Source organism: Stenotrophomonas sp. YJH_SMC_105-26 (assembly GCF_059368915.1).
Map to the genome: position 1 here is coordinate 1,132,529 of NZ_JCAFSD010000001.1, position 113,564 is coordinate 1,246,092.

A 113,564-nucleotide genomic window follows, 5' to 3' on the forward strand; every position below is an offset into this window, starting at 1 on the left:
TGCCGCCACGGGATCGGCACCCCGCCCAGCTGCTGGTCCATGGTCTCGGTATCGAGCACCCAGCCGTGCTCGCACCGGGTGCAGGCCAGCTCGTAGCGGCGCTGGTAGGTGAAGCCGAACAGCAGGTCGATGCGCGCCATCTTGTAGCGCAGCTGCGGCGCGAACTCGGTTTCCGTCTGGCAGCGCAGGCAGTGGTGCGCTTCGGTGGGGCCGACGATCAGCACCCGTTCCTGTTGGCCGATCAGGATCATGTCCGGTTGCCCTGGCAGGCGGGCTGGGCCAGCAGCCAGGCCTGGGCGGCGGCCACAGTGGCGGCATCACCCTCGACGCGCTGGTCGGGTTCGATCTTCAAGCCATCGCCACGATCATTGCGGTCCCGCATCACGCTGGTGGTCAGCAGCAGGCGACTTCCATCGGCAAGGGTGTGCACGACATTGCCGGTGGAGACACCCGCGGTCGGCTGGCCGAAACTCCGCGCCTGCGGGCGGCCACGCCACGCCAGCACCGAGGCCTCGCCCGAACTGCCGGTGCGGGGCCCGAACAGCACCGCCACCGGTGCGCCAGGCTGCCGCACTACATGGCCGGACTGGCCGAAGTCCAGCAGCGGCCTGCCCGCCAGCTGCACCGCAGTCGCCGTCAACGTCCAGCGCTGCGGCCCTTGCGCGGTTTCGAACGCGCCGACGTCCTCGTTGTTCACCACCGAGGTGCGCAACAGCGGGGCCATGCCCAGCAGCATCGGCCACATGGAGCCGCCACCGTTGTCCCGCAGGTCGACGATCCAGCCACAGCGCGCGCCGTCGTCCTTGCTGCGGATGACCTGCTGCCATCGCGCGGCACGCTGGATGTCCTGGCGGAATTTTTCCTGCGGCGCCGCGCCCGGCGAGGAGGCATAGCCCTCGATGACCACCCAGCCGATGCGCGCATCCACCGCATCAGCGGCCTTGGCCCGGTCCACGGCGGCGGCACCGGCCTGCTGCGCACGCGCGAGGGATTCGCGCTGACGCTGGGTCGTGGTCCACGCACCATGGTGGCCGGTGCTGAGCGCAATGGCTTCGCGCAGAACGGCCAGCCGTTGCGCGGGATCCCCCTGCGCCGATTGCAGGCGGATGCGGATGGCGGGCCAGTCCACCCGGTCGCGATACAGCGCCTGGCGTTCAAGCAGGTTGAGGATCTCAGCCTGGGCCTCCGGCGAGGGCATCTCGACCGCGCCTGGCGTATCGGCCATGGCGCCGGTCGCCAGCAACACGAGCATCAGCGCGCCGATGCGACGCACTCCCTTGCGAACCTGCATGCGACGCTTCCTTGTCGTTGAATCAGGACCGCAGCATAACCGGGGCATGATCGCTTGCGCCACGCGCGAACTGTCGTATCCGGCCCGGTCGCGGGTTGCAGCAAGGCGGCTTGCGTGCGGTCACCACATTGCAACTTTGCCCATGCCATCGCGGCGCACAACGCGCCAAGGTGGCCCCGTCGGCGCTTCCTGCGCTGACCGGGATTGGCGTCCTGAATCAAACATCGAAGCGATCGATTTGCCGCATCAACGGCAATCGCGACAATGCACCGGCTTGCCCATGGTGGGCGGTGCGTGGGGATCCTCGTGATCCGTCGGCTTTTTCGCTTTGATTTTGACCGGCACGCCAACCCGCACCGCCCGCCACCTTGCGCTTCGCAGGTGGCCTTGCCTCGTGAGGTTGCCGCCATGAACACGCCCTACCCCGCCTATCCACGCCTGCAGGCACTGCTCGGCGCTGCACTGCCCGGCCTGCAGCTGTCCAACGCCGCAGCCGAAGCGTTGGAAGATGCGCTCACCGAAGTCGACGAACAGGCGCCGCCCTCCGCATTCTTCGCGCGGCTGCGCGGCATCGCTCACAGCCACGCGGCCGACGGCCAGGCGTGGCGCGAACGGCAACTCAGCGAGGCGCGCGGCCGGCACCTGGCCGAGGCGACGCGCTGCCTGGCGGCGGTGTCTGCGTGTGGGGGCATCTTGTTGGCGGCGCAGTCGGCACGCGAGATGGATGATGCGCAGGCGCAGTGTCCGCCGCAGGTGGAGGAAGGTCTGCTGCATGCGGTGGTGGTGCTGGCCGATCATGCCGGGGCGCTGGTGGAACCGGATGCGTGCGCACCGCTGCTGTAGAGCCGAGCCTATGCTCAGCTGCGCGGAGGTCATGGCGCCGGTGGGATTCGTGCCGACCAAGGTCGGCACCTACCAGAGCAGTGTCATGGCGCCGGTTGGATTCGTGCCGACCAAGGTCGGCACCTACCTGAGCAACGTCATGGCGCCGGTGGGATTCGTGCCGACCAAGGTCGGCACCTACCAGAGCAGCGTCATGGCGCCGGTGGGATTCGTGCCGACCAAGGTCGGCACCTACCAGAGCAGCGTCATGGCGCCGGCGGGATTCGTGCCGACCAAGATCGGCACCTACCTGAGCAACGTCATGGCGCCGGTGGGATTCGTGCCGACCAAGGTCGGCACCTACCAGAGCGGGTCGGACATCTGCACCGGGCGCTACCAGTCCGCGCGCAGGCCGATGTTGCCTTCGATGATGCGGCGCTTCTCGTTGCGGTCGCCGCCCAGTTCGCGCGTGTAGTCGGCCACGGCATAGGCGCTGATCGTTCGGTTGAAACGCCCGACCACACCCACGCCGGCTTCCAGCGCGCGTGAGCGCTGCGAATTGATGATCACGTCGTCGTCGAAACGGATGCGGTCTTCACCAGAACGGCCATGCCAGTAATTGAGCTTGAAATACGGCTGCCAGCCGTTGTCGGCCAACTGGTAATCGCCCGCCAAGCGCAGGCCGATGCGGCCGGTCCAGGCGTTGTCGTTGTCGAAGCGCACGCTCGATACTTCATCGCGACGGTCATCCAGCGAAGTGCGCTGCCAGATCACCTGCACCTGCGGTTCCAGCCACCATGCGGACTGCCCGAAGTGCAGCAGCGGCTTGCCCGCCTCCACCGACACGCTGGTACCGTCGCCGCTCAGGCCGAAGCCGAGCCCACGCGAGGAACGCACGCGGCCGTCGTAGCGGCTCTGCATCGCCACGGCGTCGATGTAGCCGCCACTGCTGTCGGTGAAGGTCCAGTACAGGCCCACGTGCTTGTCATCCAGGCGGTTCTGGCCTACCTGCACGTTCTCCCAGCCCAGTGCCAGACCCGTGGTCTTGCCCTGCGCGCGGGTGCGGCCAACGAATACGCCGATCTGGTTGCGGTGGTTGTCAGACGCCGCAGCCCACACGTCGAGACCGGCCTGCAGGCCCATCACATCGCCATCGAAGCCCGGCTGCGCATCACCCTTCCAGTGGATCTCGCTGCTCTGCCCCACCAACCGGCCCCAGGCGGTGCGGAATATGCCCTGGTTGTACAGCAGGCGCTGTTCGCCCTGCCGCTCGTGGAAGGTACCGAGGCTGGCCAGCGAGGTCTCGCGCAGCAGCGGTGGCACCACGGCGTAGGCGGCGGTCTCCACGCGGTACAGCGGCACCACCGCGCCTTCGGCCGGGCGTGCACCCGGCGTTGGTGGGGTGCCGGTACCGGGCAACGCACCGCCGGCCACCGGCACGTCCGGCACCGCCGGGTCGCTGGGCGGCGCCACCGGCGCCGGTTCCGGTGGCGGCGGTGGCGGCGCGGCCTCGCCGGCGGTCAGGTTCGGATCGGTAGCGCCTTCAGGCGGCGGCGGCGGTGCCGGGGTGATCGCCGGCGGCGGTGCGACCGGCGGCGTCAGGGGCGGTGGCGTGGCAGTGCCGCCTCCGTTGGGTGCCGGCGTTGGTCCGGTCACCAGCGTCGATCGCAGGTACCAGTTCTCGCTGGTGCCGGCGCTGACACCACCCTTGAACAGGAAGTACTCGTAGGCACCGGCTGCAACCGGTGCGAACAGCGAGAACGCGCCCGGCGCAGTGCGGCCACCATTCAAGGCCTGCACCACCAGGATGCCATCGGCCAGCGTGGCGGCGCCGCTGCCGCCGGCATTGAGCACGCCGATGCCGGTGGTACCGGTGGCGGTTCCGCCATCGATCACCAGGCGGTCGCTGCTGGAATTGTCCGCACCCAGCACGGTACGCAGGTACAGGCCACCGCCGTCACCACGGTAGTTGCCACGCACGGTGAACACGTCGCCTGCGCCGGTGCCGGTCAGGTCGATGCGCCCGGCATTGACCATCTCCACCAGTGCACCACTGTTGAACGGACGGACTGCATGGCCGCCACTGCCCGCGTAGACGGTGCTGGTGTCGTCCACGGTGAGCGTGCCGGTGCCGGTTCCGCTGTCGCCCAGCACCAGGTCGCCATCAAAGGTCAGCTCGGTGCTGTTAGCCAGGCTGATCGCCTCCCAGTTCTGGAAGCGGCCCACGCCGGCAGTCTTGACGTTGTGGAAGTTGAGCTGGTCGATGCCACCGCCACCGTCGAACAGCGGCACCGCCCCCAGGTTGCCCTGGTTGAGGTTGCCGAGGTTGGCGACGTCGCTGTCCGGCCCCATGTCGATCGCGCCGTAGACGATGCCGCCGCCATTCCAGTTGAAGGTGTCGTTGCCGGTACTGAGCAGTACCTGCCCGCGCACGGTGCCGTCGGTGATGGTCACGCTGTCGTTGCCGCCGCTGACGCTGATGTTGCCGCCGATGTAGGCGGTACCCGAGATGATGATGGTGTCGGTATCGAAGCCGGTCACCACGTTGCCGTCCACGGTGCCGCCGGACTGGTCCCACAGGTTCTTGTCCAGCTTCATGTTGACCCGGCCGATGCGGCCAGCGGTCATCCACGCCTGGTCACCATCCTCGAACGCACCGATGATGCGGCCACCGCTCATGCGGAAGGTATCGATGTTGTCGCCCTGCTGCAGCGCGCCGACCGTGCCGCCACTCATGACGAAATCATCGCGGCCACTGCCCTGCGCCACCACGCCGGTGACGGTGCCGCCGGTGACGGTCATCTGGTCATCGCCACTGCCCTGGTCGACGCTGTCGATCGTACCGTTGTCCAGCAGCAGCGCATCATTGCCATCGCCCTGCAGCACACTGCCGCTGATGCTGCCAGCCTGCATGTCCAGGCGATCATTGCCGGCACCGAACTGCACGCCGGTGCGCCCGCTGATCGTTCCGCGGTTGACCAGCACGCTGTCGCCCGCGCCGACGAACTGCAGGGCGGTGTTGTTGCCGGTGCTGATGCTGCCCGAGTTCTCGACGCGGCTGCCGCCACCGAGCTGGACCGCCACGCCGCCCACCGAACTGATCGTACCCAGGTTGGACAACAGGTGCCCACCGGCCCCGACAAGCGAAATCGCGCTGCTGCCACCGCTTTGCTGCAGCTGCGCCGTGCTGGCGACAGTGACGGTGATACCGGCGGCGCCATTGGCGGTGACGGGAACGGTCTGCGGGTTCGGCGCATTGGCATCGCAGGTGACCGTCTGGCCGGCGACGGGGGCGACGCTGTCACAGCCGGCCCAGGCGGCGCTGGCGGTCAACAGCATGACGGAGGGAACAGCCAAAGCCTGCAGTACGGGAACAGTGAAGCGGCGCATACGCACTGCGCGCGGGACGGCACGGGACATACAGCACTCCTGGACAGGGGATCAGGAACTGCGGATATGCGGTACTGCGAGCGAAGTCTGCGCCATGGTGAACGGTTTCGGCAGGTGAATTTGCGTGCCGATCATCACAGTTCAGATGCGAACCTGATCGGGCATCACCCCACCTCTACGTGCCTGAAATCGTTCATCTTTGCGGGGTCATGCCCATGCCTGGATGAGGTGGCCTCCCGGGTTGGGTCAGAGCCCTTTCCTGCGGAAAGGGATCCGACCCGGAGCCGTCAGATCTTCAGATAGATCTTCCGCCGGTCCAGCCACCACGCCACGCCCCACCACAGCGCGACGAACGCCAGCGCCTGCAGCATCGACGCCAGCTCGAGCGCGTGCGGCATCGCGGCGGCCAGTTGCTGCCAGATCCAGCCCCACGCGCCGGTCGCCATCAGCGCCACCGACATCACCGATGCGCCAAGATAGGCGGTAATTGCGTTGACCCCGAAACGGCGGCCCAGCGGCGGCCATCGCTTCTGGTCGATCAACACATGGCCCAGCCACAGCGCCAGCGCGGCCAGGCCGCCGGTCCACAGCACATAGCTGGGCGTCCACAGCTGCTTGTTCAACGGCAGCACCGTGGCCAGCAGCAGCCCCAGCACGGCGGTTGCCACACCCAGGCCAGCCAATGCCGCCGCACGACCGTTGCGCAGCAGGCCACCGGCAATCAGGCCGAGCACGGTACTGGCCAGCGCACCCAGCGTGCTCAGCAATCCTTCCGGGTCATGGCCCAGTCCGGTATCGGCGTGCCACTGGTAGATCCACGGTGCGAACAGCGTGGTGTCCAGGCGGCTGGCCGGGTTGGTCCATGGCGCCAGATCACCGATGCCCAGCAGCAGCACGGTGTAGCCCACCAGCAGCGTGACCAGCACGCCAGCCTGCACGCGCGGCCGCGCATACACCGCCAGAACACCCACCAACGCTGCGCATACCGCAATCCGCTGCAGCACGCCCCAGATGCGGAAGTGATGGGTATGCAGCGCCCACCAGATCAACAGGTGCAGCAACGCGCCGGCGAGCAGGATGCGCAGTGCACGCTCCAGCACCCCGCGCGCCAATGCTGGCCGTGCAGCGGCATCCAGCGCGCGCGGTGCCACGCTGAAGGCCATCGACACACCCACCAGGAACAGGAAGAACGGGAACACCAGGTCGGTGGGCGTGCAGCCATGCCATTCCGAGTGCCGCAGCGGCGCGAACACCGCACTCCAGTCGCCCGGATTGTTGACCAGCAGCATCGCCGCCACGGTGATGCCGCGCAGGGCATCGATCGAGCCCAGACGGCGTGGCGGCGTAATGTTCATCAGGCGGCCTCGTACTGTCCGGCAATCCAGGTACCACGCACCTGCAGGGCGTCATCCAGCAGCACCAGGTCGGCCTGGTAGCCCTCGGCGATGTGGCCAAGGCGGTCGTCGACGTTGAGGAACTGCGCCGGATAGGTCGACGCCATGCGCGCCGCTTCGGCCAGCGGTTGGCCGAGCAGCTGCACGGTATTGCGCACGGCGGTGGCCATGTCCAGCGCCGAGCCGGCCAACGAACCGGCGGCATTGCGCACCACGCCATCGATGGCGGTGATGGTTTCGCCATACAGCACGTAGCTGGGATCGTCGGCTCCAACCGGCGGCATCGCATCGGTCACCAGCAGCAGGCGACCGCGCGGCTTGGCCGCCAACGCCACGCGCAGGCTGGCCGGGTGCACATGCACGCCATCGACGATGATGCCGATCCAGCTGTCGCGGTCTTCCAGCGCAGCGCCCACCGCGCCGGGCTCACGCCCTTGCAGCGGCGACATCGCGTTGTACAGATGGGTGAAGCCGCGCACGCCGGCATCCAGGCCGGCGCGGATCTCTTCGTAGGTGCCTGCAGTGTGCCCAGCAGCGACGATCACGCCACGCTCGACCAGCGCACGGATGGTCTCCAGCGGCACGCGCTCCGGCGCCAGCGTCAGCAGGGTCACGCCATTGTCCAGCGACGCGGCCAGTGCGATCTCTTCTTCATCCGGCACGCGGAACTTGCTGGCATCGTGCGTACCCTTGCGTGCCGGCGCGATGTACGGGCCTTCCAGGTGGATGCCGATCACGCCCGGCACGCCCTGCGTGATGGCCTCGCGCATCGCACCGATGGCTTCGCGCATCACCGCCACGTCATCGCTGATCAGCGTCGGCAGCATCGCGGTGGTACCGAAGCGGCGGTGCGCCTGCGCGATGGTGCGCAGTGCCACCACGTCCGGCGTGTTGTTGAACAGCGCGCCGCCGCCGCCATTGACCTGCACATCGATGAAGCCGGGCAGCAGCCAGCCGCCCCCCAGGTCCACCTGCTCGGCCGCGTGGCCCAGCTGCGGCGCGGCATCGGGCAGCAGCGCGCTGATGCGACCGTCCTCGATCACCACCGCCAGGTCGTCGCGGAACTCATCGCCGGCCAGGATGCGGGCATTGCGCAGCACCGTCGCCATCACACCGTCTCCGTAACCTTGTTCAGATGCGGCGGCAGGTCCGGGTTGAAGCCACGGCGCAGCGCCAGCGCATTGATGGCGCGATAGAAGCTCTGCACGGTCAATAGCGGTGCGCACAGCGGATGCGGCGCGGCGGCCACCGGCAGGTTGCCGCCGGCACCGGCCATCCACACCTGCGCACCACGTGCGGTGAATTCATCGACCACCGCACGGGTACCGGCGCCGGTCTCGTCCGGCTGGGCGAAGGCCAGCACCGGGAAGCCACGGCCGACCAGCGCCATCGGGCCGTGCTTGACCTCGGCCGAGCTGTAGGCTTCGGCGTGCAGGCTGCAGGTTTCCTTGAACTTCAGCGCCGCTTCCTGCGCCGCACCCAGGCCCAGGCCGCGGCCGAGCACGAACAGGTTGGTGGCCTCGACCAGGCCCTCGGTCACCGCGCTCCAGTCGCACTGCCAGGCTTCACGCATCGCGTCCGGCAGCAGGTCCAGCGCCGCACGCAGGCTGCTGTCCTGCTTCCAGTACGCGGCCAGCTGCAGCAATGCGGCCAGCGAGGCCAGGTAGCTCTTGGTCGCGGCAACGCTCTTCTCGGGGCCGGCATGCAGCGGGATGACCGTGTCGGCCAACTGCGCCAGCGGTGAATCCTCGACGTTGACCAGCGCGATCACGCGCGCGCCGGCGGCCTTGGCCGCCTCGGCGTTGCGCAGCAGGTCCGGGCTCTTGCCCGACTGCGAGATGACGATGAACAGTGCGCCGCGCAGCTGCAATGGTGCGGCGTAGACCGAGCCCACTGATGGCGAGGCCGACGCGACCACCAGCCCCAGCTGGGTTTCCAGCAGGTACTTGCCATAGGTGGCGGCATGGTCGGAGCTGCCGCGTGCACAGGTAACCACGAACGGCGGCGGCGCGGCACGCAGGCTGGCGGCCAGGGTTTCCAGGGTGGCGTGGTTGCGCGAGAACTGGCGCGCGACCACGTCGGCCGCTTCAGCGGCCTCGGCGAACATCAGGGTAGCGGTGGGGTCTGACAGCGACATGGCAGGCTCAGGCAGGATCGGAAGGAAGGGGGCGTGCGCCGGCCGGGCGCATCGGCGCGGTCGAACCGCGCACCACCAGCTGCGGCACGAAGCCCTGGTTGTGCAGCGGTGCCGGCGCATCGTCGTAGGCGTCGCTGCGCAGCTGCGCGATCAGCAGGCGCGCGGCATGGCGGGCGATGTCTTCGGTGGCCTGCTTGGCGGTGGTCAGCGGCGGCCACGACTGGCGCGAGAACGGGCTGTCCTCGAAACCGGCAATGGACAGGTCGTAGGGCACGTTCATGCCGGCCGACTTGGCGGCGGCCAGCACGCCGGCAGCGATTTCGTCGTTGGAACCGAAGATGGCGGTAGGCGGTTCGCGCAGCGCCAGCAGGCGGCGCGCGCCACGGAAACCGTCGTCGAAGGTGTAGTCGCCCTGCACCACCAGGTGCTTGTCCACGGTCATGCCGTAGTCCTTCAACGCGGCCTCATAACCGGCATAGCGTTCGCCCGAGGAGCGGTGCGAGCTGCCGCCCCAGAGGAAGCCGATGCGCTGGTGCCCCAGCTGGATCAGGTGTTCGGTGATCTCGTAGGCGGCCTCGCGGTCGTCGACGAACACGCAGGCACCGTCGGCCGGATCTTCGGTGGCCGCAATGATGCGCACCAGCTTGATGCCACGCGCGGTCAGCGCCTGGATCAGGTCGCGGCGCTCGGACATCGGTGCGGTCAGCACCAGCCCGGCCAGGCGCGAACGCTGCACCCAGTCAGCCAGTTCATCGGCCAGCAGCGGCGAACTGGAATCGCAGGGATGGATCTGCAGGCCGAACCCGGTCTCGCGGCAGGCGGCGAGCACGCCGTTCTGCACGCCGATGATGTGGTACGGGTTCGGGTTGTCGTAGACCAGCCCGATCACGAAGGTGGTGCCGCTGCGCAGGTTGCGCGCGGACGGATCGGGCTCGTAGTCCAGCTCGGCGATGGCACGCAGCACCCGCGCGCGGGTGGCCTGCATCACCGAGGGCTCGTTGTTGATCACCCGCGATACCGTCTTCAGCGAGACCTTGGCCTTTTCGGCAACGTCCTTGATGGTCGCTCTGCGCATCGGTTTTTCCTGGGGTTGGCTGCCGTCCATCATCGCCGATCAGCTCCGGTCCTGCGGCAGGCCCACGCGGTGGCCCACCACCGAATAGAACAGGATGTACAGGTAGCAGGGCACCATCAGCAGCACGAAGGTCAGCTGGAAATCGATGTGCTGCTTGAGCAGGGCGAACAGCTGCGGAATGATCGCGCCACCGGCGATGCCCATCACCAGCAGGGCCGAACTGGTTTCGGTGAAGCGCCCCAGGCCGCGGATGGCCAGCGGGAAGATGGCCGGCCACATCATGGCGTTGGCAAAGCCCAGCAGGGCCACGAAGGCCACCGACACATAGCCGTGCGTTGCCCACGCGCCCAGGCAGAACACCACGCCCAGCACCGCCGAAATGGTCAGGTAGCGCGACTGCGACACCACCCGCGGAATCACCAGCAGGCCGACCACGTAACCGACCAGCATCGCGCCCAGGGTGAAGGCGGTGAACATCTTGGTCTCGTCCAGCGGCAGGTTGAAGCCATGGCCGTAGGTGCCGATGGCATCACCGGCCATCACTTCCACGCCCACGTACACGAACAGGCACAGCACGCCCAGCCACAGGTGCGGGAACTGGAAGATGCTGCGGCGCTCGACCGCACCGGCGGCCACCGGCGTAGCGTTGGCTTCGGACGATTTGATTTCCGGCAGCGGCGAGAACAGGATCGCCACCGCCAACACCACCAGCAGCGCCGCCATGGCCAGGTACGGGGCATGGATCTTGGCGGCGAACTGGTTCAGCAGCACGGCTTTGGTCGCGGCATCGGCCGCCTGCACCTGCACGTCCAGATCGCCAATGCCATGCAGCACCACCGTGCCGATCAGGATCGGCGCCAGGATGCCGGCGATCTTGTTGCAGATGCCCATCAACGCGATGCGCCGCGCCGCCGTTTCGATCGGCCCAAGGATCGAGATGTACGGGTTGATGGCCGTCTGCAGCAGGGCCAGGCCGCTGCCGATCACGAACAGGCCGCCCAGTGCGCCGGGGTACCAGCGCTGGGTGGCGAATTCGCCGAACAGTGCCGCGCCACCGGCCATCACCAGCAGGCTCAGGCTCAGGCCCTTCTTCATGCCGGTACGGCGCAGGATCCACGACGAGGGCAGCGCCAGGAAGAAGTAGGACAGGTAGAACACCATCAGCACCAGGAAGGCGCCGACCTCGCTGAGCTCGAAGGCGAGCTTGACGAAGGTGATCAACGGGCCGTTGAGCCAGGTGAAGAAGCCGATCAGGAAGAACAACACGCCGACGATGGCGATGGAGGTGGCCACGTTCGGGCGCGCGCTTGCAGCGGGGACGGCGGACATCAGGAGGGCTCCTGCGGCGACAGCCGCAGAACGCGGCGTCGGAGAGTGGCTGGGAACAACGTTGTCACATTCTTTCGGTGGACAACGGCGGTTTGTCAACTTCCATGCACGCCCCTTCAACCTCGTGCTGCACTGCGCAAGTCGATTGCGGTGCTCCGCGCTGAATGCGCGCCAGGCCTAGAGCCCCATGCAGCAACGGTTCCCACGTGAAACCCGCACTCACGCCATGTAAACGTTTACTGCCTGTCGCATTCGTTGCGGCGCAGCAACGAAAGTGTCACGAACTCGTTGACATCGTTGTCAGCGCGGTTACAGACTCCGCCCCAATCGCTGCCCCCGATCCCGGGGCCAGCCCCACCTGCAGCAGGAGCCCGCGTGACCGCCAGCCACCCCGCCCCGTCGCATGTCCTGTCCCGCGTCGCGCCCTCGTTCCTGGCCGCGGACGTCGGTGGCACCCATGTGCGCGTGGCCCGGGTCCAGGCCAGCGGTGACACCGCCCATCCGGTGCAGGTGCTGGAATACCGCAAGTACCGCAACGCCGACCATGCCGGCCTCAGCGCGATCCTGTCCGACTTCCTCGGCGAAGGCCCGCGGCCCACGCATTGTGTGGTCGCCAGCGCCGGCTACGCCCGCGAGGACGGCACGGTGATCACCGCCAACCTGCCGTGGCCGCTGTCGGCACGCCAGGTGGAGGCCGATGTCGGCCTGCAGCGGGTCTACATCGTCAACGACTTCGAAGCGGTGGCCTATGCCGCTGCGCAGGTGGACGCCAGCGGCGTGCTGCACCTGTGCGGGCCGGACACCGGCACGCGTGGCCCGACTCTGGTGGTCGGTCCCGGCACCGGCCTCGGCGCCGCGCTGTGGATCCCCACTGCGCACGGCCCGGTGGTGCTGCCGACGGAAGCCGGCCAGCCGACCCTGGCCGCCAGCACCGAACTGGAAATGGCCATCGTCCGCCACATGCAGCGCGACCGCGCGCACGTGTCGATCGAGCATGCGATCTCCGGCCCGGGCCTGATGAACCTGTACCGCGCGGTGTGCGCGCTGCAGGGGCAGGCACCGACGCTGGCCAGCCCCGATGCGGTCACCGCCGCCGCCATGGCCGATACCGATGCGCACGCGCGCCAGGCGCTGGATGTGTTCTGCGGCCTGCTCGGCAGCACCATCGGCGACATGGCCCTGTTCTATGGTGCCCACGGTGGCGTCTACCTGGCCGGCGGCATCCTGCCGCAGATCCGCGAATACCTGCACGCCAGCACCTTCGTCGAACGCTACCTGCAGAAGGGGCCGATGGGCGAAGCACTGGCACGCATCCCGGTGAAGGTCGTCGAACACGGCCAGCTGGGCGTGGTCGGCGCTGCCAGCTGGTACCTGCAGCAGCAGTCGGCCGCCTGACACCGCAACAGGCTTCAACGCAATCGCAGCACGCAGTACGTGGCACGCCAACGCACGGGACTTCGCCGCCGCCCCGCGCATGTCATCGCAACCGTTATCGAACACCGCCGCCGGCATCCAATCGAGTGATGAGGAGAGACATCATGAATACCCGCAAGACCCTGCTTTCGGCCGCCATCGTCAGCTGCATCGCCTTCAGTGCGCACGCGCAGCAGGCTGCCCCGACCGCCACCGACCTGGACACCGTGACCGTTACCGGCATCCGTGGTTCGATGGAAAAATCGCTGGACACCAAGCGCGAAGCCAATGCGCGCGTGGAAGTGGTCACCGCCGAGGACGTGGGCAAGCTGCCGGCGCACAACGTCGCCGACACCCTGCAGCGCCTGCCGGGCGTCAACATCAGCTCGTCCAGCGCCGATGAAGGCGGTTTCGACGAAGCCGACCGTGTCAGCCTGCGCGGCACCAGCCCGAGCCTGACCCAGACCCTGATCAACGGCCACACCGTCGGTTCGGCCGACTGGTTCGTGCTCAGCCAGGGCAACAACGTCGGCCGCAGCGTCAGCTACTCGCTGCTGCCGTCCGAACTGGTCAGCTCGGTGGAAGTGAACAAGTCCTCGCAGGCCAAGCTGCAGGACGGCGGCACCACCGGTACCGTCAACATCATCACCCGCAAGCCACTGGAATTCTCCAAGCCGTTCACCGCGGAAGGCTCGATCGGCCTGGTGCGCTCGGACCAGGCCAAGTCGAACGACCCGCAATATTCGGCGCTGTTCAACTACAAGAACGACGAAGGCACCTTCGGCGTGATGGTGCAGGGCTTCAGCCAGAAGCGCGAACTGCGCCGTGAAGCGCAGGAAATCCCGGGTGGCTTCTTCAAGATCGGCGCAAACGATCCGGTCGCCAAGACCAATCCGGACCTGATCGGCGTCAACGTTCCGGGCCTGCTGGGTTCGACCCTTTTCGAACAGACCCGCGAGCGCAAGGGCGGCCTGGTCTCGCTGCAGTTCAAGCCGAGCGACAGCCTCACCCTCGGCCTCAATGGTTTCAGCTCCGAGCTGAAGGCGAACAACTACAACCGCAACTTCATGATGTTCGGCAACAGCTTCGCCAAGTCGCAGGCGCCGGATCCGGGCTATGTGGTCAAGGACGGCGTGCTGACCAACGCCAACTACAAGGGCGTGCCCGGCACCGACTATGCGGTGTACGACATGATCTACCGCGAGTCGAAGGCCAAGTCGAGCTATGTCACCTTCGATGCCGACTGGCAGATAAGCGACAGCCTGACCGCCAAGTTCCAGGCCGGCAGCACCAAGGGTACCGGCGAGACGCCGCGCCAGTACATCGCCGAGGTCACCCTGGCCAACGGCGGCGGCGCCAGCTGGGCTACCCACGGCAATGGCTCGCCGATCGACTGGAACGTCGGCGGCGACATCTCGCCCAACGGCGTGACCAGCTTCGGCACCTGGGGCAACCAGCAGGTCACCGCTGAAGACAAGGAGAAGTGGGCCACGCTCGATTTCAACCAGTACTTCAACGATGGCGGCGTGCTGAGCTCGATCGACTTCGGCCTGCGTTTCGCCGACCACAAGCGCGAAGCGCTGTCGCCGGAAGGTGCAACCCCGGGTGACATCTGGAGCGCGCTGAAGAACGGTGCGACGGCCAACTATCCCAGCGGCTTTGCCGGTGACATCGGCGGCACCTTCCCGCGCAACCTCTGGTACTTCACCCCGGGCGCGCTGAAGGACGCGGTGACCAACAACTCCACCTGGCTGGCCGGCAATGATGGCCCGACCGGTCGCCACAACTATGGCGCCGAGTGGAAGGTGAAGGAAAAGAACTTCGCCGGCTACGTGCAGGCCAACTTCCGCGGCGACTGGTGGAGCGGCAACGTCGGCCTGCGCTACGTCAACATCAAGCAGGACATCGACACCTACAACGCCGTCAGCAAGGCCGCCGATGCCGATGTCAGCAGCCTGTTCGGCATGTGGGAGCGCCTGGCCTTCCAGAACAAGCGCAACCGCGTATTGCCCAGCGCCAACATCAAGTTCGACCTGGACGACTCGCTGGTGCTGCGCGTCGCCGCCTCGCAGACCCAGACCCTGCCGGACTACTCGGCACTGGGTGCCTCCTCGTACGGTTCGGACCTGAACCGCACCGGCGGCGGTGGCAATCCGAACCTCAAGCCGACCCTGTCGACCAACCTGGACGCCAACCTGGAGTGGTACTTCATGCCGCGCGGCCTGCTGTCGGTGGGCGCGTACCACATGGACCTGAAGGACTACATCGCCTTCGACGTGGTCTCGCGCCAGCTGTACAGCGAACTGACCAACCAGCTTGAGACCTACCAGATCTCCACCCCGATCAATGCCGACGGCAAGGTCACCGGCGTGGAAGTGGCCTACGAACAGCCGATCGGCGAGTACTTCGGCGTCAATGCCAATTACACCTACGCCAACGGCACCACCTCGCACACCTGGTCGGACGGCTCGCACAACCTGCTGGGCACCTCGAAGAACACCTACAACGTGGGTGCCTACTTCGAGAACGAGCGCTTTGGCGCCCGCGTCAGCTATACCCGCCGTTCCTCGTTCCTGATCAGCCTGTCGGGCACCAATCCGTACTACCAGGATGACTTCGGCACGCTGTCGGCGTCGCTGAGCTACAAGGCCACCGACTGGCTGAGCATCACCCTGGATGGCCTGAACCTCAACAACCCGACCTACAAGTACTACCAGACCGCGGCCATCCCGACCTCGTTCTACAGCAACGGTCGCCAGTACTACCTCAACTTCCGCTTCAAGTACTGATCCAGCGGCGGCAACATCGCCGAGTCGTGCACGCACGCCGGGCCTGGGTCATTCCGGGCCCGGCGTTTTTCATGTATAGCGTTCATCGCACCGTTCCAAGGAGTCGTACCGATGGTCAAGCCTTCCCGCGCCCGGATGCGCAGCGCAGTGCTGCTGGGCAGCCTGCTCGCCCTGTTGCCGGCACTGCCGGCACTTGCCGCCGACCCCATGCCGGCCGCTGAGGCACCCGGCCCGCAGCTGCGTGCCGGCAGCCTGATGCTGATTCCCGCCCCCAGCAATGTGCAGCCTGGCCAGGGCAGCGGCATCACCGTGCGCGCCGATACCGTGCTGCAGGCCGAAGGCGAGGCCGCACAGCGCGTCGCCAGCCAGTTCGCCGACCTGCTGGCGCGCAGTGGCGGCCCGCGCCTGGGGCTGGCCAAGGGCAAGGCGGCGGCCAGGACCGGTGGCATCCGCTTCCAGATCGTGCCCACCTTCCGCGACAGCGGCGAGGGCTACACGCTGGAAAGCACCGCACAGGGCGTAGTGGTACAGGCCGGTAACGAAACCGGCCTGTTCTATGGCGCAACCACCCTCGCCCAGCTCGCCACCGGCGGCAGCAACGGCGTGCTGCCAGCGGTGCAGATCCAGGACGCGCCACGCTTCAGCTGGCGCGGTTTCATGCTCGATTCGGCGCGGCATTTCCAGAGCCTGGACGAGATCAAGCGCGTGCTCGACGCAATGGCCGCGCACAAGCTCAACACCTTCCATTGGCACCTGACCGATGACCAGGGTTGGCGCATGGAGATCAAACGCTATCCGAAGCTGACCGGAGTGGGCAGCTGCCGCCTGCCGGCCGGCGACGGTGGCATCGATCCGGTCACTGGCAAGGAGCATCCGTATTGCGGCTTCTACACGCAGGACCAGATCCGCGAAGTGATTGCCTATGCCGCGAAGCTGCATATCCAGGTGATTCCGGAGATCGATGTGCCGGGGCACGCGACCGCAGCGATTGCCGCATACCCGGAACTGGGTTCGATCAATACCCCGCTGAAGCCGATCAGCGAATGGGGCGTGTTCCCGAACCTGTTCAACGTGGAAGACAGTACTGTCACCTTCCTCCAGAACGTACTGGAGGAAGTGATCGAACTGTTCCCGGCCAAGTACGTGCACGTCGGCGGCGACGAGGCGGTCAAGGACCAGTGGGAAGCCTCCAGGCAGGTCCAGCAGCGCATGCGTGCGCTGGGCATCAAGGATGAAATGGCCATGCAGAGCCACATCATCAAGCGCCTGGAGACCTTCCTGGAGGAGCACGACCGGCGCCTGATCGGCTGGGATGAAATCCTTGAAGGCGGGCTGCCGCCGCAGGCCACGGTGATGTCCTGGCAGGGCACCGAAGGTGGCCTGGCCGCGGCCAGTGCTGGCCATGACGTGGTCATGTCGCCGGTGGGCTACCTCTATCTGGATTACCTGCAGACGGCCTCGCCGAACGAACCGCCGGGCCGCCCGGCCCAGGTCAACCTCGGCAAGCTGTACAACTTCGAGCCCGTGCCGGCCGAGCTGGCCGCTGACAAGCGCGGGCACATCCTCGGCCTGCAGGCCAACATGTTCACCGAACACACGCGCACCTATGCGCGCCTGCAGCACAACCTGTTCCCGCGCCTGGCCGCGGTGGCCGAGACCGGCTGGAGCAGGCCGGAGCATCGCGACTTCCGCGATTTCCTCGCGCGCCTGCCCGCGCAGCTGCAACGCTACCGCGCCTGGGGCCTGGCCTACGCGCAGACCCCGTTCGAAGTGGGCGTGGACTACACCGACAACCGCGCCGCCAACACGGTGACCGTGTCGCTGGCCAACCCGCTGGGCTATGAGGTGCGCTACAGCACCGATGGCCAGCCGGTGACGGCGCAGTCGCCGCTGTACCAGCAGCCGCTGACCAGTACGCTGCCGACCACGGTGCAGGCCGCCGCGTTCTACCAGGGCCAGATGCTGGCGGCGAAGCCGACGGTCGCGGACTTCAGTGCGCAATCGCTGCTCAGCCGCCGCAGTGACGAACTGCTCAGCTGCGTAGGCAAGAAGGGGCTGGTGCTGCGCCTGGAAGACGATGGCCCGCGCGAGGGAAACCGCGCAGTGTTCAACGTGGACATCTTCCAGCCATGCTGGCGCTGGCCACAGGCACAGCTGGACGGCATCGGCAGCGTGGAAGTCCGCGCGGGGCGTATTCCGTACTACTTCCAGCTGGCCCACGACGAGCCCAAGCGTCGCTTCGAGAAGGCCAAGCGTGCGCATGGCGAGATGCTGGTGCGTCGCGGCGACTGCAGCGGCAAGGTGCTGGCCGAAGTGCCGCTGCCGGCCACGCCGGATGCCGATGGCTTCGTGACGCTGCGTGCGACGCTGCCGAAGGGTTCCCAGGGCACCGGTGACCTGTGCATCAACTTCACCGGCGACACGCGCCCGGCGATGTGGGTGCTGGATGAGGTCACGCTGGGGAAGTGACCCCAAGCCTGTCCTGGCGCAATCGATCCACGCATGGCGTGGATCTACTGTAGAGCCGAGCCCATGCTCGACTGCCTTTGGGAGGAAGCCGAGCATGGGCTCGGCTCCACAGGAACTTTACCCGCGCCAGCGCAGCAGCGGATCGCGCAGCGGGGTCAGTGCCGTAGCCAGGCCGGCCAGCACGCCGATCGTGTTGGCCAGCGCGTCCATCGGATCGGCCATGCGGTCATCGGTCAATGCGCCCTGCGCGAACTCGATGCCGATCCCCATCAGCACCAGGCCCACGCCCACCCACAGCAGCGGACGTCCGCGCCGGAACAGCTGTACCGCGCTGCCAGCCAGGATGAAATAGGCGAGGAAGTGCTCACCCTTGTCGCCGTTTTCCGGCAACGGAATCGGTGGCGGTGGGATCAGGCAGACCACGATCACCAGCAGCACCGCGCTGAACCACAGTGCGGCCCACAGCCGCGGCCGCCGCAGCGGCTTGATCAGCGGCAGTGCATCGCTCACAGGCGCCAGCTCAGGTCACCCAGCTCGAAGGCGGGCTCGAAGTCGACGCCGCGCTGCAGGCCGATCGCCTGGAAGCGCTCCCCCATCTCGGTCGGCAGGGTCAGCTTCTTCACCTGGTCGCGCAGCTGGATGCGGCCGACCTCATCAGTGCGCTCCTCGGCCAGCGACAGCACCTGGTCCAGGCCGTTGCCGAGCAGGAAGCTGGCCTGGCTGCAGTAGCCCGCCAGCTCGAAACCGCCGTGCATGCCGGCCTCGGCCATCGCGGTGAAATCCACCGACGCGGTGATGTCCTGCAGCCCCGGCCAGCGGTGCACGTCGTTGTGCACGTGGTGGCGGTAGAACGCGCGTACGGTGCCCTCATCGCGGTCGTGCTGGTAGAACTCGCCACGGTTGTAACCGTAGTCGATGAACAGCATCGCACCGCGCTGCAGGCCGCCCGCCACCGCCTGCAACCAGTACGGCAGCTGCGGCAGCACCTCGGAACGGTAGCCCTCGGCGAAGGGGCGCTCCAGGTAGCGCTCGATGTGGCGCACCGCACCGTTGAGCAGGATGTCGGCCGGCTGCGCACCACGGATGAAGTTGCCTTCGGCGTCCAGTTCCACGGTTTCCTCGTAGACCTCGCCATCCCGGATCAGGAAGCGCGGCGTCGGCAGCGCGTCGATCACTTCGTTGGCAAACACCACGCCCTCCCAGTCCTCTTCGAACGGGCGATCGACCCAGTCCACGCGTGCGGCCAGCTCGTCCGGCAGGTTCTGCTGCAGGCGCTGTTGCTGGCGCTCGCGCAGGTCGGCGCTGGGTTCGAGGATGGCGTAGCGCGACGGCAGCGCGTCCAGCTCGGCCAGGCGCAGCAGCACCGCTTCGGCGAAGGCGCCGGTACCACCGCCCAGTTCCAGCATCCGCGCCTGCGTACCCAGCTGGGCGAACACCGGCGCCAGCGCGTTGGCCACGCTGCCGGCGAACAGGCTGCCGAGCTCGGGCGCGGTGGTGAAGTCGCCACTGCCGCCGAATTTGCTGGCGCCGGCACTGTAATAGCCCCAGCCGGGGGTGTACAGGCACAGCTCCATGAAGCGGGAGAACGGCATTGCCCCGCCCTGCGCAAGGATTTCGGCGCGCAGGGCAGCGGCCAGCTGGTCGCTGTGGGCCAGGGCATCGGCTTCGGGCAGGGGGAAGGTGGGCTGCATGGCGTCTTCGAATGCGGTGACAATGGTGCACAGGATAGCCGAGCCTTGGAGGACCCTCGATGAGCGATACCCACCCCGTGGTCCTGATCACCGGCAGCGCGCGCCGGATCGGTGCGGCCATCGCCCGCCAGTTCCACACCTGTGGCTGGTCGGTGGTGCTGCACGCCAACACCTCCAGCGCCGAGCTGCAGCAGGCTGCGTTCGATTTCGACAACGTGCGCCCGGGCAGCGTGCTGGCCCTGCAGGCCGACCTGCGTGACGCCGACGCCCTGGCCGATCTGGTCGAACAGGCCGTCACCCACTTCGGCCGCCTGGACGCGCTGGTCAACAACGCCTCCAACTTCTTCCCCACCCCGCTCGGCCAGGTCACCGCCGAGGCGATGGACGCGCTGTATGCGGTCAATGCACGCGCGCCGCTGCTGCTGTCACAGGCGGCAGCGCCCTACCTGCGCCGCCAGCAGGGCTGCATCGTCAACCTCACCGACCTGCACGGCACCGACCCGATGCGTGACCACATCGCCTACACCATGGCCAAGGCCGCGCTGGAGATGGCAACGCGCGCGCTGGCGCTGGAGCTGGCGCCGAAGGTGCGGGTCAATGCAGTAGCGCCGGGTGCGATCCTGTGGCCGGAACAGGGCAAGGATGATTTCGCCCGCGAGGCGCTGCTGGCACGCACGCCTTTGGCGCGGATCGGCACCGTCGAGGAGATCGCCGAGGCGGTGTACTGGCTGGTGGCCGAGGCCAGCTTCGTCACCGGCCACACCCTGCGCGTGGATGGCGGGCGTACGGTCAGCTGAAAGGTTGCCGGGGTCCACAACGGGGGTCAGATCCCTTTTCCCGGCGGGAAAAGGGATCTGACCCGGTCACTCCAGATCCACCACCTCGAATGCCTCGCCAAACTGCGGGTGCGCGCGCCACAGCGTGGCCAGGTCCTGGCCGCTGACCGGGTCGATGAAGCCCGGCGCGATGTCGGCCAGCGGCTTCAGCACGAACGCGTGCTTCAGCTCCGGCCGCGGGATGCGCAGGTGCCCCGGGCCTTCCAGCACCAGGTCGCCATAGAACACCACGTCGATGTCCAGGGTCCGGTCGGAGAAGCGCGGCCCGCTGCGGTCGCGACCGTGCGCGTCTTCCAGCGCGTGCAGCCAGTCGTCCAGTTCCTGCAGCGGCAGATCGGTCTCGATCGCCACCGCATTGTTGAGGAAGGCCGGGCCATCGAAGCCGACCGCGGCAGTACGGTAGGCCGGCGATACCTGCAGCGCGCCGAAGCGCTCGCGCAGGGCCGCCACCGCGGCGTGGAGGTAGCGGCGGGGCTGGACATTGCTGCCCAGGCTCAGGAGCACGGTCGTCATGCGGTTCAGGTGGCAGCAATGGGGGCGTGGACATGCCGTCGTCACGGCGGCCTGCCTACAATCCGGGATGCACATGATAGGGCACCGACATGACCTATTGCGTTGGAATCGAGGTGGACGAGGGCCTGGTCTTCGCTGCCGACACCCGGACCAATGCCTCGCTGGACGATGTGCGCGTGCACCGCAAGCTGCACGTGTTCGAGTATCCCGGCCAGGCAGCCTACGTGCTGATGGCGGCTGGCAACCTGGCCACCACCCAGCTGCTGGTGTCGCGCCTGGGGCGCGATGCCGACGAACGGCGCGCGCCCAACCTGCGCGACATGACCCACCTGTTCGAAGCCGCCGAGTACGTCGGCCAGCTGCTGGTGGACAGCCAGGTGCACAGCAATCACAGCGAACATGGCCACGATGGGGTCAATACCCAGGCCACGCTGATCTTCGGCGGGCAGATCGCCGGCGAGCGCCCCGGGCTGTACATGATCTATCCGCTCGGCAACGCCATCGCCGCCTCGCCGGAGACGCCCTACCTGCAGATCGGTGAATCCAAGTACGGCAAGCCGATCCTCGACCGCATCCTCAGCCCGGCCACGCGTCTGGAGGATGCCGCACGCACGGCGATCGTCTCGTTGGACTCCACCATCCGTTCCAACCTGTCGGTGGGCCTGCCGATCGACCTGGCGCTGCTGCGCGACGGCGAACTGCGCATCGGCCAGCAGCTGCGGCTGGGTGCGGATTCCACGCTGTATGCGGACATCCACCAGAACTGGTCGCGGCGGCTGGAACAGGCAGTGGACGCCCTGCCGCGCTTCCCCTGGGAAACCAACGGACGGTAGTGCCGGCCGCTGGCCGGCAACCGCGTTGATCCCACCACACAGGGATGCCGGCCAGCGGCCGGCACTACCGCGACATCAGCCCAGCGCTTCGGACACCGCGCGGAACACCTGCTGCATCTGCAGCGGCTTGCGCAGCACGTGCACCTGCACGCCAGCGGGAAATGCATCGGCCGCCACCTCCACCGCTGCGTCTTCCAGCACCAGCGCCGGGCCGCGATAGCCCAGCGTGGCCATCTCGCCCAGCAGCTGGCTGGCCGGCAACAACTTCGAGCCGGCGTCGGCAATCACCAGCGCCGGCATTGCCTCCTGCTGCATCCAGCGCAGCGCCGCCGGGCCATCGGAGGCCAGCTGCAGCTGATATCCCTGGCTTGACAGCGCATTGCCGAGCAACGACAGGCGCGTGGCCTCGCCATCGACCACCAGGATCGACTGGCCACTGCCCAGGGCCACCAGCTGCTCGATCGGCTCACTACCGTCGCTGGCTTCGTGCATCGGCAAGTGCAGTTCGAAGCAGGTGCCCTGCCCCGGCTGGCTGCTGACATGGATGCTGCCGCCGGCACCTTCGACGATGCGCTTGCAGGAAATCAGGCCCAGGCCGGTGCCGTCGGCCTTGGTGGTGAAGAACGGATTGAACAGGTGCGACAGCGTGTCTGCATCCATGCCGATGCCTTCATCGGCCACGCAGATCCGCATCCAGTCCACGCCATCGCGCTGGCCGGCATGGCTGGCGGTCAGGCTCAGGCGACCGCCGTTGGGCATCGCCTGGATCGCGTTGAGCGCCAGGTTCAACATCACCTGCTGCAGCTCGGTGTAGTTGGCATCGACCACCAGGCCTTCGTCCTGCACCTGCAGTTCCAGGCGCACGGCATCGGGCACGTTGCTGCGCAACAGCAGTGCAACCGCATCGAACAGGCCATCGATCTCGATGCGCTCGCTCGGCTTGCGCGAACCGCGCACGAACGACAGCATCGATTCGGCCATCTCATGGCCACGGCGACCGCACTCGGCGATGACATCGGCCAGGTGGTGCAGCTGCGGATCCTCGGTGCGCGCCTTCAGCAGGTCCGGCATGATCAGCAATGGCTGCAGGATGTTGCGCAGGTCATGGCTGAGGCCGGCAGCAAGCAGCGACAGGCTTTCCAGGCGCTGCGCGCGCATCAGCTCGGTTTCCACCCGTGCACGCTCCACCGCGCTGCGTGCATCGCGGATCGCACGCGCCACCGCCGACGGCAGGCGCGCCGGCAGGTGCTTGATGATGTAGTCATTGGCGCCCTTCTGCAGCGCCGCCACCGCGTTCTCCTCACCCATCGTGCCGGAGACGAAGATGAAGGGCACGTCCGGCGAGGTCTCGCGCACGATGCGCAGCGCGTCATCACCGGAGAACCCCGGCATGCTCAGGTCGGACAGCACGATGTCCGGCTGGAACGCAGCCAGTGCCTGGCGCAGTTCCGCCTCGCTCTCGACACGCTCGAAGCGGGCGTCCAGGCCCGCGTCGAGCATCTGTTCGGACATCAGCTCGGCATCCTCTGGTGAGTCTTCCACCAGCAGGATGCGCAGCGCCCCCAGGGCGGGACCGGTCAGGGGCATGGGCTCACTCGAGTTCCGGTGCCTGGTTGATCAACGCCCAGAACTTGCCCAGGGTCTGCACCGCGCCGAAGAACTGGTCCACGTCCACCGGCTTGACCACGTAGGCGTTCACGCCCATGTCCCAGCTGCGGGCCAGATCGCTTTCCTCGCGCGAGGACGACAGGATCACCACCGGCAGGCGCTTGAGTTCTTCATGCTCGCGGATCTGCCGAAGCACTTCCAGGCCATCCATGCGCGGCATCTTGATGTCCAGCAGCAGCACCGCCGGCAGGCCTTCCTCGCGATTGGCGAAGGCGCCGCGGCGCAGCAGGTAGTCCATCACTTCCACGCCGTCTTCGACGTGCACGATGGGATTGGCCAGACGCGCCTCTTCCAGGGCATCGATCGCCATTTCGGCATCCGCCGGGCTGTCTTCGGCGAGAAGAATGGTGCGCAGAGTGGTCATGCAGAAGGCCCTTGTTTGTCCGCGTCGATCGCGGGAGGCAGGTAGAAGTGGAAGGTGGCGCCGACGTCCGGTTCGGCCTCGGCCCAGATACGGCCGCCATGGCGGGTCAGCACGCGGCGCACGCTGGCCAGGCCGATGCCGGTACCCGGGTAGTCGCTGGCCTTGTGCAGGCGCTGGAATACACCAAACAGCTTGCCGGCGTAGGCCATGTCAAAGCCTGCACCATTGTCGCTGACCGTGAACTGATGGCCGCCATCGGGCTGCGGCTGGTAGTCCACGCGGATCTTCGCCGGCTCGCGGTTGCCCGAGTACTTCACCGCGTTACCGAGCAGGTTCAGCCAGACCTGGCGGATCATGTTCTCGTCGCCCACCACGATCGGCAGCGGCGCGATGCTCCACTCCACGTGGTGCGCATGGCCGCTGTTCTCGGCCTCGGCCTGCAGGTTGGCATCGAGCATGGCGCGGGTATCGGCCACCAGCGACTGCATGTCCACCGCCTGCTGGCGCATCGCTGCGCGGCCCAGCCGCGAATAGACCAGCAGGTCGTCGATCAGCGCCGCCATGCGCCGGGCCGAACTGGAGATCACCTCCAGGTAATGCCGGCTCTTGTCATCGGCGGCGTCGCCGAGGTGGCGCGACAGCTTGTCGGAGAATCCGGCCACGTGGCGAAGCGGCGCACGCAGGTCATGCGAAACCGAGTAGCTGAAGGCTTCCAGCTCGCGGTTGACCTCGGACACCTGCGCGACCTTGCCCTCCAGCTGGCGGTTCAGCTCTTCCACGCGCAGCTGCACTGCGCGCTGCATGGTGACGTCGCTGATGGTCAGCAGCACCACTTCGTCATCGGTGTCGGGCAGCGTCATGCGCCGTGCGTTGAGCAGCATGTAGCGCACCATGCCATCGGCGGTACGCTGCTCATGCTCGAAGTCCCAGAGTTCGCGGCCACGCGACAGCACATCGGCCAGGCGCTGGCGCACCACCGGATCCCGCCAGGCGCCGTCGCCGATGTTTTCCAGCAGCAGGCCATCGGCGCGCTCGTCCTGCAGGTCATACAGTTCGGCGAACGCCGGGTTGTGCAGCTGCACGCGCAGGTCGCGGTCGAGCAGCACAATCGGTTCGCGCACGGTCTGCAGCACCGACGCCGCGCGTGCGGCCGAGCGCAGCGATTGCCGTTCCGCATGCAGGCGGCGGCCGATCTGCCGCTGCAGCAGCCACAGCACCAGGCCGAGCAGGGCCAGCTGGATCGCCAGCGAACTCCACGACACCAGTTCGGTCTGCTTGCGCTGGCGCGCGGCCTGCTGGGCGCGCAGTGCCAGCAGATTCTGCTCGCTGGCCTGCAGCTCCTCCACCAGGCCACGGATCGGATAACGCGTGCTCAGGTCCTGCACCAGCTCACGCTGGTCGGAGTTCGGTTCGGACCGGGCCAGCTCGCGGGCAAGCGCCATGCGGCCTTCGAGCATCGATTCGATCCGACCAATGCGGATCAGCTGATCGGGATTGTCACGCGTCATCCGGCCCAGTTCGGCCAGGCGCCCGGGGATCTCGTTGGCCTTGGCCATCCGCTCGCGCAGGCCGGGCGCATCCACGCCCTTGGACAGGGTCAGGGCGGCGGATTCGACGTCGCGCACATCGGCCTGCAGCTGTTGCAGCGCCACACCAACGGACTGGGTGTGGTTGACCCAGGCCATCGCCTCTTCGCTGTCCTGCTGCAGTTTGCGCAGGGTCAACCACGGCACCACGATGATCGCGGCAGCCGCCAGCGCCAGGGCCGGCAACCGCCAGCGGTCCCAGATGTCGTCACTGAAAACCAGCGCCATAGTTCCTCGTCAGCACGGCCGCGGAGCGGGACCCGGGACGAGCCCGGCTGCGGCGGAACCGGCAATATAGCGCAGGCAATCACAACTCTGGAGTCCAAAGCGCGGCAGGCTGAACGGGCCCCCGCAGCCGGCCCCATACGCGAGTGGGCGCCCCCTTCGGGGCGCCCACCCTGTTCAACGGTCGGTGGATGCTCAGCGCTTGGCAGCGGCGCTGACCTTAAGCGCGGCGGCATCGACGCGGGTCACACCCTTGATGCCCTTGGCGGTGTTGACCGCCTTGTCCTTCTCCGCCTGCGTAGCGACGGCACCGCTCAGGCTGACCACGCCGTTCACGGTTTCCACCTTGATCTCGGTGCCCGGAACGTTGCTGCTGGCCAGCAGATCGGCCTTCACCTTGGTGGTGATCCAGGTATCGGTCACCGGCTCATTGGAGTCGTGACGATCAGCATGGGTCGTCGGATGGGTGCTGGTCGGCGGGCTCTTCGCGGCCGGGTCCTTGGCGAATGCGGCCGAGGAGGACAGCGCCAGGCCCAGGGTCAGGGCGGAAGCAATCAGCGTGCGGGTGGTATTGCTCATCGTGTCGTACTCCTTCGGAATGTGCTGCCAGTCTGGACAACCCACCGTAGAGCAGGCGTGGCGTTGCGGTCATGCCGCCGTGAATCGAAACGTTTCCAATGGCAACCGTTCAGTTTTGGACTGCCAGCACCCGTCGTTTACCCTGCCCTTCCCACTGCCGGAGCCCTGCCATGCGCCCCGACCTGCAACTGGCCCTGATCGGCTACGGCCTCGCCGGCCGCGTCTTCCATGCACCGCTGATCCAGCACACCCCCGGGCTGGCGCTGCACAGCATCGTCAGTTCACAACGCGACACCCTGCTGCGTACGTTCAGCGATGTGCACGTGCGTGCCACGCCGCAGCAGGTATTCGATGATCCGGCCGTGGATGCCGTAGTGATCGCCACGCCGAACGAACAGCACGCGCCACTGGCCATCGCGGCGCTGGCGGCAGGCAAGCATGTGCTGGTCGACAAGCCGTTCGCGCTGGATGTGGCCGAAGCGGAAACGGTGCTGGCTGCGGCACGCGATGCCGGGCGCATCGCCACCGTGTTCCAGAACCGGCGTTTCGATGCCGACTTCCTCACCCTGCAGTCGCTGCTGGCCGAAGGCAGCTTGGGCGACGTGGCCGAGTGCCACGCGCACTTCGACCGTTACCGTCCGCAGGTGCGCGACCGCTGGCGCGAACAGGACGGGCCCGGCAGTGGCCTGTGGTACGACCTCGGTCCGCACCTGCTGGACCAGATGCTGGTGCTGTTCGGCTGGCCCGAGGCAATCGATGCCGACCTGGCCGTGCAGCGCGAAGGTGGCGGCGGCATCGATTACTTCCACGCGATACTGCACTACCCACGGCATCGGGCGATCGTCCACGCCGGTTCCCTGGTGGCAGCGCAGACGCCGCACTTCAGTGTGCATGGCAGCGCCGCCAGCTGGATCAAGCACGGCCTGGACGTGCAGGAGGCGCAGCTGCGCCGCGGCGTGGCGCCGGGCGCACCAGGCTGGGGCCTCGATCCGCGGCATGGCGAGCTGGTGCGCTGCGATACCGAAGACAACGTGCAACGCAGCACCGTCGACAACCTACCCGGCGACTATCGCCGGTTGTATGCGCAGTTCGCAGCGGCGATGCACGGCGAGGGCGAAGCCACGGTCAGCCCGGTGCAGGCGCTGCAGCTGATGCGGTTGCTGCAGGCCGGCATGGACAGCGCGCGCGAAGGGCGCCGGATCGCGTTGGGGTGATCGGCAGGGCTGCGCCCTGCACCCGCACAAGCGGTAGTGCCGGCCGCTGGCCGGCAACCTCAACAGCAACGGCAAAAAACGGCTACCCGTGAGATGGCGGACCCACCCCGCCTTCGACAGTTATCCGCGCCCGACGGTAGGTGTCGACCTTGGTCGACACGTCAACGTGGAAGCGATCGGAGCAGGCTTCTGTAGAGTCGAGCCATGCTCGATTGGCTGCCTGGGGCCGGATCCCTTCGGCAACGCCGAAGGGCTCTGACCCCACCGCAGTGCTTACGACTTCTTGATGGCGTGGCCACCGAATTCATTGCGCATCGCCGACAGCAGGCGGTCGGTGAACGAATTCGATTCGCGCGAGCGCAGGCGTTCCAGCAGCGACAGCGTGATCACCGGCGCCGGCACATCCAGCGCGATGGCTTCGGCCACGGTCCAGCGGCCTTCGCCGGAATCCTCCACGTACGGGGCAATGCCATCCAGCGAAGGATTGCGCTTGAGGGCTTCGGTGCTCAGGTCCAGCAGCCACGAACGCACCACGCTGCCGTGGCGCCACACCTCGGCCACCTGCGCCAGGTCCAGTTCCATCTCCTGCTTGCGCTCCATCAGCGCGAAGCCTTCGGCATAGGCCTGCATCATTCCGTACTCGATGCCGTTGTGGACCATCTTGGTGAAGTGGCCGGCACCGGACGGGCCGACGCGCCCCCAGCCACGATCTTCGGCCGGGGCCAGCGTGCGCAGCAACGGTGCGATCTGCTCCACCACCGACGCTTCGCCACCGACCATCAGGCTGTAGCCCTCCTGCAGGCCCCACACGCCACCGCTGGTGCCGCAGTCGACGTAGCCCAGATCATCCTCGGCCAGCGCCTTGGCGCGGCGGATCGAGTCCTGGTAGTTGGAGTTGCCGCCGTCGATGACGATGTCACCCTCGGCCAGGTGCGGGGTCAGCTGGCCCAGCGTCTGGTCGACGGTTTCGCCGGCCGGTACCATCAGCCACACCACGCGCGGCACCGGCAGCGCGGCCACGGCGGCGGCCAGCGAATCAACCACCTCCAGGCCGGCCTCGGCGGCGCGCTGGCGGGCGCCTTCGCCCGGGTCGTAGCCGACCACGCGGTGGCCGCCGCGATGCAGGCGCTGGGCCATGTTGGCGCCCATGCGGCCGAGGCCGATCATTGCAATATCCATTGTTTCACCTTCAGTTGGGGTCTAGGGTCAGGCTGCCTGGCCTGCCGGTAGCCGCGCAGTGGCGCAGCTGCGCCTCGCGCCAACGCCGGTAGAGCGTGGTATGCAGATTGTGCACCGCCAGGTCGATTGAAAACGGGGTTCGCGGGTTGCGATCGAGCAGGCGGGCGACGTGGTAGCCGATGGGACGTATACCGCGTGGATGCACATAGATCACGAACTGCTGGTAGAACGGATCGTCCAGCAGCTGGTCCATGCGCGCGAGCGTGTCGTGGTAGCGCGGCGCCAGCCGTGCGCGCAACTGCGGATCGCGCTCGAACAGCAGGCGCTCGAAGTAGCGCTGGCCGATGCGCGGGATGTCCTGCGCCAGGTTCCAGAGTTCGGCATTGCGCTGGTCGTACCAGGCCAGGCCGCCGTGCTGCGCCAGGGCCTGCGCAGCGCCCTCGCCCACAGTGACGACCACGAAGTTCTCGGCCTGGTTGCTCAGGTCATCCAGCGTACCGTTGTCGTACACATGTTCGATGAAGCCGGGCACACCCACGAACGCCTGCCGCCCCATCGCCGAGGTGCGCACCGCCTTGCCGTCGGCGAAGAACTCGCCCGCGTGCGCGCCAAGCAGGATGCTGTCGGTGGCGTGCAGCGCGAGGAAGGTGCCGATCGACAGTTCATCCGCTGCGAACTCCGTATCGAACGCAGCATCGCCATACAGCTCGCGCTGGGTGGCCAGCTGCGCGACCTGGCGGCCGACACCGCACTCGGCGCGCACGGCACCGCTGTAGAACGCCTGCAGCGCATGGCTGTTGCCCGCACTGGGCACGAAGCCACGGCCGAAACTGCGCGTACGCTGCCAGCCCTGTGCCGGCGCGCCGCGCAGACCAAAGCCGATCCAGCCCAGTTGCGGGCCGGAGAAACGGAACGTGGCATTGCCCTGCAATGCCGAGGTCGCGCGCCGCGTGGCCGCCCCCAGCTCGAAGGCATAGGCGCAGACCGTAGCAGGGTCTTCCAGCAGCTGCTGCAGCAGTGCCTGTAGTTCGCCTGCAGGCAGATCCGCCGGCCAGCGTACGCGCAGGTCACCCGCTGCCTGTGCCGCGGCGAGCGAGGAACGCGTACACACCGGGCCCTTGTGTACCTGCGGTGCACGCAGCTCGGCATCCTCGAAGCGCCACCCCAACCGCTGCAGCAGACCCTGCGTACAGTCCGGGGATGGCGCTGCGACGACCCACGCGGGCGCCAGCAGCAGGGCTGCAATCAGCCACCTGCCGCGCACGCTCAGCCCTGGTCCGTGACCGCCGGTGCGGGTGCGGGCTCCGGTGGCGCCGCCGGCGATGGCGACGGCTTGCCCGCCGCGGCCGGCAGGTACTGCTGCAGGCGCTGGAAGAAGCGACGATAGAACTCGGCATCGGTGACCGTGCTGCTGGCCACCTTCACCAGCGAGTCGTCGTTGCTGCCGAAGGGCAGCGATACCGAACCCAGCGCTCCCACACCGACACTGGCCGAGGTCGGGCTCTTCTTCAGCGCGTAGCGATCCTGCACTGCGCTGACGAACACCAGCGTCTGGCCGCCACGCGGGGCGCAGGAGATGCGCAGCACCAGCTGCTCATGGTCATCCTCGCGCGGCTGGAAGTTCTTGTTGCCTTCCACCTGTGCATCGTCGGAACGGGCGATGGCATAGCCCTGGCTGAGCAGCGTGCGGCGCGCCGCTTCGCAGGCTTCGCCCGGGCGCCCATCGACCGTGCGCGAGAAGGTATCGCCGGAATCGAAGGACTCGCGCAACACGGTGCTGTCGGCGGCACGGCCACCGCAGGCCGAGAGGATCAGGGCGCTGGTGAGCGCCACGGCGGCGCTGGAAAGACGGGAGGCCCGCATGGGTACTCCTGCGAGAACGGAAGCACCAAGGGTAGTCCCACCCCCGTGTGCGGCAGGTCGACATACCCTCCCACGTTGCTCCCGGTTCATGCACGAAAAAGGGGACGGAGGGAATTAAGTCGTTTGTGCCACAAACGACTTAATTCCCTCCGTCCCCTTTTACGCCGAGGGGCCGGCAATGCCGGCCCCTGAGGTGTCACATGCCGTGGCCGGCTCAGTCCGCCCAGCGCCCCGCGCCGGTGGACTGCGGCAGCACCTGGGCCGACAGCGGGCGGTCATTGGCCAGCAGATTGACCGCGTCAGCGAGGATCGAGGCCGACTCGCGCAGCAGCGGGTCCGGACGCTTTTCAGCGGCCTTCTCACGGGCGGCATCCTTGACGATGTCGCGCTCGTTGCCGGTCAGGCCATCGTCGCTGCTGTCGTCGGCCAGCGGGTCCAGGGCCAGGCCCAGTTCCTTGCGCTGCACCTGGCGCTCCTTGCGCTGGGCGTCCTGGCGCTCGCGCTCGGCACGACGGGTCGCCTCGTTGAGCGAGATGTACTTCTTCGCGGCCTCGGTGCGGAACTGCTCCACATCCTCGTTCCACCACTGGAATTCCTTGTCAGTGGCGATGCGCGCGTCGTGGCGGGTCTCCAGCTTCGGCAGCAGCGGCGCGAAGTTGCCGTACTGGGTGTGCGGCACGGCGGCGATGCGGGTCCACGGCAGGGCGTTGTCGTAGGTGCTTTCGCCGAATTCGGTGGCATCGACGCTGGCCGGGAAGGCCAGGTCCGGCACCACACCCTTGTGCTGGGTGCTGCTGCCGCTGATGCGGAAGAACTGGGCGATGGTCAGCTTGACCTGGCCGAAGCGCTGGGTTTCGCCGCTCGGCCAGCGATCGAGGTCGACGATGTTCTGCACGGTGCCCTTGCCGAAGCTGGTTTCACCGATCACCAGGCCACGGCCGTAGTCCTGGATGGCACCGGCGAAGATCTCCGAGGCCGAGGCCGAACCGCGGTTGATCAGCACCGCCAGCGGGCCATCCCACGCCACGCCCTGGTTGCGGTCGCTGTTGACGGTAACGCGGCCACCGGACTCGCGCACCTGCACCACCGGGCCCTGTTCAATGAACAGGCCGGTCAGTTCGATCGCTTCATCCAGCGAGCCCCCCCCGTTGTTGCGCAGGTCCAGCACCACGCCATCCAGCTTGTCGTTCTTGAAGCCGGCCAGCAGCTTGGCGACGTCGCGGGTGGCCGAGGCGTAGTCAGCGGCATTGCGGCGACGGCCTTCGAAGTCCTGGTAGAAGGTCGGCAGCTTGATCACGCCGATCCTGCGCGCCGGTTCGCCGTTGGCGGCCGGGATGCTCATGGTCTCGCCCTTGGCGGCCTGTTCGGCCAGGCGCACCTTCTGGCGGGTCAGGACCAGCGTGTGGTGCTTGCCGTCCACGCCCTCGGCGGCCGGGATGAATTCCAGCTTGACCTGGGTATCCTTGGCACCGCGGATCTTGGCCACGACGTCGTCGATGCGCCAGCCGATCACATCCTCGACCAGGCCGGACTTGCCCTGGCCAACGCCAACGATGCGGTCCCCCGGCTTCAGGGTGCCGTCCACTGCGGCCGGACCACCGGCGATGATCTCGCGGATCACCACCATGTCGTCCTGCCGCTGCAGCTGCGCACCGATGCCTTCCAGCGACAGCGACATCGCCTGGTTGAAGTTCTCGGCGGTGCGCGGGGTGAAGTAGTCGGTGTGCGGATCGACAGCGCTGGTGTAGGCGTTCATGAAGAACTGGAAGACGTCTTCGCCCTTCAGCTCGTTGACCGACTTCTCCAGCGTCGCGTAGCGCTTGTCCAGCGTCTTGCGGATGTCGTCCGGCTTCTTGCCCGCCAGCTTCAGGCGCAGCCAGTCGTTCTTCACCGACTTGCGCCACAGCTCATCCAGTTCGGCACTGCTGGCCGCCCACGGAACCTTCTTGCGGTCGTATTCGAAGCGCTCGTCGGTGGTGAAGTCCGGCTCCTGCTTTAGCAGCTTGCGCGCATAGGCCACGCGCTCGCCGACGCGCTGCTTGTAGACCGCGAACACCTGGAACGCCGGCTCCAGCTCGCCGCCACGGATGGCCGAAGAGATGTTGGCTTCGAACGGCGCGAAGCGCGCCACGTCGGCCTGGGTGAAGTACTGCTTGCCGCCGTCCAGGGTCTCCAGGTAACGCTTGAACACGTCCTTGGAGGTGGCCTCGTCCAGCGCGCGCGGGCGGTAGGCGTAGCGGCTGTCGGACAACAGGCCGTACACCAGCTTGGAGGTGGTCACCTGATCGGCGGTGGCCGCCGCGGGCAATGCGGGCGAGTCGGCCTTGGCCGCCAGCGCCAGCGGCGCGACCAGCGCCAGGGCCATCAGGAATGCGGGGGCTTTGAATTTCATTGACGTGCTCGAAGGCGCCTTGCCAAGGGGGAGACTGCAGGGTGTTCAGACACCACGACAGTGCCGAAAGTTGCCGGGTTTGTCATCCGGCCGCGCTCGGTGGAAAACCAGCCTAGCCGGGCCGGTGTAGCAAATTGTGAATGCATGCAGAGCCGAGCCCATGCTCGGCTGGCCGGCAGCAAGCAGCCGAGCATGGGCTCGGCTCTGCGGCAGGCAGAGGTATGCGGACCAACGGTCCGCACCCACCTCAAGAGATGCCGGCGCCCTTGGCCTGCACGTCAGCGTGGTACGACGAGCGCACCATCGGGCCGGACGCCACGTGGCTGAAGCCCAGCGCGTAGCCGTAGTCTTCCAGCGCCTTGTAGTCCTCGGGGGTCCAGTACTTCAGTACCGGGTGGTGATGCGCGGTCGGCTGCAGGTACTGGCCGATGGTGATCATGTCCACATCGTGCGCGCGCAGGTCGCGCATGGTGGCCTTGATCTGTTCGAAGTCTTCGCCCAGGCCCAGCATGATGCCGCTCTTGGTCGGCACGTCCGGGTGCTGTGCCTTGAAGTTCTTCAGCAGGTTCAGCGACCACTGGTAGTCCGCACCCGGGCGCACGTTGCGGTACAGGTCCGGCACGGTCTCGATGTTGTGGTTGAACACATCCGGCGGGTTCTGCGCCAGGATCTCCAGCGCGCGCTCCATGCGGCCCTTGCCACGGAAGTCCGGGGTCAGCACTTCGATGCGGGTACCCGGCGACTTTTCGCGGATGGCGGTGATGCAGTCGACGAAGTGCTGGGCACCGCCGTCACGCAGGTCATCGCGGTCGACGCTGGTCACCACCACGTACTTCAGGCCCATGTCGGCCACGGTCTGGCCGAGGCTGGCCGGTTCGTTGGCATCCGGCGGCTTCGGGCGGCCATGGGCCACGTCGCAGAACGAGCAGCGGCGGGTGCAGACCTCGCCGAGGATCATGAAGGTGGCGGTGCCATGGCCGAAGCATTCGTGGATGTTCGGGCAGCTGGCTTCCTCGCACACCGTCACCAGGCGGTTCTCGCGAAGCTTGGCCTTGAGGTTCTGCACGGCGTTGCCCGAGGGAATGCGCACGCGGATCCACGACGGCTTGCGCAGCACCGGCGCGTCGGCGAACTGCACCGGCGAACGGTTGATCTTGTCACCGCCCAGCTGCTTGACCCCGGCCTGCAACGGCGCGGCGGACGGAGAGTCGCCCTGCACGATCTGCAGGGGAATGGAACGGGCGGTGGTTTCAGTCATGGCAGTTCCGGGGGGCGGTCAGGCGGCCGCAGAAAGATCGGGCAGTTCCGGCGTGTGCTGCAGCAGCAGGCCGAACTGGCGGGCCAGGTGGTCCAGCAGCACCGGCTTGACGGCATCCAGCCCGGAGGGGCCGCCCAAGTCTACCACCGAGGTCACCTGCAACCCCTGATAGCCACAGGGGTTGATGCGGTGGAAGGGTTCCAGGTCCATGGCCACGTTGAAGGCCAGGCCATGGAAGGTGCAGCCGCGGCGCACGCGGATGCCAAGCGCAGCGATCTTGGCGCCACCGACGTAGACGCCCGGGGCGCCCTCGCGGCGTTCGGCGCCGATGTTCCACTCGGCCAGGGTATCGATGAGGGCCTGCTCGATGCGGCACACGTAGTCGCGCACACCGATGCCCAGCCGCGGCAGGCGCAACAGCGGGTAGACCACGATCTGGCCGGGCCCGTGATAGGTCACCTGGCCGCCACGGTCCACGTGCAGCACGGGGATGTCACCCGGCGCCAGCACGTGCTCATCCTTGCCGGCCTGGCCCAGGGTGAACACCGGATCGTGCTCGACTACCCACAGTTCGTCGGCGTCGGCGTCGCTGCGCTGGTCGGTGAAGCGCTGCATGGCGCGCCACACCGGCTCGTACGCCTGGCGGCCGAGGTCGCGGACCACCGCCGGACGCGGCGCGCGGTCTTCCGGGGCGGCTTCGGCCGGGCAGCTGTCGGCTACAGCGTCCACTTCACTTCCGGGTGGTCGCGCAGTGCCTGGTGCGCCAGGTCGTACTGCTCGCGGCTCTCGGCCTTGAACACGATGCGGACGGACACGTACTTGCCGTTGGACGAATGCTTCCAGCTGATGCGTTCGTTCACCACATCGATGCCGGCAGCCAGCAGCAGACGGGGAAGCTCATGCTCCAGGCCGCGGTTGGCCGGGCCCATGGCGCTGAGCTCGAACTGGCCGGGGAACTGGAAGCCGTGGTCGGGGTTGTCGGACTTGATTTCCATGGCCCCATTATCGGGCCGCAGGGCAACAAACCCAAGAGTATTCATCAACGTCAAAGACAGCACTGGCGGCCTGCTGCGTTGCAGCTGGCCCAAAAGCGCGGGCGGAGAGCCCAACGGCAGCTGACTGGTTCTTTCGGCCCCTCACTGACCGGGGCATCGTGCGCGCGGCCTGCAGTCGCCTTCACGCCAGGCCTGCGGCGCGTGCGCGGGTAACGAATTGTGTCCGCCGGACAATGTTGTTTTCGGAACAGACAAGTGATCCCAACGTGCTCGTTCCGGCGCGCGGGCACGAGTACCGTAGCGTTGCAGAAAACGACAGAAAACCGCCCCCTTCCCCATGAGCATTCCATCCATGCATAGTGTCGCAGCCCTCGGGCTGGCCGGCCTGCTGGCCTCTGCCCTCCCCTTTGCCGCCCAGGCGGCCGAACAATGTGGCCCGGACGCGATGCGCGATCACCCGCCGCAGGTCAATTTCCGCGTCGACAACGACCTGTTCGGCGGCCGCCACCAGGACCAGGGCTATACCAACGGTGCGCTGTTGACCCTGGTCTCGCCCAATCTGGTCGATTACACCGACGACCCGTGCCTTCCACGCATGGCGCGCTGGGTGAACCAGTACCTGGAAGGCCTGCATCCGGGCAGGTTCGAACAGCAGAACATGATCTTCAGCATCGGCCAGGGCATCTTCACCCCGACCGATTTCAGCCGCAGGGACCTGATCGAGGACGACCGCCCTTACGCGGGCGTACTGATCGCAAACTTCGGTTTCAATGCGCGCAGCGGCGACCGCCTGCAGACCACCCAGCTGACGTTGGGCGTAGTTGGCCCGTGGGCACAGGGCAAGCAGGTGCAGAATGCCGTGCACGAAGTGCTGGGCGACGAGAAATTCAAGGGCTGGGACAACCAGCTGCACAACGAGCCGCTGTTCATGCTGACCCATGAGCGCATGCGCCGCTGGCCGGGTGATGCCAGCATCAATGCCGACGGCTGGGGTTGGGACGCGATCAGCCACTACGGCGGCTCGATCGGCAACCTGGAAACCAAGGCCAACCTCGGCGGTGAAGTGCGCTTCGGCTGGAAGCTGCCGGACGACTTCGGCAGCACGCCGTTGCGCCCGGCCGGTGAGAACACGGCACCGACCCGCAGCGGCCGTCCCAATGGCTGGTCCTGGCACCTGTTCGCGACCTCGGACGCGGCCTGGGTGATCCGCGACATTACGCTGGATGGCAACACGTTCCGCAACAGTCACAGCGTGGACAAGCGCCATGTGGTGGCCTACGGCGGCTATGGCGTGGCCGTGATGTACGGACGCTGGAAGTTCGCCGCTGCGCGTTACCACAGCACGCGGGAGTTCAACGGCCAGCGCCAATCGCCGGTGTTCGGCAGTTTCACCATCAGCCGCTCGCTGTAGGCGAGGGGCTGAGGGTGAAGCGGGTAGGTGCCGACCGTTGGTCGGCACACCGGTTACCGCATCGCTCGCTGCAAGTCAGGCGCTGCAGGTGGTGCCGGCCGCTGGCCGGATGCCGGCAGTTCCGGATGAGTTGCTGGGGAGCCGGCCAGCGGCCGGCTCTACCCCCCGCGTGCGGGGGGAAGCGGCCTTCCGAAACAGAAAAGGCCGGCATTGGCCGGCCTTTTCGTTCACCACGCAAAGGCGTGGATCATTCCGATTCCCACCACATCCAGAAGCTGTCCCACAGGCGCTTGAAGAAGCCGGCCTGCTCGACGGCGGCCACGGCCACCAGCGGTGCCTCGGCGATGACCTTGCCATCCAGCGTGACCTTCACGGTGCCGATCTGCTGGCCGGCAGTGAACGGTGCTTCCAGGGTCTTGGGCACGTCGATGCTCGGCTTCAGATCGTTGTAGCGGCCGCGCGGCACGCTCACCAGCATCGGCTGGGCCACGCCCAGCTGTACCTTGTCGGTGGTGCCCTTCCAGACCTTGTGCTCGGCCACGGCCTTGCCCGGCTCGTACAGGCGATGGGTCTCGAAGAAGCGGAAGCCCCAGTTCAGCAGGGCCAGGCTGTCGTCGGCACGCTGCTTCTCCGACGCACCACCCAGCACTACGGCGATCAGGCGCTGGTCGCCACGCTGGGCCGAGCTCATCAGGCAGTAGCCGGCTTCGGACGTGTGGCCGGTCTTGATGCCATCCACGCTGCCATCGCGCCACAGCAGCAGGTTGCGGTTCGGCTGCTTGATGTTGCCGACCTGGAATTCCTTGATCTTGTTGTACGCGTAGGTTTCCGGGTAATCACGCACCATCGCGCGGCCCAGCAGCGCCAGGTCGTAGGCGGTGCTGTGGTGGCCCTGTGCGGTCAGGCCGTGGGCGTTGACGAAGTGCGAGTCCTTCATGCCGATCTTGGCGGCGTAGCTGTTCATCAGCGACGCAAAGGCTTCTTCGCTGCCGGCCACATGCTCGGCCAGGGCGATCGCGGCGTCATTGCCGGACTGGATCGCCATGCCCTTTTCCATGTCTTCCAGGCGTGCGGTCTGGTTGACCGGGAAGCCGCTGTAGCTGCCGTCGGTACCGGCGCCACCTTCGCGCCAGGCGCGCTCGCTCATCATCACCTGGTCATCTGCACGGACCTTGCCGTTCTTGACCTCGGCGGCAACCACGTACGACGTCATCACCTTGGTGATGCTTGCCGGGGCCAGCTGCTCGTGGATGTTCTCGCCGGCCAGCACCTGGCCGGTGGCGTAGTCCATCAGGACCCAGGCCTTGGACACGCTCGGGGCCGGGGCCGGCGGGGTCGCGACGGTGGCCGGGGCGGCGGCGGCGGCGGCAGGCGCCGGCGTGGCCGGGGTCGGCAGCGGCGTCTGGGCGGAAGCCAGGCCCACCACCAGGGTGGCGGCCAGGGCGGTGGCGGCGGAACGGAAATTCATTGGACAGCAGGCTCCAGGGGACGGCCGGGAATGGAGGGTGGAACGTAACGGCCATTGTAAGGCCGGGGGAGCCTGGGCCGGCAGCACCGGCCCGGGCGGATCAATCCTTGACGATCTGCGGCGAACCCAGGCCCAGACCGGCGATGCGGCCGGCAAGTTCCGCGGCACTGGCATGGTCGGTGGCAGGAACGCGCAGACGGAACAGGGTGCGGCCACCGGCGGCGATGTCGCTGATGGTCGCGCCGACGATGCCGGCAGCGTTGAGCTGGCCCATCGCACGGTTGGCGTTGTCGCGACTGGAGAAGCTGGCGACCTGCACCATCACCGCGCCCACCACCTGCTGCGACAGGCTGGGTGCCGCCGGCGTGGCGGCGACGGTGCGCACGGGTGCCGGCGCGACGGCGCGCGGCGCGGCGCTGGCGACTGCAACCGGCGCCGGTGCGGTGCTGCGCAGCGGTGCACTCGGCGGCAGGCTGCTGACCGCCACCTCCGGCACGGTGCTGGCCACGCCCTGGGTGGTGGCCGGCTGGCCGCGTGCCGGCATGCCATCGGCCGGCAGGCGCTTGACCAGGCGATCGATATCGCTGTCGGCAGTGGCGCGCGCGGTCGCTGCCGGGCGTGCACTGGCCACCGCAGCTGCCGCTTCGGCGGCACGACGCTCGCGGCGGGACGGCTTCTGCGCCAGCAGGTTGCTCTCGCCCGGCTGCAGCGCGCGCACTTCCACGTTGCCGGTACCGCGCTGGGTGATGCCCAGGCGCACGGCGGCGGCATAACTGAGATCGACCACGCGACCATCGTGGAACGGGCCGCGGTCGTTGACGCGCACGATCACCGACTCGCCATTGTCTAGGTTGGTCACGCGGGCGAAGCTGGGCAGCGGCAGCGTCTTGTGCGCGGCGGTGAACTGGTACATGTCGTAGACCTCGCGGTTGGAGGTCAGGCGGCCATGGAACTTGGCGCCGTAGTACGACGCGGTACCGCGCTCGACATAGTCGTGGGTATCGTCGAGCACCTTGTACGACTTCCCCAGCACCACGTACGGCGACTTGTTGCCGATCGCCGAGCGCTCCTCGGCGGTCACTTCCGGCTCGGGAATGCAGGCCACGTTGGGAATGTAATCCGGCGTGCTGTCACGCACGCCCGGCTTGTACAGGCCACCGGCAGTGTAGTTGCCGCGGGTGCTCAGGTCTTCCTTGGCCGCCGCGTACGGTGACCCTTCCGGGCAGTGTGCCGGGCGCGAGCCACGCCCCTGCACCAGCGTGCCGCCGGACTTGCCACCATGGCCGGCCGTGGCCGGCTTCTTCGGCGCGCTGCTGCAGGCAGCCAGCGCGAGGACGATCAAGCCTGGGACCAGCCATCTGATGTTCATGCCGGGGGCAGCTCCTGTCCGGCGATGGCCTGGGACAACTGGAACACGGCCATCGCGTACATCTTCGAGAGGTTGTAGCGGGTGATCGCGTAGTAGTTCTGGAAGCCCAGCCAGTACTGCTTGCCGGTGCTGCCTTCAAGCGTGATCGGCGTGGCGGTGGCGCCCGGCTGCACCGGCGCGCCCGGCTGGTAGCCGCGCTGCGCCAGGTCGGCCATCGTCCAGGTCGGCATCCATTCGGTCGGGTTGAACTCCTCGCGGCCCGGCGCCAGCGTGGCCGGCACGGCCACCTGCCCGCCACGCACCCAGCCGCCCTTCTTCACGAAGTAGTTGGCGATGGACGAGAACACGTCGTCGTAGCTGGTGAACAGGTCGCGGCGGCCATCACCGTTTCCGTCCACGGCGTAGTCGAGATAGCTGGACGGCATGAACTGGCCCATGCCCATCGCACCGGCATAACTGCCCTTGAGCGTGGTGATATCCAGTTTCTCTTCGTGGCCCAACTCGAACAGCTTGGCCAGCTCATCGCGGAAGAACAGCTCGCGGCGCACTTCGCGTTCCAGCTTGGCCGGGTCGCCGCTGCGCGGGTAATAGAACGCCAGCGTGTACAGCGCATCGAGCACGCGATGGCTGCCAGCATTCCTGCCGTAGCTGGTTTCCACACCGATGATCGCGACGATCACTTCGGCCGGCACGCCGGTGCGCTGCTGCACGCGATCCAGTTCGGCGCGGTGTTCGGCCAGGAACGCGCGGCCGCCATCGATGCGCGCCTTGCTGATGAACATCGGCCGGTACTCATTCCACGGCTTGACCCGTTCGGCCGGGCGCGACATCGCGGCGATGATCGGCTGGCGCACCTGCGCCTGGTCGAGCACGCTGCTGATCTGCTCCGGCTTCAGGCCATAGCGCTTGGCGGTATCGGCAATGAAGCGGGCCCGTGCGACCTCGAACGGCACCGGGGTGAGATCGACCGGCGCCGCGGTGGCGGCGGTGGCTTCAGGCGCGGCCTCGGCCGGGCCATGGGCCTTGGCGGCGGGCTGGCGCGGCGTACTGCTGGCCTGGGGCGAAGACGGTGGGGACTTCGGCTGGGTCGCGCAGGCGACCAGGCCGAGGGTGAGCATGCAGGCCAGAGTGCGTCGAATCATCGTCGCAGGTTAGCAGGTCATGGATGAATTAAAACCCCTAACACCATGAATCACAACGATTTGCCTGCGACCAGCGGGAAATGTGAAGGCACCGTGATCGCCCTTCCCCATTCAGATGGAGGTTGCCGGTTGCGTCCCCATCCCCGCAGACGCAACCGGCGACCGGATCCGGTCGGTACCTGCGCGGCTGCCGCTCCCCAGTGGCAGTACCCCGCGCTCCCTGTACCCGTTGGATCAGTACTGCTTCCCGCCCGACGCCCCCTCGCGCTGCAACGATTGACGGCGCGCCGTGCCGAACGGGCCGCCATTGTGCAGGCCGATTACGACAAGTCCATTGATCAAGATCAACGCGGTGTAAAAGTGTGAACCAGCTAGCGTTTTTTGCGGACTTTCGTCAGCGGGCGTGCTGTCGTGCATCGGTGTGAGAACGCTTACACAACGGGCGTTGCGCAGTCAGGAAGTTTCCAGCCAACGGCGCAGCCCCTCGTGGGTGGCCGCGGAAAGCAGTTCATGGGTGGGGCCGGGTAGACGGGCTGCGCAGGGGCCGCTGCAAGTACGTCCATGTAAGCTCGGTCGCCGCATCCATGCGGCTCACGCCCCTGCGCAGCCCCTCTACCCGGCCACGGACAGGTTCCGTGCGCGTCTACCCACGGCGAAGTAAAGAGAAGATCAAAAGCAAAGGCGGCCTGGCGGGTCGCTTCATTGCCGTGTGTAGAGCCGAGCCATGCTCGGCTCACGAGCAAGCGCAGCGTCGCGATCCGCTTTTGATCTTCTTTTTCTTCTCCGTGGGTGGCAGACCTCCGAAATCGGTCAGAAGCCGGTCGGGTTGGGTACGCGGGGGTGTCAGCCGCATGGATGCGGCTGCCAAGCCTCCAGGGACGGATTCACGGCGTCCCCCGCGTACCCAACCCGACCGGCCCACCCGCGGCTTCTGCTTTCCGCAGCCACCCAGACACCACCCACGAGGGGCTGCGCCGTTGGCTGGAAACCCTATCCCCCGTGCACGGGCCGGTGCCCGCGTACCGCCATCACCAACCCGATGCCGGCCAACAGCGAAACCGCCGATGTCCCGCCGTAGCTGATCAGCGGCATCGGAATGCCCACCACCGGCAGCAGGCCGGAAATCATTCCGCCGTTCACCAGTACGTAGACGAAGAACGCCAGCCCCAGGCTGCCGGCCAGCAACCGTGCATGCGTGTCGCGCGCGTGCACGGCAATCCACAGGCAACGCCCGACCACGAACAGGTACAGCGCGAACAGCGTCGCCACGCCGATCCAGCCGAACTCTTCGGCCAGCACCGAAAACGCGAAGTCGGTGGTGTATTCGGGGAGGAAATCCAGCGTGGCCTGGGTGCCCTGCCCCCAGCCGCGTCCCTGCCATCCCCCGGAGCCGATCGCGATGCGTGACTGCAGGATGTTCCAGCCGGTGCCCAGGGGGTCGGCCGCCGGGTCGAGGAAGGTCAACACACGATCCTTCTGGTACTGACGCAGCAGACCGAACCACGCCAGCGGCGCGGCCACTGCCAGCCCCGCCGCGCCGGTCGCCACCCAGCCCCAGTGCAGGCCCGCCAGCAACAACGCGAACACGCCGCTGGCGGTGACCAGCGTGGCGGTGCCGAGGTTGGGCTGCATCAGGATCAACACCGCCGGCGCGCCGATCAGCACCGCCGCGGTCAGTACCGTGCGCGGCGACGGCGGCAGCGGTTGCCGGTGCAGGTACCAGGCCATCATCAACGGCAGGCTGAGCTTGAGCAGCTCCGACGGTTGCAGGTAGAACACGCCGAGGTTGAGCCAGCGCTGCCCATATTTGCCGGTGCCGATCACATACACCGCCATCAGCGGCAGCATCGACAGCGCGTACAACGCTGGTGTCCACGCGCGCAGGCGCAGCAGCGAAACACGTGAAAGCAGCCACATCGCCAGCAGTCCACCCGCAAAGCGCGCCGCCTGCCCGGCCACCGGCCCGGACACACTGTGCAGCACCGCCAGGCCCGCGCCCATCAGGATCAGCAATGCGACCAGCAACGGCAGATCGATCGTGCGCACTGCCTCACGGCAGCCGCCAAACAGTCGTTTCCATTCCACGCGCAGCACGCTAGCAACGGGCGCTTGCGTGAAGCTGTCAGGGTGCTTCTGATCTCCGTAGCCGGGCTGTGGGGTCAGATCCCTTTTCCCTGTGGAAAAAGGGATCTGACCCCGACGCCGTACTCAGCCGTAGCCGCCGTGCACCGGGTTGTGACTGCGCACCGCCATCACCAATCCGAAGCCGGCCAGCAGTGACACCGCCGAGGTACCGCCGTAGCTGATCAGCGGCATCGGCACGCCCACCACCGGCAGCAGGCCGGAAATCATCCCGCCGTTCACCAGCACATAGACGAAGAACGCCAGGCCTGTGGCGCCGGCCAGCAGGCGCGAATACGAATCGCGCGACTGGCTGGCGATCCACAGGCAGCGCCCGATCACCACCAGGTACAGCGCCAGCACGGTGGCCACGCCGATCCAGCCGAACTCCTCGCTCAGCACCGAGAACGCGAAGTCGGTGGTCTGTTCGGGAATGAAGTTCAGGTGCGACTGCGAGCCCTCGCCCCAGCCCTTGCCATCGAAGCCGCCGGAACCGATCGCGATCTTCGACTGGATGATGTTCCACCCGGCCCCCAGCGCATCCATCTCCGGGTCCAGGAACATCATGATGCGGTCCTTCTGGTACGGCCGCAGCAACCAGAACCAGGCCACCGGCGCGACCGCGGCCACGCCACCCACGCCCAGGCCGACCCACCACCACGGCAGGCCGGCCAACAACAGCACGAACACGCCACTGGCAGCGATCAGCACACCAGTACCGAAGTCCGGCTGCAGCATCACCAGGCCGGTGGGCACGCCGATGATGACCAGGGCCACGAGCACGGTGTTGAAGCGCGGCGGCAGCGGCATCTTGTGCAGGTACCAGGCCACCATCATCGGCAGGCTGACCTTCAGCAGCTCGGCCGGCTGCAGGTAGAAGAACTTCAGGTCCAGCCACTGCCGGCCGTACTTGCCGGTGCCCAGCACGAACACCGCCAGCAACGGGATCATCGAGATCGCGTAGATCATCGGCGTAGCCGAGCGGATGCGCAGGATCGGCACCCGCGAGATGCCCCACAGCGCGGCCATGCCCACGGCGAAGCGCGCGCCCTGGGCCATCACCAGGCTGTCGCCACCGGCGCTCTTCAGGGTGGCCAGGCCGATCACCATCAGCGTCCCCAGGGCCAGGCACAGCACCCAGTCCAGCGTGCTGAAGAAGCGGCGCAGCATGTCGCCGGCCCAGCGCAGGAACACTCTCATCGTACGGGCTCCGCGACGGTCGGGCGTGGCGTGGCGGGCAACGCGGCGGCGGCCGGCGTACCCGGCTGCGGTGCGGGTACAGGTTCCGGCGCCGGCACGCCGACCAGCACCGGATGTTCACCCAGCTGCGCCGCGGCGAGGTCGCCAGCCTGGCGCGCGCCGGCATCTTCGTTGTCGAACGCGGTGGCGCCGATGGCGGTGGTGCCGCGCTCGCTGTCCAGTGGCTGCATGCCTTCGGGCATCTTGCCCAGCAGGTAGGCGTCGAACACCTTGCGTGCGATCGGCGCGGCCGCCGAACCACCATAGCCGCCGCCTTCCACGGCCACCGCGATCGCGATCACCGGGTTTTCCACCGGTGCGAAGCCGACGAACAGCGCGCGATGGCGCAGGTGCATCGGCAGGCTCTTCGGATTCACTGCCGCCGTGCCCTTTCGGCTGATGACCTGCGCGGTACCGGTCTTGCCGGCCATCACGTACGGCGCACCCACTGCCACGCGCCAGCCGCTGCCGCCGGGCCGCATGGTCGCCATCATGCCCTCGCGCACGGCCTGCACGTTGGCGGGGTTGGGGCTGACCGGCTTGCTCTCGCCAGCCGGCATCGCCGACCAGTCGCTGTCGAAACCCTCGCGCTGCTGGATCACCAGGTGCGGGGTGCGCAGCTGGCCATCGGCCAGACCGCTGACGCCGCGCGCCAGCTGCAGCGGGGTGACCTTCCAGTCACCCTGGCCGATGCTGATGTTGACCGTATCACCGGGGTACCAGGCTTCCTTGCGGCTCTTCCGCTTGTAGGCCGGCGACGGCAGGATACCGCCGATCTCGCCGGTGAGGTCGATGCCGGTCGGCTGGCCGAAGCCGTAGTACTCCATGTAATGGTCGAAGCGCTCGATGCCCAGGTCCAGCGCCAGCTTGTAGTAGTAGGTGTTGACCGATTCGGCGATGGACTTGCGCAGGTCGGTCCAGCCATGGCCGCCACGGTGGGCGTCACCCCAGCCGCGGGAAGTGCCCGGCAGATAGAACATGCCGGTGGACAGCACCTTGTCTTCCGGGCGTCGAACGCCCGAATCCAGGCCGGCCAGGCCGATCAGCGGCTTCAGCGTGGAACCGGGGGCGACGCCACCGAGCACCAGGCGGTTGAACTGCGGCCGCGACGGGTTTTCGTTCAGCGCCTTGAAGTCGGCATGCGAGATGCCGTTGACGAACAGGTTGGGGTCGTAGGACGGCAGGCTGACCATCGCCAGCACTTCGCCGGTGCGCGGGTCCATCGCCACCGCCGAGCCTTCCTGGTCGCCGAAGGCGGCCACCATGGCGCGCTGCAGGTCGGCGTCGATCGACAGCCGCAGGTCGGCGCCGGACTGCGCGGCGACGCGGCCGATGGTGCGGATCGCGCGCCCCTGCACGTTGGTCTCGACCTGCTCGTAGCCGACCTTGCCGCGCAGCTGCTGCTCGTAGTAACGCTCCAGGCCGGACTTGCCGATGTGGGTCAGCGCGGCATTGCCTTCGCCGAGGATCTCCAGATCCTTGTCATCAACGCGGCCAACGTAGCCGATGATGTGCGCGAACAGATCGCCGTAGGGGTAGCGGCGGGTCAGGTAGGGCTCCAGCTCGACGCCGGGGAAGCGCCAGCGGTCGACCGCGAAGCGCGCCATCTCCTCGTCGCTCATGCGCAGCTTCAGCGTGACCGGCAGGAACTTGCGGCGCGCCTTGCGCGACTTGTTGAACGCTTCCAGCTCTTCCGGGCTGATGTTGATGATCTTCGCCAGCCCTTCCAGGGTGGCGTCCATGTCCTTGACCTTGTCCGGGGTCACGTCCAGGCGGAAGGCCGGCACGTTCTCGGCCAGCAGGCGGCCATTGCGGTCGTAGATCATGCCGCGCCCGGGCACCACCGGCCGCGGCTTGATGCGGTTGGCTTCCGAGCGCGTGGCATAGACGTCGTGGTCCAGCACCTGCAGCTTGAAGTACCAGCCGCCCAGGCCCAGCAGGCAGACCAGCACGCCCAGGAAGCCCAGCGCCGCGCGGCGGCGGAACTGTTCGGCTTCGGCGTGCGGGTTCTTGACCTGGCGGCGCGGGATCATGGCTCAGCGCCCGCGCTTGCCGAAGCGCACCGCGTCCAGCAGCACGAACACCAGCGGCCACAGGCCCATGCCCAGCAGCGGTGCCCACCAGTACGACCACGGCAGGGTCGGCTCATCCACCACGATGTGGACCAGCGCGCTGACGATACGGTCGTTGAACAGCAGGCCGCCGATGGCCAGCATCTGCTGGGACATCGGGAAGAAGCGGATGCGGGCGCGGAAGCGCTGCAGGATGAAGGCCAGCATCACCAGCCGCATCGCCTGTTCGCCCAGCACGCCGCCGTACAGCAGGTCGGCAACCACGCCGCTGGCGAAGGCGATGCCCAGGCCGACGCGCTCGGGGGCTTCGATGACCCAGTACGCCAGCACCAGCGCCAGCCAGTACGGGCGCAGCGGCTGCAGCAGCGCCGGCAACGGCAGCAGGCCCAGCAGCAGCGCCACCACCAGGCTGGCCGGCAGCACCCACGGGTTGTCGCGCAGGCGGCTCATCGCTGGGCCTCCGGCGTGGTCGGTTGCCGGCCAGCGGCCGGCACTACCGTGGACCCGGCTGGGGTGGAGCCCCCCTCTTGTTGAGGGGGGCGCGCCAACGGCGCGGGGGTAAGGGAGGATGCGCGGGCCGGTTGCACCGAAGGTGCAGTCGGCTGAGGGGGGCGCGCCGAAGGCGCGGGGGTAAGGGAGGATGCGCGGGCCGGTTGCGCCGAAGGTGCAGTCGGCTGAGGGGGGCGCGCCGAAGGCGCGGGGGTAAGGGAGGATGCGGGGGCAACAGTCCTCGTTTGCGACGAGGGCTGTTGCCGGCCAGCGGCCGGCACTACCGGGGAGCTGGCCGGAGCCGGCGTCGTTGCCGCTGGCGCGGCTCCCGCAGGCACGCTGGCGCCGGTGGCCGGCCCCCCCGGGGCGGTTTCTTCCAGCTGCAGGCGCAGTTCCGGCGGAATGCGGATCGCCGCGCCCGGGCGCAGCAGCAGCACGTCGCGGCCGCGGTCGAGCTGGGCCGCCGGCTTCAGTTCGCCGACCAGGAAGGCGTGGGTGTCGTCCGGGCGCAGGCCGGTGATGGTGCCGACCGGGAAGCCGGCCGGGAAGCGCCCGCCGAGGCCGGAGGTAACGATCTCATCGCCCACTTCCACGCCCGCGCTGAGCGGAATGTCGCGCAGCTCCAGCGTATCGCCGCGGCCGTAGACGATCAGGCGCACGCCGTTGCGGGCCACGGTAACGGGCACCGCGTGGTCGGGGTCGGTCAGCAGCAGCACGGTGGAAGTGCCGCCGGTGACACTGATCACCTGCCCCATCAAGCCGCCGGCATCGATCACCGCCTGGCCGACGTGCACGCCTTCGCGGCTGCCGGCGTCGAGCACCAGGCGCTGCTTCACCGGGTCCAGGTCGATGTCCAGGATCGGCGCCAGCTGCACGTCCAGGCCGCTGCGCTCGGCCACGTTCAGCAGTTCGCGCAGCTGGGCATTGTCCAGCGCGGCGGTCTGCAGGCGGGTCAGGCGCGCGTTGGCCAGCAGCAGCTGGTTGCGCAGTTCGCGATTCTCGGTCACCAGCTGGGTATGGCTGGCGGCGGAATCCTTGACCTGGTTGCCGAGCTTGCCGGGCAGGCCGGCCAGCGCCCATACCGGCTGCACCAGGCTGTTGGCCTGCTCGCGCAGGCGCGCCAGCCAGCCGGCCTGGTCATCGAGCACGATCAGGGTGATGGCCAACGCGAGATAGGCCAGCAACCGCAGGGGGCTGGCGGCATCACCGGATCGGGAGGCAACGGGAGGACCGGCGTAGGGCGGCACGGCAACGATTCAACTGGCAGAAGGCGAAAGGGAAACACGCGGGCGCCCCGCCGGTGCCGGCCCGCCATCACGGCGGGCCGCACCCCGGAAGGGCGCGGCGGGCAGGAACGGCCGGGACGGCTTATTCCGGCGCAAAGAACTCGTTGCCGTGCATGTCAACCAGCTCCAGCGCACGGCCGCCACCGCGGGCCACGCAGGTCAGCGGATCGTCGGCCACCTGCACGTGCAGGCCGGTTTCCTCGGAGATCAGGCGGTCCAGGTCGCGCAGCAGGGCGCCACCACCGGTCAGCACGATGCCGCGCTCGGCGACGTCGGCGCACAGTTCCGGCGGGGTCTGCTCCAGCGCCAGCTTGACCGCGCTGACGATGCCCGACAGCGGCTCGTGCAGGGCCTCGAGCACCTCGTTGGAGCTGATCTTGATCATCTTCGGCACGCCCTCGGCGAGGTTGCGGCCGGAGATTTCCATCTCGATCACTTCCGCCTGCGGGTAGGCGCAGCCCAGCTCGACCTTGATGCGCTCGGCGGTGGCTTCACCGATCAGCATGCCGTGGTTGCGGCGCACGTAGTTGGTGATCGACTCGTCGAAGCGGTCGCCGCCGATGCGGACCGAGGCCGAATAGACGATGCCGTTGAGCGAGATCACCGCCACTTCGGTGGTGCCGCCGCCGATGTCGATGACCATCGAGCCACGGGCCTCGGTGACCGGCATGCCGGCGCCGATCGCGGCCGCCATCGGTTCTTCGATCAGGAACACGTCACGGGCACCGGCTTCCTCGGCCGATTCCTTGATCGCGCGGCGCTCGACCTGGGTCGAGCCGGCCGGCACGCAGACCAGCACGCGCGGGCTCGGGCGCAGCACGCGCGATTTGTGCACCTTCTTGATGAAGTGCTTGAGCATCGCCTCGGTGTAGGTGAAGTCGGCGATGACGCCGTCCTTCATCGGGCGGATGGTGGTGATGTGACCCGGGGTACGGCCCAGCATCTGCTTGGCTTCGGCGCCCACGGCTGCCACCGAGCGGGTGCCACCGATGGCACGGTCCTGGCGCACGGCCACGACCGACGGCTCGTTCAGCACGATCCCCTGCCCGCGCACGTAGATGAGGGTGTTGGCCGTGCCCAGGTCGATGGACAGGTCGTTGGAGAACATGCCACGGAGTTTCTTGAACATCTGAGGAAGGAGTCCTGAGGGGTGTCGTGCCCGCCGCGGGATGGCGAAAAAATGGGCAGAAATCGAGGCCGACAAGCCTAGCAACCCGCCTGCCGCCGAGCAAGGAAAAAACTAGCTGAACCCGCGTCTTCACAGGCTTTCGGCCTGATCGGGCATCACCCGGTTCTGGCCCTGAGCGGCACCAGCGGGTAACCTTTGCGCCGTCGGGCGCCCAAGGGCGCCGTTTGCTTGCCCGCTGAACCGGGCTGGCCCACCCCAAAATTCACCGCATAGGCTTACATCGATGTCCGCTCTGATCTGTGGTTCTCTTGCCTTCGACACCATCATGGTGTTTCCGGACCAGTTCAAGAATCACATCCTGCCGGACAAGGTGCACATCCTGAACGTATCCTTCCTGGTGCCGCGCATGCGCCGCGAGTTCGGCGGCTGCGCCGGCAACATCGCCTACAACCTGCACCTGCTGGGCGGCCAGCCGATCCCGATGGGCACCGTGGGTTCGGACTTCGGCCCGTACCGCGAGTATTTCGAAGGCCTGGGCATCGACCTGTCGCGCGTGCGCGTGATCGATGAGCTGTTCACCCCGCAGGCGTTCATCACCACCGACCACGACAACAACCAGATCACCGCCTTCCACCCGGGCGCGATGATGCGTTCCTACGAGAACCATGTGCGCGGCGTGCCGGGCGTGACCCTGGGCCTGGTCGGCCCGGACGGCCGCGAAGGCATGATCCAGAACGCGCAGGAATTCCACGAGGACGGCATCCCGTTCATCTTCGACCCGGGCCAGGCCATGCCGCTGTTCAACGGCCCGGAACTGCGCGCCTTCATCGACCAGGCCGACTACGTGGTGGTCAACGACTACGAGTCGAACCTGCTGCAGGAACGCACCGGCTGGGACGAAAAGGAGATCGTCAGCCGGGTCAAGGCCTACATCACCACCCGCGGCCCGAAGGGCGCGGTCATCCACACCCCGGAAAAGAGCTACGACATCCCGCCGGCGCACGAGCGCCGCGTGGTCGACCCGACCGGCTGTGGCGACGCCTTCCGCGCCGGCCTGATCTACGGCATCCAGAAGGGCTACGACTGGCTGACCATCGGCCGCATGGGCAACCTGATGGGCGCACTGAAGGTCGAGCACCCGGGCACGCAGAACCAGCGCTTCACCTTCGACGAGTTCAACGAGCAGTTCAAGCAGCAGTTCGGTTACGCGCTGGGCGCGTAAGCCGAACTGCCCGCGCATCGCTCGGTGGGTGTCGACCTGGGTCGACACTGCCGGCCGGCGGCCGGCACTACCGGAACTTCCGACCGACACGTTGCCTGCTCTCTGTGGAGCCGAGCCCATGCTCGGCTTGCGCGCGCCTGCGCGATCTGACCGCAGAGCAGCCGAGCGTGGGCTCGGCTCTACACGGTCATGCGGCCTGCCAGGCCGCCAACAGCGCGCGGCAATCGGCGAAATGCCAGTCGGCACGGCCGGGCCACGGGTTTTCCGGCAGGTTGACCAGTACGGCATGGGCGCCCGCGGCGCGGCCGCACTCCAGGTCGTAGGCGTGGTCGCCGACCATCACCGCCTCCCTCGCTGCAATGCCCCAGCGCCGCAGGTGCTGCTGCAGGCCATCCGGCGAGGGCTTGGGCACCGCTTCATCACGGCCGACGATGTCGGCATCATCGAACAGTTCCCCGACCCCGATCGCGTCCAGCGTCAGCTTCGCCAGCGCATGATCGTTGCGGGTCAGGATGCCCAGCCGGCAACCGTCGGCTGCCAGCGCACGCAGCAGCGTCACCGCACCCGGCGCCGGCAGCGCCTCCTCGGCCAGCACACGTTCGTGATCCAGCAGCCACTCACGCTTGGCCTGCGCCGGCGCATCCGGCAACGCTGCGATATGGTCCAGGATGTCCTCCTCGGCCGCGATCTGCAGCGCACGGCGGATCGCGGCGAAATCATGCACGGCGACGGTCAGCGTGCCATCCATGTCGAAGACCCAGTGCCGGATCGCGGACAACGCGTGCACTGCGCTGCCCGTCGCGATCATCACTGCCACCACTGCGGCATGCGACTGGCGTCGACACCGCCGGTCTCGAACACGGCCGTACGCGTGCCGCCAGCCTTGACCGGGAACTCGATGCTGATCGACTTGCCCTTGCGCGCCAGCTTCCACAACGCCTTCTGGTCGGTGATGAACAGGGCGATGGCTTCATCGGTCTTCGGGCGCCAGGCCGCCATCGACACCGGCTTGCCATCGTCCACGGTCACCTTCACCGTGCACTGCGGGCAGCGGAAATCACCGGCCTGCAGCACCAGGTAAGCGTGCCGCTTCCACTCCGGGTGATCGCGGAACACCAGCTGCACCGGCTTGGCGCCGCTGCCATCCACGTCCACCCGTTCCTTGCTGTAGATCTGCGCCGAAACCTGGTTGCCCTTGTTGCCCACCGGGATCTGGTTGTACTGCCACAGCGCCTGCATGCGGCGCAGGTCGCGCGCGGCATCGCCCTTGGCCTTGACCTCGTCGAAGCCCGCGGCGATGCGCTCGGCGGCGGCGGTGTCCTTGTACTGGTCCAGCAGCGAGGCGCCATGCAGGCGCGCGCGTTCCCAGTCCTGCGCGGCCACGGCCATGTCGTACTGCTTGGCCACGTCCTCGGCCTTGGCTTCCTTCTGCGCCTGCACGGCGGCCGCGGCGGCTTCCTGCGCCTTGCGCTCTTCCTCGGGGTTGCTGCAGGCGGCCAGGGCCAGGGTGCAGGCGGTGAGCAGGATCAGTCGTTTCATGGCGGAGGTCCTATGCGAGTGCATCCCGATTCTATCGGCAGCGAAAAGCGGATACAGCAACGGCGGGTTTCCCCGCCGTAGCTGGTGAAGCAGTGACCGGTTGCCGGCCAGCGGCCGGCACCACCGGTTACTTGGCTTCAGCCTTGGCCAGCATGTCCTGTACCGAGGCCGTGGTGATCGGGTGGTAGCCCGGCTTGGCCTTCTCGAAGGCCTGCTTGGCCAGCTCCAGCCCCTTCGGGGTCTTCACCAGTTCGGCGTAGATCGGCAGGATCAGCTTGCGACGGCCGACGCGCTCGATGAACGCGGCAGCCCCTTCATTGGCCTGCTCGTAGCCGCTGCGGATCGCCAGCGGGTACCAGCGCATGGCGATCTCGCCATTCGGGGTGCCGGTGAAGTGGAACGCCTTGTCCAGCGTGGCCAGCTTGTCCAGCGGCTGGGTCGCACCCAGGCCGTCGATGAAGCGCACCCATTCCTGCGTGCTCCAGTCGGCGATGACCTGGCTGCTCGGCACGGTGCCGGCGCTGGCGAAGGCAATGCGCGCGGTATCGACGCTGCTGAAGTTGCGCGACTGCGCCTTGGCCGCGAACGCCGGAATGCCCGGCTCGTCCAGCCACGCCTTCAGTTCGGCCTCGGTCACTGCCGAGGGATTCTTCGGCAGCAGGTTCTTCTTCATGTACGCGACGAACTGGTCGGTGTTCGCGCTCTGGAAGGCATGGTCATCGAACCAGCCGCGCAGGAACGGATCGAAGGTCTCGCGGCCGAAGCGCTGCTCCAGGAATTCCAGGAACCACGAACCCTTGACGTAGGCGACCTGGCTGAGGGCTTCGTCGGGGTCACGCTCGTTCAGCGGCGGCAGCGCCAGCGCCTGGTCGGCCGGGCTCATGTCCTTCACTTCGGCCAGCAGGTCGGTCTGGTCGATCTGCTTCTCCATCTCGGCCATCTCCTTGCCGTACAGGGCTTCGGTGATGCGGCCTTGGACGTAGGTGGTGAAGCCTTCATTGAGCCAGATGTCCTTCCAGCTGGCGTTGGTCACCAGGTTGCCCGACCAGCTGTGCGCCAGTTCATGGGCGACCAGCGAGACCAGCGACTTGTCACCGACGATCACGGTCGGGGTGGCGAAGGTCAGGCGCGGATTCTCCATGCCGCCGAACGGGAACGACGGCGGCAGCACCAGCATGTCGTAGCGGCCCCAGCGGTATTCGCCGTAGAGCTTCTCGGCGGCACCGATCATCTTCTCGGTGTCTTCGAATTCTTTGGCGGCCTTGTTGACCATGGTCGGCTCGGCCCAGACGCCGGAGCGGCCGGAGATCGGCTCGAACACCAGGTCGCCGGCGGCGATGGCCAGCAGGTAGGACGGAATCGGCTGCGGCATCTTGAAGGTGTAGTCACCGTCACGCGCGGCCTTCGGATCGTTGTCGGCGCTCATCAGCACCATCACGTCCGGGCGCGAGACCACGTGCGCGCTGTAGGTGAAACGCACGCTCGGGGTGTCCTGCAGCGGCACCCAGGAGCGGGCGTGGATGGCCTGCGACTGGCTGAACATGAAGGGCAGCTTCTTGCCTTCGGTCATCGACGGCGCCAGCCACTGCAGGCCCGAGGCGGTCGGTGCGGTGTGGTAGGTCACTTCCACCTTGGCCGGCTGTTCCGGGGTCTCGATGGTCAGCTTGCTGCCGAACACCTTGTCGACCGGGGCCAGCGCGAACTGCAGCGGGCTGCGCGCGCCATCGGCACCGACGGCCTCGACCTTGGACACGGTCAGCTCGCGGGTGTCGAGCACCAGCTGCCTGGCGTCCTTCTGCTTCCATTCCAGGGTGTAGGTGGCGGTGCCGCCGATCTGCTTCTGGTCGAAGTCCAGCTTCAGATCCAGCGCGATGTCCTTGATGACGACCTTGTCCGGCTCGGCGTACGAGCTTTCGTCGTGGCTGCGGTTCTCGGCGTTCACGGGGGCGGCGGGGGCCTTTGCGGCAGTCGGGGCGGCGGCGGGCGCGGCCGCCTCCTGGGAGCAGCCGGCGGCCAGGGCCACGGCCAGCGGAAGGAGCATCAGCGGATTACGCATGAATCGGGACCGTTACGGGGATCAAACCCCAATGGTACCTCCCTCCGGCCGCGCAGGCGTTGCGCGGTGCGGGGTAATGCAGGCCGGGGCCGTTCCTGCGCCTCCGGCGCATGCCAAGGCAGGTGCCCACCTTGGTTGGCACGGATCCATCAACGCACGCGGCAGGCCCGTGCCGACCAAGGTCGGCACCTACCAGAGCGGATGACCGCAGCGGGCGAGTGCCAACCAAGTTGGCACCCACCAGAGCAGGGCTTACAGCTTGTAGCCGGAGTGGATCGAGACGATGCCGCCGGTCAGGTTCTTGTAGTGGCAGCGCTCGAAGCCGGCCTGCCCCATCATCGCCTTCAGTTCGTCCTGCGGCGGGTGCTTGCGGATGCTCTCGGCCAGGTACTGGTAGCTGTCCGAATCGTTGGCGAACAGCTTGCCCAGCTTGGGCAGGATCTTGAACGAGTGGAAGTCGTAGATCGGCTTGAACCAGTCCGCGGTGACTTCGGAGAATTCCAGCACGCGGGCCTGGCCGCCCACCTTCAGCACGCGGTACATCTCGCGCAGGCCAGCGTCCTTGTCGGTCACGTTGCGCAGGCCGAAGGCAATGGTGACCAGATCGAAGCTGTTGTCCGGGAACGGCAGGGCTTCGGCGTTGCACTGCACGTAGTCCAGGCCGAGCACGAGGCCGCGGTTGGTCAGGCGGTCACGGCCGACCGACAGCATGCCGGCGTTGATGTCGCCCAGCACCACCGAGCCCTCGGCGCCGACGCGCTCCTTCAGCAGGGCGGCGATGTCGCCGGTGCCTCCGGCCAGGTCGAGCACGCGGTCGCCCGGCTTCACCTGCGCGGTGGCCACGTAGTAGCGCTTCCACGCCCGGTGCACGCCCAGGCTCATCAGGTCGTTCATCAGGTCGTAGTTGCGCGCGACCGAGGTGAACACCTGGCCGACCAGCTTCTGCTTGTCCTTGGCGGCGACGTCGCGGAACCCGAAATGGGTGGTACCGGCTTTGTAGGGGGATTCGCTCATGGCCCCGATTATCGCACCGCCGGGGGCCAGCGGCACCCCCTGCCCGTATGATGGCGGGCCACGACTTACCGGAGCCCCGCATGATCACCACGCCCGACTACCAGGCCCTGCTGCAGACCGCCATCGCCGAAGCCCGCCAGGGCCTGGCCGAGGGCGGCGTGCCGATCGGCGCGGCGCTGTACCACAACGACGGCCGCCTGCTCGGCTGCGGCCACAACCGCCGCGTGCAGGAAGGCGACCCGTCGGTGCATGGGGAAACCGACGCCTTCCGCAAGGCCGGCCGCCAGCGCCGTTACCAGGACACCATCATGGTCACCACCCTGGCCCCGTGCTGGTACTGCTCGGGGCTGGTGCGCCAGTTCAACATCGGCACCGTGGTGGTGGGCGAATCGCGCACCTTCCAGGGCGGCATCGACTGGCTGCGCGAAAACGGCGTCAACGTCATCGACCTGGACAACCAGGAATGCGTGGACCTGCTGGGCGATTTCATCAGCCGTCATCCCGACATCTGGAACGAGGACATCGGCGAATGAGCCACGCGCGCTCGTCTCTGCAACACATTTAATGAACGCTTCAGCGCCGGTGCACCCTTGTGCCGGCGGCCTTTGCGGGCATCGGCGTGACCGCGCGCACAGTCAGCCAGGTCACGCGCACACATTGCGGTAACACCCCACGCGGCTGACACGCCTACGGTGGGTTCACCGGGGCACCCTTTCCCCGGCGGAGCCAGCCATGTGCGCGCACGCCGTACGCCCTACGACAGACCCGATCCTCGATCCGATCCGCGAACGCTTGCAGCAGCAATATGCGCTGCACCGGCGCGGCGCGCCGTTCTGGACTGCCTATCAGCACATGCAACTGGAGCTGGTCCGCCGCCACCCGCTCGACCACGAACGCCTGTGCAATGCGATGGCCACTCTGGCCGAAGACCTCGGTGCGGTCGAACATGCGCAGTTGATCGGCCATGCCAACGCAGGCTCCACATCCCGCTGACGCGGCATGCACCGCCATATACGCCACACTCGGATGAACCCCCACTCCCTTTCCACTCAACCGAACTGGATTGTCATGCACGCTGAAGTCCCCACCATTCCTCCGGTCATCAACGTTGACGCCGAGCTTGACCACTGGCGCCGCCAACATGCCGAAGGCGCACTGCCGCACAACTCGTTCGGCTCGTACGTGCCGTGGATCAAGTTCGCCTGTGATTCGCTGATCACCCAGCCGCGCGCCAGCGAGGCCGAACGTGACGAGATGTTCCAGACCCAATACGCCCTGCAGATCATGCCGCGGCTGAGCGAAGCCCAGGCCCGTGAGTTCGTCGACCGTTGCTGGCAGCACGTCTACCAGAGCAGCCCGGTGCGCAGCCTGCAGGCGCCACGACTGCAGCGCATGCGCGCCTGACCGCCGCTGCACAACCCCTGCACGGGCCACTGCCGATCATCCTCGTCACCTGAGTGGGACGACGACGATGAAAGCACGCAACCTGTTCAATACGATCGCCAAGAAGGCCGCGGCCGCCACCGGCTCGCCGTGGACCTTCCTGGCTGCAGTAGCGATCGTGGTGATCTGGGGCATCAGTGGCCCGGTGTTCGGTTTCAACGACACCTGGCAGCTGGTGATCAACACCGGCACCACCATCATCACCTTCCTGATGGTGTTCCTGATCCAGCACACGCAGAACGCGGATACTGCCGCGATGCAGATCAAGCTGGACGAGCTGATCCGGGCGACGGCCGAAGCCAACAACGAACTGTTGGATCTGGAAGAACTGGATGAAGCGCGCCTGGAAGAGATCCGCGCCGAGTACGAGCAGATGGCGCGCGAAGCCGGCGATGCGCTGGCGCGCGTTCGCGCCTGCCATGCGGCGCGGCGCGACGATGAAGCGGTATAGCAGGCCTCCGAATGACAATGCCGGCCAACGGCCGGCACTACCCTCGATCATCAAGGTAGAGCCGGCCGCTGGCCGGCTGTCCTTCAGCTGCGCTCGTGCCAGCCGCCGCCCAGCACCTTGTACAGGGTGATGCGGTTGGCCTGCTGCGCCAGCTGCGCCTGCAGCTGGGTCTGCTGCGCGTTGTAGGCGGTACGCCGCGCGTCAAGCAGGGTGACAAAGCTGTCCAGCCCCGCGTCGTAGCGTGCCTGCGACAGGCGATTGGCCTGTTCGGCCGCTTCCACCAGGCGCTGCTGTGAACTCACCTGCTCATCCAGGCTGACATTCAACGCCAGCGCATCGGCCGTTTCGCGGAATCCCACCTGGATCGACTTCTCGTACTGCGCCAGTGCGATATCACGATCCGCGTTGGCGATGGCCAGGTTGGCGCGCAGCTTGCCGCCCTGGAAGATCGGCAGGGTGATCTTCGGCAGGAAGCTCCACACACGGGTGCCGCTGTCGAACAGGTTGGACAGTTCGCTGGAGCCGCTGCCGATGCTGCCGGTCAGCGAGATGCTCGGGAAGAACGCTGCGCGTGCCGCACCGATGTTGGCATTGGCGGCCAGCAGCTGGTGTTCGGCGGCCATGATGTCCGGGCGCTGCAGCAGCACGTCGCTGGGCAGGCCGGCCGGCGGCGGGGCCAGCGCCAGCAGCTGCGGTTCGATGCTGTCCGGCAGCAGTGCCGGATCGAGCTGGCCACCGGCCAGCAGCGCCAGTGCGTTGCGGTCCTGGGCCAGCTGGCCGCGCAGGCGCGCGGCATCGGTGCGTGCGGTCTCGACCAGGGTACGGGTCTGGGTCAGTTCCAGCGCCGAACTGCCGCCGCGTTCGTGGCGGGCCTCGGCCAGGCGCAGCGAATCCTCGTAGGTCTTCAGCGTGGCATCGGCGATCTTCAGCCGCTGCACATCAGCCCCATAGGTCAGCCACGCGGTGGCGGTCTCGGCCACCAGGCTCAGCTGCGCGTTGCGGCGGTTGGCAGCCACGGCGAAGTACTGCTGCAGCGCCGCCTCGCTGAGGTTGCGCACGCGACCGAACAGGTCCAGCTCGAACTCGGCCACACCCACGCCCGCGCTGAACTGCTCGGTGACACCGGCATCGGTACCACGGCGGTCCATCTGGCCGGTCACGGCCACGCCGGGCACGCGATCGGCGCGCTGCACGCGGTACTGGCCACGCGCGCGCTCGACATTGAGCACGGCCACGCGCAGGTCGCGGTTGTTCTGCAGCGTCTGCTCGATCACCTGCTGCAGGCGCGCATCGGTGAAGAAATCGCGCCAGCCGACGGCGGCGACATCGGCCACCTCGCCCTGCGCGGCCTCGGCCGGCCACTGCGCAGGAATCGCCGGAGCGACGGCGGTGTTCTTCGGCGCCAGGGTGGAGCAGCCGGCCAGCGCGAGCGTGGCGGCAATGGAGAGGAACAGGGATGCACTTTTCATGGGGATCACTTCCATCGGTACTGCCGGATGGCAGGAGGCAGTGCCGGCCAGCGGCCGGCACTACCGTTTCGATAACGCCAGCCTGAGGCCGGCATGACCGTTTCAGGTCACGTCGTGGATCTGCGCTTGAACACGCGCTGCACCACCACGAAGAACAGCGGCACGAAGAACACGCCGAGCACGGTGCCGACGATCATGCCGCCGAGCACGCCGGTGCCGATCGCCTGCTTGGCGCCGGAGCCGGCACCGGTGGAGATCGCCAGCGGTACCACGCCCATGCCGAAGGCCAGCGAGGTCATCACGATCGGGCGCAGGCGGTCGCGCACGGCGTGCATGATCGACTCGATCAGGCTGGCGCCCTTTTCCAGGTTTTCCTTGGCGAACTCGACGATCAGGATCGCGTTCTTGCTGGTCAGGCCCACCGTGGTCAGCATCGCCACCTGGAAGTAGATGTCGCGCTCCAGGCCCTTGAAGGTGTTGGCCAGCACCGCGCCGAGGATACCCAGCGGGGCCGCCAGCAGCACCGCGGTCGGCACGCTCCAGCTTTCATACATCGCGGCCAGGCACAGGAACACGATCATCAGCGACAGCGTGTACAGCAGCGGCGTCTGCGAGCCGGCCTGGCGTTCCTGGTAGGACATCGCCGTCCATTCGATGCCGAAACCCGCCGGCAGCTGCTTGGCCAGCTGTTCGATCTCGGCCATGGCATCACCGGAGGCGACACCCGGGGCCGGTTCGCCCTGGATTTCCATTGCCGACACACCGTTGTAGCGTTCCAGGCGCGGCGAGCCGTAATCCCAGTGCTTGGTAGCGAAGGCGCTGAACGGCACCATCTCACCCTTGTCGTTCTTCACGGACCAGAGATCGAAGTCCTCCGGCACCATGCGGAACGCCTGGTCGGCCTGCACGAACACACGCTTGACGCGGCCACGATCGACGAAGTCATCGATGTACGAGCTGCCCCACGCGGCCGCCAGCGTGCCGTTGATCTGGTCGATCGACAGCCCCAGCGAGGTCGCCTTGGCCGCGTCGATGTCGATGCGGAACTGCGGCGTGTCTTCCTGGCCGTTCGGGCGTACGTTGGCCAGCTTCTTGCTGCCTGCGGCCAGGCCGAGCAGCTGGTTGCGCGCGGCCACCAGTGCCTCGTGGCCCTGGCCGCTGTTGTCCTTCAGGAAGAAGGTGTAGCCCGAGGCGGTCCCCAGCTCCGGAATGGCCGGCGGCGGGAAGGCGAAGATGAAGGCATCCTTGATCTGGCCCAGGGCCGCCATCGCACGGCCGGTGATCGGCATCACGCCATTGTCGGCGTCACGCTCGCTCCAGTCCTTCAGCTTGACGAACGCCATGCCCGCGTTCTGGCCCATGCCGGCGAAGCTGAAGCCCTGCACGGAGAACACCGAGTCCACCGCATCCTTCTCGTTCTGCAGGAAGTGGTTTTCCAGTGCCGCGATCGATTCCAGCGTGCGTTCCTGGGTGGCACCGACCGGCGCCTGCACCAGCGCCATCAGCACGCCCTGGTCTTCATTGGGCAGGAACGAGCTGGGCAGGCGCACGAACAGCACGCCCATCAGCACGAACAGCGCCGCCACGATGCCCATGAAGCGCCACGGACGGTGGATGATGCCGCGCACGCCGCGCTGGTAGCTTTCGCTGGTGCGGTCGAAGCCACGGTTGAAGCCATTGAAGAAGCGACCGGCCAGGCCACGGTGGGCGACGTGGTGCTCACCCTTCTTCAGCGGCTTGAGCATGGTCGCGCACAGAGCCGGGGTCAGCACGATCGCCACCAGCACCGACAACGCCATCGCAGAGACAATCGTGGCCGAGAACTGCCGATAGATCACGCCGGTGGAGCCGCTCATGAAGGCCATCGGCACGAACACCGCCGACAGCACCAGGCCGATACCCACCAGCGCACCGGTGATCTGGCCCATCGACTTGCGGGTCGCTTCGAGCGGCGACAGCCCTTCCTCGGACATGATGCGCTCGACGTTCTCCACCACCACGATGGCATCGTCCACCAGCAGGCCGATCGCCAGCACCATCGCGAACATGGTCAGCATGTTCACCGAGAAGCCCAGCATCGCCAGCACGCCGAAGGTACCCAGCAGCACCACCGGCACGGCGATGGTCGGGATCAGGGTGGCGCGGAAGTTCTGCAGGAACAGGTACATCACCACGAACACCAGCACGATCGCTTCGATCAGGGTCTGCACCACGCCCTTGATCGACACGCGCACGAACGGGGTGGTGTCGTACGGGATCTCGGCCTTCAGGCCGGCCGGGAAGAAGCCCTTCATGTCTTCCAGCGCGGCATCCACACCGGCCGCGGTATCCAGCGCGTTGGCGCCGGTGGCCAGGGTGACCGCCAGGCCACTGGCCGGCTGGCCGTTGTAGCGGGTGACGAAGTCGTAGGACTCGGCACCCAGCTCGACGCGGGCGACATCACCCAGGCGCAGCTCGGCACCGTCCTGCGCACCGCGCACGATGATGTTTCGGAACTGTTCCGGGGTCTGCAGGCGCGACTGCGCGTTGATGGTGGCGTTGAGCTGCTGGCCCTTCACCGACGGCGCACCGCCGAGCTGGCCGATCGCTACCTGGGCGTTCTGCGCCTTGATCGCGGCGGTCACTTCCGGCACCGACAGGCCATAGGTATGCAGCTTGTTCGGGTCCAGCCAGATGCGCATGGCGTACTTGCCACCGAACACCTGGATGTTGCCCACGCCCGGCACGCGGCTCAGGCGGTCGACGACATTGGAACCGACGTAGTCGGCGATGTCGTTGGCGTCCATGCTGCCGTTCTCGGACACGAACGCGATGACGTTCAGGAAGCCCGAGCTGGACTTGGCCACGTTGATGCCCTGCCGCTGCACTTCCTGCGGCAGCAGCGGCATGGCCAGCTGCAGCTTGTTCTGCACCTGCACCTGGGCGATATCCGGGTTGGTGCCGCTCTCGAAGGTCAGGGTGATGGTGGCCTGGCCGTTGGACGAGCTGTTGGAGGAGAAGTAGATCAGGCCATCAAGGCCCTTCATGTTCTGCTCGATGATCTGCGTCACCGAGTCCTCGACCACCTTGGCCGATGCACCCGGGTAGGTGGCGCTGATTTCCACCGCCGGCGGTGCGACGTTGGGGTACATCGAGACCGGCAGCTTGAACAGGGCCAGGCCGCCGGCGAGCATGATGATGATGGCGATCACCCACGCAAAGATGGGTCGATCGATGAAAAAGCGTGCCATGGGGTTCTCCGCTTACTTCGCGTCGCCGGCCGGGGCGGCAGGCTGGGCGGCTGCCGCCGGCTTGGCCGGTGCGTCGCCCTTCTCGGTGGCCTTGACCGGCATGCCGGGGCCGATCTTCTGCAGGCCTTCGACGATGACCTTGTCACCGGCCTTCAGGCCGTCCTCGACCAGCCACTTGTCGCCGACCGTGCGGCTGACCTTGACCGGGCGCACTTCGACCTTGTTGTCCTTGCCGACCACCATCGCGGTGGTGTCGCCCTTCGGATCGCGCGCGATGCCCTGCATCGGCACCAGCACCGCGTCGCTGCGCACGCCGCCGCCGATCACCGCACGCACGTACATGCCCGGCATCAGCAGGCCGTCCGGGTTGTCCACCTTCACGCGCAGGCCGAAGCTGCCGGTGGTCGGATCGACGCTGACTTCGGAGAACTCCAGCGTGCCCTTGTGCTCGAAGGTGCTGCCGTCTTCCATCAGGATGCTGACCGGCAGGGTCTGGTTGTCCTGCAGGCGGCCGGCGGCCAGTTCGCGGCGCAGCTGCAGCAGCTCGGCCGAGGACTGGGTCAGGTCGACATAGATCGGGTCCAGCTGCTGCACGGTGGCCAGTGCGTTGGCCTGGCCGGCGCTGACCAGCGCACCCTGGGTGACGCTGGACTTGCCGATGCGGCCGCTGATCGGCGCGGTGATGCGGGCGTAGCCCAAGGTGACGTTGGCCGCATCCAGCGAGGCCTTGGCGGCACCGACGTCGGCCTCGGCCTGCTTCTGCGCGGCGACGGCGTTCTCCAGGTCCTGCTGGCTGACCGCATCGACCTTGGCCAGCTCGGTGATGCGCTTGGCACTCAGGCGCGCGGCATTGGCGGTGGCTTCGGCGCGGGCCAGCTGGGCGCGGGCGTTGTTGGCCTGGGCCCGGTAGCTGGCATCGTCGAGCTGGTACAGCGGCTCGCCGGCCTTGACCATGCCGCCCTCGGTAAACAGGCGCTTGGCCACGATGCCATTGACCTGCGGGCGCACTTCGGCGACCAGGAAGGCATTGGTACGGCCCGGCAGTTCGCGGGTGAGGCCCACGGTCTCGGACTTCAGCGTGACCACGGTGACGTCACCCGGGCCCTGCTCGGGGGCCTGGGGTTGGCCGCCGCAGGCAGCCACGGTCGCGGCGATTGCCAGCGACAGTGCAAAGGGTCGGATTCGGCTCAGCAACATGACGGAAAGGCTCTTGGAGGAAGGAATCTCAGAGGGAGCTGATATCGATGGACGTTCCCCTTCCGGTGAAAGCCCGCAGATCGCGCCCACCCGGGTGGAGTGGGCGCCGGACCGGCCTGCCACGCACACGACGGGAATGATGGGTGCGAAATATACATACATGATTGTTTGTTTGTAAACCGGTACAATTCAGCCACGTTTCACCCGCACTCGTACCCACACCCATGGCCCGCAAGACCAAAGAGGACACCCAGGCAACCCGGGAAGGCATCCTTGACGCCGCCGAAGCCTGCTTCCATGAACACGGCGTGGCCCGTACCACGCTGGAGATGATCGGTGCCCGCGCCGGCTACACCCGTGGCGCGGTCTACTGGCACTTCAAGAACAAGAGCGAGGTGCTGGCCGCCATCGTCGAGCGCGTGCACCTGCCCTTCATGCAGGAACTGGAGCGCACCTCCACCGACCAGCGCGACACCCCGGTGCACGACCTGCGCGCGGTGATGATCCACTCGTTCATCGAGCTGTCCGAGGACGAGCGCCTGCGCAAGACCATGGAGATCATGCTGCGCAGCGATGCGTCGGCGGACACCAGGGTGCTGACCGAAATGCAGCAGGCCGGATTCCGCGATGCGCTGGACCGGATGGAGCGTGCCCTGCGCCGCGCCCGCGATCTGGGCCAGCTGCGCGAAGGCGCCGACCCGAAAATCGCCGCGCGCATGCTGCACGCCACCGTGCTGGGCGTGCTGCACGGCGCGATGGTCGAACCGGAACTGATGGACCTCAAGCGCGATGGCATGCTCGCGCTGGACATGACCCTGGCCGCCTACGTGAAGGATGGTGTGTTCGTTCCCGGCACCGTCCCCGAGCCGCTGCCCGAGGCGTGAACGAGGCTGCTCCCATCACTGCGGCACCCCCTGCAAGGGCAGATCGATGATCCTGGACAACGTGGTGTGGGGCTTCATCGGGTGTGGCAGCGTCACCGAGAAGAAGAGCGGGCCAGCCCTGGCCAACACGCCGGGCTCACGGGTAGTGGCGGTCATGCGCCGCAATGCCGCATTGGCCGAAGACTATGCACGCCGCCACGCGATTCCGCGCTGGTACGCGGACGCCGATGCACTCATCGCCGATCCGGAGGTGAACGCGGTCTACGTTGCAACACCGCCCTCCACGCACATGCACTACGCATTGCAGGCGATTGCTGCGGGCAAGCCGGTCTACATCGAAAAGCCGATGGCCATGGACCACGACGAGTGCCAGCGCATCATCGCGGCCAGCGCCCGCAGCGGCGTGCCCGTGTTCGTGGCCTACTACCGCCGTGCCCTGCCCCGCTTCGCACAGGTGAAGCAGCTGCTGGACGACGGCGCGATCGGCACAGTGCGCGCCGTGCGCGCCACCCTGCACCGGCCGCATTCAGTGGATGCCGCATCGCCTGACTTCTGGCGGACCAACCCCGCGATCGCCGGCGGCGGGCTGTTCGTCGACCTGGGCTCGCATACCCTGGACCTGCTCGACCATCTGCTGGGGCCGCTGAGCGATGTGCGTGGCCTGGCCAGCTCGTTGACCGGCGCCTACGCCGCCGAGGACAGCGTCTCGATGTGCTTCCGCACCGGGACGGGGACACACGGCATCGCGCAATGGAGCTTCTGCGCGTTCCGCCGCCAGGATCAGATCGAGATCACCGGCGACCGTGGCCAGCTGCGCTTTGCCACCTTCGAGGACGTTCCGGTGGAGCTGGAAACCGAAGCGGGCGTGCAGGCCTTCGACATCCCGAACCCGTCGTCGATCCAGCAGCCGTTGATCGCCTCCCTCGTGGACGAACTGCGCGGCAACGGGCACTCGCCCTCGAACGGCATCAGCGCCGCCCGCACCAGTGCAGTGATCGACCAGGTGCTGCGGGACTACCGCACCCGGCAATCGCACTGACCGCACAGGAAAAAGGCCGCCTTGCGGCGGCCTTTTCTGTTGCAGTGGGCGGGGTCAGCGCCCTCGCCACGGCGAGGGATCCGACCCCACCGGGCATTACAGGATGTAGCGGCTCAGGTCCGGGTCCTGCACCAGCTCACCCAGGTGCTTGTCAACGTAGGCGCTGTCGATGGCCAGGGTTTCGCCGTCGCGGTCCGGTGCCTCGTAGCTGAGCGAATCCAGCAGGCGCTCCAGCACCGTATGCAGGCGACGCGCGCCGATGTTTTCCTGGCGTTCGTTCACCTGGAAAGCGATCTCGGCCAGACGATCAATGGCATCGGCAGTGAAGCTGACCTTGACGCCTTCGGTGGCCAGCAGTGCTTCGTACTGCTTGGTCAGCGCGGCCTTCGGTTCGGTCAGGATGCGCACGAAATCGTTCTTGCTCAGCGCACCCAGCTCCACGCGGATCGGGAAGCGGCCCTGCAGCTCCGGAATCAGGTCGCTGGGCTTGGCCAGGTGGAACGCGCCCGACGCGATGAACAGGATGTGGTCGGTCTTGATCGTGCCGTACTTGGTGGACACGTTGGAGCCTTCCACCAGCGGCAGCAGGTCGCGCTGCACGCCTTCGCGCGACACGTCACCACCACCCACGTTGTCGCCACGCTTGGCGACCTTGTCGATCTCGTCGATGAAGACGATGCCGTGCTGCTCGCAGGCCTCGATCGCGGCGGTGCGGATGTCGTCCTCGTTGACCAGCTTGCCCGCTTCTTCCTCGATCAGCAGCGGGCGCGCGGCCTTGATGGTCAGCGTGCGCTTGTGCGCCTTGGCGCCGCCGCCGAGGTTGGCGAACATCGACTTCAGCTGCTGGCCCATTTCCTCCATGCCCGGCGGGGTCATGATGTCCATGCTGACGTTGGCGGCCAGGTCGAGTTCGATCTCGCGCTCGTCCAGCTCACCGTTGCGCAGCATCTTGCGGAACTTGATGCGGGTCTCGTTGTCCTGCGCCGACGGCTCGTTGCGGGCGACTTCCGGATCGAAACCAATGCCACCGCTGCGGCGCGGCAGCAGCGCATCCAGGATGCGGTCTTCGGCACGCTCTTCGGCCTGGGTGCGTACGCGCACCTTGGCCTGTTCGCGATAGAGCTTGACCGCGGTATCGGCCAGGTCGCGGATGATCTGCTCGACGTCCTTGCCGACGTAGCCGACTTCGGTGAAGCGGGTGGCTTCGACCTTCACGAACGGTGCGTTGGCCAGCGTGGCCAGGCGGCGCGCGATCTCGGTCTTGCCGACGCCGGTCGGGCCGATCATCAGGATGTTCTTCGGCATCACTTCATTGCGCAGCTCGGGCATCAGCTGCATGCGGCGCCAGCGGTTGCGCAGGGCGATGGCCACGGCGCGCTTGGCGTCGTGCTGGCCGACGATGTGCCGGTCCAGTTCCTGCACGATCTCGCGCGGGGTCATGGTGGCGGAGGAAACTTCGATCTTCGACATGGATGTGCTCACGGATTCATTGTCGGTAGTGCCGGCCGCTGGCCGGCAACCAGGCACGCGTGCGGGGAATCATGAGGTTGCCGGCCAGCGCCCGACGCTACCCTCACAGCTCCTCGACCACCACGTTGCGGTTGGTGTAGATGCAGATGTCGCCGGCGATGCCGATCGCTTCACTGGCGATGGTGCGCGCATCCAGTTCGGTGTGCGCCATCAAGGCGCGTGCGGCCGACAGTGCATACGAGCCACCCGAGCCGATGGCGATGATGCCGTCCTCCGGTTCGATCACATCGCCGGTGCCGCTGATGATCAGCGAGGTTTCCTTGTCGGCCACCGCCAACAGGGCTTCCAGCTTGCCGAGGCGGCGCTCGGTGCGCCAATCCTTGGCCAGTTCGACCGCAGCACGCTGCAGCTGGCCATGCTTTTCCAGCTTGGCCTCGAACAGCTCGAACAGGGTGAAGGCATCGGCGGCGGCACCGGCGAAGCCGGCCAGCACCTGGCCATCACGGCCGAGGCGGCGCACCTTGCGCGCGTTGCCCTTCATCACGGTGTGGCCCAGCGTGACCTGGCCGTCGCCGGCAATGGCCACGTGCTCGCCGCGACGGACGCAGACGATGGTGGTGGCGTGGAAAACGTTGGGGTTCTGACTGGGGTCCATGATGCCTCCGGGGTGACAGAACCAGAGGTGGGGACTGCGCTGCGCCCTTCAAGCCACCCGCGACCGGCTGCCGCAGGGGCAACGTTCAGCTTTCTCCGCTGCCCTCGTTGCTGCGTCGACGCTTCGCGCGCGGATGCGCGGCGTCGTAGACCTTGGCCAGGTGCTGGAAATCGAGGTGGGTATAGATCTGCGTGGTGGCGATGTCGGCGTGGCCCAGCAGCTCCTGCACACCGCGCAGGTCGCCGGACGATTCCAGGATGTGGCTGGCGAAACTGTGCCGCAGCATGTGCGGGTGCACGTGCTTGAACAGGCCCTGGCGCTGCGCCAGCTGGCGGATGCGGATCTGCACCGCGCGCTGGCTGATCGGCCCGTTGCGGCCGGGGAACACCGGCGAGGCCGGGCCGCCGCCACTTTCCGCGCGCCACGCCTGCAGCGCTTCGCGCGCCGGCCGGCCGAACGGCACCCGGCGCTGGCGGCTGCCCTTGCCCAGCACGTTCACCAACCCGCTGTCGAAATCCAGATCGCGCCAGGTCAGCGCGCAGACTTCGCTCAGGCGCAGGCCAGAGGAATAGAACAGTTCCAGCAACGCGCGGTCACGGCGGCCGAGCTCACCCTCCGGCTCCAGCTCGACCAGCTGCACCGCCTCATCGGCGTCGAGGACCTGTGGCAACCGGCGCGGTGCGCGCGGTGCCTTCAGCGTCGCTGCCGGGCTGACCTCGATGCGCCCGTGCTTGAGCAGCCAGGCATAGAAGCTTCGGCAGGCCGACAGGCGGCGCTGCAGGCTCTTGGCCGACAGGCCACGCCGGTGCTCGTCGGCAACGAACTGGCGCACGGCCTCGGCATCCAGTGCCTCCACCGCCACGCCACGCGGCTCGGCCCAGGCCGACAGCGCGTCCAGGTCGCGGCGGTAGGCGTCGAGCGTATGCGCCGACATCCGCCGCTCCACCTGCAGGTGCTGCAGGAAGGCCTGTACCGCGCTCATCGTCGTCGCAACCTGCTCAGCCCGGGAAGCGCTTCAGGCCAGTGACCAGCGCGTCACCCATCATGCGCAGGAACAACGTCCCCATGCCCGGGTAGAAGCGGTTCGGGTCGTGGCTGCCGACCGCGATCAGGCCCACGCCCGGTAGCGGCAGCAGCGCGGTGGTCTGCACTTCCTCGCTGCGCACGCCGTACAGCACGGCATTCTTTTCCGGCTGCAGGCGGCCGCAGATCGGCTCGCCATCGTTCAGGCAGTCGCGGAACGGGCCCAGCTGCGGATCATCCGCGGCAATCACCTGCAGCCAGTCGGCCTGTTCCAGCCCGGCCACTGGCGTGTGCACCACCAGCCGCACCAGGTCGCCGGCGAAGTCTTCCTGCAGCGAGGCGGCCATCGCGCGCAGGGTGTCAGCCGCGTTGTCCTGCTTCATCAGCGCCAGGGTCAGCTGGTGCGTGCGCACCGCCAGGCGCTCATTGACCTGGGCGGTCGCGCCCAGATCGGCCAACCGTCGTGCCAGCTCGCGGTTCTTCTCGCGCAGCACTTCCAGCTGGTAGCTGGCCAGCGACGCGGTCGGGCCGTCGTCACGCGGCACCACCAGGGTCAGGGCCAGGTCCGGGAACTGCTTGAGGAAGCCGGGATGACGCCGCAACCAGGCAGCGACTTCATGGGCCCCGAGCTTGTCGACGGTTTCGGTCATGCGATCCACTCCCCTTCGAAGACGAATGCGGTCGGGCCCGCCATCACCACCGGCTGGCCATCGCCCGGCCACTGGATGCGCAGGTCGCCACCGGGCAGGCTGATGCGGGCATCGCGCTGCAGGCGACCGCGCTGCATCAGGGTCACCGCGGCGGCACAGGCACCACTGCCGCAGGCCAGGGTCTCGCCGACACCGCGCTCGAACACGCGCAGGCGGGCGTGGGCCGGGCTCATCACCTGGGCGAAGCCCACGTTCACCGAGCGCGGGAACGACGCATGCTGCTGCAGCAGCGCACCGACGCGCTCGACCGGTGCAGCATCGACCAGGCCCACTTCGATCACCGCATGCGGGTTGCCCATCGACACCGCGGCGAAGCGTACGCTCTCGCCCTGCAGCGGCAGCAGGTATTCCTCACGCGCGTGCGCAAAGCCCATCAGCGGCACGTTGGCCGGCTCGAAGGCAGGCACGCCCATCGTCACCGCAAACTGCCCTTCGCCCAGCACCTTCACTTCATGGCTGGCCAGCGGGCTGTCGATGACGAATGCATCGCCCTGCGCACTGCCCTCGCGCACCAGCCAGGCGGCGATGCAGCGCGCGCCGTTGCCGCACTGCTCGGAATTGGAGCCGTCGGCATTCCAGATGCGGTACGAGGCCACCGAACCGTCCGCACGCGGTGCCTCGATGGTCAGGATCTGGTCGCAGCCAACGCCGGTGTGGCGGTCGGCCAGGCGCGCGGCCAGCTCGGGCGTGGGCGGCGCGGTGCCGTCACGCAGGTCGATCACTACGAAATCATTGCCCGCGCCATGCATCTTGCTGAAACGCAGGGCCTTGGAACCGGCCTTACTCATTCCCGCTGCCCGCCTTCTTCGCGGGCGTGGGCGCCGGCTGGGTGGCCGGTGCGGCCGGCTCCACGGTCGTGGCCGGGGTGCCGCTGCCCTGGGTCTGCGGCGCGGTCGCCTCGGTGGCGGGCTCGGCAGCGGGTTCGACAGTTTCTTCCACCGGCACCGGCTTCTGCGGCAGTACCAGCGGGCCCTTGTTGCCGCAGGCGGCGAGGAGCAGCAGCGAGGCCGCTGCCAGCGGAATCAGGATGGCGTTTCGATGGGGGATCTTCATGCCCCGAGTATAGCCATTGGCGGCTGAGCGGTTGGTGCAGGGAATCGGGTGGCCGGCCAGCGGCCGGCACTGCCGCCGGCGCTCAATCCGCGGGCGGTGGTGGCAGCGGCCGCGTCCACAGCCAGATTGCGACCACGGTCATGCTGCCAATCGAGAACCACTTCACCCAGGCGATCGGCACGCACCACAGCATGATGCCGGCGCATACCGCCATGGTGATCGTGGCCATCCACTTGCCGTAGCGGCTGACCGCCCCGTGTGCCTGCCAGTTGGCGATGGCCGGGCCGAAACGCGGATGCTGCAGCAGCCAGGTATGCAGGCGCTCCGAACCGGGCGAGGCGGCCCAGGCCGAGATCAGGATGAATACGGTGGTCGGCAGCCCCGGAACGAAGATGCCGACGATGCCGGTGCCCAGGCTGACGTACGCCAGCAGCCACCATGCCCAGCGGAAACGCACCACGCGCGGCGGCGTGGCGCTATCGCGGGGTGCAGATGGCTCGGGCTGGCTCATGGCCGCAAGGATACCGGTTCGGGGTGCCAGGCAGCGCCCGGCGCCCCTTCGCCGTTACGGCTGGGCGATGCCCAGCTGCTGCAGCACGAACGCGTACGACTCGGACAGTTCGCGGTAGCGCTGGAAGCGCCCCGACTTGCCGCCGTGGCCAGCTTCCATGTTGGTGCGGAACAGGATCGGGTAGTGGCCGGTGTTGTCATCACGCAGCTTGGCCACCCACTTGGCGGGCTCCCAGTACTGCACCTGCGAATCCCACAGGCCGGTACCCACGTACAGCGCCGGGTACGCCTGCTGCTTCACGTTGTCATAGGGCGAGTAGGACAGCATGTAGTCGTAATACGGCTTCTGCTCCGGGTTGCCCCACTCGTCGTATTCGTTGGTGGTCAACGGAATGGTCGGGTCGAGCATGGTGGTGACCACGTCGACGAACGGCACCTGCGCCACCATCACCCGGTAATCCTGCGGCGCCTGGTTGGCCACCGCGCCCATCAGCAGGCCGCCGGCGCTGCCACCGGACGCGGCCACGCGATCCTTCGCCGCCCAGCCCTGTGCTACCAGGCCACGGGTGACGTCGATGAAGTCGTTGAAGGTGTTCTGCTTGTGCAGCAGCTTGCCGTTCTCGTACCAGTCGCGCCCCATCTCCTGGCCGCCACGGATGTGGGCGATGGCATACACCACGCCACGATCAAGCAGGCTGACCGCGGTCTGGTTGAAGTACGGATCCATCGACATGCCGTAGCTGCCGTAGGCGTACTGGAACAGCGCGCCCTTGCCGTCCTTCCGGTAGCCCTTGCGGTAGACCAGCGACACCGGCACCTTCACGCCATCGCGCGCGGTGATCCAGACGCGGTCGGTCTCGTACTTCGAGGCGTCATAGCCGATCACCGGCTGCACCTTCAGCTGGCGACGCTCGCCGGTGGCGGTGTTCAGCTCGAACACGGTGGTCGGGGTGGTCATCGAGGTGTAGACGTAGCGCAGCCACGGCGTATCGGCCTCGGTGTTGTCGCCCAGGCCCATCGAATAGGCCGGCTCGTCGGCCTTCACGTAGTCGCTGCGCCCGTCCTTGAACAGCAGGCGGATGCGCTCCAGGCCCTCGGAACGTTCGGCGATGGCGGTGTACGTGTCGAACAGTTCGAAGCCTTCGATGAACACCGCATCGTCGTGCGCGATCCAATCCTTCCATTGCGCGCGCGAGGTGGCATCGGTCGGCGCGGTGACCAGCTTGAAGTTCTTCGCACCGTCGTTGGTGCGGATCACCCAGCGGCCGTCATGGTGGTCGGCGTCGTACTCGACATCGCGCTGGCGCGGCGCCAGCACGGTGAAGGTGGTCGGGTCGCTGGCCGGCGCGTAGCGCTCTTCCGAGGACACGGTGCTGTGCACGCCGATGGTGATGAAGCGATCGTCGCGGGTGCGGCCGATGCCCATGTAGAAGCTGTCGTCCTTCTCTTCGTAGACGACGGTGTCGGCGCTGGCCGGGGTGCCCAGCACGTGCTTCTTCACGCGCACGGTCAGCAGCGTTTCCGGATCGTTCTCGACATACAGCACGGTGCGGTTGTCGTCGGCCCAGACCAGGTCGCCGGAGCTGCCGGTGATCACATCGGGCAGCACCGTGCCGGTGGCCAGGTCCTTGAAGCGGATCGTGTACTGGCGGCGGCCGACGTCATCGTCGGCCCAGGCCAGCAGCTGGTTGTCCTGGCTGACTTCCATCGAGCCGACGCTGAAGTAGCCCTTGCCGGCGGCCATTGCGTTGACGTCCAGCAGGATTTCCTCGGCCGCCTCCATGCTGCCCTTGCGGCGCGCGTGGATGGGGTAATCCTGGCCGGTCTCGAAGCGGCTGTAGTACCAGTAGCCGCGCTCGCGCGCCGGCACGCTGGAATCATCCTGCTTGATGCGGCCGACGATCTCCTTGTACAGGGTGTCTTCCAGTGGCTTCAGCGGTGCCAGCAGCTGGTCGGCGTAGGCATTCTCTGCCTGCAGGTAGGCCAGCATGTCCTTGTTCTCGCGCTTGTCGTCGCGCAGCCAGTAATAGTCATCGTTGCGGGTCGCGCCGAACGGCGCCTTGACCACATGCGGATGCTTGGCGGCATCCGGCGGAACGGGCGGCGTGGCGGCGGTAGCAGTCGTGGTCATCAGGCTGGCGAGCAACAGGCAGAGGGTGGACTTCATGAGATAAGGCTCCTGGCGCATCAATGCAATGGTCTTCGACGGGGTCAGATCCCTTTTCCCGAAAAGGGATCTGACCCCAATCTCGGCAATGCGGCAACCCTGCGGAACGTCATGGGTTGCGCCGGCCGGCGTACCATGGGCACATGAGCACCCCGCCCCACACGCCGGGCTACAGCCGGCGCAGCCATGAAATCGCTCCGTTCCACGTGATGTCCCTGCTGGCCCGCGCGCAGGCGCTGGAACAGGCAGGCCACGATGTGATCCACCTGGAAATCGGCGAACCGGACTTCACTACCGCCGAACCCGTCGTGCGTGCCGGCCAGGCCGCACTGGCCGCCGGCCACACCCGCTACACCGCCGCGCGCGGCCTGCCGGCGCTGCGCCAGGCGATCAGCGGTTTCTACCGCAGCCACTATGGGCTGGATGTCGATCCCGAACGCATCCTGGTCACCCCGGGTGGGTCCGGTGCGCTGCTGCTGGCCAGCAGCCTGCTGGTCGATCCCGGCCGCCACTGGCTGCTGGCCGACCCCGGCTACCCCTGCAACCGCCACTTCCTGCGCCTCGTCGAGGGCGGCGCGCAGCTGGTGCCGGTCGGCCCGGACACCGCCTACCAGCTGACCCCTTCGCTGGTGGAACAGCACTGGAATGACGACAGCGTCGGCGCGCTGGTCGCCTCACCGGCCAATCCGACCGGCACCGTGCTGTCCGCCGACGAACTGGCGGCACTGTCGCAGGCCCTGCACGCGCGGGGCGGCCACCTGGTGGTGGACGAGATCTACCACGGCCTGACCTACGGCCTGGATGCGCCCAGCGTGCTGCAGGTGGACGACAGCGCGTTCGTGCTGAACAGTTTTTCCAAGTACTTCGGCATGACCGGCTGGCGGCTGGGCTGGCTGGTGGCACCGCCTGCAGCGGTACCGGACCTGGAAAAGCTGGCGCAGAACCTGTACATCAGCGCCTCCAGCATCGCCCAGCACGCCGCGCTCGCCTGCTTCAGCGAGGAATCGATGGCGATCTTCGAACAGCGCCGGGAAGCGTTCCGCCAACGCCGCGACTTCCTGCTGCCCGCGTTGCGTGAGCTCGGCTTCCGCATTGAAGTCGAGCCGCAGGGCGCGTTCTACCTGTACGCCGATGTCAGCGCGTTCACCGACGACGCGCAGGCGTTCTGCGCGCACTTCCTGGAAACCGAGCACGTGGCGTTCACCCCGGGCCTGGATTTCGGCTTCCATCGCGCCAACCAGCATGTGCGGCTGGCGTATACCCAGCAAGTACCGCGGTTGCAGGAGGCGGTGGCGCGGATCGCACGCGGGTTGAAGCGTTGGCAGGGATCACGTTGACGGCAGTGCCGGCCGCTGGCCAGCAACCCGGGAATGCCTGAATGATGCGGTTGCCGGCCAGCGGCCGGCACTACCGGTAAAGAAAAACGCCGCCCTGGGGCGGCGTTTTCCGTTCTGCTTACTTGCCGCCCAACCGCTCCCACAGGAAGCTGTAGGCCAGCGCGGACATATGCGCGGCCTGTGCATTGTTGGCTGCGCCGCCGTGGCCGCCTTCGATGTTCTCGTAGTAGGTCACGTCCTTGCCGGCGTCGATCATCTTCGCCGCCATCTTGCGGGCGTGGCCCGGGTGCACGCGGTCATCGCGGGTGGAGGTCGTGAACAGCACCGGCGGGTAGTTCTTCTTCGCGTTGAACAGGTGGTACGGCGAGAAGGTCTTGATGAATTCCCAGTCGCTGGTATCCGGGTTGCCGTACTCGGCCATCCACGAGGCGCCGGCCAACAGGTGGCTGTAGCGCTTCATGTCCAGCAGCGGCACCTGCACCACCACCGCACCGAACAGCTCCGGGTACTGGGTCAGCATGTTGCCCGTCAGCAGGCCACCGTTGCTGCCGCCCTGCACGCCCAGGTGCTTGGCGCTGGTGATCTTGCGCTTGACCAGGTCCCGCGCCACCGCGGCCATGTCTTCATAGGCCTTGTGACGGTTCTGCTTCAGCGCCGCCTGGTGCCAGCGCGGGCCGTACTCGCCGCCGCCGCGGATGTTGGCGACCACGTACACGCCGCCCTTCTCCAGCCAGGCGCGACCCATGCCACCGGAATAGCTCGGGGTCAGCGAGATCTCGAAACCACCGTAGCCATACAGCAGGGTCGGGTTGGAGCCATCGAGCTTCATCGCCCTGTCGTGCACCACGAAATACGGCACGCGGGTGCCGTCCTTGCTGGTGGCGAAGTGCTGCTCGATCACCTTGCCCTTGGCATCGAAGAAGGCCGGCATGGTCTTCAGCGTTTCCGGTGCCTGGCCGATCTCGGCCAGGGCCAGCGTGGTCGGCGTCAGGTAATCGGTGGCGGTCAGCCACACCGCGTCGCTGTCATTGCTGTCCACCGCAGCCACGCCCAGCGTGCCGAAGGCCGGGGCGCCGACGAAGCGGCTGGTCTGCCAGCCGTCGGCACCCGGGGTCAGCACCGACAGGCGGTTCTTGACGTCGTCCAGCACGTTCAGCACCAGGTGGCTCTTGGTCCAGCTGGCACTGGCCAGTGAGGTGGTCGCGGTCGGGGTGAACAGCACGTCGAAGTCGCGCTTGCCGGCCAGGAAGTCGTCCAGCTTCGTCGCCAGCAGCGAACCGGACGCGTAGGTCTTGCCGCCCACGGTCCACGGATCGCGCAGTTCCAGGGTCAGCCACTGCTTGTGCAAACCCTTCTCGGCCGAGTTCGGCGCGTCGATCTTGGTCAGCGTGCCGTCGTCGCCACGCAGGTAGAGCTCGTTGTTGTAGAACGCCAGGGTGCGGCTGACCAGGTTGCGTTCGAAGCCCGGGGTGTCATCGTGCATCGCCGCGATGTACATGTCCTCCGGCTTGCCTTCGTACACCACGGTGGCCGAGGACATCGGCGTGCCACGCTTCCACAGCTTGGCCACGCGCGGGTAGCCGGAGGTGGTCATCGAGCCGGCACCGAAGTCGGTGTAGACGAACACGGTGTCGCGATCGACCCAGTTGAGGCCGCCCTTCGACTCCGGACGGAAGAAGCCGTCCTTGATCCAGGTCTTGTTGGCCAGGTCGAACTCACGGGTGACGTCGGCGTCGGCGCCGCCGCGCGACAGCGCGATCAGGCAGCGGCTGTAATCCGGGCGCAGGCAGTCGGCGCCGTGCCAGACCCAGTTCTCGCCCTCGGCCTTGTTCAGTGCATCCAGGTCGAGCACGGTCTCCCACTGCGGCGAGGCCTTGCGGTACTCGGCCAGGGTGGTGCGGCGCCACAGGCCGCGCTCGTGCTGCTGGTCCTTCCAGAAGTTGTAGTAGTAGTCACCGATCTTCTGCACGCCGGGAATCTTGGCGTCGGAGTCGAGCACCTCGCGGATGCTGGTCTCCATCTGCTTGAAGGTCGGGGTCTGCGCCAGGCGCGCCTCGGACCTGGCATTCTGTTCCTTGACCCAGGACAGTGGCTTGTCGCCGGTGACGTCCTCCAGCCAGGCGTAGCGATCGGTGTCTTCAGCGGCCACGGCGGTCCCCACCGAGGCAGCGGTCATCATGCCGGCCAGCAGGCAGGCGGAAGCGAGTCGTGACATTGCAGCTCCAGGCAGTCATAAGCCGGGGAACGCTAGCACGGAATGTCGCGGCCTCCCCCGTGTCGAAGGTCAGGCCGTGGCCGCCGGACCGCGCCGGCCGCGTGCGGCGGAAGCCGGCCGACGGCGCGCCTGTCCACCGGTACGCCGCGCCCGCCATCGCCATGACGGGTGCGGCAGCGGAAAGCGCAGCAGCGCCCACCAGGCCGCGAGCGGCATGCCCACCAGCCACATCGGCAGCCAGCCCAGCCATGCGCTGCTGCCACGCGCCGCCGGCCAGACCAGTACCAGCGCCAGCCCAGCCAGGGCCAGCTGCCGCACGCCGCGCAGCAGGCGCGGGTCGGCGCGTTCGATGACGCGTTCAGTTGCAGGGCGACGGACGGAACGAGCGTTCATGGGGGCTTCTCCGGTAGACAATGCAACACAGCTTGGGCAAGCCCCTTCTCACAGGATGCGACACCATTGACGGATCGCGTGCACACAGTCGACCATGCGCGTGCAAGCCCACTGGAGCCCGCTCCCGCATGACTTCGATCCGCCCGTTCTGCGCCGTGCTGCTGGCTCTGTCCCTGGCAGGTCCTGCCATGGCCGCCAGTGAGCCGCCGTCGCCCCGCGCCAGCGCCACCGACGCGGCCGACCCGGGGGCGCCGATCGACCTGAAGCGCTTCATGGGCACCTGGTATGTGATCGGCCGCGTGCCGAACTTCATCGAACGCGGGCATGTCGCCAGCGTCAACGAGTACGAGCTGCGCGACGAGCACAAGGTCGCCATCACCTACCGCTACCGTGATGGTTTCGGCGAACCACTGCAGGAAATTCGCGCACGTGCCAGCGTCGATCCGGACAGCGGCAACCATGGCTGGCGAACCTGGTTCTATCGCGTGGTGCCGACCCATTCGCGGGTACTGGAAGTGGCCCCGGACTATTCATGGGCACTGATCGGTTATCCGGGCCGCGAAATGGCCTGGATCTTCGCGCGCAAGCCGGACATGGACAAAGCCCTGTACAAGGAGCTGGCCGAGCGCCTGCGCGACGAGTACGGCGTGAACACCGACAAGCTCAAGCGCGTGCCTCAGCATCCGGAACAGGTCGGGAAGCTGGGCTACGAAGTACCGAACGCGCGTTGACCGCACGTGGAATTGCCGGCCAGCGGCCGGCACTACCGTTTTTTTCCCGGCAATCGGGTAGAGCCGGCCGCTGGCCGGCTGCCGCCCGGCTGCCGCCCGGCATTCTGTTACTTGCGGCTGTAATGCGCGACCAGGCGGTCGCCGAGCATCTGCAGCAGCTGCACCAGGACCAGCAACAGGACCACGGTGACCAGCGCCACGTCGGTGTGCGAACGCTGGTAACCATCGCGGAACGCCAGGTCGCCGAGGCCACCGGAACCGATCGCACCGCCCATCGCGGTGAAGCCGATCAGGGCCACGGTGGTGACCGTCGCCCCGGCGATCAGCCCCGGTCGTGCTTCCGGCAGCAGCACCCGGGTGACCAGCTGCCAGGTGGTGGCGCCCATCGCCTGGGTCGCCTCGATCACGCCACGATCCACTTCGCGCAGCGCGGTCTCGACAAGGCGCGCGTAGAACGGCGCCGCGCCGATCACCAGCGGCACGATCGCGCCGCGCACGCCCAGCGAGGTACCCATCAGGAACAGCGTGACCGGGATCAGCACGATCATCAGGATGATGAAAGGCACCGAACGCAGCAGGTTCACCACCAGAGCCAGCACGCCATAGGCAAACGGCCGGCGCTTCATCTGCGGCGCCCCGAACAGGTACAGCAGCACGCCCAGCGGCAGGCCAATGGCCAGGGTCAGCGGCAGCGAACCGAGCAGCATCAGCAGGGTGTCGAAGGTGGCCTGGCCGATGTCGGCCCACTTGCCCGCATCCAGGTGACGGAAGAAACCGCCGGCAGTGGCGATGATCATCGACGCAGCTCCTCGACATGCACGCCGGCAGCCACGAAGGCAGCCTGCGCGGCGGACTGGTCACCGCCCACCAGGGCGACCACCAGCTGGCCATAGGGGGTGTCCTTGATCCGGTCGATACGGCCGGACAGGATGTTGTAGTCGACCCCGGTCTGGCGCGCGACGCTGCCCAGCAGGGGTTCGTAGGTGTCGCCGCCGAGGAAGGTCAGGCGCACGATGCGCCCGCCCACCACGTCGAAATCGCGGTGCAACGCCCCTTCGTCCACGTGCTCCGATTCGCTGACGAACCGCCGCGTGGTCGGGTGCTGCGGATGCAGGAACACCCGGGTAACCGGACCGGTCTCGACCATCTGGCCAGCATCGAGCACGGCCACGCGGTCGCAGACACGGCGGATCACGTCCATCTCGTGGGTGATCAGCACGATGGTCAGGCCCAGCTCGCGGTTGATCTTCGACAACAGCGACAGCACCGAGGCGGTGGTCTGCGGATCCAGCGCGCTGGTGGCCTCGTCGCACAGCAGGATCTGCGGGCAGGTCGCCAGCGCACGGGCGATGCCGACACGCTGCTTCTGGCCGCCGGACAGCTGCGCCGGATACTTCTGCGCATGCGCTTCCAGGCCCACGGTCTGCAGCAGCTCGGCCACGCGCGCGTCGATCTCCGCCTGCGGCGTGCCGGCCAGTTCCAGCGGGAAGGCGACATTGCCAGCCACCGTGCGCGACGACAGCAGGTTGAAGTGCTGGAAGATCATGCCGATGCGCCGGCGCAGCGTGCGCAGGCCGTCCGCGTCCAGTGCGGTGACATCCTCGCCACCGATCAGCAGCCGGCCACCGCTGGGTTCTTCCAGGCGGTTGATCATGCGGATCAGGGTCGACTTGCCGGCGCCGGAATGGCCGATGATGCCGAATACCTCACCGGCCTCGATGGTCAGGTCCAGCGGTTGCAGCGCGCTGACTTCGCGGCCGGCAACGGCATAGGATTTGTGCAGGCGCTGGAACTCGATCACGGGCGTGGCTCACCGGCTGGGTGACGGAAGGGGGCGTGCAGCCTACCAGCGCAGGCGGTCGCGCGCCCGCGCCATGGGTCAGAATGTTATTCCTTTTGGTTCTAAGCCGCCCGCGCCGACGTGTTGGCTGGGGTCAGAGCCCCTGCGGGGATCCGACCCCGGGGTCGGATCCCCGCAGGGGCTCTGACCCCATTCCCAGGCCCAACCGGCTCAGGGATGGTCCAGCGGCTTAGGTGGCTGCACCCGGTTCAGGCGCTCACGATGCAGCAGGTACAGTCCCGAAGCCACGATGATCGCGGCGCCCACCCAGGTATAGCCATCAGGCAGCTGGCCCCAGAAGGCCAGGTCCCAGCCGATCACCCAGACCAGCCCGCTGTACTCCAGCGGCGCGATCATCGAGGCCTCGCCCAGCTGGAACGCCTTGGTCAGGGCGATCTGGCCCAGCGCCCCGGCCAGGCCCATGCCGGCGATCAGCGGCGCATGCGCCAGCTGCAGCGGCACCCAGCCGGGAAGGGACAGCAGGCCGGCACCGATGGCCATGATCACCAGGAACCAGACCACCATCGACTGCGAGGTATCGGTGCGGGTCAGCAGGCTGACCGTGATCGCCGCCACGGCATAGGCGGTGGCCGCAGCCAGCACCATCAGGCCGGGCACCGAGATGAAACCGTCCACGCCCGGCCGCAGCACCACCAGCACGCCGACCAGGCCGATGCCGATGGCGACCCAGCGCCGTGGCCCGACCCGCTCGCCCAGCAGCGGTACCGACAAGGCGGCGATCAGCAGCGGGGCGACGAAATAGATGGTGTAGGCGGTGGACAGCGGCAGGTCGCGCAGGGCGAACACGAAGCAGCCGATCATCGCCATGCCCAGCGCGCCACGCAGCAGGTGCAGGCCCAAGCGACGCGGCACCAGCGAGCGCGGGCCGGCGCTGGCCAACACCCAGACCAGCACGAACGGCAACGAGGCCGCGCCGCGCAGGAAGGTCACTTCCAGGGTCGGATAGCTGGCCGACAGCTGCTTCATGCCAGCGTCCATCAGCGAGAAACAGGCGACCGCAGCGACCATCCAGGCCACCGCACGCGAAGGGGAGCGTTGCACGTTCATGGCCCATTATCGCCCGGTCGTCGCTTTCTGTAGAGCCGAGCCCACGCTCGGCTGCTCTTCACAAAGCCGCCGAGCGTGGGCTCGGCTCTACAGGGGACGGGCATGCGGGCCCTCGCGATAGAATGATCGCCACTGAAACCTGCGGAGCACCGCCCATGCCTTCCTTCGACGTCGTGTCCGAAGTCGACACCCACGAGCTGACCAACGCCATCGACCAGGCCAACCGCGAACTGGCCACCCGCTTCGACTTCAAGGGCGTGGACGCAAAGTTCGAGCGCGACGGCGATGTCATCAACCAGACCGCGCCGACCGAATTCCAGCTCAAGCAGATGAACGACATCCTGCGTGCTCGCCTGGCCGCACGCGGCATCGACGTGCTCAGCCTGGAGTTCGGCGACATCGAGACCAACCTGGCCCAGGCCCGGCAGAAGATCACCGTCAAGCAGGGCATCGAGCAGAAGATCGCCAAGAAGATCGCGGCGGCGCTGAAGGATGCCAAGCTGAAGGTGGAAAGCCAGATCAACGGCGACAAGCTGCGCGTGCAGGGCAAGAAGCGCGACGACCTGCAGGACGCCATCGCCGTGCTCAAGGCCGGCAAGTTCGAGCTGCCGCTGCAGTTCAACAACTTCCGCGACTGAGGCATCCGCCGGGCCTGCCCCGGCGCTGCCAGCGGCAGGCACGACGGCGCGTTGCCAGCGACGCGCCTACAATGGCGGCCCCGCCAGCCGACGTGCCCGCCATGACCGATTCCCCCCTGCCCACCGATGACCCGATCGCTGCCACCCGCCTGTGGCTGGAGCGCATCGTCATCGGTCTGAATCTGTGCCCGTTCGCCAAGGCGGTGTATGTGAAGGACCAGGTCCGCATCGTGCTCAGTGATGCGACCACGCCGGAAGCGCTGGTTGAGCAGCTGGCCGAGGAACTGGTGCTGTTGCGCGATACGCCGGCCGAGCAGATCGATACCACGCTGATCGTGCATCCGCAGGTGCTGACCGACTTCCTCGACTACAACGATTTCCTCGACAACGCCGATGCGGCGATCGAGGCACTGGACCTGCAGGGCATCCTGCAGGTGGCCAGCTTCCACCCGGACTACCAGTTTGACGGCGTGGCAGCGGACGACGCCAGCAACTACACCAATCGCGCGCCCTTCCCCACCCTGCACCTGCTGCGCGAAGACAGCGTGGCGCGCGCAGTGGATGTCTATCCGGACCCGGACGTGATCGTCGAGCGCAACATCCAGACCCTGGACCGCATCGGCGTGGACGGCTGGCATCGCCGCCTGCGTGGCGAAGACCTGACGTGAGCACGGTGCCGCCGATTGCCGCATGGCCGGCCGCGCCGCTGTCGGGCAAGGTGGTGCTGGTCACCGGCGGCGCCAACGGCATCGGCCGTGGCATCGCCCAGGCCGTGCTCGGTGCCGGCGGACGCGTGCTGATCGGCGACCTGGACGTGGAGGCCGGCGAGGCGTGCCTGGCGGAATGGCAGCGTAGTGGCGAGGCCGCATTCCAGCGGCTGGACATCACCGACGAAGCCAGCGTGCGCGACTTCATCGCCGTGGCCCTGCGGCGTTTCAGCCGTATCGACGGGCTGGTCAACAACGCGGGCATCGCCGGACCGCATGGCACGCAGCTGCAGGACATGGACTGGGACGAGTGGCAGCGCCGCCTGTCCTCGCTGCACGGTGCCTTCCTGTGCAGCAAGCACGCACTACCGGCGCTGACGGCCAGCGCCGCCGGCGCAATCATCAACATCGCCTCGACCCGCGCCTGGCAATCCGAAGCGCACAGCGAGGCCTATGCTGCGGCCAAAGGCGGGCTGGTGGCGTTCACCCATGCGCTGGCGATCAGTGCCGGCCCAACGGTGCGGGTCAACAGCATCAGTCCGGGCTGGATCGGCACCACGGCCTGGCAGGCTCCCTCGCGGCGACACGCACCGGAGTACTCCGCCATCGACCAGGCACAGCACCCGGTCGGCCGGGTCGGCCGCCCCGAGGACATCGGCGCGCTGGCGGTGTACCTGCTGTCGTCGCTGTCCGGCTTCAGCACCGGCCAGGACTTCATCGTCGACGGCGGCATGACCCGGAAGATGATCTACGCCGAATAGAAAAAGGGGACGGAGGGGATTAAGTCGTTTGTGCACAAACGACTTAATCCCCTCCGTCCCCTTTTTTCGCTTACGCCATGCCCGAGTGCCGCAGCAGCGCGTCGATCTGCGGCGCGCGGCCGCGGAAGGCCTTGAAGTTCTCCGCCGCCGGGCGGCTGCCACCACGCGACAGGATCTCATCGCGGAAGCGTGCACCGGTTTCAGCCAGTGCCTGCGGCGCTTCCTCGAACGCGGCGTAGGCATCGGCGCTGAGCACTTCGGCCCACTTGTAGCTGTAGTAACCCGCGGCGTAACCACCGGCGAAGATGTGGCTGAACTGGTGCGGGAAGCGGTTCCAGACCGGCGGGTGGTTCACGGCCACTTCCGCGCGCACTCGGTCCAGCAGTGCCAGCACGCTGTCCTGCGCCGGTTCGAACTGGCTGTGCAGCAGCATGTCGAACAGGCCGAACTCCAGCTGGCGCACCGTGGCCATGCCGCTATGGAAATTGCGCGCAGCCAGCATGCGCTCGTACAGCGCGCGCGGCAGCGGCTCGCCACTGTCCACGTGCGCGGTCATGCCCTGCAGGTGGTCCCATTCCCAGCAGAAGTTCTCCATGAACTGGCTGGGCAGCTCCACCGCGTCCCATTCCACGCCGTTGATGCCGGCCACGCCCAGTTCGCCGATGCGGGTCAGCAGCTGGTGGAGGCCGTGGCCCATCTCATGGAACAGCGTGGTCATTTCATTGTGGCTGAAGGTCGCCGGCCTGCCGTTGGCGCCCCGGCCAAAGTTGCACACCAGGTAGACCAGTGGCGTCTGCACGCTGCCGTCGCCACGCACGCGACGGTTGCGGCAATCGTCCATCCACGCACCGCCGCGCTTGCCCTCGCGTGCGTACAGGTCCAGGTAGAACTGGCCGACCAGCGCGCCCTGCGCATCGACCAGGCGGAAGAAGCGCACGTCTTCGTGCCACACCGGTGCGCTGTCTTCCTGCACATGCAGGCCATACAGCTGCTCGATCACCGAGAACAGGCCGCCCAGTACCTTCGGTTCGGTGAAATACTGCTTCACCTCCTGCTCGGAATAGCTGTAACGCGCCTGCTTCAGGCGGTCGGCGGCGAACGCCAGGTCCCAGGCCTGCAGGGCATCGATGCCCAGCTGCTCGCGTGCGAACTGCTCCAGCTCGGCGCGGTCCTTGGCCGCGAACGGCTTGGCTCGCGCGGCAAGGTCACGCAGGAAACCCAGTACTTCGGCCGGGTCCTGCGCCATCTTGGTCGCCACCGAGTAATGGCCGTACGAATCGAAGCCGAGCAACGCGGCCAGTTCGGCGCGCAGGGCAAGGATACGGTCGATGTTGCCACTGTTGTCCAGCGCGTCATCACCGAACTCCGATGCACGCTGCGCGCTGGCACGGTACAGGATCTCGCGCAGGTCGCGGTCTTCAGCCCAGGTCTGCACCGGCAGGTAGCACGGCATCTGCAGGGTCAGTTTCCAGCCGGTCCTGCCGTCCTTCTCTGCCGCAGCGCGCGCGGCAGCCTTCACGTCTTCCGGCAGGCCCAGCAGTCGCGCTTCGTCCTCGATGTACAGCGACCATGCATCGGTGGCGTCGAGCACGTTCTGCGAGAACTTCGCCGACAGCGCCGACAGTTCCTCCTTGATCGCCGCAAAGCGCTGCTGCGCCTCAGGTGCCAGCTCGGCACCGCCCAGGCGGAAGTCACGCAGCGTGTTGTCCAGCACCTTGCGCTGGGCTTCATTGAAATGCGCCGCCTCCGGGCTGGCGGCCAGTGCCTGGTACTGGCGATACAGCGCCAGGTTCTGGCCCAGCGCGCTGGCGAAACGGGTCACCCGCGGCAGGTTGCCGTTGTAGGCCTCACGCAGTTCCGGGGTGTTGACCACCCCCTGCAGGTGGCCGACCAGGCCCCAGGCACGCCACAGGCGCTCGGTGGCGTCATCCAGCGGGGTGACGAAGGTGTCCCAACGCACCGGCTGCACCCGCTCGGCTGCGCTGACGGCAGCTTCGGCCTCGGCCAGCAGCACATCCAGCGCCGGCGCGACGTGCTCGGGGCGGATCGCGTCAAAGCGCGGCAGTCCGGAAAAGTCGAGCAGGGGGTTGGCAACGGTCACGGCAGATCTCCAGGGAACGGGCCCGGCGGGCGGGCAGCTTCCCAGATATGGCGCTGACAGGCGCGGCTGACAAGGGGGCATGCGCCGGCGTTCACGTCGGCCTGACGGCCGCGCACCGAAGCTCTGGCTGCGGGGGAGTCCGCAGCGGTACTTACCGAACGAGGCCCTACATGGAAGGTCTGGCTGCAGTGGCATCCATCTCACCGGCGCGCTCGCTGGCGCTGTCCGCCAGCCCGGCAGAACTGGCCTGGATCGCCGCGCTGTGCGATGCCGGCGACGACGCCCCCCGCCATTTGGAGCAGCTGCGGGCGGTATTGCAGCAGGGCGGCACGTTCAACGATGCCCAGGAGTGGTACCCGTTCGAGGTGATCGAGCGCGGCGCCAGCCAGTTGCATCTGGGCCACGAGCGCGAGTTCGTGATCTGCGTGCTGCTGTGGCTGCAGGCATTGGCCCAGGGACGCGCCAGCATCCTGGACCCCAGCCTGCACCTGGATGACCGCGCGATGGACATCGAGGCGTTGCCTGATGCGCTGCGCGATGCGGTGCTGGATGCGTTCACCGCAGCGGGGTATTGAGACGCCCCGGCGACCGGGTGGAGTCGACTGTGGGTCGACTTTCGCGCGCAGCGCGGGATTCTGGCGACCTGAACGTGGAGCGGTCGACCAACAGTAGACGCTACCCAGCCGATGCACAGCCGGCCGTGCGTTGCCGCGTTACAACGCTTCCAGGCTGCACCACGGCAGTTCGGGCAACCCCTGCCCGGCCACCGCCGCCGCCAGCTGCGCATCGGCGCCGTCGACATCGATTCCCTGTCGCCCATACCACGCCGGGTCGTAATAGCTCTGCGCATAGCGCTCGCCACTGTCGCACAGGATGCTGACGATGCTGCCCTGGTGGCCCGCCTCACGCATCCATTGCGCGGCCTGCAGCACGCCGATGAAGTTGGTGCCGGTGGAGCCACCGACACGGCGGCCGAGCTGGCGGCTGACATGGCGCATCGCGGCCAGGCTCAGCGCATCGGGCACCTTCACCATCGCATCGACACTGGTCGGGATGAAACTCGGCTCCACCCGTGGCCGGCCGATGCCTTCCACGCGCGAGCCACCGCTACAGGTCAGTCCACGCCAGTCCTGTTCACCGGCCACGGCAGCCTTGTAGCCGTCGAAGAACACCGACACTTCCGGGTCCGCGCACAGGATGCGGGTGTCATGCCGGCGGTAGCTGACATAACGTCCCAGCGTGGCGGCGGTACCGCCGGTACCCGGGCTGCACACGATCCATTCCGGAACCGGGCTGGGCTCTTCGGCCATCTGCTTGAAGATGGATTCGGCGATGTTGTTGTTGGCACGCCAGTCGGTCGCCCGCTCGGCGTAGGTGAACTGGTCCATGAAGTGGCCGCCGGTTTCGCGGGCCAGCTTTTCCGAATCACAGTTGAGGTCGCAGGCGCGCTCGACCAGGTGGCAGCGGCCCCCGTGGAACTCGATCGCCGCGATCTTTTCCGGCGAGGTGGTGGCCGGGATCACCGCAATGAACGGCAGGCCCAGCAGGCGCGCGAAATAGGCTTCGGACACGGCGGTCGAGCCACTGGAGGCCTCGATCACTGGCCGGCCCTCGCGCAACCAACCGTTGGCCAGCGCGTACAGGAACAGCGAGCGCGCCAGCCGGTGCTTGAGGCTGCCGGTGGGATGGCTCGACTCGTCCTTCAGGTACAGGTCGATGCCCTCGAACCCGGGCAGCGCCAGCGGGATCAGATGGGTATCGGCGGAACGGTTGAAATCGGCTTCGATCTTGCGGATGGCGGCGGCCACCCATTCACGCTGCGACATGGCGGGCAATCGTTATCAGGACGGAACGGTGCGATCCGGCCATTGTACGTCGCGGTGCCGTCAGGTGCGGGCCGGTAGAATGGCGCCATCCGGCCGGCAACGGCCCCGTCTGAAGGACCTCCCCCATGACCATTCCCGCCCTGCGCGATGTCCCCGGCGTCGCCGCCCAGGCCCCGGCCGAAACCAGCGGCTTCGTGTTCAACCACACCATGCTGCGGGTGAAGGACATCACCGCCTCGCTGGACTTCTACACCCGCGTACTGGGTTACCAGCTGATCGACAAGCGCGACTTCCCGGACGCCCAGTTCAGCCTGTACTTCCTGGCCTACGTGCCGGCCGGCGCAGTGGTGCCAGAAGACGACAGCCAGCGCCGCCTGTGGATGGCCGGCCTGCCGGGCGTGCTGGAACTGACCCACAACCACGGTACCGAAACCCAGGCCGGTGCGGTGTACCACGACGGCAACAGCGACCCGCGCGGCTTCGGCCACATCTGCGTGTCGGTGCCGGACATCGAGGCCGCCTGCCAGCGCTTCGAGGACCTCGGCGTGACCTTCCAGAAACGCCTGACCGACGGCCGCATGAAGAACCTGGCCTTCATCAAGGACCCGGACGGCTACTGGGTCGAAATCATCGCCAACTGACAAAAAGGGGACGGAGGGGATTAAGTCATTTCTGGCACTATTGGCCGGAAGCGACTTAATCCCCTCCGTCCCCTTTTTTGCGAGGTTCGTATGGAAACGATGGAACTGCACCGCGGCCGCCTGATCGACCATCTGCAGCTGGTGGTGCGTGACCTGGCCGCCAGCCGCCGCTTCTACCAGGCGGTGTTCGACACCATCGGCATCCCGATCGCCGGCGAAGGCGATGATTACTTCTGGGCCGATGAGCTGTTCATTTCCAGCGCCAGCAGCGAGGCCGCCGCCGGCCAGCTGACCGGCCGGCACCATCTGGCCTTCCAGGCCCGCGACAGCGCCACCGTCGATGCCTTCCATACCGCCGCGATCGCCGCCGGCGGCACCGATAACGGCGCGCCGGGCGAACGCCCCTACCACCCGGGCTACTACGGCGCCTTCGTGCTCGACCCGGACGGCAACAACATCGAAGTGGTCTATCACGGTCCTGCGAACTACAGCGCCGACTCGGTAAAGGTCACGTTCTGATATCACCGAAGCCGTGAACGAAGAAGCCGGGCAATGCCCGGCTTCCCTGCTTCCAGCGCTGCAGCCCTCAGTGGGCGGCCATGTAGATGTCCTGAAGCACGGCCTTTTCCAGTTCCAGCTCGCCCAGCAGGTTCTTCACGATATCGCCCAGGCTGAGGATGCCGACCAGCTGGTTGCCGTCGGTCACCATCAGATGACGGCGCCGCGAGTACGTCATCAACGACATGGCCTGCTTCAGCGTCGCGTCCGGCGCAATGCCTTCCAGGCCGGTGGACGGCAGGCTGGAGATCACCCGGCGGCCGGCCTGCGGGCCGTCGTCGGCCAGGGCACGCACGATGTCCTTCTCGGAAATGATGCCGACCGGGGCATCGTCCTTCATCACCACCAGCGCAGCGATCCTGTTCGCGCTCATCTTGTGGGCGGCGGCACCGATGGTGTCTTCGGCGTCGATGGTGATGACAGCTTCTTTCTTGGATTGCAGGAGTTCGCGGACGTTCATTCTTGTTTCCTGGTGCAGGTCACTGAAGTCAAAAAAGTGTGCTCTTCCGATACGCCCCCTCCCCGGGAACAGACCTTTCAGCGCACGTCTGGCGCACCCGGCCGCCGCGTGGAATGGATCGGCAGGCGATGTGCTGCAACGCGAACGAGGTGGGCTCAACCGCTCAACCCGGACCTCGGTCAAATCGATTCTACGACTGCGACCATCGGTCACTACCGGCATCGATAGGACAGTTCGTCGTGGGAACCAACCGACGATCCAGAGAATGGCACCGCGGCTGAAACCGCCGCTGAATACAGCCGATGCCGCGCATTAAAGAATGATTGCCTGCTGCCGACGGCGGACAGAACACCCGGTGGCTGTCCCACTTGGCATGGCCGACCACGCAAACGAAAGGGGCCACGCGGGCCCCTTTTCGCATGCAGCATTCGACGGATCCGGGAGTGTTACTCCACCGTCACGCTCTTGGCCAGGTTGCGCGGCTTGTCCACGTCGGTGCCGCGTGCCAGCGCGGTGTGGTAGGCCAGCAGCTGCACCGGAATGGTGTGCACGATCGGGCTGAGCACGCCGGCATGGCGCGGCGTGCGGATCACGTGCACGCCTTCGGACTCATTGAAGTTGCTGTCCTGGTCGGCGAACACGAACAGCTCGCCACCACGGGCGCGCACTTCCTGCATGTTCGACTTCACCTTCTCCAGCAGGCTGTCATTGGGGGCGATCACCACCACCGGCATGTCCTCGTCCACCAGCGCCAGCGGGCCATGCTTCAGCTCGCCCGCCGGGTAGGCCTCGGCGTGGATGTAGGAAATCTCCTTGAGCTTGAGCGAGCCTTCCAGCGCGATCGGGTAATGCAGGCCACGGCCCAGGAACAGCGCATTGGACTTGCGCGCGAAGCGTTCGGCCCACGCCGCGATCTGCGGTTCCAGGTTCAGCGCGTGCTGCACGCTGCCCGGCAGGAAGCGCAGCTGTTCCAGGTAATCCGCTTCCTGCGCCGCGTCGATGCGGCCATGCAGCTTGCCCAGCACCACGGTCAACTGGAACAGCGCGGCCAGCTGGGTGGTGAAGGCCTTGGTCGAAGCCACGCCGATCTCCGCGCCCGCGCGGGTGTAGCAGACCAGCTCGCTGGCGCGCGGAATCGCGCTTTCCGGCACGTTGCAGATCGACAGCGTGTGCTTGTGGCCAAGCGCCTTGGCGTACTTCAGCGCCTCCATCGTATCCAGCGTTTCGCCGGACTGGGAGATGGTGACGATCAGGTGCTTCGGGTTGGCATACGCGGCGCGGTAGCGGTACTCGCTGGCAATCTCCACGCTGCACGGCAGGCCGGCGATGGCTTCGATCCAGTAGCGCGCGGTCAGGCCGGCGTAGTAGCTGGTGCCGCAGGCAATGATCTGCACGCCCTCGATGCCCGACAGCACCGCTTCGGCATTCTTGCCGAACAGCTCGGCCGGGAAACCACCGGCGTCGATCGCCGCCTCGATGGTGTCGCCCAGCGCGCGCGGCTGCTCGTGGATTTCCTTCTGCATGAAGTGGCGGTACGGGCCAAGCTCCAGCGATGCCAGCGACACGTCGGACAGGTGCACATCGCGCTCGACCGGCCGGTCATGCTCATCGAAGATGCGCACGCCATCGCGACGGATCTCGGCGGTGTCGCCCTCTTCCAGGAAGATCACCTTGCGGGTGGCCGAGATCACCGCCGAGACGTCGGAGGCGACGAAGTTCTCGCCCTCGCCCAGGCCCACCAGCAGCGGGCAGCCCATGCGCGCGCAGACGAAGCGCTCCGGCTCGGCGCGGCTGACCACGGCCAGCGCGTAGGCGCCGGTCAGCTCCTTCACCGTGTGCTGCAGCGCCACCAGCAGGTCATCGCCGCCCTTCAGGTGATGATGGATCAGGTGCGCGATGACTTCGGTGTCGGTCTGCGACTCGAAGGTGTAGCCCAGCGCGCGCAGCTTCTCGCGCTGCTCTTCGTGGTTCTCGATGATGCCGTTGTGCACCAGCGCCACGCCGTGGCTGATGTGCGGATGCGCGTTGGCCTCGGTGACGCCGCCGTGGGTGGCCCAGCGGGTGTGGCCGATACCCAGCACCGCATTGAACCCTTCGGCCTCGGCCGCCGTGGCCATTTCCGACACGCGACCGGTGCGGCGGACACGACGTACTTCGGGGCGCTCGGCGTGATCAATCACCGCGATGCCCGAGGAGTCGTAACCACGGTACTCAAGCCGCTTCAGGCCTTCGATCAGCACCGGCACCACGTCGCGATCGGCGATTGCACCCACGATTCCACACATGTCACGCGTTTCCTTCAAGACGATCGGCGCATTCTAGCCCGCGTGTCCGGCTTCCCCCTCCTGTCCGCTTAATGAAAGTGTCCGGAAAGGTGTCCGCGGACACCCGGACACTCCAGCGGCCCGCCCAACCTGTTGAACTGAAAGGAAATAAAGTTGGCACGCTACGTGCTTGGTACTGGCTACCACCGTCAGGCACGCACCCGATGATCCGCGACACTTCCGCACAGGACCAGATCGTTTCCTCCGCCCCGGCCGGCGCCACCCGCGCCAACTGGCAGCGCTTCCGCTGGCCGGCGCTGGGCGCCATCGTGCTGCTGGCCGGCATCGGCTGGGCCGTGCATGCCTGGTCCAATGCCAGCCGCTCCTTCGACAGCAGCCGGGTGCGCATCGCCGAAGTGAAGCGCGGCGACCTGGTCCGCGACATCGCCGCCGACGGCCGGGTGATCGCCGCCAACAGCCCGATCCTGTACGCCATCTCGGCCGGCACCGTGGACCTGAAAGTGGTCGCCGGTGACGTGGTCAAGAAGGGCCAGGAACTGGCGGTCATCGACAGCCCGGAACTGCGCAGCAAGCTGGCCCAGGAACAGGCCACCCTGGCCGGCCTGGAAGCCGAGGCCAGCCGTGCCGCGCTGGACGCCACCCTGGCCCGCGCCAAGTCGCGCAAGGAAACCGACCAGGCCACCATCGAGCGCCAGGCCGCCGACCGCGACCTGCAGCGCTTCCAGCGCGGCTACGACGGCGGTGCGGTGCCACAGATCGACCTGGCCAAGGCCAAGGACTCGCTGAAGAAGGCCGATATCACCCTGGCCAACGCCACCACCGATGCGCGCCTGCAGAGCCAGGGCGCCGACCTGGATGCCCGCAACAAGCGCCTGCTGGCCGACCGCCAGAAGGCCGTGGTGGCCGAAGTGCAGCGCCAGGTCGACGCACTGACCCTGCGCGCACCGTTTGACGGCCAGGTCGGCCAGGTGCAGGCGGTCCAGTCCACCAACCTGGCTGCCAACGCGCCGGTGCTGGGCGTGGTCGACCTGTCCAAGTTCGAGGTCGAGATCAAGGTGCCGGAGAGCTTCGCCCGCGACCTGGCGATCGGCATGCCGGCGCAGCTGACCGGCGGCAATGGCAAGCCGTTCCCGGGCGAGATCAGCGCGGTGTCGCCGGAAGTGGTCAACGGCGAGGTCAACGCCCGCGTGCGCTTCGCCAGCGCGCAGCCGGAAGGCCTGCGCCAGAGCCAGCGGATGTCGGTGCGCGTGCTGCTCGATACCCGCAAGGACGTGCTGAAGGTCGAGCGCGGCCCGTTCGTCGAACAGGGCAATGGCGTGGCCTATGTGATGGATGGCCGCACCGCGGTGCGGCGTCCGGTGGAACTGGGCGTCAGCAGCCTGGGCGAAGTGGAAATCAAGTCGGGTGTGCAGCCGGGCGACCGCATCGTGGTCTCCGGCAGCGACCTGTTCAAGGACGCCGAACGCGTCTCCGTCAACTGATACCCGATACCTGAATCCTGGAGAGAGGACACCCCATGTACATGCTCGAAATGCGTTCGGTCGCCAAGGTCTTCCGCACCGAACAGGTGGAAACCCACGCGTTGCGCTCGCTGGAACTGCAGGTCAAGGAAGGCGAGTTCGTCGCGGTCACCGGCCCGTCCGGCTCCGGCAAGACCACCTTCCTCAACATCGCCGGCCTGCTGGAAACCTTCACCAGCGGCACCTACCTGCTTGACGGCCAGGACGTGAGCACGCTGGGCGATGACGCCCGCAGCCGCCTGCGCAACCAGAAGATCGGCTTCATCTTCCAGGGCTTCAACCTGATTCCCGACCTGAACCTGTTCGACAACGTCGACGTGCCGCTGCGCTACCGGAAGATGAGTGCCAACGAGCGCCGCGAACGCATCGAGAAGGCGCTCACCCAGGTCGGCCTGGGCTCACGCATGAAGCATTACCCGAACGAACTGTCCGGCGGCCAGCAGCAGCGTGCGGCGATCGCGCGTGCGCTGGCCGGCAGCCCGCGCCTGCTGCTGGCCGACGAACCGACCGGCAACCTGGATACGCAGATGGCCCGCGGCGTGATGGAACTGCTGGAGGAGATCAATGCCGCCGGCACCACCATCGTGATGGTCACCCACGACCCGGAACTGGCCGCGCGCGCGCAGCGCAACGTGCACATCGTCGATGGCCAGGTGACCGACCTGGTGCGCGAACCGGTGCTGGCTACCCCGCCGCGCCACATCGTTGCCGTCAACGAGTGAGGGCACTCCCATGTTCGCCTACTACACCCGATTGGCGGTACGCAGCTTCCGCCGCAACAAGATCCTGACCGCACTGATGGTGGTCGCCATCGCGCTCGGCATCGGTGCCTCGATGACCACGCTGACGGTGTTCCACGTGCTGTCCGGCGACCCGATTCCCGGCAAGAGCGACCAGCTGTTCTACGTGCAGGTCGATCCGCGCCCGCGCGGCGGCTATACCCCGGGTGAGGAGCCTGAGGAACAGATGACACGGCGCGACGCCGAGACCCTGCTGCGCGAGAAGCGCGGCATCCGCCAGGCGATGATGAGCGCGGGCGGCGGCACGGTGGAACCGGAGCTCAGCACGCTCAAGCCGTTCTCGGTGGATACGCGCTGGACGTCGGCCGATTTCTTCCCGATGTTCGACGTGCCGATGCAGTACGGGCGTGCCTGGAACAGCAGCGATGATGACAATCGCAGCCGGGTGGTGGTGCTGTCGAAAGCGATCAACGACAAGCTGTTCCAGGGTGCCGACAGCACCGGTCGCGAGATCCGCCTGAGTGGCCATTCACTGCGGGTGATCGGCGTGATGAAGAAGTGGAATCCCGAACCCCACTTCTTCGATCTGACCACCGGCAACTACGGCAAGGATGAAGACCTGCTGGTGCCGTTTTCCACTGCGATGGACCTGGAGTTCGGCAGCAACGGCAACATGAACTGCTTCGGCGAGAATCCGGATGGCAGCAGCAACTCGATCAACGCGCCCTGCAGCTGGATCCAGTACTGGGTGGAGCTGGATCCGGCCAAGGTCGAGGACTACCGCAGCTACCTGGCCAACTACTCGGACCAGCAGCGCGCAGCGGGCCGTTTCGAGCGCCCCACCAACGTGCGCCTGCGCCCGGTGATGGAGTGGTTGACGTTCAAGAATGCCGTGCCCAGCGACGTGCGCCTGCAGATGTGGCTGGCATTGGGCTTTCTCGGCGTCTGCCTGGTCAACACGGTGGGCCTGCTGCTGGCGAAGTTCCTGCGCCGCAGCGGCGAGATCGGCGTGCGCCGCGCCCTCGGTGCCAGCCGTGGGCAGATCTTCCTGCAATGCCTGGTTGAAGCCGGTGCGATCGGCGTTGCCGGCGGCGTGCTCGGCATCGGCCTGGCCCTGCTCGGCCTGTATGCGGTGCGCCAGCAACCCATGGACTACGCGAGCCTGGCCCACCTGGACGGCAGCATGCTGCTGCTGGCCATTGGCCTGACCCTGTTCGCCAGCCTCGCCGCTGGTTTCCTGCCCGCCTGGCGCGCGATGCAGGTTACCCCGGCCATCCAGCTCAAGTCGCAGTAAGCACGAGTACGAGGACCTCCCATGGATATCCGCCCCATCCTCAGCACCCTGCGCCGGCACAAGACAGCCGCCGCCCTGATCGTGCTGGAAGTCGCCCTGACCTGCGCCATCGTCTGCAATGCCCTGTTCCTGGTCACCCAGCGCGTTGAACGGATCAGCCAGACCAGCGGCCTGGCCGAGAACGAGCTGGTGTTCGTCCGGGTCAGCGGCATCGGCAAGCAGACCAATGGCCAGGCCCGCACCCAGGAGGACCTGTCCGCCCTGCGCGCCGTTCCCGGGGTCACCGCCGCCGCGAAGGTCAACCAGCTGCCGTTCCGCCCGAACTCCTCCAATACCAGCGTTTCGCTGAAGCAGGAACAGGAACGTCCGACCGCCTTCGTCACCATGTACATGTTCGGCGAAGGTGGACTGTCCACGCTTGGACTGCAGCTGACCGCCGGCCGCGACTTCCAGCCCAGTGAATACAGCAACGTCGAGGATGCACAGAAGAACGCCTCCACCAATACCGCCTCCTCGGTGATCATCAGCCGCACGCTCGCCGACAGGCTGTACCCCGGCGAGAACGCACTGGGCAAGACGTTCTACATGGGCAAGCAGCCACTGCACGTGGTGGGTATTGTCGCGTCATTGGCCACGCCCACCGATTACAACAACAACACCACGCTGTCGATGGTGCTGCCTGTGCGGACCGATTTCACCCAGGGCCCGTACGTCCTGCGCACCGCTCCGGAACGGCGCGAGGAAGTACTCAAGGGCGCGATCGCCGCGCTTGAACGCAACGACCCCAACCGGCTGGTGCGCGAGAAGCTGACCTATGAGGCGCAGCGCAATGACTACTTCAAGAACGACAGGGCCATGGTCGGGCTGCTGATCACGGTGTGCATCTCGCTGCTGGTGGTCACCGCACTGGGCATCATCGGCCTGGCCAGCTTCTGGGTGCAGCAGCGCAGCAAGCAGATTGGTATCCGTCGCGCGCTCGGCGCGACGCGTGGGCAGATCCTGCGCTACTTCCAGACCGAGAACTTCCTGCTGGCCACGCTGGGCATCGTGCTGGGCATGCTGGCCGCCTATGCGATCAACCTGGCACTGATGAACATGTACGAGCTGCCGCGCATGCCGCTGCACTACCTGCCGCTGGGCGCACTGCTGCTGTGGGTGCTTGGCCAGATCGCGGTGTTCGGGCCGGCCCGGCGCGCGGCAGCGGTACCGCCTGCGGTTGCCACGCGGGGCGCATGAGATGCGTATCCGCTGGATGCTGATGATGATGCTCCTGCCACTGCCGGCACTGGCCGGCGGTGGCAGCTCGCAGACACTGGAGTGGCGCCAGGACGATGCGCGCCTGGCATTGCGTTCGAGCGAAGGCCAGGTGCGCGTGGAAGCCGCCGGCCCGGAAGCCCGCTTCGGCGTGCGCAGCGGCGATCGCATCCTGCGGGTGGATGACACCACCGTACGCAGGATCGAGCATCTTGCCGAGGCCCTGCGGCGTTCAAGCGCCGCCAGGGCCTATCTCCTGCTGCAGCGCGACAGGCAGGAACTGACGGTCGCGGTGGACGCCGCTGCCTGGCGCAGGGCGCTGGTCGCTCCGCCTCCGCCAGCACCGCCACCGCCGCCGCCCCGACGCTGAGCCCGCCGCCCCGACGGCTACGGGTTTGGCTATGCTTGATGGGTGGCGCCGGGCTCTCCCGGCGTATGGACACGAACACGGCTCCATCGGCGCCGCCCATCCCTTTCTGCAGAACCGCTTGATGCCTTCGATCCTGATCATCGACGACAACGCCAGTGTGGGCACTGCACTGGACGTGCTGTTCTCCCTGCACGACATCGACACCCTGCAGGCGCAGAGCCCGGCCGAGGGGCTGGCCCTGCTCGAGTCGCAGCCGGTCGACCTGGTGATCCAGGACATGAACTTCAGCGAGGACACCACCTCCGGCGAGGAGGGCGAAGCGCTGTTCGCACAGATCCGCGCACGCCACCCGGACCTGCCGGTGATCCTGCTGACGGCCTGGACCCACCTGAGCAGCGCGGTGGACCTGGTCAAGGCCGGCGCCGCCGACTACCTGGCCAAGCCCTGGGACGACCGCAAGCTGCTGACCACGGTCAACAACCTGCTGGAGCTGTCCGAGGCGCGGCGCGAACTGGACCGCCGCCGCAGCCGCGAGCTGCGCCAGCGCAATGCGCTGGAAGAAAAGTACGACCTGTGCGGTGCGGTCTTCGCCGATCCGGCCAGCGAGCGCGTCATCGCCCTGGCCTGCCAGGTCGCGCGCTCCGAGCTGCCGGTGCTGATCACCGGTCCCAATGGTGCCGGCAAGGAGAAGATCGCGCAGATCATCCAGGCCAATTCACTGGTGGCCAAGGGCCCGTTCATCACGGTCAACTGCGGCGCGTTGCCGTCGGAGCTGATCGAGGCCGAACTGTTCGGTGCCGAGGCCGGCGCCTACACCGGCGCCAACAAGGCACGCGAGGGCAAGTTCGAAGCCGCCGACGGAGGCACGCTGTTCCTGGATGAGATCGGCAACCTGTCGCTGGGCGGGCAGATGAAGCTGTTGCGCGTGCTGGAAACCGGCCGCTTCGAGCGCCTGGGTTCCAATCGCGAACGCCAGGTCAAAGTCCGCGTGGTCAGCGCGACCAATGCCGACCTGCCGGCGATGATCCGCGACGGCACGTTCCGCGAAGATCTCTATTACCGCCTCAATACGGTGGAACTGGTACTACCGCCGTTGGCCGAGCGCGCGGGCGACATCGTGCCATTGGCCGAGCGTTTCCTGACGGCCGGCAAGCCGCTGTCCAGTGCCGCCAGTGCCGCCCTGCAACGGCACCCGTGGCCGGGCAACGTGCGCGAACTGCGCAACGTGATCCAGCGTGCCGAACTGCTGGCGACCGGCAACCGCATCGAGGTGGCCGACCTGAACCTGCCGCGCACCGCACCGGCGCCACGCCCGGCACCGAGCGCTGGCAACGATCCCGACCGCGAGCGCATCGAGGACGTGCTGGCACGCAACCACGGCGTCATCGCTCAGGCGGCTGCCGAACTCGGCCTGAGCCGCCAGGCCCTGTACCGGCGCATGGACCGCCACGGCATCCCACGCGAATGAAGCGGCGCTCGTTCACCTTCCGCCTGTTCCTGCGCCTGCTGCCGGTGCTGGCGCTGGCCGCTGCGCTGCCGTGGCTGCTGGCGTACTGGATGAACCATGGCTGGGTGGTGACCACGGCGTCGGCCGTGATCCTGCTGGCGTTGATGTGGTGGACCCTGCGCCGCGCCACCGCACCGGTGCGCTCGCTGATGCGTGCACTGTCCGGCACCACCAGCAGCTACCGCGACGGCGAGTACAACTTCGGCGTGTACTGGCCGGGCAACGACGAACTGGGCGACCTGGTGCAGGCGCACCGCGAGCTGGGCGATGTGCTGCGCGAACAGCGGCAGGGCCTGGTGCAGCGCGAACTGCTGCTGGACACCATGGTGCAGAACACGCCGGTGGCCATGCTGCTGATTGCCTCCGGCGGCGATGGCATCGCCCGCGTGGTGTTCTCCAACCTGGCTGCGCGCAAGCTGCTGCATGGCGGCTGGAAGCTGGAAGGCCAGCGTCTGGAAGAGGTGCTGGAACAGGTGCCGGTAGAGCTGCGCGATGCCATCGCCCGTGGCGGCGACAGCCTGTTCGCGGTGCATGCCGAGGGCGAGGACGGCGACGAGGATGACGAGCAGGTCTACCACCTGTCGCGCCGCGCCTTCCAGCTCAACGGCCGTCCGCACGACCTGCTGCTGGTACGCCTGCTCACCGCCGAACTGCGCCGCCAGGAAGTGCAGACGTGGAAGAAGGTGATCCGGGTGATCAGCCACGAGCTCAACAACTCACTGGCACCGATCGCCTCGCTGGCCCACTCCGGTGGCGTGCTGGTGCAGCGCGAACGCTTCGACCGGTTGCCGGAGATCTTCACCACCATCGAGGACCGCGCACGCCACCTGGAAGGCTTCATCCGTGGCTATGCACGCTTCGCAAAGCTGCCGCAGCCGCAACTGCAGACCGTGCACTGGGCGCCGTTCCTGTCCAGCCTGCGCCAGCAGATCCCGTTCACCATGGAACGCGAGCCGGACGAGGACCTGAGCAGCCGCATCGACATCGCGCAGTTCGGGCAGGCATTGCTGAATCTTCTGAAGAACGCGCATGAAGCCTGCGCCGAGGCCGATCCGCCCAACGATGACGTACAGGTGCAACTCACGCGGCTGCCGCAATGGCTGCGCCTGGACGTACTGGATCGCGGCAAGGGCATGAACGAGCAGGTGCTGCAGAACGCCTTGATGCCGTTCTATTCGACCAAGCGCAACGGCACCGGCCTGGGGTTGGCACTGACGCGCGAGATCGTGGAAGCGCACGGTGGCCGCGTGTCGCTGCAGAACCGCGGCGATGGCGGGTTGTGCGTGTCGATCCTGTTGCCGGTGGGTTGAGCGGGCCGATCGGGTAGATCCACGCCATGCGCGGATGTGCCGACCAGGGCCGGCACCTACCAGGCCCGCCGCATCGCCACCCGCAGGTGCATCGGAAACCCGAGCGCAGCCTCTTCGGCCATGACGGCGCGCAGGCCGTCGTTCCACTCAGCCTCAGGCACTACGTCGAACCCTTCGCTGGCATAGAAGGCTGCATTCCATGGCACATCGCTCAAGGTGGTCAGCACCGCTGCAGCAAAGCCGGTGGCCCTGGCCTGCGCCAAGGCGTGCCGCAGCAATGCGCGGCCATGGCCACGACGCGCGTGCGCCGGGTCCACATCCATCTGCAGGACATGGAACTCGCCACACAGCTCGCCGCCCAGCAGGTAACCGGCAATGTCGCCGCCGGGGCCGTCCACAACCCACAGCTGGCCCCGCTGAAGGCCGTCCTGCAGCGTCGGCAGATCCAGGCCGTGGCCGGCAAATACCGGATGGGCTTCGTGATCCTTCAGCAGTTCGCCGGCACGCTGTTCAATTGCCGGCAGCACGCCGAGCTCGTCGGCATGCGGAATACGTGGCTCAGGACTTCTTGACCGGGCGCTTCCAGCCATCGATGGTTTCCTGTCGTGCACGGGCCAGTGTCAGCTTGCCGTCCGGGGCGGTGCGGGTGATGACCGAACCGGCAGCGATGGTCGCGCCCTCGCCGATCGTCAGCGGCGCCACCAGCGAACTGTTGGAACCGATGAACGCGTTGTCGCCGATGGTGGTGGTCGACTTGTTCACGCCGTCGTAGTTGCAGGTGATGGTGCCGGCACCGATGTTCACCTTGCTGCCGATCACCGCATCACCCAGATAGGTGAGGTGGTTGGCCTTGCTGCCGACGCCGAGGGTGACCTTCTTGGTTTCGACGAAGTTGCCGACGTGCACGCCATCGGCCAGCACGGTACCTGGGCGGAGGCGCGCGAACGGACCGACCAGCGCCGCGCCTTCGGTGACCACACCCTCCAGATCACAGTGCGCGCGTACTTCGGTACCGGGGCCGAGAGTAACGTCCTTCAGGCGGTTGAACGGACCGATGGTAACGCCGTCGCCGAGCACGATGTTGCCTTCGAGAACGACATCGACATCGATCAGCACGTCACTGCCCACGGTGACGGTGCCACGGATGTCGAGTCGGGCCGGGTCGCGCACGCGTGCACCCTGTGCGCACAGCGCACGCACGGCGCGATGCTGCCAGGCACGCTCCAGCTGAGACAGCTGCCAGGGATCGTTTGCCCCCTCGGCTTCCTGCGCGTCGGCCACCAGTGCCATTTCGGCCGGGGTGTACTCATGCGCGGCAAACGCGAACACATCGGTCAGGTAGTACTCGCCCTGTGCATTGCGGTTGGACAGCTGCGACAGCCAGCGGCGCAGCGCGGTCGACTCCGCGGCGATGATGCCGGTGTTGATCGTGCGCACGCGCAGCTGGTCGTCGGTCGCGTCCTTCTGCTCGACGATCGCTCCCACCTTGCCTTCGGCATCGCGCAGCACGCGGCCGTAACCGGTCGGGTCATCAACCTCGGCGACCAGCACCGCCAACCGCCCCGGCTGCGCCAGCAGATCGCGCAGGGTCTGCGCACGGATCAGCGGTACATCGCCGTACAGCACCAGCACCTGCACGGCATCCGGCACCTGCGGCATCGCCTGCGCCACCGCGTGGCCCGTACCCAGCTGCTGCGCCTGTTCAGCCCACTGCAGGTCGGGCTGGTCGGCGAACTGTTGCCGCACCGCCTCACCGCCATGGCCGTAGACCACATGGATGGCCGCCGGTTGCAGTTCGCGGGCCGCATCGATCACGTGCGCCAGCATCGGTTGGCCGGCGATCGGCTGCAGCACCTTCGGCAGCACCGACCTCATGCGCTTGCCGGCGCCGGCGGCGAGGATGATGACGTGCAGGGCTTGGGTCATGGGAACGGCAGTCCGTGGTTCGTTGCCGACGATTCTAGAGCGTGCGCCGTTAACATGGGCATCCCTCCTCCTTCACCATGCCGATGAACCTTGTCCGCCAGGGAAGCGCCTACCTCGTGATCGGGCTCGTGCAGCTGCTGATCGATTGGCTGGTGTTCGTGGTCGCCACCGCGCTTGGCATGCCGGTCGCACCGGCCAACGTCGCCGGGCGCCTGGCCGGCATGCTGCTGGGCTTCTGGCTCAACGGCCGCTATACCTTTGCCGAGGCCGGCACCCACAAGCTGGGCTGGAGGCGTTTCGCACGCTTTTTCGCGCTGTGGCTGCTGCTGACCGCGGCAAGCACGTTGCTGGTGAGCCTGGTCGACCACGCGCTGGGCCTGCAGTACACCTGGCTGGCCAAGCCACTGGTGGAAGGCGGGCTGGCGTGCGTGTCGTTCCTGTTGATGCGCCACGTGGTGTACCGCTGATCGCGGTCAGCGGTCAGCGATCACCGTCACGGCGCAGGCGCGCTCCCAGTCCCTCACGCCACAGCTGCAGCGCGCTGTAGCGCAACCGCACCTGATGCTGCCCGGCCGGCACGCACAACGCATGGAAGAGGCCATTGCCGCGCAGCAGCGGCAGTACCTGGCCATCCTCGAGCTGCGCCTGCCAGCCACGACCGGTGGTTTCGTTGATCACCACCCATGCTGCATGGTCGGCCACCACCGTCAGCTCGATGCGTCCAGGCTGGTAGTGCAGCACCTGTACCGTGGCCTCGCCGGCATCCTGTTCGGCACAGTGGCTGCTGGCGGCTGCCGGCAGCCATAGCTGCCGGTTGAAATCGGTCTGGTTGAACAGCGGCGCAGGCGGTAGACGCTCCTCATGGCGGCGCACCTGCCGCGGATTCAGCACCCGTGGCAGCACGCTGTCACGCCGCGCAAGTTCCACCTGGTCGCCCTGCGCGCTGGAGCCCGGGAACGGCTCCTGGGCCAGCAGCCAACGCACGCCCAGCAGGTCGTACAGGGGAGCAGCGGTGTCTGGCATCCAGGCAGTGGGGACCTTCTGCTGGAAGGTATCCACCGGCTCGCCCGGCATCCCGGTCATCTGCAGATAGTCGCTTGCCAGCAGCGGGTTGTAGCCGTTTGCCAGCGCAATGGCATGCACCGCCGCGCCGTTGGTGAGTCCGCCGATGCCGAAGACCACCGCGCGCTCGGGTATGCCGATATGCCGCTCTGCCGCCAGCAGCGCATAGGCGCGCTGCGCAGGACCCGCACGATCGGCGGTGAGCACCGACTTTGTGCCGCTGCCCGCGTTGAACCTGGTGCCGACGTTGAACAGCAGCAGGTCCAACAGCACCAGCGCCAGCACCCAGCGCGCAGGTGACTGGTGGCGGCGCAGCACCCACACCGCGGCTACGCCCAGCGCGGCGCTGACCGCAAGCCAGGCGAAAGCGAGCGGATGACCATGATCGATCGCCAGCCACGCAGCGCACGCGCCCAGCACTGCGACGACCGCCACGGACACCCGATGCAATCGCAATGGCTGCCGCTGCAGGGCAACCTGCAGGGCACTGGCACCCAGCCACGCCGCCGCAGGCACGGTAAGGAACAGCGCATCGGACGGGCGCCGGAACAGGTCCAGCCCCGGAAGCCAGCCGAACAACCAGGGGAACAGCGGCGTGGCGCCACCCACCGCGACCATGATCGCCAGCGTCAGCGCACACAGCGCGACGCGCGTCGCCGCCGGCTTGCGCCGCAGCACCTCACCGCCCCAGAGCAGCCACAGCGCCAGCGGCACTGCCCCCACATAGAGGTAATCGGCGCTGATATCACCGAAGGCCCAGCTGTCGCCGCGCCCCTGCGAGAACACGTTGCCCGACAGCAGTGTCACCAGTGTCTGCCAGTGGATGGCACCCGGCAGCGCGGCTTCCAGCGTCAGGCCATTGCGATTGGTCTGGTCCAGCCAGGCCAGCGTGGACAGCCACTGCGGCGCACTGACACCACCGGCGAGAATGGCCACCACGCCCAGCTGCCACAGCAGGCGCATGCGCTGCCCCTGTGCCAGCACGACAGCAGCCACGGCGTAGATCACGCACGCGAGGATGATGAAATAGGTGACCTGGGTCAGTTGAAGCGCACACATCCCGCCGGCCACACCGGCCAGCAGGATGTCGCGCATCCGTCCCCGCCGGCGGACCTGCTCCAGGCCCAGCCACAGCCAGGGCAGCAGGCAGTAGCTGATGATCATCGGCGTGTGCTGCAGGCGCGACGCGGCCACGCCACCAAACATCAGCGTGAGCGCGAACAGCAGCTGCGCCGGCGGCGGCATGCCCTGCACGCGGCTCAACCGCAGTGCACCCAGGCCGCCTGCCAGCACATGCAGCAGCACCACCACCGTGAACAGGTGCAGGGAGCCCGGCGCCAGCAGCATCGGCAGCAGCATCGTCGGCTGCAGCGTCATCATCTGCGGATCGGCCACCTGCGGGTAGCCACCGTAGAGATACGGATTCCACCAGGGGGCCTGCAGGTGACGCAACTGCTCGGCACTGAAACTGACCGCCGGGAAGAACTGCTGCACGGCATCAAAGGGAATGGTCTTGATGCCAGTGAGCCATGGCAGGCACAGAACGATCCACGCAATCAGGAACACGCCTGCCGGTGTGCGCCACGGCCGCTGCCAGCTGCCGCCTTCAATCGCTGTCGAGTGGTGCTGCATTCCCTGCTCCTGTGGCGAACAAACAAAAACGCCGGCAGCTAGCCGGCGCTTGTGCTTGATGACGCGCGAACCTCAGTGCTTGAGATTCTTGCGCAGGCGCTCCAGCGCCTGCAGCTGGACGACGGCTTCGGCCAGCTTCTGCTGGGCTTCAGCCACTTCCATCGCTTCGCCGCGGTTGGCCAGGATGCGCTCGGCTTCTTCCTTGGCCTTGCGGACCGAGGCTTCGTCGATGTCCTGCGCGCGGATCGCGGTGTCGGCCAGCACGGTCACCACCTGCGGCTGCACTTCCAGGATGCCGCCGGAAATGGCGAAATCCAGCTGCTCGCCGTTCGGCGTGGTCACCACCACCTTGCCCGGCTTCAGGCGGGTGATCAGCGGCGCGTGCTTGGGCGCGATGCCCAGTTCGCCCAGCTCACCGGTGGCCACGACCAGGGTCGCTTCGCCACGGAAGATTTCCTGCTCGACGCTGACGATGTCGCAACGGATCGTGCTCATGCAAATCTCTTCGCTGTTCGCGGCGGCGCAATGCCGCCGTGGGGGTCCACCGGCGCGGGCGGTTGCCCGGCGCCGGCGTCAGGTCGGGCAGGATCGCTCCCGCCCGTCCCGGATCAGGCCTTCTCGGCCATCTTCTTGGCCTTCTCGACCGCTTCTTCGATGCCGCCGACCATGTAGAACGCCTGCTCCGGCAGGTGGTCGTACTCGCCATCGACGATGGCCTTGAAGCCACGGATGGTGTCCTTCAGCGGCACGTACTTGCCCGGCGAACCGGTGAACACTTCGGCCACGTGGAACGGCTGGCTGAAGAAGCGCTCGATCTTGCGGGCGCGCGACACGGCCTGCTTGTCTTCTTCGGACAGTTCGTCCATGCCCAGGATGGCGATGATGTCCTTCAGTTCCTTGTACTTCTGCAGGGTCTGCTGGACGCGCTGGGCGGTGTCGTAGTGCTCGTGGCCGATGACCAGCGGATCCATCTGGCGGCTGGTGGAGTCCAGCGGGTCGACGGCCGGGTAGATACCCAGCGAGGCGATCGAACGCGACAGGGTCACGGTCGAGTCCAGGTGGGCGAAGGTGGTCGCCGGCGACGGGTCGGTCAGGTCGTCCGCGGGAACGTAGACGGCCTGGATCGAGGTGATCGAACCGTTCTTGGTCGAGGTGATGCGCTCCTGCAGGACGCCCATTTCCTCGGCCAGGGTCGGCTGGTAACCCACGGCGGACGGCATGCGGCCCAGCAGTGCCGACACTTCGGTACCGGCCAGGGTGTAACGGTAGATGTTGTCGACGAACAGCAGGACGTCCTTACCCTTGCCGTTTTCGTCCTTCTCGTCGCGGAAGTACTCGGCCATGGTCAGGCCGGTCAAGGCGACGCGCAGACGGTTGCCCGGCGGCTCGTTCATCTGGCCGTACACCATCGCCACCTTGTCCAGGACGTTGGAGTCCTTCATTTCGTGGTAGAAGTCGTTGCCCTCACGGGTACGCTCACCCACGCCGGCGAACACGGACAGACCGCTGTGCGCCTTGGCGATGTTGTTGATCAGTTCCATCATGTTGACGGTCTTGCCGACGCCGGCGCCGCCGAACAGGCCGACCTTGCCGCCCTTGGCGAACGGGCACATCAGGTCGATGACCTTGATGCCGGTTTCCAGCAGCTCGGTGGCCGGGGACTGGTCTTCATACGACGGCGCAGCGCGGTGGATTTCCCAGTTGTCGCTGGCAGCGACCGGGCCGGCTTCGTCGATCGGACGGCCAAGCACGTCCATGATGCGGCCCAGGGTGCCGGCGCCGACCGGCACCGAGATGCCACGGCCGGTGTTGACGGCAACCAGGTTGCGCTTCAGGCCGTCGGTGGAACCGAGGGCGATGGTACGCACCACGCCGTCGCCCAGCTGCTGCTGGACTTCGAGGGTGATCTCGGTGTTTTCCACCTTCAGTGCGTCGTACACCTTCGGCACCGATTCACGCGGGAATTCGACGTCGACGACCGCGCCGATGATCTGAACGATCTTGCCCTGACTCATTGCTGCATCCTCTAATGTGTGCTTTGAACGAACGCGGTCAGACTGCTGCCGCGCCGCCGACGATTTCGGAGATTTCCTGGGTGATCGCTGCCTGGCGCGCCTTGTTGTAGACGAGCTGCAGGGTGCCGATCAGCTTGTTGGCGTTGTCGCTCGCCGCCTTCATCGCAACCATGCGTGCCGCATGCTCGGAGGCGACGTTTTCCAGCAGTGCCTGGTACACCAGCGACTCGATGTAACGCGTCATCACGTGCTCGAGCACGGTCGCGGCATCGGGTTCGTACAGGTAATCCCAGTCGTGGTGAGCGACCTGCTTCTCAGCCGGCGGCAGCGGCAGCAGCTGATCGAAGCTGGCCTTCTGCACCATGGTGTTCACGAAGCGGTTGTAGACCAGGTACACGCGGTCGATCCTGCCTTCGGTGAAGGCGTCGAGCATGACCTTGATCACACCGATCAGCGATTCCAGCTTCGGCACGTCGCCGATGTGGGTCACGCTGCCGACCATGTTGACCTTCACGCGGCGGAAGAAGGTCGAAGCCTTCTGGCCGATGGTCACCAGGTCCACTTCGGCACCCTTGTCCTGCCATGCCTTGGCTTCGCCCAGCATCTTGCGGAACAGGTTGTTGTTCAGGCCGCCGGCCAGACCGCGATCGGAGGAGATCACGATGAAACCGACCCGCTTGACCTGCTCGCGCTCGACCAGGAACGGATGCTGGTAGTCGGTGCTGGCCTGGGCCAGATGACCGATCACCTGCTTCATCGCCTGCGCGTACGGACGCGAGGTCTTCATCCGATCCTGCGCCTTGCGGATCTTGGAGGCCGAGACCATTTCCAGGGCGCGCGTCACCTTGCGGGTGTTCTGCACGCTCTTGATCTTGGTTTTGATTTCGCGTCCGCTTGCCATCTCTTGTTTCCCGTGGCGCGGGGCTGATGCCCCGCGTTGTTCAACCGTTTGTCATCTGGTCCAGCGGAGCCAGCGGCTCCGCTCTACAGGACCGCGATTACCAGCTGCCGGTGGTCTTGAACTCGGCGATGCCCTTCTTGAAGGCACCTTCGATGTCGTTGTCCCAACCGCCGGTGGCGTTGACCTTGCTGATCAGCTCGCCCTGGGTGTTGGCGAAGTGGGCGTGCAGGCCTTCTTCGAACGCCAGCAGCTTGTTGACCGGCACGTCGTCGAGGTAACCCTCGTTGACGGCGTAGATCGACAGCGCCTGGTTGGCGATCGACATCGGCGCGTACTGCTTCTGCTTCATCAGCTCGGTGACGCGCTGGCCACGCTCCAGCTGCTTGCGGGTCGCTTCGTCCAGGTCCGAGGCGAACTGCGCGAACGCAGCCAGCTCACGGTACTGGGCCAGCGAGATGCGGATGCCGCCCGACAGCTTCTTGATGATCTTGGTCTGGGCCGAGCCACCGACGCGCGACACCGAGATACCGGCGTTCACGGCCGGGCGGATGCCGGCGTTGAACAGGTCGGTTTCCAGGAAGATCTGGCCGTCGGTGATCGAGATCACGTTGGTCGGAACGAAGGCGGACACGTCGCCGGCCTGGGTCTCGATGATCGGCAGCGCGGTCAGCGAACCGGTCTTGCCGGTGACCTTGCCTTCGGTGAACTTCTCGACGTATTCCTCGGACACGCGGGCAGCGCGCTCGAGCAGACGGGAGTGCAGGTAGAACACGTCACCCGGGTAGGCTTCACGGCCCGGCGGACGCTTCAGCAGCAGCGAGATCTGGCGGTAGGCAACGGCCTGCTTGGACAGATCGTCGTACACGATCAGCGCGTCTTCGCCGCGGTCCATGAAGTACTCACCCATGGTGCAGCCCGAGTAGGCGCTGATGTACTGCATGGCAGCCGATTCGGAAGCGGTCGCGGCCACCACGATGGTGTGGGCCAGCGCGCCGTTCTCTTCCAGCTTGCGCACGATGTTGGCGATGGTCGACGCCTTCTGGCCGATCGCAACGTACACGCACTTGATGCCGGTGCCCTTCTGGTTGATCACCGCATCGATCGCCATGGCGGTCTTGCCGGTCTGGCGGTCACCGATGATCAGCTCGCGCTGGCCACGGCCGATCGGGATCATCGAGTCGACCGACTTGTAACCGGTCTGCACCGGCTGGTCGACCGACTTGCGCCAGATCACGCCCGGAGCAACGCGTTCCACCGGAGCGGTCAGGTCGGTGCCCAGCGGGCCCTTGCCGTCGATCGGCTCGCCCAGCGCGTTCACGACGCGGCCCAGCAGTTCCGGGCCGACCGGCACTTCCAGGATGCGGCCGGTGGTCTTGGCGACGTCGCCTTCGCGCAGGTGCTCGTAGTCACCCAGGACCACGGCGCCGACCGAGTCGCGCTCCAGGTTCAGGGCCAGGGCGAAGGTGTTGTTCGGCAGTTCGATCATTTCGCCCTGCATCACGTCGGCCAGACCGAAGATGCGCACGATGCCGTCGGACACGCTGGTCACGGTGCCTTCGTTGCGCGATTCCGCGGCCAGCTTGACCTTCTCGATGCGGTTCTTGATCAGTTCGCTGATTTCGGAGGGGTTGAGCGTGGTTGCCATCGTCAAGTCCTAGTGCCGGCAGCGGGGCCGGACGTTAAATGAATTCAGTTAGCGAGCGCGGTCTGCAGACGGGCCAGCTTGCCCTTCAGCGAACCATCGATGACCACGTCGCCGGCGTCGATCACGGCGCCGCCGATCAGCGAAGCATCGACCGCGGTGGTCACGTCGACCTCGCGGTTGAAGCGCTTGCGCAGCGCAGCCTTGATCGCGTCCAGCTCGCCGGCCGACAGCTCGGAAGCCGAGGTCACCGTGGCCTTGACCACGTGCTCGGCTTCGGCGCGCAGGGCGTCGAACATGCCGGAGATTTCCGGCAGCAGCGGCAGACGATGCGATTCGGCCAGGATGGCCAGGAAGCGCGAGTAGGTCTCGCCGTGCGACACCGGCGCCAGCAGGGCGACGGCGTCGTCACGACCCAGCTCCGGGTTGGCGAGCAGGGCCGCCACGCGCGGGTCGGCGGCGACGTGGGCGGAGAACGCCAGGGCGTCCGACCACGGCGCGAACGCACCTTCGTCGCGCGCGGTCGCGAACGCGGCGCGGGCGTACGGGCGGGCAAGCGTGAGGGCCTGGCTCATCCTTAGATCTCCGAGGCCAGCTCGTCGAGCAGCGCCTTGTGGGCGTTGGCGTCGATTTCGCGCTTGAGCAGCTTTTCGGCACCGGTCACGGCCAGCGCGGACACCTGCTTGCGCAGATCTTCACGGGCACGGTTGGCGGCGGCGTCGATTTCAGCCTGGGCCAGTTCCTTCTGACGGGTGGCTTCGGTGATCGCTTCGTTACGGGCTGCATCAACGATCTGGTTGGCACGCGCGTGGGCCTGATCGATGATCTCGTTGGCCTTGGTGCGGGCTTCCTTCAGCGCTTCGTTGACCTTCTCCTGCGCCTGGGCCAGATCTTTCTGGCTGCGGTCGGCAGCAGCGAGGCCTTCAGCAATCTTCTGCTGGCGCTCTTCGATCGCGTTCATCAGCGGCGGCCAGATCTTGGTCGCGATGATCCAGATCAGACCAGCGAAGGCCAGCGCCTGCGCAAGAAGGGTGAAATTGATATTCATGGTTAGCTCGATCGCTGGTTTCGGGGTGGACGTGCCGCCGAAGCGGCACATCCGGCCTTCATCCGAAACCGGGTGCATCAGCACCCGGTCGTCTCAAACCGCTGTATCAGCCGGCCAGAGCCTTGGTGACGGCGCCAGCAAAGGCAGCCGACAGCGGGTTGGCGAAGGCCAGCAGCAGGCCAACGGCGACCGAGATGATGAACGCGGCGTCGATCAGGCCGGCGGTGATGAACATGCGGACCTGCAGGACCGGGATCAGTTCCGGCTGGCGCGCGGCCGACTCCAGGAACTTACCAGCCATGATGGCCAGACCCAGACCGGCGCCCAGCGCGGCCAGGCCGATCATGATGCCGACGGCAAGGGCGGTGGAGCTCTGAATCTGCGCGAAGTTGGTCAGGACGGCGAAGTACATGGTTATCTCCAGGAACTTAAGTTGCTAAGGGTGATGAAACGGATGAAGGTTGAAACGCGTTGAAGCTTGAAACTCAGTGAGCGTCTTCCGACAGGCTCAGGTACACGATCGACAGCATCATGAAGATGAAGGCCTGCAGCGGGATCACCAGCAGGTGGAACAGCATCCAGCCGAGGCCGAACACACCACCCGCGATGGCGCCGAAGAAACCGGCACCACCCAGCACCCAGATCAGCAGGAACACGATTTCGCCGCCGAACATGTTGCCGAACAGTCGCATCGCCAGCGAGATCGGCTTGCTCAGCCACTCGACGATGTTGAGGATCAGGTTGAACGGCATCATCCACTTGCCGAACGGCGCCGTCAGGAATTCCTTGACGAAGCCGACCAGGCCCTTGGACTTGAGCGCGAAGAACAGCATCAGGAAGAACACGCTGATGGCCATGCCGAGGGTGGCATTGACGTCAGCGGTCGGCACCGGCTTCCAGTAGTGCACGCCCACCCATTCCAGCGGCTTGGCGATGAAATCGGCCGGGATCATCTTCAGCAGATTCATCAACAGGATCCAGAAGAAGATCGTGATGGCGATCGGCGTGACCAGCTTGCTCTTGCCGTGGTAGGTGTCCTTGGCCTGGCGGTCGACGAACTCCAGGCAGATCTCGACGAAGGCCTGCCACTTGCCCGGCACGCCGGCGGTGGCCTTGCGGGTTCCCAGCCAGAACGCGACAACGATCACCAGGCCCATCAGGACGGCGGTGAGGAAGGTATCGACGTGGATATGCCAGAACATACCCTCACCCTTGCCGACCGGTGCGGTCAGGTTGTGCAGGTGATGCTGGATGTAGCTGGTAGGGGTTAGAGCCTCGCCCGCCATGTGTCCGGAACCTTCAGTTAATTGAATTCTGTCAACGCCTGGCCATGGCCAGGACCTGGAACATCAAGCCGACGGCGATACCGGCCAACAGCGCCAATGCAGGCAGCTTGAAGACCAGGAACCCCACCAGCAGGACGCCGAAAACCACGACCCACTTGGCCACGATCGCAATGATCAGGCGAGCCATCGCCGATCCTGCGGCCACCGCACCACCGCCCAGAGCCATCCGTGCCGCAACCCAGCCGCCGGCCGAAATGGCCACACCGGACGCCAGCGCGCCGAGGGCATACTTCGGACCTACCAGCAGGAAGGCCAGGGCCAGGACAGCCACCGCGGCCAGCGGGTAGACCGCGGCGCGCAGCATCAGTCGCCGACCCGCATCAACGGAGTTCAGCACAGGACGTCCCGCGTGGTTGCAAGTGGAGGGCTGAGGCGGCTACAGCAGGGGGGCCTCATCGAGCCGCCAAATTATAGCAATGGGACAATTTGCGAGACAACCGCTGCCTGTTCATCCCTGGAAGCCGCAAGTTGCGGTAACGGTTACATTTTTGCGTGCCACCCGGGGGACAATGACGTCCGCGTGATGCTGCACCGCAGTATTGAACTTTGGTCGCAGGCGCGGAACTTTCGCCGGATGCGCCGGTCCGATCTTTCGACCTGCCTGCAGCAACCTCGTCGACGCTCCGCCCCGCAGGTCCCACATGGCCCCGAAGCCCGGCTCCGGGGCCATCTTTTTGCGTCGTCGCGACAGGGCTGAACCGTGCACACTCCGTGGACCATACGTTCACGGATGGTGGACGGCGGCGTCCGGCACAGTGGCCTTCATTCTGATGAACCACTGCAAGGACTCTTCGATGCGCCCCGTACCCACCCTGCTCGCCCTTTCCCTGCTCGCTGCCGGCGCCTCGTTCGCCAATGCCGCCCACGCCGCCGAAGGCGACGACCGCTTCGCCATCCGTCTGGGTGCGATGAACATCGATTCGGACAACACGCTGCGTGGCAGCACCACCGTGGCCGGCCAGGACATTTCCTTGGACCAGGACTTCAAGCTGGGTGGCAAGGAATGGGAGCCGCGCATCGACGGCATGTTCCGCATCAGCAACCGTCAGCGCCTGCTGTTCAACTACTTCAAGTACGACAAGGACCGTCGCGAGACGCTTGACCAGGGCATTTCCTTCGGCGGTGAGAGCGTGCCGGCCGGCAGCTTCGTGAAGGGCGAGCTGAAGTACCAGGTGGCCAGCCTGGTCTATGACTACTCGGTCGTCGATACCGACACCTTCGACCTGGGCCTGCAGATCGGTGGCGAGTACGCCAAGGTCAGCACCAAGGGCTACGCGGACCTGGGCACGGTGTATGAAGGCCAGTTCCTCAACGAGAAGGCCGATGGCGTGGCACCGGTGGTGGGTGCGCGCATGACCTTCACTCCGTCCGAGCGCTGGATGATCACGCTGCAGGGCCAGTACCTGAACACGCGCTGGGGCAGTTTCGATGACTACAAGGGCGACCTGAGCCGCGCCAATGCGATCGTCGATTACCGCTTCACCAAGAACTTCGGTGTGTTCGCCGGCTACGACTGGTTCAAGCTGGACGTGGACAAGAAGGGCAGCGACGGCACGGTCGGCCTGAAGCAGGAATTCAAGGGCCCGGTGGCCGGTATCAGCTTCGTGTTCTGATCCCCCGCCCCTTCCACGGCATCTTCTCTCCTGGCGCGGCCTCCGGAACATCGGGGCCGCGTTTTTTCTTTGCATCGTCGAGCAGAAAAGCAGGCTGGTCGAGCGCGTGGGGAAGAGGGGCTTGCGTGCGAATGTCCCCCGGCGCCGGCCTACGGCCGTCACCTCCTCCTTTACTTCGCACACAAGCCCCTCTTCCCCCGCGTGTCAGGCATCCAGGCGGGCCAGGCTGTGGCTCTCGACTATCCGCAAGCCGAGCCGCTGCGCGGGTGGCAGGCGTTTGGACAAAGTAAAGGAGGAGGCGACCGCCAAAGGCGGGCGACGGGGGACATTTGACCAGACGCCTGCCACCCGCGCAGCGGCCCAGACCTTCGCGGTGGCAGTTGCCGTAGACGCAGGCGTGGTCGAGCGCTGGGGGAAGAGGGGCTTGCGTGCGAATGTCCCCCGGCGCCGGCCTACGGCCGGCGCCTCCTCCTTTACTTCGCACACAAGCCCCTCTTCCCTCGCGTGTCAGGCATCCAGGCGGGCCAGGCTGTGGCTCTCGACTATCCGCAAGCCGAGCCGCTGCGCGGGTGGCAGGCGTTTGGACAAAGTAAAGGAGGAGGCGACCGCCAAAGGCGGACGACGGGGGACATTTGTCCAGACGCCTGCCACCCGCGCAGCGGCCCAGACCTTCGCGGTGGCAGTTGCCGTAGACGCAGGCGTGGTCGAGCGCTGGGGGGAGTGGGCATCCGGGCGGCTTTGGCACTGCTCTCGACTGTCCGCAAGCCGAGCTGCTGCGCGGGTGGCGGGCATTTCGACAAAGTAAAGGAGGAGGCGACCGCCGCAGGCGGGCGACGGGGGACATTTGTCGAAATGCCTGCCACCCGTGCAGTGGCCCCACCCTTTGCTGCAGCACTGATCGAAGAAAAAAAGCCCCGGCAGATGCCAGGGCTTTTCGTTCGGAACGGCGCGGACGCCTTACTTCTTCTTCGGCATGTACAGATCGGTGATCGTGCCGTCGTAGATTTCCGAGGCCATCGCCACCGACTCGCTCAGCGTCGGATGCGCATGGATGGTGTGGCCGATGTCTTCCGCTTCCGCCCCCATCTCAATGGCCAGGCCGATCTCGGCCAGCAGGTCGCCGGCATGCACGCCGACGATCGCGCCACCGATGATGCGGTGGGTCTCTTCGTCGAAGATCAGCTTGGTGAAGCCCTCGGTGCGACCGATGCCGATCGCGCGGCCACTGGCGGCCCACGGGAACTTGGCCACGCCGACCTTCAGGCCCTTGGCCTTGGCTTCGGTCTCGGTCACGCCGACCCAGGCGATTTCCGGGTTGGTGTAGGCCACCGACGGAATCACGCGGGCGACCCACTCCTTCTTGTGGCCGGCTGCCACTTCAGCGGCCAGCTTGCCCTCGTGCGTGGCCTTGTGGGCCAGCATCGGGTTGCCGACGATGTCGCCGATGGCAAAGATGTGCGGCACGTTGGTACGCATCTGCCGATCGACCGGGATGAAGCCGCGGTCGGTGACCTGCACGCCGGCCTTCTCGGCATCGATCTTCTTGCCGTTCGGCGAGCGGCCCACGGCCACCAGCACGCGGTCGAAGGTGCCCTGCGCCAGCGCAGGCGCCTGGCCTTCCTCGGCGGCTTCGAAGGTCACGGTGATGCCCTTGGCATCGGCGGTGACGCCCGAGGCCTTGGTCTTCAGGTGCACGTCGATGCCCTGCTTCTTCAGGCGGTCGGCCAGCGGCTTGACCAGGTCCTTGTCGGCGCCCGGCATCAGCTGGTCCATGAACTCGACCACGGTGACCTTGCTGCCCAGCGCGCTGTACACGGTGGCCATTTCCAGGCCGATGATGCCGCCGCCGACGACCAGCAGCGAGCCCGGCACTTCGGCCAGCTCCAGCGCATCGGTGGAATCCATCACGCGCTTGTCGTCCCACGGGAAGTTCGGCAGCTTCACCGCCTGCGAACCGGCGGCGATGATGCATTTCTGGAAGCGCAGCAGCTGGGTGCTGCCGTCAGCGGCGGTGATCTCCAGCTCGTTGGCCGAAACAAACTTGCCGACGCCCTGCACGTTGCGGACCTTGCGCTGCTTGGCCATCCCGGCCAGGCCCTTGGTCAGCTGGTTGACGACCTTTTCCTTGTACGCGCGCAGCTTGTCCAGGGTGATGGTCGGCTTGCCGAACTCGACGCCGAAATCACCGGCGTGGGCCACTTCGTCGATGACCGCAGCAGCATGCAGCAGCGCCTTGGACGGAATGCAGCCCACGTTGAGGCAGACGCCGCCGAGGCTGGCGTAACGTTCGACCAGCACCGTATCCAGGCCGACGTCGGCGGCGCGGAACGCAGCCGTGTAGCCGCCCGGGCCCGAGCCCAGCACGACCATTTCGCACTCGATATCGGCCGGCTTGCCACTGGACAGCGCCGGCTTCGGCGCAGCCGGTTCGGCCGGGGCGCGGTGCGACGGGGTCACCGGCGGCTTGCTGGCCGGGGCGGCCGGAGCCGGCGCGGCGGCCTTGGCCGGGGCTTCGGCGGCGCCTTCAGTGTCCAGCACCACGACCACGGCGCCTTCGGACAGGGTGTCGCCCAGCTTGACCTTGATTTCCTTGACCACGCCGGCGGCCGAGGACGGCACTTCCAGGGTGGCCTTGTCCGACTCCAGGGTCACCAGACCCT

Annotated in this window: 102 protein-coding genes (2 of these 102 running past the window's edge); 34 read left to right on the forward strand and 68 right to left on the reverse strand. The window is 67.0% G+C overall.

All coding sequences use genetic code 11. The features are described 5' to 3' along the window. Positions 1-251, reverse strand: the 5' portion of a protein-coding gene (locus AC5P7F_RS05165) for a hypothetical protein (protein WP_014648413.1). It extends 85 nt beyond the left edge of the window; the window shows 251 of its 336 coding nt (coding positions 1-251); it begins with the start codon at positions 249-251; its stop codon lies off the left edge, out of view. Continuing rightward, the gene (locus tag AC5P7F_RS05170) at positions 248-1,291 is read right to left on the reverse strand and encodes a S41 family peptidase (protein ID WP_164077489.1); all 1,044 of its coding nucleotides are present in this window, start codon (positions 1,289-1,291) and stop codon (positions 248-250) included. Before AC5P7F_RS05170 ends, AC5P7F_RS05165 begins: the two co-directional genes overlap by 4 nt. A gap of 408 nt (positions 1,292-1,699) precedes the next feature. On the opposite strand from AC5P7F_RS05170, the gene AC5P7F_RS05175 reads away from it, so the two are divergent. Beyond that, entirely contained in the window at positions 1,700-2,134 is a 435-nt protein-coding gene (locus AC5P7F_RS05175) for a hypothetical protein (protein WP_164077488.1), read from the forward strand. Between the two features lie 31 nt (positions 2,135-2,165). Then, on the forward strand, positions 2,166-2,588 hold the full coding sequence (locus AC5P7F_RS05180) for a hypothetical protein (protein WP_197574727.1): 423 nt from the start codon (positions 2,166-2,168) through the stop codon (positions 2,586-2,588). On the opposite strand, the gene AC5P7F_RS05185 is transcribed toward AC5P7F_RS05180, so the two are convergent. The 6 genes from AC5P7F_RS05185 to AC5P7F_RS05210 form a co-directional block, all read right to left on the reverse strand. Further along, the gene (locus AC5P7F_RS05185; RefSeq protein WP_164077487.1) at positions 2,507-5,533 is read right to left on the reverse strand and encodes an autotransporter outer membrane beta-barrel domain-containing protein; all 3,027 of its coding nucleotides are present in this window, start codon (positions 5,531-5,533) and stop codon (positions 2,507-2,509) included. The genes AC5P7F_RS05180 and AC5P7F_RS05185 overlap by 82 nt on opposite strands. Before the next feature lie 257 nt (positions 5,534-5,790). After that, a complete protein-coding gene (locus tag AC5P7F_RS05190) occupies positions 5,791-6,858 on the reverse strand; it encodes an acyltransferase family protein (protein ID WP_164077486.1) in 1,068 nt (355 codons plus the stop codon). After that, positions 6,858-8,006, reverse strand: coding sequence for an N-acetylglucosamine-6-phosphate deacetylase (gene nagA / locus AC5P7F_RS05195; RefSeq protein ID WP_197641363.1), 1,149 nt, complete (start codon positions 8,004-8,006; stop codon positions 6,858-6,860). Before nagA ends, AC5P7F_RS05190 begins: the two co-directional genes overlap by 1 nt. Then, positions 8,006-9,034: an SIS domain-containing protein gene (locus AC5P7F_RS05200; RefSeq protein WP_014648419.1), complete on the reverse strand. Its 1,029-nt coding sequence runs from the start codon at positions 9,032-9,034 to the stop codon at positions 8,006-8,008. Before AC5P7F_RS05200 ends, nagA begins: the two co-directional genes overlap by 1 nt. Before the next feature lie 7 nt (positions 9,035-9,041). Further along, positions 9,042-10,109, reverse strand: a complete 1,068-nt coding sequence (locus tag AC5P7F_RS05205) for a LacI family DNA-binding transcriptional regulator (RefSeq protein ID WP_005411045.1) — start codon at positions 10,107-10,109, stop codon at positions 9,042-9,044. A 39-nt stretch (positions 10,110-10,148) separates the two neighbouring features. Further along, positions 10,149-11,438, reverse strand: a complete 1,290-nt coding sequence (locus tag AC5P7F_RS05210) for a sugar MFS transporter (RefSeq protein WP_481462493.1) — start codon at positions 11,436-11,438, stop codon at positions 10,149-10,151. A 375-nt stretch (positions 11,439-11,813) separates the two neighbouring features. On the opposite strand from AC5P7F_RS05210, the gene AC5P7F_RS05215 reads away from it, so the two are divergent. The 3 genes from AC5P7F_RS05215 (at position 11,814) to AC5P7F_RS05225 (ending at position 18,109) form a co-directional block, all read left to right on the forward strand. After that, a complete protein-coding gene (locus AC5P7F_RS05215) occupies positions 11,814-12,833 on the forward strand; it encodes a glucokinase family protein (protein WP_111205667.1) in 1,020 nt (339 codons plus the stop codon). A 143-nt stretch (positions 12,834-12,976) separates the two neighbouring features. Beyond that, positions 12,977-15,640, forward strand: coding sequence for a TonB-dependent receptor (locus AC5P7F_RS05220; RefSeq protein WP_075076091.1), 2,664 nt, complete (start codon positions 12,977-12,979; stop codon positions 15,638-15,640). A gap of 111 nt (positions 15,641-15,751) precedes the next feature. Continuing rightward, on the forward strand, positions 15,752-18,109 hold the full coding sequence (locus tag AC5P7F_RS05225) for a family 20 glycosylhydrolase (RefSeq protein ID WP_164077485.1): 2,358 nt from the start codon (positions 15,752-15,754) through the stop codon (positions 18,107-18,109). A 117-nt stretch (positions 18,110-18,226) separates the two neighbouring features. On the opposite strand, the gene AC5P7F_RS05230 is transcribed toward AC5P7F_RS05225, so the two are convergent. Both AC5P7F_RS05230 and AC5P7F_RS05235 read right to left on the reverse strand, forming a co-directional pair. After that, positions 18,227-18,619: a VanZ family protein gene (locus AC5P7F_RS05230; RefSeq protein ID WP_164077484.1), complete on the reverse strand. Its 393-nt coding sequence runs from the start codon at positions 18,617-18,619 to the stop codon at positions 18,227-18,229. Beyond that, positions 18,616-19,800 (reverse strand): SAM-dependent methyltransferase, encoded by a 1,185-nt coding sequence (locus AC5P7F_RS05235; protein WP_164077483.1) that lies wholly within the window; start codon positions 19,798-19,800, stop codon positions 18,616-18,618. Before AC5P7F_RS05235 ends, AC5P7F_RS05230 begins: the two co-directional genes overlap by 4 nt. 59 nt (positions 19,801-19,859) lie before the next feature. Here AC5P7F_RS05235 and AC5P7F_RS05240 point away from each other — a divergent pair, with 59 nt between their 5' ends. After that, positions 19,860-20,597, forward strand: a complete 738-nt coding sequence (locus tag AC5P7F_RS05240; RefSeq protein ID WP_164077482.1) for a pteridine reductase — start codon at positions 19,860-19,862, stop codon at positions 20,595-20,597. Positions 20,598-20,663: 66 nt separating this feature from the next. On the opposite strand, the gene folK is transcribed toward AC5P7F_RS05240, so the two are convergent. Beyond that, a complete protein-coding gene (gene folK / locus AC5P7F_RS05245; protein ID WP_014648428.1) occupies positions 20,664-21,149 on the reverse strand; it encodes a 2-amino-4-hydroxy-6-hydroxymethyldihydropteridine diphosphokinase in 486 nt (161 codons plus the stop codon). Positions 21,150-21,238: 89 nt separating this feature from the next. Between folK and AC5P7F_RS05250 the strand changes: the two genes are divergently transcribed. Continuing rightward, positions 21,239-21,982, forward strand: a complete 744-nt coding sequence (locus tag AC5P7F_RS05250; protein WP_014648429.1) for a proteasome-type protease — start codon at positions 21,239-21,241, stop codon at positions 21,980-21,982. Between the two features lie 75 nt (positions 21,983-22,057). Here the strand turns inward: AC5P7F_RS05250 and AC5P7F_RS05255 are convergent, their stop codons facing one another. From AC5P7F_RS05255 to AC5P7F_RS05270, 4 genes are all read right to left on the reverse strand, one after another. After that, positions 22,058-23,569 carry an ATP-binding response regulator gene (locus AC5P7F_RS05255; protein WP_046432552.1) on the reverse strand — a complete coding sequence of 504 codons (1,512 nt, stop codon included), beginning with the start codon at positions 23,567-23,569 and terminating at the stop codon, positions 22,058-22,060. A gap of 4 nt (positions 23,570-23,573) precedes the next feature. Next, on the reverse strand, positions 23,574-24,014 hold the full coding sequence (locus tag AC5P7F_RS05260; protein WP_005411057.1) for a response regulator: 441 nt from the start codon (positions 24,012-24,014) through the stop codon (positions 23,574-23,576). After that, the gene (locus tag AC5P7F_RS05265) at positions 24,011-25,828 is read right to left on the reverse strand and encodes an ATP-binding protein (RefSeq protein ID WP_164077481.1); all 1,818 of its coding nucleotides are present in this window, start codon (positions 25,826-25,828) and stop codon (positions 24,011-24,013) included. The genes AC5P7F_RS05260 and AC5P7F_RS05265 overlap by 4 nt, the downstream gene beginning before the upstream one ends. A gap of 192 nt (positions 25,829-26,020) precedes the next feature. Further along, the gene (locus tag AC5P7F_RS05270; RefSeq protein ID WP_014648433.1) at positions 26,021-26,404 is read right to left on the reverse strand and encodes a BON domain-containing protein; all 384 of its coding nucleotides are present in this window, start codon (positions 26,402-26,404) and stop codon (positions 26,021-26,023) included. A 170-nt stretch (positions 26,405-26,574) separates the two neighbouring features. On the opposite strand from AC5P7F_RS05270, the gene AC5P7F_RS05275 reads away from it, so the two are divergent. Further along, positions 26,575-27,618 (forward strand): oxidoreductase, encoded by a 1,044-nt coding sequence (locus AC5P7F_RS05275; protein WP_111205663.1) that lies wholly within the window; start codon positions 26,575-26,577, stop codon positions 27,616-27,618. 273 nt (positions 27,619-27,891) lie between these two features. On the opposite strand, the gene gnd is transcribed toward AC5P7F_RS05275, so the two are convergent. The 7 genes from gnd to AC5P7F_RS05310 all read right to left on the reverse strand — a co-directional run bounded on the left by gnd (position 27,892) and on the right by AC5P7F_RS05310 (position 35,305). After that, the gene (gnd, locus tag AC5P7F_RS05280) at positions 27,892-28,797 is read right to left on the reverse strand and encodes a phosphogluconate dehydrogenase (NAD(+)-dependent, decarboxylating) (protein WP_014648435.1); all 906 of its coding nucleotides are present in this window, start codon (positions 28,795-28,797) and stop codon (positions 27,892-27,894) included. 10 nt (positions 28,798-28,807) lie between these two features. Then, on the reverse strand, positions 28,808-30,061 hold the full coding sequence (locus tag AC5P7F_RS05285; protein ID WP_164077480.1) for a hypothetical protein: 1,254 nt from the start codon (positions 30,059-30,061) through the stop codon (positions 28,808-28,810). A 2-nt stretch (positions 30,062-30,063) separates the two neighbouring features. Beyond that, positions 30,064-30,660: a DUF2242 domain-containing protein gene (locus AC5P7F_RS05290; RefSeq protein ID WP_164077479.1), complete on the reverse strand. Its 597-nt coding sequence runs from the start codon at positions 30,658-30,660 to the stop codon at positions 30,064-30,066. Between the two features lie 214 nt (positions 30,661-30,874). After that, on the reverse strand, positions 30,875-33,052 hold the full coding sequence (locus AC5P7F_RS05295) for a carboxy terminal-processing peptidase (RefSeq protein WP_014648438.1): 2,178 nt from the start codon (positions 33,050-33,052) through the stop codon (positions 30,875-30,877). A gap of 247 nt (positions 33,053-33,299) precedes the next feature. Then, complete coding sequence (gene lipA / locus AC5P7F_RS05300; protein ID WP_032960206.1) at positions 33,300-34,310, reverse strand: lipoyl synthase; 1,011 nt, start codon at positions 34,308-34,310, stop codon at positions 33,300-33,302. A gap of 18 nt (positions 34,311-34,328) precedes the next feature. Further along, positions 34,329-35,039 (reverse strand): lipoyl(octanoyl) transferase LipB, encoded by a 711-nt coding sequence (lipB, locus tag AC5P7F_RS05305; RefSeq protein ID WP_014648440.1) that lies wholly within the window; start codon positions 35,037-35,039, stop codon positions 34,329-34,331. Further along, complete coding sequence (locus AC5P7F_RS05310; protein ID WP_005411067.1) at positions 35,027-35,305, reverse strand: YbeD family protein; 279 nt, start codon at positions 35,303-35,305, stop codon at positions 35,027-35,029. The genes lipB and AC5P7F_RS05310 overlap by 13 nt, the downstream gene beginning before the upstream one ends. 352 nt (positions 35,306-35,657) lie before the next feature. Between AC5P7F_RS05310 and AC5P7F_RS05315 the strand changes: the two genes are divergently transcribed. Beyond that, positions 35,658-36,716: a lipid A deacylase LpxR family protein gene (locus AC5P7F_RS05315; protein ID WP_168708239.1), complete on the forward strand. Its 1,059-nt coding sequence runs from the start codon at positions 35,658-35,660 to the stop codon at positions 36,714-36,716. Between the two features lie 247 nt (positions 36,717-36,963). On the opposite strand, the gene AC5P7F_RS05320 is transcribed toward AC5P7F_RS05315, so the two are convergent. The 3 genes from AC5P7F_RS05320 to mltB all read right to left on the reverse strand — a co-directional run bounded on the left by AC5P7F_RS05320 (position 36,964) and on the right by mltB (position 40,695). Next, positions 36,964-38,184 carry a D-alanyl-D-alanine carboxypeptidase family protein gene (locus AC5P7F_RS05320; protein WP_014648443.1) on the reverse strand — a complete coding sequence of 407 codons (1,221 nt, stop codon included), beginning with the start codon at positions 38,182-38,184 and terminating at the stop codon, positions 36,964-36,966. Positions 38,185-38,284: 100 nt separating this feature from the next. Continuing rightward, entirely contained in the window at positions 38,285-39,553 is a 1,269-nt protein-coding gene (locus tag AC5P7F_RS05325; RefSeq protein WP_014648444.1) for a septal ring lytic transglycosylase RlpA family protein, read from the reverse strand. After that, a complete protein-coding gene (gene mltB, locus AC5P7F_RS05330) occupies positions 39,550-40,695 on the reverse strand; it encodes a lytic murein transglycosylase B (protein WP_032957863.1) in 1,146 nt (381 codons plus the stop codon). The genes AC5P7F_RS05325 and mltB overlap by 4 nt, the downstream gene beginning before the upstream one ends. A gap of 45 nt (positions 40,696-40,740) precedes the next feature. Here mltB and AC5P7F_RS05335 point away from each other — a divergent pair, with 45 nt between their 5' ends. Then, positions 40,741-41,061 carry a DUF8588 domain-containing protein gene (locus tag AC5P7F_RS05335; protein ID WP_414615787.1) on the forward strand — a complete coding sequence of 107 codons (321 nt, stop codon included), beginning with the start codon at positions 40,741-40,743 and terminating at the stop codon, positions 41,059-41,061. A 624-nt stretch (positions 41,062-41,685) separates the two neighbouring features. Here AC5P7F_RS05335 and rodA (AC5P7F_RS05340) read toward each other — a convergent pair. From rodA (AC5P7F_RS05340) to AC5P7F_RS05365, 6 genes are all read right to left on the reverse strand, one after another. Further along, positions 41,686-42,780 carry a rod shape-determining protein RodA gene (gene rodA / locus AC5P7F_RS05340; RefSeq protein WP_049406772.1) on the reverse strand — a complete coding sequence of 365 codons (1,095 nt, stop codon included), beginning with the start codon at positions 42,778-42,780 and terminating at the stop codon, positions 41,686-41,688. Between the two features lie 123 nt (positions 42,781-42,903). Beyond that, entirely contained in the window at positions 42,904-44,016 is a 1,113-nt protein-coding gene (gene rodA / locus AC5P7F_RS05345) for a rod shape-determining protein RodA (RefSeq protein ID WP_014648447.1), read from the reverse strand. Beyond that, positions 44,013-46,088 (reverse strand): penicillin-binding protein 2, encoded by a 2,076-nt coding sequence (gene mrdA / locus AC5P7F_RS05350; RefSeq protein ID WP_053496216.1) that lies wholly within the window; start codon positions 46,086-46,088, stop codon positions 44,013-44,015. The genes rodA (AC5P7F_RS05345) and mrdA overlap by 4 nt, the downstream gene beginning before the upstream one ends. A gap of 3 nt (positions 46,089-46,091) precedes the next feature. After that, on the reverse strand, positions 46,092-46,577 hold the full coding sequence (mreD, locus tag AC5P7F_RS05355; RefSeq protein ID WP_481462573.1) for a rod shape-determining protein MreD: 486 nt from the start codon (positions 46,575-46,577) through the stop codon (positions 46,092-46,094). Then, positions 46,574-47,863 carry a rod shape-determining protein MreC gene (gene mreC / locus AC5P7F_RS05360; RefSeq protein WP_197602804.1) on the reverse strand — a complete coding sequence of 430 codons (1,290 nt, stop codon included), beginning with the start codon at positions 47,861-47,863 and terminating at the stop codon, positions 46,574-46,576. Before mreC ends, mreD begins: the two co-directional genes overlap by 4 nt. A gap of 121 nt (positions 47,864-47,984) precedes the next feature. After that, complete coding sequence (locus AC5P7F_RS05365; RefSeq protein WP_005419402.1) at positions 47,985-49,031, reverse strand: rod shape-determining protein; 1,047 nt, start codon at positions 49,029-49,031, stop codon at positions 47,985-47,987. A gap of 283 nt (positions 49,032-49,314) precedes the next feature. Here AC5P7F_RS05365 and AC5P7F_RS05370 point away from each other — a divergent pair, with 283 nt between their 5' ends. Next, the gene (locus AC5P7F_RS05370; protein WP_005411078.1) at positions 49,315-50,253 is read left to right on the forward strand and encodes a carbohydrate kinase family protein; all 939 of its coding nucleotides are present in this window, start codon (positions 49,315-49,317) and stop codon (positions 50,251-50,253) included. 187 nt (positions 50,254-50,440) lie between these two features. On the opposite strand, the gene AC5P7F_RS05375 is transcribed toward AC5P7F_RS05370, so the two are convergent. From AC5P7F_RS05375 to ubiE, 4 genes are all read right to left on the reverse strand, one after another. Then, positions 50,441-51,061 (reverse strand): HAD-IA family hydrolase, encoded by a 621-nt coding sequence (locus tag AC5P7F_RS05375; RefSeq protein ID WP_164077327.1) that lies wholly within the window; start codon positions 51,059-51,061, stop codon positions 50,441-50,443. Continuing rightward, positions 51,061-51,792, reverse strand: a complete 732-nt coding sequence (locus AC5P7F_RS05380; RefSeq protein WP_008265071.1) for a hypothetical protein — start codon at positions 51,790-51,792, stop codon at positions 51,061-51,063. Before AC5P7F_RS05380 ends, AC5P7F_RS05375 begins: the two co-directional genes overlap by 1 nt. Positions 51,793-51,919: 127 nt before the next feature. Then, positions 51,920-53,848, reverse strand: a complete 1,929-nt coding sequence (locus tag AC5P7F_RS05385; protein ID WP_041863838.1) for a M1 family metallopeptidase — start codon at positions 53,846-53,848, stop codon at positions 51,920-51,922. Positions 53,849-54,100: 252 nt separating this feature from the next. Beyond that, on the reverse strand, positions 54,101-54,862 hold the full coding sequence (gene ubiE / locus AC5P7F_RS05390) for a bifunctional demethylmenaquinone methyltransferase/2-methoxy-6-polyprenyl-1,4-benzoquinol methylase UbiE (RefSeq protein ID WP_005411082.1): 762 nt from the start codon (positions 54,860-54,862) through the stop codon (positions 54,101-54,103). Between the two features lie 80 nt (positions 54,863-54,942). Between ubiE and AC5P7F_RS05395 the strand changes: the two genes are divergently transcribed. The 4 genes from AC5P7F_RS05395 to AC5P7F_RS05410 all read left to right on the forward strand — a co-directional run bounded on the left by AC5P7F_RS05395 (position 54,943) and on the right by AC5P7F_RS05410 (position 56,756). Next, a complete protein-coding gene (locus AC5P7F_RS05395) occupies positions 54,943-55,395 on the forward strand; it encodes a nucleoside deaminase (RefSeq protein ID WP_005419409.1) in 453 nt (150 codons plus the stop codon). A gap of 199 nt (positions 55,396-55,594) precedes the next feature. Continuing rightward, positions 55,595-55,855, forward strand: coding sequence for a hypothetical protein (locus AC5P7F_RS05400; protein WP_014648454.1), 261 nt, complete (start codon positions 55,595-55,597; stop codon positions 55,853-55,855). A 75-nt stretch (positions 55,856-55,930) separates the two neighbouring features. After that, complete coding sequence (locus AC5P7F_RS05405) at positions 55,931-56,266, forward strand: hypothetical protein (protein WP_005411085.1); 336 nt, start codon at positions 55,931-55,933, stop codon at positions 56,264-56,266. A 67-nt stretch (positions 56,267-56,333) separates the two neighbouring features. Continuing rightward, positions 56,334-56,756, forward strand: coding sequence for a low affinity iron permease family protein (locus AC5P7F_RS05410; protein WP_032961193.1), 423 nt, complete (start codon positions 56,334-56,336; stop codon positions 56,754-56,756). Between the two features lie 83 nt (positions 56,757-56,839). Here the strand turns inward: AC5P7F_RS05410 and smeF are convergent, their stop codons facing one another. The 3 genes from smeF to smeD form a co-directional block, all read right to left on the reverse strand. After that, positions 56,840-58,240 (reverse strand): multidrug efflux RND transporter outer membrane subunit SmeF, encoded by a 1,401-nt coding sequence (gene smeF / locus AC5P7F_RS05415; protein ID WP_164077328.1) that lies wholly within the window; start codon positions 58,238-58,240, stop codon positions 56,840-56,842. A gap of 92 nt (positions 58,241-58,332) precedes the next feature. Further along, a complete protein-coding gene (gene smeE, locus AC5P7F_RS05420) occupies positions 58,333-61,455 on the reverse strand; it encodes a multidrug efflux RND transporter permease subunit SmeE (RefSeq protein WP_014648457.1) in 3,123 nt (1,040 codons plus the stop codon). A 12-nt stretch (positions 61,456-61,467) separates the two neighbouring features. Further along, complete coding sequence (smeD, locus tag AC5P7F_RS05425) at positions 61,468-62,652, reverse strand: multidrug efflux RND transporter periplasmic adaptor subunit SmeD (RefSeq protein ID WP_014648458.1); 1,185 nt, start codon at positions 62,650-62,652, stop codon at positions 61,468-61,470. Between the two features lie 224 nt (positions 62,653-62,876). Between smeD and smeT the strand changes: the two genes are divergently transcribed. Both smeT and AC5P7F_RS05435 read left to right on the forward strand, forming a co-directional pair. After that, positions 62,877-63,536 carry an efflux transporter SmeDEF transcriptional repressor SmeT gene (gene smeT / locus AC5P7F_RS05430; protein ID WP_032961200.1) on the forward strand — a complete coding sequence of 220 codons (660 nt, stop codon included), beginning with the start codon at positions 62,877-62,879 and terminating at the stop codon, positions 63,534-63,536. Between the two features lie 46 nt (positions 63,537-63,582). Continuing rightward, positions 63,583-64,575: a Gfo/Idh/MocA family protein gene (locus AC5P7F_RS05435; RefSeq protein WP_014648460.1), complete on the forward strand. Its 993-nt coding sequence runs from the start codon at positions 63,583-63,585 to the stop codon at positions 64,573-64,575. Between the two features lie 96 nt (positions 64,576-64,671). Here AC5P7F_RS05435 and hslU read toward each other — a convergent pair whose 3' ends face one another. From hslU to AC5P7F_RS05475, 8 genes are all read right to left on the reverse strand, one after another. Next, the gene (gene hslU, locus AC5P7F_RS05440) at positions 64,672-66,045 is read right to left on the reverse strand and encodes an ATP-dependent protease ATPase subunit HslU (RefSeq protein WP_164077329.1); all 1,374 of its coding nucleotides are present in this window, start codon (positions 66,043-66,045) and stop codon (positions 64,672-64,674) included. A gap of 103 nt (positions 66,046-66,148) precedes the next feature. Further along, positions 66,149-66,700: an ATP-dependent protease subunit HslV gene (gene hslV, locus AC5P7F_RS05445; protein ID WP_005411093.1), complete on the reverse strand. Its 552-nt coding sequence runs from the start codon at positions 66,698-66,700 to the stop codon at positions 66,149-66,151. An 85-nt stretch (positions 66,701-66,785) separates the two neighbouring features. After that, positions 66,786-67,682, reverse strand: a complete 897-nt coding sequence (gene xerC / locus AC5P7F_RS05450) for a tyrosine recombinase XerC (protein ID WP_164077330.1) — start codon at positions 67,680-67,682, stop codon at positions 66,786-66,788. 16 nt (positions 67,683-67,698) lie between these two features. Beyond that, the gene (locus tag AC5P7F_RS05455) at positions 67,699-68,373 is read right to left on the reverse strand and encodes a DUF484 family protein (RefSeq protein WP_014648463.1); all 675 of its coding nucleotides are present in this window, start codon (positions 68,371-68,373) and stop codon (positions 67,699-67,701) included. Next, a complete protein-coding gene (gene dapF, locus AC5P7F_RS05460) occupies positions 68,370-69,221 on the reverse strand; it encodes a diaminopimelate epimerase (RefSeq protein ID WP_164077331.1) in 852 nt (283 codons plus the stop codon). Before dapF ends, AC5P7F_RS05455 begins: the two co-directional genes overlap by 4 nt. Beyond that, positions 69,214-69,486 carry an LPS translocon maturation chaperone LptM gene (gene lptM, locus AC5P7F_RS05465; RefSeq protein WP_014648465.1) on the reverse strand — a complete coding sequence of 91 codons (273 nt, stop codon included), beginning with the start codon at positions 69,484-69,486 and terminating at the stop codon, positions 69,214-69,216. The genes dapF and lptM overlap by 8 nt, the downstream gene beginning before the upstream one ends. Positions 69,487-69,568: 82 nt before the next feature. Further along, positions 69,569-69,997 (reverse strand): YbaN family protein, encoded by a 429-nt coding sequence (locus AC5P7F_RS05470; protein ID WP_481462354.1) that lies wholly within the window; start codon positions 69,995-69,997, stop codon positions 69,569-69,571. Positions 69,998-70,051: 54 nt separating this feature from the next. Beyond that, entirely contained in the window at positions 70,052-72,163 is a 2,112-nt protein-coding gene (locus AC5P7F_RS05475; RefSeq protein WP_164077332.1) for a S9 family peptidase, read from the reverse strand. Between the two features lie 143 nt (positions 72,164-72,306). Between AC5P7F_RS05475 and AC5P7F_RS05480 the strand changes: the two genes are divergently transcribed. Then, on the forward strand, positions 72,307-73,500 hold the full coding sequence (locus AC5P7F_RS05480) for a pyridoxal phosphate-dependent aminotransferase (protein WP_049406038.1): 1,194 nt from the start codon (positions 72,307-72,309) through the stop codon (positions 73,498-73,500). Positions 73,501-73,618: 118 nt separating this feature from the next. Here AC5P7F_RS05480 and AC5P7F_RS05485 read toward each other — a convergent pair whose 3' ends face one another. Together AC5P7F_RS05485 and AC5P7F_RS05490 are read right to left on the reverse strand one after the other, a co-directional pair. Beyond that, on the reverse strand, positions 73,619-75,715 hold the full coding sequence (locus AC5P7F_RS05485) for a prolyl oligopeptidase family serine peptidase (RefSeq protein WP_164077333.1): 2,097 nt from the start codon (positions 75,713-75,715) through the stop codon (positions 73,619-73,621). Positions 75,716-75,784: 69 nt separating this feature from the next. Beyond that, positions 75,785-76,108: a hypothetical protein gene (locus tag AC5P7F_RS05490; protein ID WP_049439992.1), complete on the reverse strand. Its 324-nt coding sequence runs from the start codon at positions 76,106-76,108 to the stop codon at positions 75,785-75,787. A gap of 128 nt (positions 76,109-76,236) precedes the next feature. Between AC5P7F_RS05490 and AC5P7F_RS05495 the strand changes: the two genes are divergently transcribed. Beyond that, positions 76,237-76,839: a lipocalin family protein gene (locus AC5P7F_RS05495; RefSeq protein ID WP_014648471.1), complete on the forward strand. Its 603-nt coding sequence runs from the start codon at positions 76,237-76,239 to the stop codon at positions 76,837-76,839. Between the two features lie 107 nt (positions 76,840-76,946). On the opposite strand, the gene AC5P7F_RS05500 is transcribed toward AC5P7F_RS05495, so the two are convergent. The 3 genes from AC5P7F_RS05500 to AC5P7F_RS05510 form a co-directional block, all read right to left on the reverse strand. Continuing rightward, positions 76,947-77,636, reverse strand: a complete 690-nt coding sequence (locus AC5P7F_RS05500) for a methionine ABC transporter permease (RefSeq protein WP_014648472.1) — start codon at positions 77,634-77,636, stop codon at positions 76,947-76,949. After that, positions 77,633-78,640 (reverse strand): ATP-binding cassette domain-containing protein, encoded by a 1,008-nt coding sequence (locus AC5P7F_RS05505; protein WP_164077334.1) that lies wholly within the window; start codon positions 78,638-78,640, stop codon positions 77,633-77,635. Before AC5P7F_RS05505 ends, AC5P7F_RS05500 begins: the two co-directional genes overlap by 4 nt. 210 nt (positions 78,641-78,850) lie before the next feature. Further along, the gene (locus AC5P7F_RS05510; protein ID WP_164077335.1) at positions 78,851-79,747 is read right to left on the reverse strand and encodes an EamA family transporter; all 897 of its coding nucleotides are present in this window, start codon (positions 79,745-79,747) and stop codon (positions 78,851-78,853) included. Between the two features lie 155 nt (positions 79,748-79,902). Between AC5P7F_RS05510 and AC5P7F_RS05515 the strand changes: the two genes are divergently transcribed. The 3 genes from AC5P7F_RS05515 (at position 79,903) to AC5P7F_RS05525 (ending at position 81,853) form a co-directional block, all read left to right on the forward strand. Continuing rightward, a complete protein-coding gene (locus AC5P7F_RS05515) occupies positions 79,903-80,385 on the forward strand; it encodes a YajQ family cyclic di-GMP-binding protein (RefSeq protein WP_006471121.1) in 483 nt (160 codons plus the stop codon). A 101-nt stretch (positions 80,386-80,486) separates the two neighbouring features. Then, a complete protein-coding gene (locus AC5P7F_RS05520) occupies positions 80,487-81,053 on the forward strand; it encodes a DUF1415 domain-containing protein (RefSeq protein ID WP_049406028.1) in 567 nt (188 codons plus the stop codon). Continuing rightward, on the forward strand, positions 81,050-81,853 hold the full coding sequence (locus AC5P7F_RS05525; protein ID WP_032961223.1) for an SDR family oxidoreductase: 804 nt from the start codon (positions 81,050-81,052) through the stop codon (positions 81,851-81,853). The genes AC5P7F_RS05520 and AC5P7F_RS05525 overlap by 4 nt, the downstream gene beginning before the upstream one ends. A 70-nt stretch (positions 81,854-81,923) precedes the next feature. Here AC5P7F_RS05525 and AC5P7F_RS05530 read toward each other — a convergent pair whose 3' ends face one another. Continuing rightward, positions 81,924-83,954 carry a M3 family metallopeptidase gene (locus AC5P7F_RS05530; RefSeq protein WP_142235151.1) on the reverse strand — a complete coding sequence of 677 codons (2,031 nt, stop codon included), beginning with the start codon at positions 83,952-83,954 and terminating at the stop codon, positions 81,924-81,926. 170 nt (positions 83,955-84,124) lie between these two features. Here AC5P7F_RS05530 and AC5P7F_RS05535 point away from each other — a divergent pair, with 170 nt between their 5' ends. Next, positions 84,125-84,529, forward strand: coding sequence for a hypothetical protein (locus AC5P7F_RS05535; protein ID WP_164077336.1), 405 nt, complete (start codon positions 84,125-84,127; stop codon positions 84,527-84,529). A 138-nt stretch (positions 84,530-84,667) separates the two neighbouring features. Here the strand turns inward: AC5P7F_RS05535 and AC5P7F_RS05540 are convergent, their stop codons facing one another. Then, complete coding sequence (locus AC5P7F_RS05540; RefSeq protein WP_014038552.1) at positions 84,668-85,780, reverse strand: PLP-dependent cysteine synthase family protein; 1,113 nt, start codon at positions 85,778-85,780, stop codon at positions 84,668-84,670. Positions 85,781-85,905: 125 nt separating this feature from the next. On the opposite strand from AC5P7F_RS05540, the gene gloA reads away from it, so the two are divergent. Both gloA and AC5P7F_RS05550 read left to right on the forward strand, forming a co-directional pair. Beyond that, the gene (gene gloA / locus AC5P7F_RS05545) at positions 85,906-86,421 is read left to right on the forward strand and encodes a lactoylglutathione lyase (protein WP_014648479.1); all 516 of its coding nucleotides are present in this window, start codon (positions 85,906-85,908) and stop codon (positions 86,419-86,421) included. A 90-nt stretch (positions 86,422-86,511) separates the two neighbouring features. Further along, a complete protein-coding gene (locus tag AC5P7F_RS05550) occupies positions 86,512-86,940 on the forward strand; it encodes a VOC family protein (protein ID WP_032961230.1) in 429 nt (142 codons plus the stop codon). 67 nt (positions 86,941-87,007) lie between these two features. On the opposite strand, the gene AC5P7F_RS05555 is transcribed toward AC5P7F_RS05550, so the two are convergent. Together AC5P7F_RS05555 and glmS are read right to left on the reverse strand one after the other, a co-directional pair. Beyond that, complete coding sequence (locus AC5P7F_RS05555) at positions 87,008-87,439, reverse strand: CBS domain-containing protein (protein WP_134809320.1); 432 nt, start codon at positions 87,437-87,439, stop codon at positions 87,008-87,010. Positions 87,440-87,885: 446 nt separating this feature from the next. Further along, a complete protein-coding gene (gene glmS / locus AC5P7F_RS05560) occupies positions 87,886-89,724 on the reverse strand; it encodes a glutamine--fructose-6-phosphate transaminase (isomerizing) (RefSeq protein WP_014648482.1) in 1,839 nt (612 codons plus the stop codon). A 203-nt stretch (positions 89,725-89,927) separates the two neighbouring features. Between glmS and AC5P7F_RS05565 the strand changes: the two genes are divergently transcribed. From AC5P7F_RS05565 to AC5P7F_RS05595, 7 genes are all read left to right on the forward strand, one after another. After that, positions 89,928-91,205: an efflux RND transporter periplasmic adaptor subunit gene (locus tag AC5P7F_RS05565; RefSeq protein WP_164077337.1), complete on the forward strand. Its 1,278-nt coding sequence runs from the start codon at positions 89,928-89,930 to the stop codon at positions 91,203-91,205. A 35-nt stretch (positions 91,206-91,240) separates the two neighbouring features. Then, positions 91,241-91,966, forward strand: coding sequence for an ABC transporter ATP-binding protein (locus AC5P7F_RS05570; protein ID WP_014648484.1), 726 nt, complete (start codon positions 91,241-91,243; stop codon positions 91,964-91,966). A gap of 10 nt (positions 91,967-91,976) precedes the next feature. Beyond that, positions 91,977-93,278, forward strand: a complete 1,302-nt coding sequence (locus AC5P7F_RS05575; RefSeq protein WP_197641379.1) for an ABC transporter permease — start codon at positions 91,977-91,979, stop codon at positions 93,276-93,278. Between the two features lie 21 nt (positions 93,279-93,299). Further along, complete coding sequence (locus AC5P7F_RS05580) at positions 93,300-94,514, forward strand: ABC transporter permease (protein ID WP_014648486.1); 1,215 nt, start codon at positions 93,300-93,302, stop codon at positions 94,512-94,514. Between the two features lie 16 nt (positions 94,515-94,530). Beyond that, positions 94,531-94,902, forward strand: a complete 372-nt coding sequence (locus AC5P7F_RS05585; protein WP_014648487.1) for a PDZ domain-containing protein — start codon at positions 94,531-94,533, stop codon at positions 94,900-94,902. Between the two features lie 121 nt (positions 94,903-95,023). Next, positions 95,024-96,370 (forward strand): sigma-54-dependent transcriptional regulator, encoded by a 1,347-nt coding sequence (locus AC5P7F_RS05590; protein WP_014648488.1) that lies wholly within the window; start codon positions 95,024-95,026, stop codon positions 96,368-96,370. Beyond that, positions 96,367-97,719 carry a sensor histidine kinase gene (locus AC5P7F_RS05595; protein WP_014648489.1) on the forward strand — a complete coding sequence of 451 codons (1,353 nt, stop codon included), beginning with the start codon at positions 96,367-96,369 and terminating at the stop codon, positions 97,717-97,719. The genes AC5P7F_RS05590 and AC5P7F_RS05595 overlap by 4 nt, the downstream gene beginning before the upstream one ends. Positions 97,720-97,775: 56 nt before the next feature. On the opposite strand, the gene AC5P7F_RS05600 is transcribed toward AC5P7F_RS05595, so the two are convergent. Next, a complete protein-coding gene (locus AC5P7F_RS05600) occupies positions 97,776-98,309 on the reverse strand; it encodes a GNAT family N-acetyltransferase (protein ID WP_049440005.1) in 534 nt (177 codons plus the stop codon). Continuing rightward, on the reverse strand, positions 98,278-99,645 hold the full coding sequence (gene glmU / locus AC5P7F_RS05605) for a bifunctional UDP-N-acetylglucosamine diphosphorylase/glucosamine-1-phosphate N-acetyltransferase GlmU (protein ID WP_014648491.1): 1,368 nt from the start codon (positions 99,643-99,645) through the stop codon (positions 98,278-98,280). Before glmU ends, AC5P7F_RS05600 begins: the two co-directional genes overlap by 32 nt. An 83-nt stretch (positions 99,646-99,728) precedes the next feature. Here glmU and AC5P7F_RS05610 point away from each other — a divergent pair, with 83 nt between their 5' ends. After that, on the forward strand, positions 99,729-100,112 hold the full coding sequence (locus AC5P7F_RS05610) for a GtrA family protein (RefSeq protein WP_164077338.1): 384 nt from the start codon (positions 99,729-99,731) through the stop codon (positions 100,110-100,112). 13 nt (positions 100,113-100,125) lie between these two features. On the opposite strand, the gene AC5P7F_RS05615 is transcribed toward AC5P7F_RS05610, so the two are convergent. The 10 genes from AC5P7F_RS05615 to AC5P7F_RS05660 form a co-directional block, all read right to left on the reverse strand. Then, positions 100,126-102,339, reverse strand: coding sequence for a putative glycosyltransferase family protein (locus AC5P7F_RS05615; RefSeq protein ID WP_164077339.1), 2,214 nt, complete (start codon positions 102,337-102,339; stop codon positions 100,126-100,128). Between the two features lie 72 nt (positions 102,340-102,411). Beyond that, the gene (locus AC5P7F_RS05620; protein WP_495204165.1) at positions 102,412-102,834 is read right to left on the reverse strand and encodes a F0F1 ATP synthase subunit epsilon; all 423 of its coding nucleotides are present in this window, start codon (positions 102,832-102,834) and stop codon (positions 102,412-102,414) included. Positions 102,835-102,947: 113 nt separating this feature from the next. Continuing rightward, a complete protein-coding gene (atpD, locus tag AC5P7F_RS05625; protein WP_005419510.1) occupies positions 102,948-104,354 on the reverse strand; it encodes a F0F1 ATP synthase subunit beta in 1,407 nt (468 codons plus the stop codon). Positions 104,355-104,391: 37 nt separating this feature from the next. Further along, positions 104,392-105,255: a F0F1 ATP synthase subunit gamma gene (gene atpG, locus AC5P7F_RS05630; RefSeq protein WP_014648494.1), complete on the reverse strand. Its 864-nt coding sequence runs from the start codon at positions 105,253-105,255 to the stop codon at positions 104,392-104,394. 97 nt (positions 105,256-105,352) lie between these two features. Further along, on the reverse strand, positions 105,353-106,900 hold the full coding sequence (gene atpA, locus AC5P7F_RS05635; RefSeq protein WP_005419511.1) for a F0F1 ATP synthase subunit alpha: 1,548 nt from the start codon (positions 106,898-106,900) through the stop codon (positions 105,353-105,355). Between the two features lie 44 nt (positions 106,901-106,944). Continuing rightward, complete coding sequence (locus AC5P7F_RS05640; RefSeq protein ID WP_014648495.1) at positions 106,945-107,472, reverse strand: F0F1 ATP synthase subunit delta; 528 nt, start codon at positions 107,470-107,472, stop codon at positions 106,945-106,947. A gap of 2 nt (positions 107,473-107,474) precedes the next feature. Further along, the gene (locus AC5P7F_RS05645) at positions 107,475-107,945 is read right to left on the reverse strand and encodes a F0F1 ATP synthase subunit B (RefSeq protein WP_005419512.1); all 471 of its coding nucleotides are present in this window, start codon (positions 107,943-107,945) and stop codon (positions 107,475-107,477) included. 106 nt (positions 107,946-108,051) lie between these two features. Further along, positions 108,052-108,357 (reverse strand): F0F1 ATP synthase subunit C, encoded by a 306-nt coding sequence (gene atpE, locus AC5P7F_RS05650; protein ID WP_005411133.1) that lies wholly within the window; start codon positions 108,355-108,357, stop codon positions 108,052-108,054. A gap of 73 nt (positions 108,358-108,430) precedes the next feature. Continuing rightward, positions 108,431-109,231, reverse strand: a complete 801-nt coding sequence (atpB, locus tag AC5P7F_RS05655) for a F0F1 ATP synthase subunit A (protein WP_014038569.1) — start codon at positions 109,229-109,231, stop codon at positions 108,431-108,433. Positions 109,232-109,262: 31 nt separating this feature from the next. Then, complete coding sequence (locus AC5P7F_RS05660; protein WP_014648497.1) at positions 109,263-109,628, reverse strand: hypothetical protein; 366 nt, start codon at positions 109,626-109,628, stop codon at positions 109,263-109,265. A 457-nt stretch (positions 109,629-110,085) separates the two neighbouring features. Between AC5P7F_RS05660 and AC5P7F_RS05665 the strand changes: the two genes are divergently transcribed. Beyond that, the gene (locus tag AC5P7F_RS05665) at positions 110,086-110,904 is read left to right on the forward strand and encodes a hypothetical protein (protein ID WP_046432636.1); all 819 of its coding nucleotides are present in this window, start codon (positions 110,086-110,088) and stop codon (positions 110,902-110,904) included. A gap of 957 nt (positions 110,905-111,861) precedes the next feature. Here AC5P7F_RS05665 and lpdA read toward each other — a convergent pair. Further along, positions 111,862-113,564 carry the 3' portion of a dihydrolipoyl dehydrogenase gene (gene lpdA / locus AC5P7F_RS05670; protein ID WP_126411382.1) on the reverse strand. The gene runs 100 nt beyond the window's last position, so the window shows 1,703 of its 1,803 coding nt (coding positions 101-1,803); its start codon lies beyond the right edge, outside the window; its stop codon occupies positions 111,862-111,864.

Coding starts and splice junctions, on each gene's coding strand:
- AC5P7F_RS05170 (WP_164077489.1), bottom strand. CDS start 1,291: ATGCAGGTTCGCAAGGGAGTGCGTCGCATCGGCGCGCTGATGCTCGTG.
- AC5P7F_RS05175 (WP_164077488.1), top strand. CDS start 1,700: ATGAACACGCCCTACCCCGCCTATCCACGCCTGCAGGCACTGCTCGGC.
- AC5P7F_RS05180 (WP_197574727.1), top strand. CDS start 2,166: ATGGCGCCGGTGGGATTCGTGCCGACCAAGGTCGGCACCTACCAGAGC.
- AC5P7F_RS05185 (WP_164077487.1), bottom strand. CDS start 5,533: ATGTCCCGTGCCGTCCCGCGCGCAGTGCGTATGCGCCGCTTCACTGTT.
- AC5P7F_RS05190 (WP_164077486.1), bottom strand. CDS start 6,858: ATGAACATTACGCCGCCACGCCGTCTGGGCTCGATCGATGCCCTGCGC.
- nagA (WP_197641363.1), bottom strand. CDS start 8,006: ATGGCGACGGTGCTGCGCAATGCCCGCATCCTGGCCGGCGATGAGTTC.
- AC5P7F_RS05200 (WP_014648419.1), bottom strand. CDS start 9,034: ATGTCGCTGTCAGACCCCACCGCTACCCTGATGTTCGCCGAGGCCGCT.
- AC5P7F_RS05205 (WP_005411045.1), bottom strand. CDS start 10,109: ATGCGCAGAGCGACCATCAAGGACGTTGCCGAAAAGGCCAAGGTCTCG.
- AC5P7F_RS05210 (WP_481462493.1), bottom strand. CDS start 11,438: ATGTCCGCCGTCCCCGCTGCAAGCGCGCGCCCGAACGTGGCCACCTCC.
- AC5P7F_RS05220 (WP_075076091.1), top strand. CDS start 12,977: ATGAATACCCGCAAGACCCTGCTTTCGGCCGCCATCGTCAGCTGCATC.
- AC5P7F_RS05225 (WP_164077485.1), top strand. CDS start 15,752: ATGGTCAAGCCTTCCCGCGCCCGGATGCGCAGCGCAGTGCTGCTGGGC.
- AC5P7F_RS05235 (WP_164077483.1), bottom strand. CDS start 19,800: ATGCAGCCCACCTTCCCCCTGCCCGAAGCCGATGCCCTGGCCCACAGC.
- AC5P7F_RS05240 (WP_164077482.1), top strand. CDS start 19,860: ATGAGCGATACCCACCCCGTGGTCCTGATCACCGGCAGCGCGCGCCGG.
- folK (WP_014648428.1), bottom strand. CDS start 21,149: ATGACGACCGTGCTCCTGAGCCTGGGCAGCAATGTCCAGCCCCGCCGC.
- AC5P7F_RS05250 (WP_014648429.1), top strand. CDS start 21,239: ATGACCTATTGCGTTGGAATCGAGGTGGACGAGGGCCTGGTCTTCGCT.
- AC5P7F_RS05255 (WP_046432552.1), bottom strand. CDS start 23,569: ATGCCCCTGACCGGTCCCGCCCTGGGGGCGCTGCGCATCCTGCTGGTG.
- AC5P7F_RS05260 (WP_005411057.1), bottom strand. CDS start 24,014: ATGACCACTCTGCGCACCATTCTTCTCGCCGAAGACAGCCCGGCGGAT.
- AC5P7F_RS05265 (WP_164077481.1), bottom strand. CDS start 25,828: ATGGCGCTGGTTTTCAGTGACGACATCTGGGACCGCTGGCGGTTGCCG.
- AC5P7F_RS05270 (WP_014648433.1), bottom strand. CDS start 26,404: ATGAGCAATACCACCCGCACGCTGATTGCTTCCGCCCTGACCCTGGGC.
- AC5P7F_RS05275 (WP_111205663.1), top strand. CDS start 26,575: ATGCGCCCCGACCTGCAACTGGCCCTGATCGGCTACGGCCTCGCCGGC.
- gnd (WP_014648435.1), bottom strand. CDS start 28,797: ATGGATATTGCAATGATCGGCCTCGGCCGCATGGGCGCCAACATGGCC.
- AC5P7F_RS05290 (WP_164077479.1), bottom strand. CDS start 30,660: ATGCGGGCCTCCCGTCTTTCCAGCGCCGCCGTGGCGCTCACCAGCGCC.
- AC5P7F_RS05295 (WP_014648438.1), bottom strand. CDS start 33,052: ATGAAATTCAAAGCCCCCGCATTCCTGATGGCCCTGGCGCTGGTCGCG.
- lipA (WP_032960206.1), bottom strand. CDS start 34,310: ATGACTGAAACCACCGCCCGTTCCATTCCCCTGCAGATCGTGCAGGGC.
- AC5P7F_RS05310 (WP_005411067.1), bottom strand. CDS start 35,305: ATGGAAATCAAGTCCGACAACCCCGACCACGGCTTCCAGTTCCCCGGC.
- AC5P7F_RS05315 (WP_168708239.1), top strand. CDS start 35,658: ATGCATAGTGTCGCAGCCCTCGGGCTGGCCGGCCTGCTGGCCTCTGCC.
- AC5P7F_RS05320 (WP_014648443.1), bottom strand. CDS start 38,184: ATGAATTTCCGTTCCGCCGCCACCGCCCTGGCCGCCACCCTGGTGGTG.
- AC5P7F_RS05325 (WP_014648444.1), bottom strand. CDS start 39,553: ATGAACATCAGATGGCTGGTCCCAGGCTTGATCGTCCTCGCGCTGGCT.
- mltB (WP_032957863.1), bottom strand. CDS start 40,695: ATGATTCGACGCACTCTGGCCTGCATGCTCACCCTCGGCCTGGTCGCC.
- AC5P7F_RS05335 (WP_414615787.1), top strand. CDS start 40,741: ATGAATCACAACGATTTGCCTGCGACCAGCGGGAAATGTGAAGGCACC.
- rodA (WP_014648447.1), bottom strand. CDS start 44,016: ATGAGAGTGTTCCTGCGCTGGGCCGGCGACATGCTGCGCCGCTTCTTC.
- mrdA (WP_053496216.1), bottom strand. CDS start 46,088: ATGATCCCGCGCCGCCAGGTCAAGAACCCGCACGCCGAAGCCGAACAG.
- mreD (WP_481462573.1), bottom strand. CDS start 46,577: ATGAGCCGCCTGCGCGACAACCCGTGGGTGCTGCCGGCCAGCCTGGTG.
- AC5P7F_RS05365 (WP_005419402.1), bottom strand. CDS start 49,031: ATGTTCAAGAAACTCCGTGGCATGTTCTCCAACGACCTGTCCATCGAC.
- AC5P7F_RS05370 (WP_005411078.1), top strand. CDS start 49,315: ATGTCCGCTCTGATCTGTGGTTCTCTTGCCTTCGACACCATCATGGTG.
- AC5P7F_RS05375 (WP_164077327.1), bottom strand. CDS start 51,061: ATGATCGCGACGGGCAGCGCAGTGCACGCGTTGTCCGCGATCCGGCAC.
- AC5P7F_RS05380 (WP_008265071.1), bottom strand. CDS start 51,792: ATGAAACGACTGATCCTGCTCACCGCCTGCACCCTGGCCCTGGCCGCC.
- AC5P7F_RS05385 (WP_041863838.1), bottom strand. CDS start 53,848: ATGCGTAATCCGCTGATGCTCCTTCCGCTGGCCGTGGCCCTGGCCGCC.
- ubiE (WP_005411082.1), bottom strand. CDS start 54,862: ATGAGCGAATCCCCCTACAAAGCCGGTACCACCCATTTCGGGTTCCGC.
- AC5P7F_RS05395 (WP_005419409.1), top strand. CDS start 54,943: ATGATCACCACGCCCGACTACCAGGCCCTGCTGCAGACCGCCATCGCC.
- AC5P7F_RS05400 (WP_014648454.1), top strand. CDS start 55,595: ATGTGCGCGCACGCCGTACGCCCTACGACAGACCCGATCCTCGATCCG.
- AC5P7F_RS05405 (WP_005411085.1), top strand. CDS start 55,931: ATGCACGCTGAAGTCCCCACCATTCCTCCGGTCATCAACGTTGACGCC.
- AC5P7F_RS05410 (WP_032961193.1), top strand. CDS start 56,334: ATGAAAGCACGCAACCTGTTCAATACGATCGCCAAGAAGGCCGCGGCC.
- smeF (WP_164077328.1), bottom strand. CDS start 58,240: ATGGAAGTGATCCCCATGAAAAGTGCATCCCTGTTCCTCTCCATTGCC.
- smeE (WP_014648457.1), bottom strand. CDS start 61,455: ATGGCACGCTTTTTCATCGATCGACCCATCTTTGCGTGGGTGATCGCC.
- smeD (WP_014648458.1), bottom strand. CDS start 62,652: ATGTTGCTGAGCCGAATCCGACCCTTTGCACTGTCGCTGGCAATCGCC.
- smeT (WP_032961200.1), top strand. CDS start 62,877: ATGGCCCGCAAGACCAAAGAGGACACCCAGGCAACCCGGGAAGGCATC.
- AC5P7F_RS05435 (WP_014648460.1), top strand. CDS start 63,583: ATGATCCTGGACAACGTGGTGTGGGGCTTCATCGGGTGTGGCAGCGTC.
- hslU (WP_164077329.1), bottom strand. CDS start 66,045: ATGTCGAAGATCGAAGTTTCCTCCGCCACCATGACCCCGCGCGAGATC.
- hslV (WP_005411093.1), bottom strand. CDS start 66,700: ATGGACCCCAGTCAGAACCCCAACGTTTTCCACGCCACCACCATCGTC.
- xerC (WP_164077330.1), bottom strand. CDS start 67,682: ATGAGCGCGGTACAGGCCTTCCTGCAGCACCTGCAGGTGGAGCGGCGG.
- AC5P7F_RS05455 (WP_014648463.1), bottom strand. CDS start 68,373: ATGACCGAAACCGTCGACAAGCTCGGGGCCCATGAAGTCGCTGCCTGG.
- dapF (WP_164077331.1), bottom strand. CDS start 69,221: ATGAGTAAGGCCGGTTCCAAGGCCCTGCGTTTCAGCAAGATGCATGGC.
- lptM (WP_014648465.1), bottom strand. CDS start 69,486: ATGAAGATCCCCCATCGAAACGCCATCCTGATTCCGCTGGCAGCGGCC.
- AC5P7F_RS05470 (WP_481462354.1), bottom strand. CDS start 69,997: ATGAGCCAGCCCGAGCCATCTGCACCCCGCGATAGCGCCACGCCGCCG.
- AC5P7F_RS05475 (WP_164077332.1), bottom strand. CDS start 72,163: ATGAAGTCCACCCTCTGCCTGTTGCTCGCCAGCCTGATGACCACGACT.
- AC5P7F_RS05480 (WP_049406038.1), top strand. CDS start 72,307: ATGAGCACCCCGCCCCACACGCCGGGCTACAGCCGGCGCAGCCATGAA.
- AC5P7F_RS05485 (WP_164077333.1), bottom strand. CDS start 75,715: ATGTCACGACTCGCTTCCGCCTGCCTGCTGGCCGGCATGATGACCGCT.
- AC5P7F_RS05490 (WP_049439992.1), bottom strand. CDS start 76,108: ATGAACGCTCGTTCCGTCCGTCGCCCTGCAACTGAACGCGTCATCGAA.
- AC5P7F_RS05495 (WP_014648471.1), top strand. CDS start 76,237: ATGACTTCGATCCGCCCGTTCTGCGCCGTGCTGCTGGCTCTGTCCCTG.
- AC5P7F_RS05500 (WP_014648472.1), bottom strand. CDS start 77,636: ATGATCATCGCCACTGCCGGCGGTTTCTTCCGTCACCTGGATGCGGGC.
- AC5P7F_RS05510 (WP_164077335.1), bottom strand. CDS start 79,747: ATGAACGTGCAACGCTCCCCTTCGCGTGCGGTGGCCTGGATGGTCGCT.
- AC5P7F_RS05515 (WP_006471121.1), top strand. CDS start 79,903: ATGCCTTCCTTCGACGTCGTGTCCGAAGTCGACACCCACGAGCTGACC.
- AC5P7F_RS05520 (WP_049406028.1), top strand. CDS start 80,487: ATGACCGATTCCCCCCTGCCCACCGATGACCCGATCGCTGCCACCCGC.
- AC5P7F_RS05535 (WP_164077336.1), top strand. CDS start 84,125: ATGGAAGGTCTGGCTGCAGTGGCATCCATCTCACCGGCGCGCTCGCTG.
- AC5P7F_RS05540 (WP_014038552.1), bottom strand. CDS start 85,780: ATGTCGCAGCGTGAATGGGTGGCCGCCGCCATCCGCAAGATCGAAGCC.
- gloA (WP_014648479.1), top strand. CDS start 85,906: ATGACCATTCCCGCCCTGCGCGATGTCCCCGGCGTCGCCGCCCAGGCC.
- AC5P7F_RS05550 (WP_032961230.1), top strand. CDS start 86,512: ATGGAAACGATGGAACTGCACCGCGGCCGCCTGATCGACCATCTGCAG.
- AC5P7F_RS05555 (WP_134809320.1), bottom strand. CDS start 87,439: ATGAACGTCCGCGAACTCCTGCAATCCAAGAAAGAAGCTGTCATCACC.
- glmS (WP_014648482.1), bottom strand. CDS start 89,724: ATGTGTGGAATCGTGGGTGCAATCGCCGATCGCGACGTGGTGCCGGTG.
- AC5P7F_RS05565 (WP_164077337.1), top strand. CDS start 89,928: ATGATCCGCGACACTTCCGCACAGGACCAGATCGTTTCCTCCGCCCCG.
- AC5P7F_RS05570 (WP_014648484.1), top strand. CDS start 91,241: ATGTACATGCTCGAAATGCGTTCGGTCGCCAAGGTCTTCCGCACCGAA.
- AC5P7F_RS05575 (WP_197641379.1), top strand. CDS start 91,977: ATGTTCGCCTACTACACCCGATTGGCGGTACGCAGCTTCCGCCGCAAC.
- AC5P7F_RS05580 (WP_014648486.1), top strand. CDS start 93,300: ATGGATATCCGCCCCATCCTCAGCACCCTGCGCCGGCACAAGACAGCC.
- AC5P7F_RS05585 (WP_014648487.1), top strand. CDS start 94,531: ATGCTGATGATGATGCTCCTGCCACTGCCGGCACTGGCCGGCGGTGGC.
- AC5P7F_RS05590 (WP_014648488.1), top strand. CDS start 95,024: ATGCCTTCGATCCTGATCATCGACGACAACGCCAGTGTGGGCACTGCA.
- AC5P7F_RS05595 (WP_014648489.1), top strand. CDS start 96,367: ATGAAGCGGCGCTCGTTCACCTTCCGCCTGTTCCTGCGCCTGCTGCCG.
- AC5P7F_RS05600 (WP_049440005.1), bottom strand. CDS start 98,309: ATGGCTGGAAGCGCCCGGTCAAGAAGTCCTGAGCCACGTATTCCGCAT.
- glmU (WP_014648491.1), bottom strand. CDS start 99,645: ATGACCCAAGCCCTGCACGTCATCATCCTCGCCGCCGGCGCCGGCAAG.
- AC5P7F_RS05610 (WP_164077338.1), top strand. CDS start 99,729: ATGAACCTTGTCCGCCAGGGAAGCGCCTACCTCGTGATCGGGCTCGTG.
- AC5P7F_RS05615 (WP_164077339.1), bottom strand. CDS start 102,339: ATGCAGCACCACTCGACAGCGATTGAAGGCGGCAGCTGGCAGCGGCCG.
- AC5P7F_RS05620 (WP_495204165.1), bottom strand. CDS start 102,834: ATGAGCACGATCCGTTGCGACATCGTCAGCGTCGAGCAGGAAATCTTC.
- atpD (WP_005419510.1), bottom strand. CDS start 104,354: ATGAGTCAGGGCAAGATCGTTCAGATCATCGGCGCGGTCGTCGACGTC.
- atpG (WP_014648494.1), bottom strand. CDS start 105,255: ATGGCAAGCGGACGCGAAATCAAAACCAAGATCAAGAGCGTGCAGAAC.
- atpA (WP_005419511.1), bottom strand. CDS start 106,900: ATGGCAACCACGCTCAACCCCTCCGAAATCAGCGAACTGATCAAGAAC.
- AC5P7F_RS05640 (WP_014648495.1), bottom strand. CDS start 107,472: ATGAGCCAGGCCCTCACGCTTGCCCGCCCGTACGCCCGCGCCGCGTTC.
- AC5P7F_RS05645 (WP_005419512.1), bottom strand. CDS start 107,945: ATGAATATCAATTTCACCCTTCTTGCGCAGGCGCTGGCCTTCGCTGGT.
- atpE (WP_005411133.1), bottom strand. CDS start 108,357: ATGTACTTCGCCGTCCTGACCAACTTCGCGCAGATTCAGAGCTCCACC.
- atpB (WP_014038569.1), bottom strand. CDS start 109,231: ATGGCGGGCGAGGCTCTAACCCCTACCAGCTACATCCAGCATCACCTG.
- AC5P7F_RS05665 (WP_046432636.1), top strand. CDS start 110,086: ATGCGCCCCGTACCCACCCTGCTCGCCCTTTCCCTGCTCGCTGCCGGC.